Annotated in this window: 108 protein-coding genes, 2 tRNA genes and 1 pseudogene (2 of these 111 only partly in view); 58 read left to right on the top strand and 53 right to left on the bottom strand. The window is 63.9% G+C overall.

Annotated features, from left to right (window positions below; all coding sequences use genetic code 11):
- The 3 genes in view from gspL to JMY28_RS24005 are tightly spaced (at most 55 nt apart) and all read left to right on the top strand, a layout consistent with a single transcriptional unit that may run on beyond the window.
- Positions 1-85 carry the 3' end of a type II secretion system protein GspL gene (gspL, locus tag JMY28_RS24015; protein ID WP_201698391.1) on the top strand. It extends 1,310 nt beyond the left edge of the window, so the window shows 85 of its 1,395 coding nt (coding positions 1,311-1,395); the start codon falls outside the window, past its left edge; the stop codon is at positions 83-85.
- The gene (locus JMY28_RS24010; protein WP_201698390.1) at positions 61-600 is read left to right on the top strand and encodes a type II secretion system protein M; all 540 of its coding nucleotides are present in this window, start codon (positions 61-63) and stop codon (positions 598-600) included. Before gspL ends, JMY28_RS24010 begins: the two co-directional genes overlap by 25 nt.
- A 55-nt stretch (positions 601-655) precedes the next feature.
- Positions 656-1,435, top strand: coding sequence for a type II secretion system protein N (locus tag JMY28_RS24005; protein WP_201698389.1), 780 nt, complete (start codon positions 656-658; stop codon positions 1,433-1,435).
- A gap of 45 nt (positions 1,436-1,480) precedes the next feature.
- Here JMY28_RS24005 and JMY28_RS24000 read toward each other — a convergent pair whose 3' ends face one another.
- Both JMY28_RS24000 and JMY28_RS23995 read right to left on the bottom strand, forming a co-directional pair.
- Positions 1,481-3,067, bottom strand: coding sequence for an efflux transporter outer membrane subunit (locus JMY28_RS24000; protein WP_201698388.1), 1,587 nt, complete (start codon positions 3,065-3,067; stop codon positions 1,481-1,483).
- A gap of 161 nt (positions 3,068-3,228) precedes the next feature.
- Entirely contained in the window at positions 3,229-3,558 is a 330-nt protein-coding gene (locus JMY28_RS23995) for a hypothetical protein (RefSeq protein ID WP_201698387.1), read from the bottom strand.
- Between the two features lie 228 nt (positions 3,559-3,786).
- Between JMY28_RS23995 and JMY28_RS23990 the strand changes: the two genes are divergently transcribed.
- Together JMY28_RS23990 and JMY28_RS23985 are read left to right on the top strand one after the other, a co-directional pair.
- Positions 3,787-4,311: a MarR family winged helix-turn-helix transcriptional regulator gene (locus JMY28_RS23990; protein ID WP_201698386.1), complete on the top strand. Its 525-nt coding sequence runs from the start codon at positions 3,787-3,789 to the stop codon at positions 4,309-4,311.
- Positions 4,312-4,460: 149 nt separating this feature from the next.
- A complete protein-coding gene (locus JMY28_RS23985) occupies positions 4,461-6,017 on the top strand; it encodes a DHA2 family efflux MFS transporter permease subunit (RefSeq protein ID WP_201698385.1) in 1,557 nt (518 codons plus the stop codon).
- 62 nt (positions 6,018-6,079) lie between these two features.
- On the opposite strand, the gene JMY28_RS23980 is transcribed toward JMY28_RS23985, so the two are convergent.
- The 5 genes from JMY28_RS23980 to ada all read right to left on the bottom strand — a co-directional run bounded on the left by JMY28_RS23980 (position 6,080) and on the right by ada (position 11,775).
- Entirely contained in the window at positions 6,080-6,799 is a 720-nt protein-coding gene (locus tag JMY28_RS23980) for an OmpA family protein (protein ID WP_201698384.1), read from the bottom strand.
- Positions 6,800-7,042: 243 nt separating this feature from the next.
- Positions 7,043-7,525 (bottom strand): hypothetical protein, encoded by a 483-nt coding sequence (locus JMY28_RS23975; RefSeq protein ID WP_201698383.1) that lies wholly within the window; start codon positions 7,523-7,525, stop codon positions 7,043-7,045.
- A 232-nt stretch (positions 7,526-7,757) separates the two neighbouring features.
- Complete coding sequence (gshA, locus tag JMY28_RS23970) at positions 7,758-9,380, bottom strand: glutamate--cysteine ligase (RefSeq protein ID WP_201698382.1); 1,623 nt, start codon at positions 9,378-9,380, stop codon at positions 7,758-7,760.
- A 188-nt stretch (positions 9,381-9,568) separates the two neighbouring features.
- On the bottom strand, positions 9,569-10,591 hold the full coding sequence (locus JMY28_RS23965) for a DNA-3-methyladenine glycosylase family protein (protein ID WP_201698381.1): 1,023 nt from the start codon (positions 10,589-10,591) through the stop codon (positions 9,569-9,571).
- A complete protein-coding gene (gene ada, locus JMY28_RS23960) occupies positions 10,588-11,775 on the bottom strand; it encodes a bifunctional DNA-binding transcriptional regulator/O6-methylguanine-DNA methyltransferase Ada (protein WP_201698380.1) in 1,188 nt (395 codons plus the stop codon). The genes JMY28_RS23965 and ada overlap by 4 nt, the downstream gene beginning before the upstream one ends.
- 484 nt (positions 11,776-12,259) lie before the next feature.
- On the opposite strand from ada, the gene JMY28_RS23955 reads away from it, so the two are divergent.
- Positions 12,260-12,670 carry a VOC family protein gene (locus JMY28_RS23955; protein WP_201698461.1) on the top strand — a complete coding sequence of 137 codons (411 nt, stop codon included), beginning with the start codon at positions 12,260-12,262 and terminating at the stop codon, positions 12,668-12,670.
- 17 nt (positions 12,671-12,687) lie between these two features.
- On the opposite strand, the gene JMY28_RS23950 is transcribed toward JMY28_RS23955, so the two are convergent.
- Together JMY28_RS23950 and sap1 are read right to left on the bottom strand one after the other, a co-directional pair.
- A complete protein-coding gene (locus JMY28_RS23950) occupies positions 12,688-13,242 on the bottom strand; it encodes a YaeQ family protein (protein WP_201698379.1) in 555 nt (184 codons plus the stop codon).
- 319 nt (positions 13,243-13,561) lie between these two features.
- The gene (gene sap1, locus JMY28_RS23945; RefSeq protein ID WP_201698378.1) at positions 13,562-13,903 is read right to left on the bottom strand and encodes a surface attachment protein Sap1; all 342 of its coding nucleotides are present in this window, start codon (positions 13,901-13,903) and stop codon (positions 13,562-13,564) included.
- A gap of 494 nt (positions 13,904-14,397) precedes the next feature.
- On the opposite strand from sap1, the gene JMY28_RS23940 reads away from it, so the two are divergent.
- The 4 genes from JMY28_RS23940 (at position 14,398) to JMY28_RS23925 (ending at position 16,121) form a co-directional block, all read left to right on the top strand.
- On the top strand, positions 14,398-15,024 hold the full coding sequence (locus tag JMY28_RS23940) for a LysE family translocator (protein WP_201698377.1): 627 nt from the start codon (positions 14,398-14,400) through the stop codon (positions 15,022-15,024).
- 195 nt (positions 15,025-15,219) lie between these two features.
- Positions 15,220-15,384, top strand: coding sequence for a hypothetical protein (locus tag JMY28_RS23935; RefSeq protein ID WP_167334410.1), 165 nt, complete (start codon positions 15,220-15,222; stop codon positions 15,382-15,384).
- Positions 15,385-15,427: 43 nt separating this feature from the next.
- On the top strand, positions 15,428-15,595 hold the full coding sequence (locus JMY28_RS23930) for a hypothetical protein (RefSeq protein ID WP_201698376.1): 168 nt from the start codon (positions 15,428-15,430) through the stop codon (positions 15,593-15,595).
- A 136-nt stretch (positions 15,596-15,731) separates the two neighbouring features.
- Positions 15,732-16,121 carry an ecotin precursor gene (locus tag JMY28_RS23925; protein ID WP_201698375.1) on the top strand — a complete coding sequence of 130 codons (390 nt, stop codon included), beginning with the start codon at positions 15,732-15,734 and terminating at the stop codon, positions 16,119-16,121.
- A 59-nt stretch (positions 16,122-16,180) separates the two neighbouring features.
- Here JMY28_RS23925 and JMY28_RS23920 read toward each other — a convergent pair whose 3' ends face one another.
- The 5 genes from JMY28_RS23920 to mnmE all read right to left on the bottom strand — a co-directional run bounded on the left by JMY28_RS23920 (position 16,181) and on the right by mnmE (position 20,439).
- Positions 16,181-17,206: a S1C family serine protease gene (locus tag JMY28_RS23920; protein WP_236597006.1), complete on the bottom strand. Its 1,026-nt coding sequence runs from the start codon at positions 17,204-17,206 to the stop codon at positions 16,181-16,183.
- 368 nt (positions 17,207-17,574) lie between these two features.
- Positions 17,575-17,811, bottom strand: a complete 237-nt coding sequence (locus JMY28_RS23915) for a hypothetical protein (RefSeq protein ID WP_201698373.1) — start codon at positions 17,809-17,811, stop codon at positions 17,575-17,577.
- Between the two features lie 145 nt (positions 17,812-17,956).
- The gene (locus JMY28_RS23910; RefSeq protein WP_201698372.1) at positions 17,957-18,145 is read right to left on the bottom strand and encodes a hypothetical protein; all 189 of its coding nucleotides are present in this window, start codon (positions 18,143-18,145) and stop codon (positions 17,957-17,959) included.
- A gap of 424 nt (positions 18,146-18,569) precedes the next feature.
- Positions 18,570-18,881: a DUF4148 domain-containing protein gene (locus tag JMY28_RS23905; RefSeq protein WP_201698371.1), complete on the bottom strand. Its 312-nt coding sequence runs from the start codon at positions 18,879-18,881 to the stop codon at positions 18,570-18,572.
- Between the two features lie 157 nt (positions 18,882-19,038).
- Positions 19,039-20,439, bottom strand: a complete 1,401-nt coding sequence (gene mnmE / locus JMY28_RS23900) for a tRNA uridine-5-carboxymethylaminomethyl(34) synthesis GTPase MnmE (RefSeq protein ID WP_201698370.1) — start codon at positions 20,437-20,439, stop codon at positions 19,039-19,041.
- A 364-nt stretch (positions 20,440-20,803) separates the two neighbouring features.
- On the opposite strand from mnmE, the gene JMY28_RS23895 reads away from it, so the two are divergent.
- Positions 20,804-21,223 carry a helix-turn-helix domain-containing protein gene (locus tag JMY28_RS23895; protein WP_201698369.1) on the top strand — a complete coding sequence of 140 codons (420 nt, stop codon included), beginning with the start codon at positions 20,804-20,806 and terminating at the stop codon, positions 21,221-21,223.
- 137 nt (positions 21,224-21,360) lie between these two features.
- On the opposite strand, the gene yidC is transcribed toward JMY28_RS23895, so the two are convergent.
- The 4 genes and pseudogenes from yidC to rpmH form a co-directional block, all read right to left on the bottom strand.
- Positions 21,361-23,037: a membrane protein insertase YidC gene (yidC, locus tag JMY28_RS23890; RefSeq protein WP_201698368.1), complete on the bottom strand. Its 1,677-nt coding sequence runs from the start codon at positions 23,035-23,037 to the stop codon at positions 21,361-21,363.
- Positions 23,038-23,067: 30 nt separating this feature from the next.
- A complete protein-coding gene (gene yidD, locus JMY28_RS23885; protein WP_042266160.1) occupies positions 23,068-23,298 on the bottom strand; it encodes a membrane protein insertion efficiency factor YidD in 231 nt (76 codons plus the stop codon).
- A gap of 197 nt (positions 23,299-23,495) precedes the next feature.
- Positions 23,496-23,918 (bottom strand): annotated as a pseudogene (gene rnpA, locus JMY28_RS23880) (ribonuclease P protein component); the annotation flags it as partial.
- Positions 23,919-24,009: 91 nt separating this feature from the next.
- Positions 24,010-24,144 (bottom strand): 50S ribosomal protein L34, encoded by a 135-nt coding sequence (gene rpmH, locus JMY28_RS23875; protein ID WP_026120950.1) that lies wholly within the window; start codon positions 24,142-24,144, stop codon positions 24,010-24,012.
- A 421-nt stretch (positions 24,145-24,565) separates the two neighbouring features.
- Between rpmH and dnaA the strand changes: the two genes are divergently transcribed.
- The 3 genes from dnaA (at position 24,566) to gyrB (ending at position 30,110) form a co-directional block, all read left to right on the top strand.
- Complete coding sequence (gene dnaA / locus JMY28_RS23870) at positions 24,566-26,134, top strand: chromosomal replication initiator protein DnaA (protein ID WP_236597005.1); 1,569 nt, start codon at positions 24,566-24,568, stop codon at positions 26,132-26,134.
- Between the two features lie 284 nt (positions 26,135-26,418).
- Positions 26,419-27,522, top strand: a complete 1,104-nt coding sequence (gene dnaN, locus JMY28_RS23865) for a DNA polymerase III subunit beta (protein ID WP_028203240.1) — start codon at positions 26,419-26,421, stop codon at positions 27,520-27,522.
- 113 nt (positions 27,523-27,635) lie between these two features.
- Positions 27,636-30,110 (top strand): DNA topoisomerase (ATP-hydrolyzing) subunit B, encoded by a 2,475-nt coding sequence (gyrB, locus tag JMY28_RS23860; protein ID WP_201698365.1) that lies wholly within the window; start codon positions 27,636-27,638, stop codon positions 30,108-30,110.
- 618 nt (positions 30,111-30,728) lie between these two features.
- On the opposite strand, the gene JMY28_RS23855 is transcribed toward gyrB, so the two are convergent.
- From JMY28_RS23855 to adh, 3 genes are all read right to left on the bottom strand, one after another.
- Entirely contained in the window at positions 30,729-31,208 is a 480-nt protein-coding gene (locus JMY28_RS23855; RefSeq protein ID WP_201698364.1) for an AraC family transcriptional regulator, read from the bottom strand.
- A 104-nt stretch (positions 31,209-31,312) separates the two neighbouring features.
- The gene (locus JMY28_RS23850) at positions 31,313-31,693 is read right to left on the bottom strand and encodes a DUF779 domain-containing protein (protein WP_201698363.1); all 381 of its coding nucleotides are present in this window, start codon (positions 31,691-31,693) and stop codon (positions 31,313-31,315) included.
- Positions 31,694-31,795: 102 nt separating this feature from the next.
- Positions 31,796-33,316, bottom strand: coding sequence for an aldehyde dehydrogenase (adh, locus tag JMY28_RS23845; protein WP_201698362.1), 1,521 nt, complete (start codon positions 33,314-33,316; stop codon positions 31,796-31,798).
- A gap of 328 nt (positions 33,317-33,644) precedes the next feature.
- Between adh and JMY28_RS23840 the strand changes: the two genes are divergently transcribed.
- Positions 33,645-33,839 (top strand): hypothetical protein, encoded by a 195-nt coding sequence (locus tag JMY28_RS23840; protein WP_069264575.1) that lies wholly within the window; start codon positions 33,645-33,647, stop codon positions 33,837-33,839.
- Between the two features lie 10 nt (positions 33,840-33,849).
- On the opposite strand, the gene JMY28_RS23835 is transcribed toward JMY28_RS23840, so the two are convergent.
- Complete coding sequence (locus tag JMY28_RS23835) at positions 33,850-34,170, bottom strand: hypothetical protein (protein ID WP_236597004.1); 321 nt, start codon at positions 34,168-34,170, stop codon at positions 33,850-33,852.
- Between the two features lie 354 nt (positions 34,171-34,524).
- Here JMY28_RS23835 and JMY28_RS23830 point away from each other — a divergent pair, with 354 nt between their 5' ends.
- The 9 genes from JMY28_RS23830 to JMY28_RS23790 all read left to right on the top strand — a co-directional run bounded on the left by JMY28_RS23830 (position 34,525) and on the right by JMY28_RS23790 (position 44,354).
- Positions 34,525-34,782: a hypothetical protein gene (locus JMY28_RS23830; RefSeq protein ID WP_201698361.1), complete on the top strand. Its 258-nt coding sequence runs from the start codon at positions 34,525-34,527 to the stop codon at positions 34,780-34,782.
- 298 nt (positions 34,783-35,080) lie between these two features.
- Complete coding sequence (locus tag JMY28_RS23825; protein WP_201698459.1) at positions 35,081-36,439, top strand: tyrosine-type recombinase/integrase; 1,359 nt, start codon at positions 35,081-35,083, stop codon at positions 36,437-36,439.
- Positions 36,440-36,710: 271 nt separating this feature from the next.
- Complete coding sequence (locus tag JMY28_RS23820; RefSeq protein ID WP_201698360.1) at positions 36,711-37,523, top strand: hypothetical protein; 813 nt, start codon at positions 36,711-36,713, stop codon at positions 37,521-37,523.
- A gap of 144 nt (positions 37,524-37,667) precedes the next feature.
- The gene (locus JMY28_RS23815) at positions 37,668-37,883 is read left to right on the top strand and encodes a MerR family transcriptional regulator (RefSeq protein ID WP_201698359.1); all 216 of its coding nucleotides are present in this window, start codon (positions 37,668-37,670) and stop codon (positions 37,881-37,883) included.
- The gene (locus JMY28_RS23810; protein ID WP_201698358.1) at positions 37,883-38,188 is read left to right on the top strand and encodes a hypothetical protein; all 306 of its coding nucleotides are present in this window, start codon (positions 37,883-37,885) and stop codon (positions 38,186-38,188) included. Before JMY28_RS23815 ends, JMY28_RS23810 begins: the two co-directional genes overlap by 1 nt.
- Positions 38,175-40,277, top strand: coding sequence for an AAA family ATPase (locus tag JMY28_RS23805; RefSeq protein ID WP_201698357.1), 2,103 nt, complete (start codon positions 38,175-38,177; stop codon positions 40,275-40,277). The genes JMY28_RS23810 and JMY28_RS23805 overlap by 14 nt, the downstream gene beginning before the upstream one ends.
- Before the next feature lie 780 nt (positions 40,278-41,057).
- Positions 41,058-43,019 carry a zinc-ribbon domain-containing protein gene (locus JMY28_RS23800; RefSeq protein WP_201698356.1) on the top strand — a complete coding sequence of 654 codons (1,962 nt, stop codon included), beginning with the start codon at positions 41,058-41,060 and terminating at the stop codon, positions 43,017-43,019.
- Positions 43,020-43,523: 504 nt separating this feature from the next.
- Positions 43,524-43,763, top strand: coding sequence for a hypothetical protein (locus JMY28_RS23795; RefSeq protein ID WP_201698355.1), 240 nt, complete (start codon positions 43,524-43,526; stop codon positions 43,761-43,763).
- A 57-nt stretch (positions 43,764-43,820) separates the two neighbouring features.
- The gene (locus tag JMY28_RS23790; protein WP_236597003.1) at positions 43,821-44,354 is read left to right on the top strand and encodes a hypothetical protein; all 534 of its coding nucleotides are present in this window, start codon (positions 43,821-43,823) and stop codon (positions 44,352-44,354) included.
- Between the two features lie 348 nt (positions 44,355-44,702).
- Here the strand turns inward: JMY28_RS23790 and JMY28_RS23785 are convergent, their stop codons facing one another.
- Positions 44,703-45,008 (bottom strand): hypothetical protein, encoded by a 306-nt coding sequence (locus JMY28_RS23785; protein WP_201698354.1) that lies wholly within the window; start codon positions 45,006-45,008, stop codon positions 44,703-44,705.
- 158 nt (positions 45,009-45,166) lie between these two features.
- Between JMY28_RS23785 and JMY28_RS23780 the strand changes: the two genes are divergently transcribed.
- Together JMY28_RS23780 and JMY28_RS23775 are read left to right on the top strand one after the other, a co-directional pair.
- Positions 45,167-45,985, top strand: coding sequence for a hypothetical protein (locus tag JMY28_RS23780; protein WP_201698353.1), 819 nt, complete (start codon positions 45,167-45,169; stop codon positions 45,983-45,985).
- Between the two features lie 94 nt (positions 45,986-46,079).
- Entirely contained in the window at positions 46,080-46,334 is a 255-nt protein-coding gene (locus JMY28_RS23775; RefSeq protein WP_201698352.1) for an integrase domain-containing protein, read from the top strand.
- Positions 46,335-46,469: 135 nt separating this feature from the next.
- Here JMY28_RS23775 and JMY28_RS23770 read toward each other — a convergent pair whose 3' ends face one another.
- A complete protein-coding gene (locus JMY28_RS23770; RefSeq protein WP_201698351.1) occupies positions 46,470-46,817 on the bottom strand; it encodes a DUF6173 family protein in 348 nt (115 codons plus the stop codon).
- A 262-nt stretch (positions 46,818-47,079) separates the two neighbouring features.
- On the opposite strand from JMY28_RS23770, the gene JMY28_RS23765 reads away from it, so the two are divergent.
- The 5 genes from JMY28_RS23765 to JMY28_RS23745 all read left to right on the top strand — a co-directional run bounded on the left by JMY28_RS23765 (position 47,080) and on the right by JMY28_RS23745 (position 49,957).
- Positions 47,080-47,397 (top strand): DUF3761 domain-containing protein, encoded by a 318-nt coding sequence (locus tag JMY28_RS23765; RefSeq protein ID WP_201698350.1) that lies wholly within the window; start codon positions 47,080-47,082, stop codon positions 47,395-47,397.
- A 211-nt stretch (positions 47,398-47,608) separates the two neighbouring features.
- Complete coding sequence (locus JMY28_RS23760) at positions 47,609-47,977, top strand: hypothetical protein (RefSeq protein WP_201698349.1); 369 nt, start codon at positions 47,609-47,611, stop codon at positions 47,975-47,977.
- A gap of 285 nt (positions 47,978-48,262) precedes the next feature.
- Positions 48,263-49,108: a TIGR04255 family protein gene (locus tag JMY28_RS23755; RefSeq protein WP_201698348.1), complete on the top strand. Its 846-nt coding sequence runs from the start codon at positions 48,263-48,265 to the stop codon at positions 49,106-49,108.
- Positions 49,105-49,602 (top strand): hypothetical protein, encoded by a 498-nt coding sequence (locus tag JMY28_RS23750; protein ID WP_201698347.1) that lies wholly within the window; start codon positions 49,105-49,107, stop codon positions 49,600-49,602. The genes JMY28_RS23755 and JMY28_RS23750 overlap by 4 nt, the downstream gene beginning before the upstream one ends.
- A 1-nt stretch (position 49,603) precedes the next feature.
- Complete coding sequence (locus tag JMY28_RS23745) at positions 49,604-49,957, top strand: HEPN domain-containing protein (protein ID WP_201698346.1); 354 nt, start codon at positions 49,604-49,606, stop codon at positions 49,955-49,957.
- Between the two features lie 427 nt (positions 49,958-50,384).
- Here the strand turns inward: JMY28_RS23745 and JMY28_RS23740 are convergent.
- A tRNA-Lys gene (locus tag JMY28_RS23740) sits at positions 50,385-50,460 on the bottom strand.
- A 270-nt stretch (positions 50,461-50,730) separates the two neighbouring features.
- Between JMY28_RS23740 and JMY28_RS23735 the strand changes: the two genes are divergently transcribed.
- Together JMY28_RS23735 and JMY28_RS23730 are read left to right on the top strand one after the other, a co-directional pair.
- A complete protein-coding gene (locus JMY28_RS23735) occupies positions 50,731-51,135 on the top strand; it encodes a PaaI family thioesterase (RefSeq protein WP_201698345.1) in 405 nt (134 codons plus the stop codon).
- 48 nt (positions 51,136-51,183) lie between these two features.
- Complete coding sequence (locus JMY28_RS23730) at positions 51,184-52,062, top strand: patatin-like phospholipase family protein (RefSeq protein ID WP_201698344.1); 879 nt, start codon at positions 51,184-51,186, stop codon at positions 52,060-52,062.
- Positions 52,063-52,136: 74 nt separating this feature from the next.
- Here the strand turns inward: JMY28_RS23730 and JMY28_RS23725 are convergent, their stop codons facing one another.
- Positions 52,137-53,150 carry a D-2-hydroxyacid dehydrogenase family protein gene (locus tag JMY28_RS23725; protein ID WP_201698343.1) on the bottom strand — a complete coding sequence of 338 codons (1,014 nt, stop codon included), beginning with the start codon at positions 53,148-53,150 and terminating at the stop codon, positions 52,137-52,139.
- A gap of 427 nt (positions 53,151-53,577) precedes the next feature.
- Between JMY28_RS23725 and JMY28_RS23720 the strand changes: the two genes are divergently transcribed.
- Together JMY28_RS23720 and JMY28_RS23715 are read left to right on the top strand one after the other, a co-directional pair.
- Positions 53,578-55,428 (top strand): phosphoenolpyruvate carboxykinase (GTP), encoded by a 1,851-nt coding sequence (locus JMY28_RS23720; RefSeq protein ID WP_201698342.1) that lies wholly within the window; start codon positions 53,578-53,580, stop codon positions 55,426-55,428.
- Between the two features lie 315 nt (positions 55,429-55,743).
- Entirely contained in the window at positions 55,744-56,853 is a 1,110-nt protein-coding gene (locus JMY28_RS23715) for a LysR family transcriptional regulator (protein ID WP_201698341.1), read from the top strand.
- A 95-nt stretch (positions 56,854-56,948) separates the two neighbouring features.
- Here JMY28_RS23715 and JMY28_RS23710 read toward each other — a convergent pair whose 3' ends face one another.
- The 3 genes from JMY28_RS23710 to dprA form a co-directional block, all read right to left on the bottom strand.
- Positions 56,949-59,606 carry a DNA topoisomerase III gene (locus tag JMY28_RS23710; RefSeq protein ID WP_201698340.1) on the bottom strand — a complete coding sequence of 886 codons (2,658 nt, stop codon included), beginning with the start codon at positions 59,604-59,606 and terminating at the stop codon, positions 56,949-56,951.
- A gap of 257 nt (positions 59,607-59,863) precedes the next feature.
- Positions 59,864-60,241: a thioredoxin family protein gene (locus tag JMY28_RS23705; RefSeq protein WP_201698339.1), complete on the bottom strand. Its 378-nt coding sequence runs from the start codon at positions 60,239-60,241 to the stop codon at positions 59,864-59,866.
- A gap of 105 nt (positions 60,242-60,346) precedes the next feature.
- On the bottom strand, positions 60,347-61,609 hold the full coding sequence (gene dprA, locus JMY28_RS23700; RefSeq protein ID WP_201698338.1) for a DNA-processing protein DprA: 1,263 nt from the start codon (positions 61,607-61,609) through the stop codon (positions 60,347-60,349).
- A gap of 284 nt (positions 61,610-61,893) precedes the next feature.
- On the opposite strand from dprA, the gene def reads away from it, so the two are divergent.
- From def to htpX, 4 genes are all read left to right on the top strand, one after another.
- A complete protein-coding gene (gene def / locus JMY28_RS23695) occupies positions 61,894-62,397 on the top strand; it encodes a peptide deformylase (RefSeq protein WP_201698337.1) in 504 nt (167 codons plus the stop codon).
- Positions 62,398-62,485: 88 nt separating this feature from the next.
- Positions 62,486-63,481: a methionyl-tRNA formyltransferase gene (gene fmt / locus JMY28_RS23690; RefSeq protein ID WP_201698336.1), complete on the top strand. Its 996-nt coding sequence runs from the start codon at positions 62,486-62,488 to the stop codon at positions 63,479-63,481.
- A 111-nt stretch (positions 63,482-63,592) separates the two neighbouring features.
- On the top strand, positions 63,593-64,243 hold the full coding sequence (locus JMY28_RS23685) for a LysE family translocator (protein WP_201698335.1): 651 nt from the start codon (positions 63,593-63,595) through the stop codon (positions 64,241-64,243).
- A 126-nt stretch (positions 64,244-64,369) separates the two neighbouring features.
- The gene (gene htpX / locus JMY28_RS23680; protein WP_201698334.1) at positions 64,370-65,224 is read left to right on the top strand and encodes a zinc metalloprotease HtpX; all 855 of its coding nucleotides are present in this window, start codon (positions 64,370-64,372) and stop codon (positions 65,222-65,224) included.
- 48 nt (positions 65,225-65,272) lie between these two features.
- On the opposite strand, the gene JMY28_RS23675 is transcribed toward htpX, so the two are convergent.
- Complete coding sequence (locus tag JMY28_RS23675) at positions 65,273-66,517, bottom strand: hypothetical protein (RefSeq protein WP_201698333.1); 1,245 nt, start codon at positions 66,515-66,517, stop codon at positions 65,273-65,275.
- Between the two features lie 189 nt (positions 66,518-66,706).
- On the opposite strand from JMY28_RS23675, the gene rsmB reads away from it, so the two are divergent.
- The 10 genes from rsmB to JMY28_RS23625 all read left to right on the top strand — a co-directional run bounded on the left by rsmB (position 66,707) and on the right by JMY28_RS23625 (position 76,143).
- Positions 66,707-68,245, top strand: a complete 1,539-nt coding sequence (gene rsmB / locus JMY28_RS23670) for a 16S rRNA (cytosine(967)-C(5))-methyltransferase RsmB (protein WP_201698332.1) — start codon at positions 66,707-66,709, stop codon at positions 68,243-68,245.
- Positions 68,242-68,835, top strand: coding sequence for a DUF4390 domain-containing protein (locus JMY28_RS23665; RefSeq protein WP_201698331.1), 594 nt, complete (start codon positions 68,242-68,244; stop codon positions 68,833-68,835). Before rsmB ends, JMY28_RS23665 begins: the two co-directional genes overlap by 4 nt.
- Entirely contained in the window at positions 68,825-71,245 is a 2,421-nt protein-coding gene (locus tag JMY28_RS23660; RefSeq protein WP_201698330.1) for a sensor histidine kinase, read from the top strand. The genes JMY28_RS23665 and JMY28_RS23660 overlap by 11 nt, the downstream gene beginning before the upstream one ends.
- A complete protein-coding gene (gene esaR / locus JMY28_RS23655) occupies positions 71,246-71,950 on the top strand; it encodes a response regulator transcription factor EsaR (protein ID WP_201698329.1) in 705 nt (234 codons plus the stop codon).
- A gap of 109 nt (positions 71,951-72,059) precedes the next feature.
- Positions 72,060-72,135 (top strand) — tRNA-Phe (locus JMY28_RS23650).
- 259 nt (positions 72,136-72,394) lie between these two features.
- Entirely contained in the window at positions 72,395-73,126 is a 732-nt protein-coding gene (queC, locus tag JMY28_RS23645) for a 7-cyano-7-deazaguanine synthase QueC (RefSeq protein WP_201698328.1), read from the top strand.
- A gap of 152 nt (positions 73,127-73,278) precedes the next feature.
- On the top strand, positions 73,279-73,911 hold the full coding sequence (queE, locus tag JMY28_RS23640) for a 7-carboxy-7-deazaguanine synthase (protein WP_201698327.1): 633 nt from the start codon (positions 73,279-73,281) through the stop codon (positions 73,909-73,911).
- Between the two features lie 31 nt (positions 73,912-73,942).
- The gene (gene queD, locus JMY28_RS23635) at positions 73,943-74,386 is read left to right on the top strand and encodes a 6-carboxytetrahydropterin synthase QueD (protein WP_201698457.1); all 444 of its coding nucleotides are present in this window, start codon (positions 73,943-73,945) and stop codon (positions 74,384-74,386) included.
- Positions 74,387-74,623: 237 nt separating this feature from the next.
- The gene (locus JMY28_RS23630; protein WP_201698326.1) at positions 74,624-75,406 is read left to right on the top strand and encodes an HpcH/HpaI aldolase family protein; all 783 of its coding nucleotides are present in this window, start codon (positions 74,624-74,626) and stop codon (positions 75,404-75,406) included.
- Positions 75,403-76,143 (top strand): tetratricopeptide repeat protein, encoded by a 741-nt coding sequence (locus JMY28_RS23625; RefSeq protein WP_201698325.1) that lies wholly within the window; start codon positions 75,403-75,405, stop codon positions 76,141-76,143. The genes JMY28_RS23630 and JMY28_RS23625 overlap by 4 nt, the downstream gene beginning before the upstream one ends.
- Before the next feature lie 96 nt (positions 76,144-76,239).
- Here the strand turns inward: JMY28_RS23625 and rodA are convergent, their stop codons facing one another.
- The 5 genes from rodA to JMY28_RS23600 all read right to left on the bottom strand — a co-directional run bounded on the left by rodA (position 76,240) and on the right by JMY28_RS23600 (position 82,880).
- Positions 76,240-77,406, bottom strand: a complete 1,167-nt coding sequence (gene rodA / locus JMY28_RS23620; protein WP_158756648.1) for a rod shape-determining protein RodA — start codon at positions 77,404-77,406, stop codon at positions 76,240-76,242.
- A 9-nt stretch (positions 77,407-77,415) separates the two neighbouring features.
- The gene (mrdA, locus tag JMY28_RS23615; RefSeq protein WP_201698324.1) at positions 77,416-79,890 is read right to left on the bottom strand and encodes a penicillin-binding protein 2; all 2,475 of its coding nucleotides are present in this window, start codon (positions 79,888-79,890) and stop codon (positions 77,416-77,418) included.
- Between the two features lie 100 nt (positions 79,891-79,990).
- Positions 79,991-80,503: a rod shape-determining protein MreD gene (gene mreD, locus JMY28_RS23610; RefSeq protein ID WP_201698323.1), complete on the bottom strand. Its 513-nt coding sequence runs from the start codon at positions 80,501-80,503 to the stop codon at positions 79,991-79,993.
- Positions 80,503-81,645 (bottom strand): rod shape-determining protein MreC, encoded by a 1,143-nt coding sequence (gene mreC, locus JMY28_RS23605; protein ID WP_201698322.1) that lies wholly within the window; start codon positions 81,643-81,645, stop codon positions 80,503-80,505. Before mreC ends, mreD begins: the two co-directional genes overlap by 1 nt.
- 191 nt (positions 81,646-81,836) lie before the next feature.
- On the bottom strand, positions 81,837-82,880 hold the full coding sequence (locus JMY28_RS23600; RefSeq protein ID WP_004189550.1) for a rod shape-determining protein: 1,044 nt from the start codon (positions 82,878-82,880) through the stop codon (positions 81,837-81,839).
- Between the two features lie 430 nt (positions 82,881-83,310).
- Here JMY28_RS23600 and gatC point away from each other — a divergent pair, with 430 nt between their 5' ends.
- The 5 genes from gatC (at position 83,311) to JMY28_RS23575 (ending at position 88,625) form a co-directional block, all read left to right on the top strand.
- Positions 83,311-83,610 (top strand): Asp-tRNA(Asn)/Glu-tRNA(Gln) amidotransferase subunit GatC, encoded by a 300-nt coding sequence (gene gatC, locus JMY28_RS23595; protein ID WP_028203206.1) that lies wholly within the window; start codon positions 83,311-83,313, stop codon positions 83,608-83,610.
- Between the two features lie 193 nt (positions 83,611-83,803).
- Positions 83,804-85,294 carry an Asp-tRNA(Asn)/Glu-tRNA(Gln) amidotransferase subunit GatA gene (gatA, locus tag JMY28_RS23590; protein ID WP_201698321.1) on the top strand — a complete coding sequence of 497 codons (1,491 nt, stop codon included), beginning with the start codon at positions 83,804-83,806 and terminating at the stop codon, positions 85,292-85,294.
- Positions 85,295-85,296: 2 nt separating this feature from the next.
- Positions 85,297-86,772 carry an Asp-tRNA(Asn)/Glu-tRNA(Gln) amidotransferase subunit GatB gene (gene gatB / locus JMY28_RS23585; protein ID WP_201698320.1) on the top strand — a complete coding sequence of 492 codons (1,476 nt, stop codon included), beginning with the start codon at positions 85,297-85,299 and terminating at the stop codon, positions 86,770-86,772.
- A gap of 144 nt (positions 86,773-86,916) precedes the next feature.
- The gene (locus JMY28_RS23580) at positions 86,917-87,753 is read left to right on the top strand and encodes a PPK2 family polyphosphate kinase (RefSeq protein WP_201698319.1); all 837 of its coding nucleotides are present in this window, start codon (positions 86,917-86,919) and stop codon (positions 87,751-87,753) included.
- A gap of 92 nt (positions 87,754-87,845) precedes the next feature.
- The gene (locus JMY28_RS23575) at positions 87,846-88,625 is read left to right on the top strand and encodes an exodeoxyribonuclease III (protein WP_201698318.1); all 780 of its coding nucleotides are present in this window, start codon (positions 87,846-87,848) and stop codon (positions 88,623-88,625) included.
- Between the two features lie 30 nt (positions 88,626-88,655).
- On the opposite strand, the gene JMY28_RS23570 is transcribed toward JMY28_RS23575, so the two are convergent.
- The 8 genes from JMY28_RS23570 to argB all read right to left on the bottom strand — a co-directional run bounded on the left by JMY28_RS23570 (position 88,656) and on the right by argB (position 96,395).
- Complete coding sequence (locus JMY28_RS23570) at positions 88,656-89,708, bottom strand: M48 family metalloprotease (RefSeq protein ID WP_201698456.1); 1,053 nt, start codon at positions 89,706-89,708, stop codon at positions 88,656-88,658.
- 71 nt (positions 89,709-89,779) lie between these two features.
- Positions 89,780-91,174, bottom strand: a complete 1,395-nt coding sequence (locus JMY28_RS23565; RefSeq protein WP_201698317.1) for an AmpG family muropeptide MFS transporter — start codon at positions 91,172-91,174, stop codon at positions 89,780-89,782.
- 81 nt (positions 91,175-91,255) lie between these two features.
- Positions 91,256-91,864, bottom strand: coding sequence for a methionine biosynthesis protein MetW (metW, locus tag JMY28_RS23560; RefSeq protein ID WP_201698316.1), 609 nt, complete (start codon positions 91,862-91,864; stop codon positions 91,256-91,258).
- Positions 91,861-93,006 carry a homoserine O-succinyltransferase MetX gene (metX, locus tag JMY28_RS23555; protein ID WP_201698315.1) on the bottom strand — a complete coding sequence of 382 codons (1,146 nt, stop codon included), beginning with the start codon at positions 93,004-93,006 and terminating at the stop codon, positions 91,861-91,863. The genes metW and metX overlap by 4 nt, the downstream gene beginning before the upstream one ends.
- A gap of 310 nt (positions 93,007-93,316) precedes the next feature.
- Complete coding sequence (locus tag JMY28_RS23550) at positions 93,317-93,907, bottom strand: HdeD family acid-resistance protein (RefSeq protein WP_201698314.1); 591 nt, start codon at positions 93,905-93,907, stop codon at positions 93,317-93,319.
- Between the two features lie 60 nt (positions 93,908-93,967).
- The gene (gene slmA / locus JMY28_RS23545; RefSeq protein ID WP_201698313.1) at positions 93,968-94,654 is read right to left on the bottom strand and encodes a nucleoid occlusion factor SlmA; all 687 of its coding nucleotides are present in this window, start codon (positions 94,652-94,654) and stop codon (positions 93,968-93,970) included.
- 45 nt (positions 94,655-94,699) lie between these two features.
- Positions 94,700-95,443 carry a pyrimidine 5'-nucleotidase gene (locus JMY28_RS23540; RefSeq protein ID WP_201698455.1) on the bottom strand — a complete coding sequence of 248 codons (744 nt, stop codon included), beginning with the start codon at positions 95,441-95,443 and terminating at the stop codon, positions 94,700-94,702.
- 52 nt (positions 95,444-95,495) lie between these two features.
- Positions 95,496-96,395 carry an acetylglutamate kinase gene (gene argB / locus JMY28_RS23535; protein ID WP_201698312.1) on the bottom strand — a complete coding sequence of 300 codons (900 nt, stop codon included), beginning with the start codon at positions 96,393-96,395 and terminating at the stop codon, positions 95,496-95,498.
- Between the two features lie 348 nt (positions 96,396-96,743).
- Here argB and JMY28_RS23530 point away from each other — a divergent pair, with 348 nt between their 5' ends.
- Positions 96,744-96,980 carry a cysteine-rich CWC family protein gene (locus tag JMY28_RS23530; protein ID WP_201698311.1) on the top strand — a complete coding sequence of 79 codons (237 nt, stop codon included), beginning with the start codon at positions 96,744-96,746 and terminating at the stop codon, positions 96,978-96,980.
- Here JMY28_RS23530 and JMY28_RS23525 read toward each other — a convergent pair.
- On the bottom strand, positions 96,970-98,631 hold the full coding sequence (locus JMY28_RS23525; protein WP_201698310.1) for a hypothetical protein: 1,662 nt from the start codon (positions 98,629-98,631) through the stop codon (positions 96,970-96,972). The two genes, JMY28_RS23530 and JMY28_RS23525, sit on opposite strands and share 11 nt — an antisense overlap.
- A 117-nt stretch (positions 98,632-98,748) precedes the next feature.
- Here JMY28_RS23525 and JMY28_RS23520 point away from each other — a divergent pair, with 117 nt between their 5' ends.
- Together JMY28_RS23520 and JMY28_RS23515 are read left to right on the top strand one after the other, a co-directional pair.
- Positions 98,749-100,194, top strand: a complete 1,446-nt coding sequence (locus JMY28_RS23520) for an ATP-binding protein (protein WP_201698309.1) — start codon at positions 98,749-98,751, stop codon at positions 100,192-100,194.
- Between the two features lie 18 nt (positions 100,195-100,212).
- On the top strand, positions 100,213-100,755 hold the full coding sequence (locus JMY28_RS23515; protein ID WP_201698308.1) for a response regulator transcription factor: 543 nt from the start codon (positions 100,213-100,215) through the stop codon (positions 100,753-100,755).
- Positions 100,756-100,822: 67 nt separating this feature from the next.
- Here the strand turns inward: JMY28_RS23515 and hslU are convergent, their stop codons facing one another.
- The 9 genes from hslU to JMY28_RS23470 all read right to left on the bottom strand — a co-directional run bounded on the left by hslU (position 100,823) and on the right by JMY28_RS23470 (position 110,356).
- A complete protein-coding gene (hslU, locus tag JMY28_RS23510) occupies positions 100,823-102,175 on the bottom strand; it encodes an ATP-dependent protease ATPase subunit HslU (protein ID WP_201698307.1) in 1,353 nt (450 codons plus the stop codon).
- 37 nt (positions 102,176-102,212) lie between these two features.
- The gene (gene hslV, locus JMY28_RS23505; protein WP_201698306.1) at positions 102,213-102,749 is read right to left on the bottom strand and encodes an ATP-dependent protease subunit HslV; all 537 of its coding nucleotides are present in this window, start codon (positions 102,747-102,749) and stop codon (positions 102,213-102,215) included.
- A 397-nt stretch (positions 102,750-103,146) separates the two neighbouring features.
- The gene (dksA, locus tag JMY28_RS23500; RefSeq protein WP_028203189.1) at positions 103,147-103,566 is read right to left on the bottom strand and encodes an RNA polymerase-binding protein DksA; all 420 of its coding nucleotides are present in this window, start codon (positions 103,564-103,566) and stop codon (positions 103,147-103,149) included.
- 607 nt (positions 103,567-104,173) lie between these two features.
- Positions 104,174-105,259: a CobW family GTP-binding protein gene (locus JMY28_RS23495; protein ID WP_201698454.1), complete on the bottom strand. Its 1,086-nt coding sequence runs from the start codon at positions 105,257-105,259 to the stop codon at positions 104,174-104,176.
- A 222-nt stretch (positions 105,260-105,481) separates the two neighbouring features.
- A complete protein-coding gene (locus JMY28_RS23490; RefSeq protein WP_201698305.1) occupies positions 105,482-106,684 on the bottom strand; it encodes a class I SAM-dependent rRNA methyltransferase in 1,203 nt (400 codons plus the stop codon).
- Positions 106,685-106,759: 75 nt separating this feature from the next.
- Positions 106,760-107,662: a tyrosine recombinase XerC gene (gene xerC / locus JMY28_RS23485; protein WP_236597009.1), complete on the bottom strand. Its 903-nt coding sequence runs from the start codon at positions 107,660-107,662 to the stop codon at positions 106,760-106,762.
- Positions 107,663-107,719: 57 nt separating this feature from the next.
- Positions 107,720-108,403: a DUF484 family protein gene (locus tag JMY28_RS23480; RefSeq protein ID WP_201698303.1), complete on the bottom strand. Its 684-nt coding sequence runs from the start codon at positions 108,401-108,403 to the stop codon at positions 107,720-107,722.
- Positions 108,404-108,531: 128 nt separating this feature from the next.
- Positions 108,532-109,410, bottom strand: coding sequence for a diaminopimelate epimerase (gene dapF, locus JMY28_RS23475; RefSeq protein ID WP_201698302.1), 879 nt, complete (start codon positions 109,408-109,410; stop codon positions 108,532-108,534).
- Between the two features lie 58 nt (positions 109,411-109,468).
- Positions 109,469-110,356 (bottom strand): lipid A biosynthesis lauroyl acyltransferase, encoded by an 888-nt coding sequence (locus JMY28_RS23470; RefSeq protein ID WP_201698301.1) that lies wholly within the window; start codon positions 110,354-110,356, stop codon positions 109,469-109,471.
- 251 nt (positions 110,357-110,607) lie between these two features.
- Between JMY28_RS23470 and metK the strand changes: the two genes are divergently transcribed.
- Positions 110,608-111,753: the 5' portion of a methionine adenosyltransferase gene (gene metK, locus JMY28_RS23465; RefSeq protein ID WP_201698300.1), read on the top strand. It continues 45 nt past the right edge of the window; only the first 1,146 of its 1,191 coding nucleotides appear in the window; the start codon lies at positions 110,608-110,610; its stop codon lies off the right edge, out of view.

The following is a 111,753-nucleotide window of genomic DNA, read 5'->3' as shown; positions in this document are numbered from 1 at the left end:
TCTCGCGAAACGCCTCGCGGGCAACGGCCTTGCGGGCACGGTGGATGCCAGCACGGGCAAATGGACCATCAGGAGCGCAGCGTGAAGACAACGGCGATGAGCGGCGCATGGGCCGAGGCCTGGGCGACCTTCTGGGAAGCGCGCACGACGCGCGAAAAGGGGCTCCTCACGTGGGGTGGCGCGGTGCTTGCATTGGCGATCGGCTGGTCGGTGCTGTGGCAGCCCGCCGCCGACGGCCGCGCGCGCCTGCGTGAGAGCCTGCCCGGCATGCAGCGCGGACTCGCGCAGATGACGGCCGAGGCCGACGAGGCGCGCTCGCTTGCGGGCGCCGCGGCGAGCGTAGCGCCGGGCGGCCAGGCGCTCAAGGACGCAGTCACCGCATCGCTTGCCGATCACGCGCTCACGGGCGCGCAGATTCAGCTGATCGGCACGACGGTGCAGGTGCAGATGAAGAATGCGTCGTTTCCGGCGTGGGCCGCGTGGCTCGACGACGTGCGCAAGCAGTTCAAGGTGCAGGTGGTCGAGGCGCACATCACTGCGCTGAAGGCCGATGGCCAGGTCGACTTGACGGCCTCGCTGCAACCGGCGAATACGCATTAAAAAGAAAAAGCGCGCATCGAGAGGCGCGCACTGAGAATCGCCGGAGAAATAAGCAATGAGTTACTGGATGCGGCGCTTGCGCGCCGCGTTGCCCTGGCTGATCGTGGGCTTGTTGTCGAGCGCTGTCGTGCTGCTCGCCCGCCTGCCCGCAGCCTGGATCGCGCCGCAGTTCGCGCGCGCGACCCAGGGGCACGTCAATCTGATCGATCCGGAAGGCTCGCTCTGGCACGGCTCCGCCACGCTGATGCTCGCAGCGGGCCAGGATGCGCGCGGCGCGACGCTGCTGCCGGGGCGCATCGTCTGGCGCACGGCGTTCTGGCCGCTTTTCGTCGCGCGCGTGCGTATGGAAATGCTGCAGACCGAGGCGATGCCCGACGCAGTCACGGTGGATGCGACGTTGCGTGGCGCGAACGTGAGCGCGGGCACGATAGCCGTGCCGGCCTCGCTGCTCGCGGGTCTCGGTGCGCCCTTCAACACGCTCGATCTGGATGGCAAGGTGCGGCTTTCGTGGAGCCCGTGGCGCATGTTCGGCACGGATGCGTTCGGACGACTGAGCGTGTCGCTCGCCGACATGAGTTCGCGAGTGTCGCTTGTGAAGCCGCTCGGCACGTATCAGGTCGTGTTGCAGGCACAAGGGGCGACGTCGACGCTCGATCTCTCGACGCAGAAAGGCCCGCTGATGCTCGAGGGGCGCGGCTCGTTCTCGCGCGCGTCCGCCTCGTTCCAGGGCACCGCGAGCGCGACGCCGGATCAGCGCGACAATCTGGCAGGCCTCTTGAATCTGCTGGGTCGGCCGATTGGGCCGGGAACCGTCGCGCTGACATTCATCCGCTGACGTTCACGGTTTGAGCGTGCGCCCGCCTGCGCGGGCGCGTACGCATTACTGCGGCTGGACGGCCGTCGCCACAAACGCCGGCGCGGATGCCGCCGAAGCGACCGAAGGCGCGGCCACGCTGCCCGTCTCGCGATCCATCTGCGCGGCATCCCAGCCGCCGCCCAGCGCCTTCACGAGCCCCACCGACGACACCATGCGCTGGCCGCCGATACTCACGAGCTTTTGCTGCGCGGTGAAGGCCGTGGCCTGCGCGGAAAGCACGTTCTGGAAATCGGTCGTGCCTGCTTTGTACTCGTTCGTCACGATCGCGAGCGCATGCTGTGCCGACTCCACCGCCTGCTGCTGCACGCCGACCTCTTGCCCCAGGATGCGCTGCGAAGCGAGGTTGTCCTCCACGTCCTGGAACGCGGCCAGCACCGTTTGCCGGTAGGTGGCCACTTGCTGGTCGTAGGCGGCGCGCGCGGCTTCGGTCTGCGCTTTACGCAGCCCGGCGTCGAAGATCGTGCCGGCAAGCGACGGCCCGAGTGTCCAGAAGCGCGACGGCATCTGCAACAGCTGTGACAGCACCGAGCTTTCGAAGCCGCCGCTCGCGGAAAGCGTGAGCGTCGGGAAGTACGCTGCGATGGCGACGCCGATCTGCTCATTGGCGGACGCCGCCTTGCGCTCTGCCGAGGCGATGTCGGGCCTGCGCTCGAGCAACGCGGACGGCATGGCGAGCGGCACCGTGGGCGGCGTGGCGGTGAGCGGCGACGGCGCGATCGAGAACGTGGAGGCGGGCTGGCCGACCAGCACGGCAATCGCATGCTCGTCCTGGGCGCGCGCCACACCGTTGTCGATCGCGGAAGCCTGGGCAGACTGCAGTTGGGTTTGCGCCTGGATCACGTCGGCGCGGCCCGCCACGCCCTGGGCGTACTGATTTTGCGTGAGTTGCAGCGACTTCTGGTACGCCACAACCGTGTCGTCGAGCAGCTTCTGCTGCGCGTCGAGCGAGCGCAACGTGAAGTAGGTCTGCGCAAGCGTGGCTTGCGCAGACAGACGCGCGTTCGCGAGATCGGCGGCGGCGCCCTGCTGGCTCGCCTCCTGCGAGCTGACGGTGCGGCTCACCTTGCCCCAGAGGTCGGGTTCCCAGGTGGCGTCGAGCCCCAGGTTGACGTTGTTGTTGATGCTGCCGCTCGACAACCCGCCGCTCGAGTTGGCCACGCGCGTGGGCGTGTACGAGCGCGTGCCCGAGAACGAACCGCTGATCACCGGAAAATACGCCGCGCGGGCCTCGCCCACGAGCGCACGCGCCTGTCGATAAGCGGCAGCGTATTGCGCGACTGTCTGGTTGCTGGTGTTGAGCTGATCCATCAGCGCATTGAGCTGCGCATCGTCGTAGATCAGCCACCAGGCGCCGCGGTCGGCGGTATCGCCGGGTTGCGCGACCTTCCAGCCCTCGGGCGCTTCCTTGAACGAGGCGGGCACGGCGGCGGCGGGCCGGTGATAGTCGGGGCCGACGGCGCAGCCAGTCAACTGGAAGGTGAGCGCGGCGGCTGCGCACAGCGCTAACGTGGAAAGCGGTGTGGGCGCGCTGCGCGCCACGGACCCGGCGGATCCAACGGAGGCGCCGGGACGGACGAAACGGCAAGGCATGCAAGGATTCCTGTCGATGCAACCGGCGCGCAGTCAGGCGGCCGGGCGCGCACGGGGTTGTCGCGTTGCGGCAATGGTAGCGCACGCGCTAGTCATTACGCGGAATCCGAAAGCTTACGCGTTGGAAGGGTTGGCGGGTGTTACGGCGCGAGACGCGCAGGTTACGCGTCGTTACGGCGGCGCTTCGGTGCGCGGCAGGCGAGTTGGCCGCCTGCGCACGCGGGTGCAGCCGTTGCCGCTGCCGGGTTGACGGGCGTGGCCGGCACGACAGCCCCCGCTGCTGCAGGTTCGTGCCGCGCGCGCCGACGCTGCGCCCACACCACAGCCACTACCGCGATCGAGCCGCCCGGCAGCGCAAACATGGCCGCATACAACGCGAGCTTGCGCCCGCGCACCCACCACGAACCCGCGCCAGCCCTCGCGAAAGCAAGGCGGGCGGTGTCGGTGACGGAGCGGCCAAGGCCGCCAAGCGCGTTGATCAGGTAAAGCATGATGCCCAAACGGGTGAACGGAGATGAACGAAACTGGTTGCCTGTCATAATATTGACTATGCAATCAAATCACAACATACTTTGCACCGCATCAATGCAACTGTTGTTTTTACGCGCCGATTACTGCAGCAGAGACGGTTGCGACCTGCTGACTGATTTATCTGCCTGAGCAGCGAAGTAACCCGCTATAATCCGCTCGTTTTCTGAGACGCTGCAAAGCGAACTGCCATGAGCGACGGTCCATTCGTCCCGGCCAGGCTGGGCGTCGAGCCAAGTCTCGGCTATTTCCTCTCGACTGCGCGCAATGTGCTGGCCGGGCGCATCGACCGTGCGGTCGCGCCACTTGGACTTACATCGTCGCAAATCGGTGTGATCCTTTTATTGTGGTTCGAGCGCGCCAGCACGCCGAACGAGATGTCGCGCGCGCTCTCGTACGACACTGGCTCCATGACGCGCATGCTCGACCGACTGGAGAAAAAGGGCTTTCTCGAGCGGCAGCGCAGCCAGGCGGACCGCCGGGTCGTGGAACTCGCACTGACCGATCAGGGACGCACGGCGGCGCAGCAATTGCCTGAACTGATCGCCGCGGAGATGTCCGAGCAGTTGCGCGGCTTCACTCCCGAAGAAGTCGCGACGCTCGTTCATTTGCTGCAGCGCTTCATTGCCAATGACGGCTCGACCACGCCGATTTGCGGATCGATGGACGGCGCCGACAAGGACGCAGAAGCGCCGGCGCAGGAAGGCGGCGACTAGAAAGGTCGCCCGACGCGCTGCGGCGCAGCAGTGGCGCAATTCGATCGAATCACTGTCTGGGCAGAAAATGCACTGGCATGAAATAACACGCTGGCGTGCGCTGCTCCAGGGGTGCAGCGGCAACGGCCGAGCCAACAAGGACACGGAACATGGCAACTTCTTCCGCGGTGCCCGCACAGGCCGAGCCCGCACCGTTTTCCGGCGGTAGGCTCGCGCTTCTCACGGTCGGGCTCGCGCTCGGCACCTTCATGGAAGTGCTGGACACCTCGATCGCAAACGTGGCGGTCCCGACCATTTCGGGCAACCTGGGTGTCGCCAACAGCGAAGGCACGTGGGTCATCTCGTCGTATTCGGTTGCCTCCGCGATTGCCGTGCCGCTCACCGGATGGCTCGCGCGCCGCGTGGGCGAAGTACGCCTTTTCACGCTCTCCGTGCTGCTGTTTACGGTGGCCTCGGCCGCGTGCGGCTTCGCGACGAACTTCGAGACGCTCATTGCATTCCGTCTCGTGCAAGGGCTCGTTTCCGGGCCGATGGTCCCGCTTTCGCAGACTATCCTCATGCGCTCCTACCCGCCTGCCAAACGCGGGCTCGCGCTCGGGCTCTGGGCGATGACCGTGATCGTCGCGCCCATCTTCGGACCGGTGATGGGCGGCTGGATCACGGACAACTACACGTGGCCGTGGATCTTCTATATCAACGTGCCGATTGGCCTTTTCTCGGGCATCTGCGCGTACCTGCTGCTGCGCGGACGCGAAACAAAGACGACGAAGCAGCGCATCGACGCCGTGGGCCTCGCACTCCTCGTGATTGGCGTGTCCTGCCTGCAGATGATGCTCGACCTCGGCAAGGACCGCGACTGGTTCAACTCGACGTTCATCGTCACGCTCGCGATCATCGCGGTGGTTGCGCTCGCGTTCATGCTTGCGTGGGAGGCGACGGAAAAGGACCCCGTGGTCGATCTATCACTCTTTCGCGACCGCAATTTCGCGCTCGGCGCGATGATCATCTCGTTCGGCTTCATGGCTTTCTTCGGCTCGGTGGTGATCTTCCCGCTCTGGCTGCAGACGGTCATGGGCTATACCGCGGGCCTCGCGGGTCTGGCCACCGCGCCGGTGGGCCTGCTCGCGCTCGTGCTTTCGCCGCTCATCGGGCGCAATATGCACCGACTCGATCTGCGCATGGTCGCGAGCTTCGCGTTCGTCGTGTTCGCGCTCGTCTCGCTCTGGAACTCGACGTTCACACTCGATGTGCCGTTCAACCACGTGATCTTGCCGCGTCTCGTGCAGGGTATCGGCGTGGCCTGCTTCTTCGTGCCGATGACGACCATCACGCTCTCGAGCGTTCCCGACGAGCGGCTCGCGAGCGCCTCGGGCCTCTCGAACTTTCTGCGCACGCTTTCGGGCGCAATCGGCACGGCGGTGAGCACGACGTTCTGGGAAGACGCTGCGATTTATCACCATGCCGTGCTATCGGAATCGGTGAGCCAGTATTCGCCGAACACCATCGCCTACAAGGACGCGCTCGCAAAACTCGGTTTCGCAGGTCAAAGCCTGACCGCGAAGCTCAACGACGTGGTGACGACTCAGGGCTACATGATGGCCACCAACGACTTCTTCCGCATTTCCTGCGTGATGTTTGTCGTGCTGGCCCTGCTGGTGTGGGCGACGAAGCCGAAAAAGGGCGCGGGACCGGCAATGGGTCATTGACGGTCCCGCGAAAGGCCGCCCGCGTAAAGCCGCGGGCGCCCGGGTGCGCGTTGCGCGCTGCGTTACTGACGCTGCGTGATGCCGCTCGTTTCGATCTCGACACGACGGTTCTTCGCGCGGCCCTCAGGCGTGGCGTTCGACGCGACGGGCTTCGCGAAGCCGTAACCGTGCACTTCATACTGGCTAGCGTGCAGGCCGTGCGACTGCAGATAGTTGCGCACCGTCTGCGCGCGGCGCAGCGAGAGGCGGTCGTTATAAGCCTTCGAGCCAACCGAGTCCGTGTAGCCGCTGATCACGATCGCGCCGATATTCACGCTGCTGCTTTCCCCGATGAACTGGTCGAGCGTCTGCTTGCCGGCGGGCAGCAGGTCGGCCTTGTCGAACGCGAAGTTGGCGTCGGCATTGAGCGTGATCGTGCGCGGTTGAACCTGGGGGGCCGGAGTCGGCGCTTGCACGACCGGCGCCGGCGGCGGGGCCGGCGGCTGCGGCGTCTGGCAGATGAAGGTGATTTCACGCGGATCGTCTTCCGGCTTGAACCCGGAAGCGGCGCGATCCACCGACGAGACGCGCAGCGGCGTCTTGGTGCCGCAGATCTCATTGACCTTCGCCATGCAGGTCCTGGAGCTTTCGAGCAAGCCGAGACACTGCACGCGGTACGCCTGCGAGCCGTTAGCGAGCGTGACGACGTCGAGATTGTGGGTGGGGCCTGAGGCGGTAGTGCAGCCTGCGGCTGCGACGATTACGGCAGCCGCGGCACTGGCGGACAGAAGGCGCAGTTTCATTGTCGATTCGAGTTGTGGATGAGGATGAACGGCCCGGACCACGCAGGCCGAAACCAACCCAAGATACGGGCTCCCCAATCCCTCGCTCAATCAGACAATGCCTAAATCGGCAACAGACGTCATTCGAAAGTCGCTATTCGCAAAGTCGCCACTCTGAGCGCGCGCCAGCGCTAACCACGCGCGGCCAGAGCCAAGTGCAGCCATTAATCCAGCGATCACTGCGCAGCGACCAATGCGCAACGATCAATGCGCGCTCGAGGCCGGCTCGGCCACCGCTGCACCACTCACGCCGGCCGTGTCGCCGCCTGCGCCCGTGGTCGTGTCGCCGGGAATGGGCGCATCGACGCCCGTGCGCACGTACTGCTTGAACGCCGCGCCCGCCGACCACGGGTTCGGCTTGCAGCCGAGCGAGCTGTCGCAGTGCGCGGCGAAGCCAATCGTGGCCGTGCCGTCGGGGTTGGCGGACTTCGTGATTTCATAGGCGAGCAGACGCCGGCCACCGCCCGGGCCCGACGTCTGGATCAGCGTGTCGGTCACAGTCTGCACTTCGTACTTCGAATGACTGCGCACCCAGTCTTCCGCGCGTTGCCACCAGAGATCGCATTCCGCCTTGTTCGAGCAGGTGAGCGGTGCGGTCGCGATCTGCATGATGTCGGGATTGACCTGCCCGCGCGACGCGCAGGCCGCAGCCGTCGCGCACAGCAGGATCGCAAGAGTTCGTTTCATCGCGTGGATTCCTCCCAGAGTGAGCCGCATGGCGCGCGGCCCGTGCATTTTTTGTGTTTTCAGCTTCGTTCGCCCGGTGCGCTCGTCGTCCGCGCAGCTCGGTGACGCGGCGCCTACCCTGGTTGGACCGCATCTGCACGCTGGTGTTGCGAGCAAATGCGGTGCCTGGGGCAAACTTCGATGGGATGTGCGCGCCGCAATGGCGCACTGGCGTGCGGCCCAGAGGCCGGGCTCAGACGCTGAAGCGATTGAGCGTATAAGCGCGATACGCGGCGACGAACGCGTCGAACGATCCGACTTCGTCGCGCTCGAGTTGCGCCTGCTCTGCGAGCGATTCGCGCGCAAGCGTGTCGAACTCGGCCGTGACCGCCGCGTCCAGCGGGCGCGCGAGGAATTGCGCGGCGTGGCGTTCACTTTGTGCGAGTGCAAATTGCAGGAAGGACTGCTTGCTATCGCGCATGGTTTGGAGCACACGGGCCGATGGCGTGAGCGACGGGTCGGCCAGCTTCGCGCGTTGTGCCGCGAGCGAGCGCGTATGCTCGTCGCTGCCGTGCGCCGCGTCGAGCACCGCGGCTGCGTGGCCGATCTTCTCGAACAGCTCGTCGGCCCACTCGTGCATCGGGACGTCCTTGCCGTCACGCTTGAGCGCAAGACCCGGGCGGCGCCCTTCTTTCGTCACCAGGCCAAAGTTTTCGTTCGATTCGGCGTAGGCGTCGGCAGGCAGGAAAGGGCTTTCATCGAGTGCGCACGCGAGCAGGTAGGCGTCGAGAAACCGTGCGGTTTCGAGCGAGATGCCGGTTGGCTCGAACGGGTCGATGTCCATGCAGCGCACCTCGACGTACTGCACGCCACGCGCGGCGAGCGCATGCAGCGGCCGCTCGCCGGGATGCGTCACGCGCTTCGGGCGAATCGTCGAGTAGAACTCGTTCTCGATCTGCAACACGTTCGTGTTGATCTGCACCCATTCGCCGTCGCGATGCGTGCCGATCGCCTCGTACGGCGGATACGGCTGGCTCACGGCCTGCGCCAGCGCGTCGAGATAGCCTGCCAGCGTGTCGTAGTCGGCGCGCAAGGCGGACTGGCCCGTCGTGTTCGAGTAGCCGAGATCGCTCATGCGCAGGCTCGTCGCGTACGGCAGATAGAGCGTGTCGGCGTCGAATGCTTCGAGCGTGTGCTCGCGGCCGCGCAGGAAGCGCGCGTCGAGCGCGGGCGAAGCGCCGAACAGGTACATGAGCAGCCAGTTCGTGCGGCGGAAATTGCGGATCAGCGCGAGGTAGCGCTCGGACTGATAGTCGGTGGGCGAGGCCGTGGACTGATGATGCGCGTGCAACACGCGCCACACTTCGTCGCTCAGCGAATAGTTGTAGTGGATGCCGGCGATGCACTGCATCGTGCGCCCGTATCGCAGCGCGAGGCCCATGCGGTAGACGTACTTCAGACGGCCGATGTTCGAGGCGCCATAGTGCGCGATGGGAATGCCGTCGTCGGTGTCGGGCAAGAGGCCCGGCATCGATTCGTTCCAGAGCATTTCGCCGTCACGCGCGAGTACGGCGTAGACGTAGCGATGCAGCTCGTCGAGCTTCGCGAGGGTGATCGACGCATCGGGCTCGGCGGACGTGATGATCTCGATCAACGCTTCCGAATAGTCGGTGGTAAGCGACGGATGCGTGAGCGCCGAACCGAGCGCCGCGGCGTGCGGCGTCATCGCGATACGGCCGTCGCGCGTCACGCGCAGGCTCTCCTTCTCGATGCCGCGCAGTCCGCGCGTGAGCGCGCCGCGATGTGGCCCGTTGCCCAGCACGGAAAGGCGCTGCGCGAGAACGTCGTTCGTGCGTGTAGAGATCGTGTCTGGCATTGAGGCAAGTCGGGCTCGGGCCGGCGGCGCTGTGCTGCGAACGCTCGCCGGCCGGGATTCTTTTCGGTAGCGGGCACTTTAACATCTCGCCGAAAGACCTGCTTGGGCCCGCCTCAGGTGGGGTTTTGGCCTGTCGGCACGCGCGTCTCGGGGGCACCGCCCGGTTCCTTGCGCTGCCTTCCGTTGCCCTAGCCGCCGCGCGCCGCGCCCGCCCGATCGGCGATTTCGTTCCACAGATGCATGGCTGCGTACGCGCGCCAGGGGCTCCATGTGTCGGTGCGGGTGCGCTGTTGGGTCGCGCGCACAAGCGCCGGGTCGCGCGCCGCGATGGCCTGCATGAGCACGAGATCGGTTGCAGGCCACGCGTTGGCGTCGCGCCACGCGCGCATCGCGACGTATTCGACGGTCCACGGGCCGATGCCCGGCAACGCGAGCAGCGCGGCGCGCATCGCGTCGAGGTCGGGGGGCACTGGCGCGATAGCGTCGATTTGTCTGTTTTGACGCTTGCCGCGCGGCTTGTTCTGATCTTTCTCTGCGTAGTCGCGCTCGATGATCACCGCGCCGCTCGCCACGGCCTGCGCAAAGCCCTGCAGCGCGGCCACGCGCTTGCCCGGCATGCCGATGCCCGCGAGATCGGCGGCGGCGAGCGCCGCGGGCGTGGGAAAGCGCCACGCCGTGCGCGCGTGCGCATGGTCGTCGATGCGCTTGCCCACGCGTTCGACGAGGCGCCCGATGATCGTCGTCGCTGCTTTCACGCTAACTTGCTGGCCGACGATCGCGCGCACCACGAGCTCGAAGCCCGACCACGCGCCGGGTACGCGAAGCCCCGGCACGGCCGCAACGAGCGGCGCGAGCCACGGATCGTTGCGCAGATGCGCGGCGACTGCGGCGGGATCGGCGTGCAGGTCGAACATGCGCGAGAGCGGCGCGGCGAGCCCCGCCGCGTGCGCGCTCACGGGCCCGTCGATCTGCACGACGAGGCAATGCTTGCGCGCGTGACGGCGCACGGCGAGCGTGCCGCTCGCGCCGTTGAAGTCGATCGCGCGCAGCCAGGCGCCGTCCTCCACCGCTTCGACGCCCGGCGTTGCCCGGCCGCTGAAAAAGCGCAGGACGCGTGGCCAGTCGTAGGGCGCGCGAAACGGCAGCTCTAGTGTGGCGCTGTGTGTCTGCGCCTCGGTTTGTGCTTCGGATTGTGGGGCGATGGCGCTCAAGCGGCGGTCTCCGGCGTTTTGGCGCGGTTCGAAGTCGAATGGTTGTCTTTCGCGCTTTTTGTTCCTCGCGTTGGTCCTCGAGTTGCGCCTTGCGATGCGCGGATCTCACCGCCGCGCGATTCAGCGTCGATCAGCGCCGCCTTGCGCTCGAGCCCCCAACGATAACCCGCGAGTGAGCCGCCCTTCTGCACGACGCGATGGCACGGAATGGCGAGCGCCACCGGATTCGACGCGCACGCGCTCGCCACCGCCCGCACCGCGCGCGGCGCGCCGAGCGTTTCGGCAATCTGCGTGTAGCTGCGCGTCTCGCCGTAGGGAATGCGCTGGAGCGCGTCCCACACGCGCTGCTGGAACGCCGTCGCCGCAATGTCGAGCGGCAGATCGAAACGCTCGCGCCGGCCGTGCAGATATGCGTCGATTTGCGCGGCGAACGGCGCAATCGCGGTCTTGTCCTCAATACATTGCGCGTTCGCGAAATCGGCCGTGAGCGCGGCGGTGAGCGTCGCGGCATCGTCGCCGAACGCGATCCGGCAAATGCCCTTTTCCGTTGCCGCGACGAGCACAAAGCCGATCGGCGTGGGCGTGGCGGCGTAGTGGATCGTCAATCCCGCGCCCTTGCGGCGATACGCGGAAGGCGCCATGCCCAGTTCGCCCGGCACGCTGTGATAGAGCCGCGACGACGAGCCGAAGCCGGCGTCCGCGCTTGCGCGCGTGACGTCGGCGCCCTCGCCCAGCGCGTCACGCAGTACGGCCCCGCGTCGCGCCGCCTGATATTGGCGCGGCGAGACGCCCAGCGCGCGCTTGAACAGGCGCTGCAGGTGAAACGGGCTGAGATGCACGGCTTCGCCCAGCTGCGCGAGCGTGAGCCGTTCTTGCGGGTCGGCGTCGAGCGCGGCGCAGGCGCGCCGCACGATTTCCAGCTCGCGCGGCAGGCCGCCCGGGCGGCAGCGCTTGCATTCGCGATAGCCGGCGGCACGGGCATCGTCGGCCTCGGCGAAGAATTCGATGTTCTCGCGCCGCGGGAGCCGCGACGCGCACGACGGGCGGCAGAACACGCCCGTCGTGCGCACGGCGTAGAAGAATGCGCCGTCGGCGCGGGCGTCGCGCGACGTGACGGCTTGCCAGCGGTCGACGTCGTTCGTCCACTCGCTGTCTGGCGTGTCCTTGGGTTTTGCGGGTTTCATCGCTGGTTTCATTTCAGGGACGGCGCTCATTTGAGGGCTCCTCGAAGTGCCTGTGTGTATGCCCTTACTCTAACTTCGCCTACGGACGGAGGCGCGCCGGATCTTGCGCTGTCATTGCGGTCGGCATGCCCATGATCGCGCCCTTAAGTGGCGCTTATCTGGCACTTTTATGACCTTCGGTGAATCCCTGGTGGCGCGTTGCAGTTTCCCGTGCGACAAAATGGCAACTTTGCGGGTTTTCCCTTAAAAAGTTGTTGCATCGCGTCAGCCGACTCGGTATAGTCGTTCCTGTCTCCTCCATGTCTCCTCCTGATATGGATTAAGCCCGCTCACAGCAGCGGGCTTTTTTTCGTCCAGCGTTTCTCTACTCCACCCGCTATTTTCCGCCGATTGCAGTTCGCGCGGCTCGCTGAAATGCGCGCGTTCTGCGCAGCCTTGTGTCCGCGGGTTCATCATGGAAGCCCTCCACGACCACGAGGACGCCATGCGGATCCAGATTCGTGAGATCGACCACGTCGTCATTCGAACGGCCGATACGGCCGCCATGACGCGTTTCTATTGCGAAGTGCTCGGCTGTGAGCCGGAGCGTGAACAGCGCGATCTCGGGCTCGTGCAGTTGCGCGCAGGACGCTCGCTCATCGATCTCGTGACGATCGGCGGCCCGTTCGACCGGGGCGCCGGCGCACCGCCTGCTGGCGCGAGCGGCAACATGGATCATCTTTGTCTGCGCGTGGAGCCGTTCGACGCCGAGGCGCTCACGTCACATCTGACGCAGCATGGAGCGCGCCCCGGCACTGCCGTCGAGCGCTATGGAGCGGAGGGTTTGGGGCCGTCGCTGTATCTGTTCGACCCGGAAGGCAACATGGTGGAGCTCAAGGGGCCGCCGCACGCCTGAACGCGCGCAGCCTGCTTTCACACGTTTTCGGGCGCCTTGAACACGCTCCATTCGACTGCTACGGGCTCAGCGCTCGAATTGCCGATCCACGCTGCGCCGTCCTGCACCGTGCATTGCAGGCGCATGGTGCGCTCGGCCAGCGCGCCGAGCGAGGCGGCCACGCCCTCTCCCAGCGACCAGACCGTGACGTTGCGCATGCGCTCAACCTTGTTACGCACGCCTTGCCACCAGATGTCCGAGGTCCGCCCGCCGTAGGCGATCACGACGACCTCACCCGCGCGGCCGCTCGCCTTGGCAATGCGGCGCTCGTCGGGCTGGCCAACTTCGATCCACGTTTCGATGGCGCCCGTGTAGTCCTTGCACCAGAGGTCGGGTTCGTCCGTGTCGGAGAGGCCCTTGCAGAATTCGAGCCGCTCGCCCGCGAAGAGCGCAAACGCGGCGATGCGGACCATCATGCGGTCGTCAGTTTCGGACGGATGGCGCGCGATCGTGAGCGCATGGTCGGCGTAATAGTGCCGATCCATGTCTGCGATCTGCAGTTCTGCCTTGTAGATGGTCGATTTGAGTGCCATACCGAGTTCCAGGCGCGAAAGCCGCACATGATAGCGAAGTTTCTAGCAAGCTACGTGCCGGCCGATTGGACGCGTAGCGCGTCGAGGCGACGCGCGACGACGCAATGCGGATGGTCCGAGGAGAAGATGACGGGGGTTTGACAGCGGTGCGCGACGCGTTACATCACGTCACGGGAGCGTGCCCAGCAAACACAATGGCCCGGCGCAAGTGCGTCGGGCCATGTTGCGAGGCGCGCGTTGACACCTCATGAGTATCTTTCCGGGCGCGACTCCCACGCTTCGCGGGCTAGCGCAATCTCCGGCAGATGGCGATGCGGACTTACTGCTTGATGAAGCGGTCGGTGGTCCAGAGACCTTGCTCATCGGTGTTCGCCGCATTGACGAACTCGACGTCATGACCCACCACCTGTACGACGCGGAACGACTGGTTGTCGGGCGTGGACAGACACTGGAATCCTGTGAAGTACTCCTGCATCTGCTGACGCTCGCCGGCCTGCTCGTGCAGCGCGACGGCGTCGAGCTTGTCCTTCGTGAGGCAGCCATAGGAACCCGGCTTGAGTTGCACCGTTTGCTGCGGCTTGACCCCGACATCCTGAGCTTGCACCGCAAAGGCGCAAGTAAGGCTGGCCGCCACGACGGCGATACCGGATAGCACTTTCATTTTTGCCTCCTGCGGGTTTTTACTCAGGTTAGCTATGTATTTAACTCTCATGCCGCACCCGCGTTGTTAAACATAGAAAACTGTTGAAAGACTGCAAGCGCGACTTGTGTGCGGTTGCAGCAGTCGCGGACGCCTGCAGCGCGGAGTCGAGCGAAACGATGCCGTTCAGCTTGACTCTAAAGGGCGTCCAGCAGCACTCCGAAGTATTGATTACAAAGCCCCACGCCTTATGCAACAAGGCGCAGCCGGTTATAACCGGAATAGGACAATCGCGCTTGTTTTGATTTAAACGGCTTCATGGATGCTCGACCAGGCAATGACGCGGCGCACCTAAAGTCACATGCGTGCCAATTGAGCGGTAGCGCATTAATGGATTGGCGACAGAATAAATTCGATGCCAGGGCGCTCAGGAAGCGATCGAAAAGAAACCACGCGCCACGCTTGCGTAGCGCAAAAGTTCGTGGATAAATCGGGCTTCCCAATGGAGGAACCCCATGACTTTCGCTCACTGGCTGCCGTTCGCGATTGCGTCGGCCATTCTCGTTGCCATTCCCGGCCCCACCGTCCTGCTCGTCGTGTCTTACGCGCTTGGCCACGGCCGCCGCTACGCACTCGCAACCACGGCGGGCGTCGCGCTTGGCGACTTCACGGCAATGACCGCTTCCATGCTCGGGCTTGGCGTGGTCCTGGCGGCCTCCGCCACGCTGTTCACGGCGCTGAAATGGGTTGGCGCGGCTTATCTGATCTACCTCGGCGTGAAGCTCTGGCGCGCGCCCGTTGGCGAAGGCGATGCTCCGGACACCTCCGAGACGCGCACTGGCCGCATCTTCGCGCATGCGTACGCGGTCACCGCGCTCAACCCGAAGAGCATCATTTTCTTCGTCGCCTTCGTGCCGCAGTTCATCGACCCGCATATGGCCATGACGCCGCAGATCGTCGTGTTCGAAGCCACGTTCCTCGTGCTCGCGACGCTCAACGCAATCGCCTATGCGCTGCTCGCGGCGGCCGCGCGCAAGGTCGTGCGCAGCCCGCGCGTACAGCGCGCGATCAATCGCACCGGCGGCACGCTGCTCATCGGCGCTGGGCTCTTTGCCGCCGCATGGAGGAAGTCGGTAGCATAAGCGCCTCGTTTTGCTCGAAGACGACCGTGACACGGACCACGTTCTGAGGTCCGTGAACCGGGCACGCGGGCTGCTCAGTCGGGCTTGTGATGGTTGGCGAACATTGTTTTGAAGCTTCGGTGCGCGCCGGATGTGCAAACTGTCGCGTCCCGGCTACAATGCAGTTGCAAACCGCTTGACAACCAGGAGGTAATCGTGATCGAACACGTAATACTGGGCGCGTTTCTGGTGATCCCCCTTGTCATCGTCGTCTTCCTGTTTTCCGACGAGATCCTCGAGGAGCATCGACAGCGCGTAGAAGCGGGAGACGGACATCATATGGACTGGCGTCATCCGCTACGCAGCTTCCTGCATCACTGAGCGGGAGCACGCATCGGGCGGATGAACGCGCCGAAGCACATGGGTGGCGCTCGTGGAAATCGAGTTCTCATGGATGGCGTACTTCGTCGCACTGTTCGTGCTGATGGTGCTGTCCATCGCGCTCACCCTTCTCTGTCCGTCTGCCGGGCAGCGCGGTAGCACGCCGCGCTCAAACGAGGCAGACGCGCACGACGGCGAGCACGCACGCTGACGGGATTCGCTCCCGGCCAGCGCGTGCTGGCAAGCCACATCTTCCCGTAATTCGTCGTTACCACTTGCAGCACCTGTATCCAGCAATCGAGCTGACAATCGGTCGCATGTTTTCAAAGGTTCTCAGGGAGAACGACATGCGAAAGATGGCGGCCATTTTGGTGCTGGCGGGGTGTGCGGTGGCTGCAGGCCCCGCGAGCGCGCACGACCACGGCGGTGATGTAGTGGGTGCGCTGGTTGGGGGCGCGCTCATTGGCGCCGCGGTGGGCGCCGTGCTGAACAGCGGCCCGGCGGTGGCCTACCCAGCTCAGCCGGCCAATGTGCAGCCTGCGCCAGTGTATGCGCAGCCCGCGCCGGTTTATGCCGCCGCGCCGGCCGGCGCGGCGTGTTACGACCCGTATTCGGGCCGCTATGTGCCGTGCGCGCCGATGCAGCCCGCGCCGCCGCCCCAATACGACGACGGTTACGCGCAGCAGCCCGGCTATGGACAACCGCCGGTTTATGCCCAGCCGGGCGGCGGCTGGTAATTCATGCGACGGCGCGCGTACCACGGCGCGCCGCGCTTCACACGGATAGTTCCTTTCGCCTAGCCCGTCTGTTCGACGGGTGTCACCCTCAGGTCGAGCCGCTGCGTCAAGCGGATCACACCGATATCCACGGCGCGATCAATGCGCGAAACGTCGAAGAGACGCTGCAGCGTGTCGATACCGTCCACTGGCACGCCGTCGATCGTCACGATCGTGTCGTCCACGCGCAGGCCGCCGAGCGCAGCGGGACTGCCCTTGACGATATCTATCACCCGCACGCCGGTTGTCGCACTCAGGTCGAAATAACGCTGCACCCTGCGCGCAATCGGCACCGTGGTGCCGGCAATGCCGATATAGGCCCGGCGCACCCGGCCGTGCGCAAAGAGCTGCGTGATGACCCACTTTGCCGTGTCGATGGCCGTGGCGAAGCAGATGGCCTGTGCACCTGGAATGATCGCCGTATTCACGCCAATCACCTGACCCGCCGAATTAATGAGTGGACCGCCCGAATTGCCCGGATTGAGCGCGGCATCGGTCTGGATCACGTCGTAGATCATGCGGCCGGACTCGGAGCGCAGCGAGCGGCCAAGCGCCGACACGACGCCCGTCGTCACCGTTTGCGCGAGGCCCAGCGGGCTGCCCACGGCGATCGCGATCTGTCCGACGCGCAAGCCTGCCGAATCGCCCAGCTGCGCGTGCGGCAGCGCCTCTGGCGCACCAATGCGCAACACGGCGAGGTCCGTGCTCGGGTCGTCGCCGACGAGGTCGGCGCTCTGCGTCGAGCCGTCCGCGAGCGTCACGCTGAGCTTGCTTGCGCCATGCACCACGTGGCTATTCGTCAGCAGGTAGCCGTCCGGCGTGAACAGGAAGCCCGAGCCGCTGCCGCCGCGCGCAGGCGCTTGCCCAGATGCGCGGCGCTCGACAGCGATGTGCGCGACGGCCGGCTGCACGCGCTCCAGTGCACCGATCACGGTGCGGGAATAGGCGTCGAGGAGCGCGCCGTCGTCGATGCCCGGGCGCTGGCCCGCGCCGTCGGGAGGGACGCCGCGAGCCAGATCGTCAATAAAGGAAGGTCGTCTGCCCACGATCTGAATCTCCGTAAAAAGTGGGCCGTACATGCAGGGGGCGCGCGACGTTTTCAAGAGTGCGAGCCGGGCCGGCCAAAACGTTAAGGATTGTTAAATCGGGGTGCAAACCGTTGCTGCGCCAGGAGCGCGCCGCGAGAATGGTGAGGCGGCGACAACCCCTCGGCGCCGCGTAGGATGCCTAATGGCAAGCTCTTGACCGCGGCCCCTGCCGCGGTCTTTTTTGCGTCAGGCAGCCCGTTGGCGAGCCGCCATAGAAAAGAAAAAAGCCCGCTTGCGCGGGCCAATCCATGCTCGGGTGACATGGCGAGGTTAATCGGGAATTCGCAGCGCCGGACGCTCGCGAAGCAAAGTCGTAAATTGGTGAGTCATGCAGCCAGCGCTTCTCGCGCCTTCATGCCGATGGCAGCCTGACGCGTTTCAAGCTCGACCATGAGCGCATCGACCGAACGGAACTGGGTTTGCGTGATCTGGGCAAGGTCGAGCAGCGCGGAGAGGCGCTCGTACCAGTAATTGAATGAAAAGACTGCGGGCGTCGTGCCAGCAGATAACGAGGGCGCCATGGCGCGCGTGATATGCGCGATCTCGTCGTCGATGAATCTCATGATTGCCCCCGTGTACTGGTCCAACGTCTTATGAAAACGTGGCTCGCCACTTTAGTTCGGCGGCGGCGCATGCACAGCTATCACATCGGATAGGTCAAGTTCAAAGATCAGACCTCAAGCTTTCAAAGGGCTTGATACGATCCCCTTAATGTCGCCACCCGTGACCGTAATAGCCGCCCACGCCAACCCCAATATCCACCGACGGCGCCGCATAGTAGCCCGGCGCATAGCCATAGGCCGGCGCAGGCGCGTACGCGTACGGCGGCGCCACCACACAACCCGTGAGGCCGGCCGACAAGGTAACCAGAGCAATCGCGCAGAAGAGTGTTTTCATAGTCGTTCTCCTATGCCACCGATTGTCGACTAGCCACGTCGAGCCAAGGGTTTGGAAAAGCAACGATGTGTGTCTACAAATTACAGCCGCCCGCAACGGACGCTGTGGCTTTATAGAGGGAGAGAGAGTCCTGTTAGCGAGCGGAAGAGACGGCGAGCCCGTTAAACAATCGCCTGCTAGTGAATTTTTAATTGAATCGCACTACGAATTAAATGATGTTGCAGTTAGCTCGTAGTGCGCAGAGGCGAGGCTGAACAAGCTTTGCTTTTGCGCGCGTCGCCAGGTTGCCTGACGGTCGCCGGAAAAAGCGCCCAGGCCCTAAGGCCTGAGCGAAGCCGTCGAGTCAACGACGGCGGAGGTATTCATTTAGGTATGCGAATCGCCCGCGGTAGATGATGGCAAGCGTTTCAGCGAAATTATCGTGTTACGGATGGTTATACATCGCGTTCCAGTCGGACTTGAGTACTGCCGGGCGGCCCGCATCCGAGTTGCCGGTTGCCACGCCGCCATAGCCGCTCGTTGCGCCATTCGCGGCCGCCACCTTGGCTTCGGCGGCGAGAAGATCGTCGGGGTAGTGCGGGTCCGCCCCTGCGCCCGGACGCCAGCCCGCCTTCTCGAGCTGCACGAGCTCGGCGCGCACCTGGGCGCGGGTAACGGGTGCATTCGATTGCGCGAACGATGCCACCGGCACGACGAGGGCAACGGCAACGGCTACGGTCTGGATCAGGGACTTCATGCTAACTACCTCCTTTGGCTTTTGATTCGGTGCGACAACATGTCTGCATCCGATGAGCGAAAGTCTAGGAGGATTGGGGCAGCGGGTTAACCCTCATCCTTCGAATGGATCGTTCCAGACGGCAGAAGAATAGGGTGGAGCGCTGCTCGATTCCGGGTTACTTCCCGATACAAAACCGGCTGAAGATCACGCCCAGCAGGTCATCGGACGTGAATTCGCCGGTAATCGAATTCAGCGACTCCTGCGCGAGGCGCAGCTCTTCGGCGAACAGATCGAGCAATTGCGAATTCTGGTCGGCGTGCGCCGCTGCATGCGCGAGATGTTCGCGCGCAGCGCGCAGCGCGATGAGATGCCGTTCGCGCGCGAGATAGACGCTCTGCGCGTCCGCCTGCCAGCCCGCGATGCGCAGCAACTCGGCGCGCAGCAGCCCGACCCCGGCGCCCTGTTTCGCCGAGAGGCGTAACTCGCAGACTTCACTGCCGTTGACTGCGCGACGCTTCGCCACTTCGGGCGCCACGCCGGTCAGGTCGGTCTTGTTGAGCACGCGGACGACCGGCACGCCGGCAGGAAAGCGCGCGGCGATCGCCTCGTCTTCGGCGTTCATGCCCGTGCGCGCATCGAGCAGATGCAGCACCACATCTGCGCGGCCGATTTCGTTCCACGTGCGCTCGATGCCGATCTTCTCGACCTCGTCCTCCGTGTCGCGCAAGCCCGCCGTGTCGATCACATGCAGCGGAATGCCCTCGACCTGAATGGTTTGGGAAATCTTGTCACGCGTCGTGCCGGCAACGGGCGTCACGATCGCGAGTTCCGCGCCTGCCAGCGCGTTCAACAGCGACGACTTGCCCACGTTGGGCTGCCCCGCGAGCACGACCGAAAGTCCCTCGCGCAGCAGAGCACCCTGGCGCGCCTCGGAGAGCACGTGGTCGAGTTGCTCGCGAATGCGCGCGAGCTTGCCGCGTGCGTCTGCAGCCTCCAGGAAGTCGATCTCTTCTTCCGGGAAATCGAGCGTCGCCTCAACGAGCATGCGCAGCGTGACGACGTCGTCCACCAGCGCGTGGATGTCCCGCGAGAACGCACCGTCGAGCGAGCGGCCGGCCGAGCGCGCCGCCGCCTCCGTACTCGCTTCGATCAGGTCGGCCACGGCTTCCGCCTGGGCCAGATCGAGTTTGTCGTTGAGGAACGCGCGCCGCGTAAATTCGCCAGGCTCGGCGAGGCGCAGCCCGAACTCGCGGCCGGCCTCGATGCAGCGCTGCAAAACAAGTTGCAGCACGATCGGGCCGCCGTGCCCCTGCAGTTCGAGCACGTGCTCGCCCGTGTACGAATGCGGCGCAGGGAAGGACAACGCGATACCCCGGTCGAGCACGGTGCCGACCCCATCGAGGAAGGGCACGTAGCTCGCGTGGCGCGCAACCAGGTTCTGGCCGGTGAGGGCCTGCATCAACGCAACGGTCGCCGCCGCGCCAGCGCGGCCGGCCGAAACGCGCACGACACCGATCCCGCCGCGTCCGGGCGCAGTAGCGATGGCGACGATGGGATCGGAATCGGTGGCGAGCATGATGGGCGTGGACCGTGGAGCAGGGCTGGAATCAGGATTGAGTGCGGAACCGACTACGGTCGCGTAAGCACTCTCAAAACGCGAGGCATTGTAACGCGCCAAACAAAGCGCTTTCCGGCTGGGAACGTGGCCGAGACTCGTCTCGCTTTATCTTAAATTAGATAAGATTGGTCTTAACAGATTCTGTCAGAATTTAGGTGATGCGAGCGCGAAATCCCGCCAACCGCTTGCGTACAAGGGAATTTGCGAGGAACTCGATTGAAGTCATAGGGCGGCCAGAAGCAAGTGATTTTTCACTTACATGCGTTAAATATAGCCTAACTGGTTGTCATCTTCGTCAATTTCGGGCTGCACAATCTGGCCCATGCCGACATCCGACGAAAAAGCCGCCTTTGCCGAACGTCTCAAGTTCGCCATGAAACGCGCGCCCGAAAAACTGCGCGGCAGTACCGATCTGGCTAACCGGTTCAACCTGCGCCATCACGGCGAGCATCCGGTTTCGCCGCAAACCGCTCACAAGTGGATGAGCGGCCGCACGATTCCCACGCACGACAAGCTGGAGACGCTGGCGAAGTGGTTCGACGTGGATATCCACTGGCTGCACTACGGTCCGCCGGGCAGCGCGGGCTCGACCGTGCCGCGGCCCCGCAAGCCTGACGACAAATATCCGGTTTCCGAGGAAACGCTCGAACTGGCCTCGAAGATCGAGTCGCTCAGCGCCCATCACCGCTATCTCGTGCAGGAACTGGTCGCCCAATTCTACGGCGACGCGGAGAAGAACTAACGCGTGCGCACGAATGCTGCGCTCTGCGCCGTCAAGGAAATGGCGATCCAATCATGCAAAAAGCCGTCCGGTTCACACCGGACGGCTTTTTTTTCGAGCCTTGATTCAAGTGGCGGCGTCACTGCCGCCCCCTGCACTCAGGCTGCCTTCTTCTTGTTTTTGCCCATCATGCGCGTGATGTAGTACTGCTGCGCGATCGACAGCACGTTGTTCACGACGTAGTACAGCACGAGGCCCGCCGGGAAGAAGAAGAACATGACCGAGAACGCGATCGGCATGAACATCATCATCTTGGCCTGGACGGGGTCCGGCGGCGTCGGGTTCAGCTTCGTCTGCACGAACATCGAGACGGCCATCAGCACCGGCAGGATAAAGAACGGGTCCTGCTGCGAAAGGTCGTGAATCCAGAGAATCCACGGCGCGCCACGCATTTCGACCGACGAGAGCAGCACCCAGTACAGCGAGATGAACACCGGAATCTGGATCACCACCGGCAGACAGCCGCCGAACGGATTCACCTTCTCGGTCTTGTAGAGCTCCATGAGCGCCGCGTTCATCTTTTGCGGGTCGCTCTTGAAGCGCTCGCGCAGCGCCTGCATGCGCGGCGTGATCTCCTTCATGCGCGCCATCGACTTGTAGCTGGCGGCGGAGAGCGGGAAGAACACGGCCTTGATGAGCAGCGTGAGCAGCACGATCGACCAGCCCCAGTTGCCCACGTAGCTGTGGATCTTCTCGAGCAGCCAGAAGAGCGGCTTGGCGATGATCGTCACCCAGCCGTAGTCCTTCACGAGTTCCAGACCCGGCGCGATGCCCTCGAGCATGCGCTCTTCCTGCGGACCCGCGAAGAGGCGTGCCTGCACGTTCTCCGTCGCACCGGGTGCGATCGTACCGAGCGGTTGCTTCACACCCACGCGGTAGAGCGAGTTGTCGAACTTCTCGACGTAGATGCTTCGTTTGGCGCCTTGCTGCGGAATCCACGCGGTCGCGAAGTAGTGCTGCACCATCGCGATCCAGCCGTTGTCGGCCTGGGTCACGAAGTCGGCCTTGTTCTTGTCGATATCGCCGAACGTGATCTTCTGGAAGTGATGCTCGTTCGAGTACACCGCCGGGCCGATGAAGGTGTGCGAGAAGCGCGGCGTTTCGACCGGCTCGCTGTCACGCACGATTTCCATGTAGAGCGTCGGCGAAACGGGCGCGCCGCTCACGTTCTGCACCTTCCAGTCCACGCCGATCACGTAGCTGCCGCGCGTGAACGTGTAGGTCTTGGTGACCTTCACGCCGCCTTTCTCGGGCGACTGAAGCGCGATCTGGAAGGTGTTGGCGTCGCCGGTCAGCTCGCGCGGACCATCGACTGCCGTGAACACGTCGTTGTGGTTCGGGAAGTCGCCGCCGAGCAGGCCCGTGCGCGCCAGATACGTGTGGTCGTTCGTGTGGTCGAACAGCGTGATGTACTGGTCGGGACCTTTGCCGTCGGCGCTTTCCTTCACGAGCGAGAGCTTCACGAGCGTACCGCCGCGCGTGTCGATCACGCCGTCGTAGACGTCGGTGCGGAAATGTACGAGCTGTGCTGCGGCTGCAGCCGGCTGGGCGGTGTTCGTCGGCGCCTGGCCCGCGGCGGCGGCGGCCGTCGGCAGGTCGGACGCGCCGTTGGCGGCGCTAGCGGGCGCGGGGCCGTTGGCGGCGGTTTGCGTCTGCGTTTGCGTCGCGTTCGGGAAGAACATCGACTGGCGTCCATGGTCGCGCTGCCAGTTGTCGTACAGCATGACAGCTGACATGAAGAAGATGACCCATAGGACGGTGCGTTTGATATCCATGCGTTGTCTCAGTGTCGATGGAATGGCGCGTCAGCGCTTTTTCGGAGATGCAGGCGGGACGAGATCGATGCCGCCCGCCGAAAACGGATGGCAGCGGCACAGCCGCCGCGCGGCGAGGTAAGTCCCACGCGCGGCGCCATGATACTGGATTGCCTCGCGTGCGTAATCCGAACAGGAAGGATAAAAACGGCACCGGCTGCCGAGGAGGGGACTCACGGCAAGCTTGTAGAAACGCAGCAGTGCGATCAATACCGTTTGCATGGCGTTGCGGCCTGGCTGCGCCGCGCTCGATGACGAACCACGTGCCGCTTGCGCGGCGTCTACGTCGGATATGCCGGACTCGCGCGCCCCGCTCATGACGTGCGGGAACTGCCGTGGTCCGGCGGCAGATCTTTACCGGCCTGGGCACGCGCCGGTTCTGGTTGCCCAGTTGGTACCGTGGCCTGTGTCGCGCAAGGAGTGCGCGCAGATGTCGCAGGCGCAGCACTGCCACGCCGCGTGACTTCGCGCGCGGCTTTTTCGAGCAGCGTCTCGATCTCGCCGCGGCACAAAGCTTTGAGCCCCGGCGAAGACGCGCCCGGCAGCGCCTTGCGGTCGAACTTCGTATGCAGGCGCAGCAGCAGGTCGAAACCCTCGAACTGCGCACGGCGCACACGAAACGCTTCGCGGGCAATACGGCGCACCAGGTTGCGCGTAACCGCGCGCGGTGCGTACTTCTTGCCGATCACGAGTCCGAGCCGCGCCTCGTTGCCCGTGGGCCGGCCGTACACGACGAAGTGTTCGGTGCGGCGCCAGGGACGCAAACGAAAAACGGATGAGAACTCATCCGTTTTCAGTAGCCTTGCGGCTTTCGGAAAAGCGGCTTGCGTTCGCGACGGCATGACGCCCCGATCAGTTACCGGGTTCGTCCTGTTCGCCGTGCTCGCGAGCGGGCCGCTACCCGTGATTTCGCTGATAGCGATGCTGCCCGACTTAGACGGCGAGGCGCTTGCGACCCTTCGCACGGCGTGCGTTGATCACTTTGCGGCCACCAGCAGTCTTCATGCGCACGCGGAAACCGTGGGTACGCTTGCGACGGGTAACGGAAGGTTGGAAAGTACGTTTCATGTTGCTCTCACTGTTGAGTTTTGACCGCGGCGAGCATCGCGGAAAAAGGCAATGGCCGGTGGTACTAGGGATTGGTTTTCGAGGAACCCGCTATTTAAGCCGCTTTTTCGTTGGCCGTCAATAGGTTAGGCGATCGAACCTTCTGAAGCGGGCACATCGCACCTGGATTGACTGCAGAGGGCACGAACGAGCGTGCGTTGTTCCGTCCCTGTGGATAACTTCCTGGTGAGGGGATTTCGGCGTTAGAATCTCGGCTATCCCAAGAATCCTGCATGCCGCTCCGGCCCGCCTGCTTGCCGCAAGACCCTTGCCGCACGGGCTTCCGGAGCAATTTCCGTCGCCTCGTCAGGGCCTCGTCGCGTATGTGCGACAAGAGCGGAGCGACAGCAATGCATGCAAACAAAACGACCACAGCAACTCGATGAACGAATTCTGGCAACACTGTTCCGCACTACTGGAGCGTGAGCTAACGCCCCAGCAGTACGTGACGTGGATTAAACCGTTGGCCCCGGTTGCCTTCGATGCTGCGGCGAACACGCTGCAGATAGCCGCTCCCAACCGTTTCAAGCTCGACTGGGTCAAGAGCCAGTTCTCGGGCCGGATCACCGATCTGGCGCGCGACTTCTGGCAGACCCCGGTCGACGTGCAGTTCGTCCTCGACCCGAAGGCGGGCATGCGCGCGCCTCACGTCGCGCCTGCTGCCGCGCCGCGTGCGCCTCTGGCTAATGCGCCTGCACCGGCTGTTGCCACCGTCGCGCCGCAAGCGGCCGCCGTGACTGGCCGTACGGGCCTCGCCGGCATGGTGCAAGCCGCGTCGGCCGCCGCCGCGCAGGCCACCGCTGAAGACGCCGCCGATCTCGATCTGCCCAGTCTCGACGCCAACGAAGCTGCCGCCGGCCGACGCACCTGGCGCCCGGGCCAGGGCGCCGCCGCGGCTGCCTCCAGCAGCGAACCCGACCCGACCTACGAGCGCTCGAAGCTCAACCCGGTGCTCACGTTCGACAATTTCGTGACCGGCAAGGCGAACCAGCTCGCACGCGCCGCGGCCATCCAGGTGGCCGACAACCCGGGCATCTCGTACAACCCGCTGTTCCTGTACGGCGGCGTAGGCCTCGGCAAGACCCACTTGATCCACGCGATCGGCAACCAGCTCCTGCTCGACAAGCCGGGCGCGCGCATCCGCTACATCCACGCCGAACAGTATGTGTCCGACGTGGTGAAGGCCTACCAGCGCAAGGCGTTCGACGACTTCAAGCGTTACTACCACTCGCTCGACCTGCTGCTGATCGACGATATTCAGTTCTTCTCCGGCAAGTCGCGCACGCAGGAAGAGTTCTTCTACGCGTTCGAGGCGCTCGTCGCCAACAAGGCGCAGGTGATCATTACGAGCGATACGTATCCGAAGGAAATCTCGGGTATCGACGACCGCCTGATCTCGCGGTTTGACTCGGGTCTGACCGTGGCGATCGAGCCGCCCGAGCTGGAAATGCGCGTGGCCATCCTGATGCGCAAGGCGCAATCGGAAGGCGTGAGCCTGAACGAGGATGTGGCGTTCTTCGTCGCGAAGCACCTGCGCTCGAACGTGCGCGAACTCGAAGGCGCGCTGCGCAAGATCCTCGCGTATTCGAAGTTCCACGGCCGCGAGATCTCGATCGAGCTGACCAAGGAAGCGCTCAAGGACCTGCTGACGGTGCAGAACCGTCAGATTTCTGTCGAAAACATCCAGAAGACGGTGGCTGACTTCTACAGCATCAAGGTCGCCGACATGTATTCGAAGAAACGCCCGGCGAATATCGCGCGCCCGCGCCAGATCGCCATGTATCTGGCCAAGGAACTGACGCAGAAGAGTCTGCCGGAAATCGGCGAACTGTTCGGCGGTCGCGACCACACCACGGTGCTGCACGCCGTGCGCAAGATCGCCGACGAACGCACCAAGGACGCTCAGCTCAACCACGAGCTGCACGTGCTCGAGCAGACGCTGAAGGGGTAACACGCAGCCAGGTAGCACCTGAATGGCGGGGCGGACAGTCGCATCCCGAAGGGTTTGCCCTGTTTATTTCGCGGATCGCCCCCAATTTAGGGAAGTGGTCCGTTTTCAGGCACAATATGGGTTTAACCGCCCGGCGGTCCGGGGCGGGAACCACGCCACGGCCTGTGCTGCATCAACCGCCTGAGCGGCCCCAAAGCCGCCGACCACACATGCGATTCGTGGGTCACGTCGGCAAAACCGGCGCCAGGCGGGCGCGCAGACCGTCACATCAACGAAGGAACTCTATGCAACTGGTCAAGACCGAACGCGATAACCTGCTGAGGCCGCTGCAAACGGTGAGCGGCATAGTCGAACGCCGCCACACGTTGCCGATCCTCGCTAATCTGCTGATCACCAAAACCGGTTCCGACGTCTCGTTCCTGTCGACCGACCTCGAGTTGCAGATCACCACGACCGCCGACTTCGGCGTCGGCAACGACCAGGTGGCCACGACGGTCGCCGCGCGCAAGCTGCTCGACATCCTGCGCGCCATGCCCGACGGCCAGGTCACGCTCACGCTCGCGGACAAGCGCCTCACGGTGCAGTCGGGCAAGAGCCGCTTCGCCTTGCAAACGCTCGCCGCGGACGAGTTCCCCACGGTGGCCCAGGCCAAGGACTTCGGCGCGAACCTCGCGGTGCCGCAGAAGACGTTCCGCCAGTTGCTCGGCATGGTGTATTTCGCCATGGCGCAGCAAGACATCCGCTACTACCTGAACGGCATGCTGCTCGTCGTGGACGGCGACCAGCTCATGGCGGTCGCGACCGACGGTCACCGCCTCGCGTTCTCGTCGATGAAGATCGAAGGCTCGTTCGCGCGCCAGGAAGTCATCATCCCGCGCAAGACCATTCTCGAACTGCAGCGCCTGCTCGAAGACATCGACGACGTGCTGAAGATCGACATCGGTTCGACGCAGGTGAAATTCACGTTCGGCCAGGTCGAACTGGTTTCGAAGCTCGTGGAAGGCAAGTTCCCTGACTTCCAGCGCGTGATCCCGAAGGCGCACAAGAACACCTTCCAGATCGGCCGCGAAGAACTGCAACGCTCGCTGCAACGCGCGGCGATTCTCACGTCCGACAAGTTCAAGGGCGTGCGCTGCATCATCGAGCCCGGCCAGCTCAAGATCATGTCGACCAACGCCGACCAGGAAGAGGCGCAGGAAGAGCTGGAAATCGCCTACCAGGGCGACACCATCGACATCGGGTTCAACGTCACGTATCTGCTCGACGTCCTTGCGAACCTGAAGGTCGACACGCTGGAAGTGAGCCTCGGCGACGCCAGCTCCAGCGCACTCATCACGATTCCCGAGAACGAGGAATTCAAGTACGTGGTGATGCCGATGCGCATCTAAAAAGCGCGACAGAAGAAGAACACCAGGGGGCGCTGCGCCCCTTTGGCGTTTTTATGGCTTTTTGAAAAAGTCTCGAGCAGTAACACAGGCAGTACGCAGAACCGGAAAATTCCATGACTGATACGAACAACTCGCAACCCGACAACAGCAGCTATGGCGCCTCGTCGATCCAGATCCTCGAAGGACTGGAGGCGGTGCGCAAGCGGCCCGGGATGTACATCGGCGACACGTCGGACGGCACCGGTCTGCACCATCTCGTCTTCGAAGTGCTCGACAACTCGATCGACGAAGCCCTCGCCGGCTACTGCAACGAGATCCACGTGGTGATTCACGCGGACAACTCCATCTCGATCACCGACAACGGCCGCGGCATTCCCACGGACGTGAAAATGGACGACAAGCACGATCCGAAGCGCAGCGCCGCCGAAATCGTGATGACCGAGCTGCACGCGGGCGGCAAGTTCGACCAGAACAGCTACAAGGTCTCGGGCGGCCTGCACGGCGTGGGCGTGTCTTGCGTGAACGCGCTCTCGAGCTTTCTGCGCCTCACGGTTCGCCGCAACGGCAAGAAGTACTTCATGGAATTCCACCGTGGCGTGCCGCAGAACCGCGTGCTCGAAGAGCGCGACGGTTACACGGTTTCGCCCATGCAACTGCTCGGCGACACCGAAAATCGCGGTACCGAAGTGCACTTCATGGCCGACGAAACCATCTTCGGCAGCGTCGAGTATCACTACGACATTCTCGCCAAGCGTATTCGCGAGCTCTCGTTCCTGAATAACGGCGTGCATATTCGCCTCACCGACCAGCGCACCGGCAAGGAAGACGACTTCGCGTTCGCGGGCGGCGTGAAGGGCTTCGTCGAGTACATCAACAAGCAGAAGCAGGTGCTGCACCCGAATATCTTCTACGTGTCGAGCGAGAAGGACGGCGTGGGCGTCGAAGTGGCGATGCAGTGGAACGACAGCTACAACGAAAGCGTGCTGTGCTTCACCAACAACATCCCGCAGCGCGACGGCGGCACTCACCTTACCGGCCTGCGCGCGGCGATGACGCGTGTGATTAACAAGTACATCGCCGACAACGAAATCGCGAAGAAGGCCAAGGTGGAAACCTCCGGCGACGACATGCGCGAAGGTCTCTCGTGTGTGCTTTCGGTGAAGGTGCCGGAGCCGAAGTTCAGCTCGCAGACGAAGGACAAGCTGGTTTCTTCCGAAGTGCGCGCGCCGGTCGAGGATGTCGTGGCGAAGGCGCTCGAAGAGTTCTTGCTGGAAACGCCGAACGACGCGAAAACGATTTGCGGCAAGATCGTCGACGCCGCGCGTGCTCGCGACGCCGCGCGCAAGGCGCGCGAGATGACGCGCCGCAAGGGTGTGCTCGACGGCGTGGGCCTGCCGGGCAAGCTCGCGGACTGCCAGGAGAAGGATCCGGCGAAGTCGGAGGTCTATATCGTCGAGGGCGACTCGGCAGGCGGCTCGGCCAAGCAAGGCCGCGACCGCAAGTTCCAGGCAATTCTGCCGCTGCGCGGCAAGGTGCTGAACGTCGAAAAGGCCCGCTACGACAAGCTGCTGTCTTCCGAGCAGATCGTCACGCTGATCACCGCGCTGGGGTGCGGCATCGGCAAGGACGACTACAACCTCGATAAGCTGCGCTATCACCGCATCATCATCATGACCGACGCGGACGTGGACGGCGCGCACATTCGCACGCTGCTGCTCACGTTCTTCTATCGCCAGATGCCGGAGATGATCGAACGCGGCTACGTGTATATCGCGCAGCCGCCGTTGTACAAGCTGAAGGCGGGCAAGGACGAGCGTTATCTCAAGGACGATTCGGAGCTGAACGCGCATATGCTGCGTCTCGCGCTGCAAGGCTCGGAGCTCGTGCCGAACGAAGGCGCAACGCCAATCTCCGGCGACGCGCTTGGCGAACTCGCGCGCTCGTATCAGCTTGCACGCGGCGTTGTGGATCGTCTTTCGCGTTTGTACGACGAGCGCGCGCTCGAAGCAATCATGGACGGCGTGGCGATCGACCTGTCGAGCGAAGAATCGACCCAGACTTCGGCGCGTGCGCTCGAAGCGCAACTGCGCGACGATCCGCTCAAGCCTGAGGTGAGCGTGGTGCCGATGTACGACCAGGTGCGCGAGCAACGTTCGCTGCGCGTGGAGCGACGCCATCACGGCAACGTGAAGGTCTCGGTGATCGACGAGGAGTTCCAGCTTACCGCCGACTATCAGCAGCTCGTGAATACTTCCAATACGTTCAAGGGCTTGATCGGCAAGAACGCCGTGATCAAGCGCGGCGAGCGCAGCATGGCCGTGAACGACTTCAAGAGCGCGATGAAATGGCTAATCGCGGATGCCGAGCGCAACGTGTCGAAGCAGCGCTATAAGGGGCTTGGTGAAATGAACCCCGGGCAGCTTTGGGAAACGACGATGGATCCGACCGTGCGGCGTTTGCTGCGCGTGCAGATCGAGGACGCGATCGCCGCCGATGGCATCTTTACGACGCTCATGGGTGATGATGTCGAGCCGCGTCGTGCGTTTATCGAAAGCAATGCGCTGCGGGCGGGGAATATTGACGTTTGATCGTCTGAAGCTTGCCATTGAAAAACAAACGCCCGGGAAACCGGGCGTTTTCATTTGATGCCGCAACTCATGCCACAACGCCCACCGGGATGAGCCAGGCGACGCCCTGCAGGGAGGGCAAGCATAGCCGCCTGCGCCCCGTGAACGGGCCCCACGGGCACCGCGACAAGCCCGAACGCGGCAGCCTGGAGCAGCATGTTCTGGACAGCGTGCCCGGCCTTGAGGTCCCTATACCCAGAGGCGCTAGTTTTTCATCTGAAAGACAACAGGAACGCGCGCTCTAAACTATCCACAGCCCCCAGCGGATAACCCTCGGAAAACCCCTGGAAATCATTGTGCATGAAAAGGGGATAACTTCGGCGGCGCGAAAACTGTGGAAAAGTTGCCAGCAGCTGCCTGGCGTTGTCCCGTTAACACCCGCAAGGTTATGTTTTTTCCACAACCTTGTTTACTCAATGGTTTTCCACGGTTATCCACAGAATACCCAGGGGCTTGTTAACTACTACTACGTTTACGTATACATACGTTATTAAAACCTTAGAACCCTCGCATCGGAAACGAAGATGCCGCCGTAAAACGTCCCGGCGGCATCGTTCTAACCCTGTGAAAACGCGCGGCTCAAGCCAGCGGAATATAAAGCTCCGTCTTCAGGTCCTCCGGCGCCGCCTCGTCGGGCGTATTCAGATAAACCTCGAACGAAGGCGCCGAAAAGTCCGGCGTGCGTCCGAGCTTCTGCAATCCTTCGTTGTAAAACCACATCCACGCTTGGTGCAGCCCCTGATACGGCCCCTTGTGAAGCACTATCGCGTGTTCGCCGCCGCGCAGCTGAAACTTCTCGACAGGCGACACGATCTCCACATCGGTTTCATGCCCCAGATGCAGCGCCGCTTTCGAGCGCAGCTTCGATTCTTCGACCGTTTTGGGATCGTCGTAAAAGATACCGACCATCTTCGCGCCCGACGTGCGCACGTTGCGCTCGCTGAGCCATTGCGCGAGCGTGTAGAACGCATCGCCGATCTTCATGTACGGCCCCAGGTGGCTGACGGCGAGCAGGTCCATCGGCTCGAGGGTGAGGAGCTTCACGTCGTAGTTTTGCATGATGGCGTCTCCAGGTGCGGTGGCCGCGCGGATGCGCAGCTGCATGCGGTGCAAGATAGCACCGCGCTCCGGGAGACGCCCTTGGCGTGTCGGGCGCTCGAGCCTCACAAACTCACACGCGTCACCGGATGCGTCTCGAGCCACGCACTCTCTTCATCGTCGTAGAGTCGCGAGCGCGTGAGAAAGCGCAGGCCCGTGGGTCGTTCGAGCGAAAACATGCCGCCGTTGCCTGGCACGGCGTCGATGATGAGCTGGGTGTGCTGCCAGTACTCAAACTGCGCCTCCGTCATATAGAACGGCATCCCGCCTATTGCTCCCAACTGCACGTCGACATTGCCGACCATGAACTCGCCGACGGGAAAGCACATGGGCGCGCTGCCGTCGCAGCAGCCGCCCGACTGGTGAAAGAGCACCGGGCCGTGTTCGCGCGTTAGCTGCTCGATCAGCGCGAGCGCGGCCGGCGTGGCGGTAACGCGTTCGACCATCTCGTGACGCTCCTCTCAAGATGCAACGAAGAAAGCGTCGCGGGCAGTGGCGGCTCATGGAGCGCAAAACACCGCGCGCGACGCGCAGAGCACGCAGTGCGATCAGAAGAACCCGAGCGGCTGCTCGCTATAGCTCACGAGCAGGTTCTTCGTCTGCTGGTAGTGGTCGAGCATCATCTTGTGGTTCTCGCGTCCGATGCCCGACTGCTTGTAGCCGCCAAACGCCGCGTGCGCCGGATAGGCGTGGTAGCAGTTGGTCCACACGCGCCCCGCCTGGATCGCGCGGCCGAAGCGGTAGGCACGGGTACCGTCACGCGTCCACACGCCCGCACCGAGGCCGTAGAGCGTGTCATTGGCGATTTCCAGCGCTTCCTCTTCGGTCTTGAAGGTCGTGACGGACACCACGGGCCCGAAAATTTCCTCCTGGAAGATGCGCATCTTGTTGTGGCCGCGGAAGACGGTCGGCTTCACGTAGTAACCGTCCCCGAGTTCGCCGGTGAGCTTGTTGCGCTCGCCGCCAATCAGGCATTGCGCGCCTTCCTGCTTGCCGAGGTCGATATACGAGAGGATCTTCTCGAGCTGCTCTTGTGAGGCCTGGGCGCCGATCATCGTCTTCGTGTCGAGCGGGTGGCCTTGCTGGATCGCCGCCACACGCTTGAGCGCGCGCTCCATGAAGCGGTCATAGATCTTTTCGTCGATGAGCACGCGCGACGGGCACGTGCACACTTCGCCCTGGTTGAGCGCGAACATCGCGAAGCCTTCGAGCGCCTTGTCGAAATAGCTGTCGTCGTGGTCGAGCACGTCGGCGAAGAAGATGTTCGGGCTCTTGCCGCCCAACTCCAGCGTCACGGGGATGATGTTCTGGCTCGCGTACTGCATGATGAGGCGGCCCGTGGTGGTTTCGCCCGTGAAGGCGATCTTCGCGATGCGCTTGTTCGAAGCGAGCGGCTTGCCGGCTTCGAGGCCGAAGCCGTTCACCACGTTGAGCACGCCGGCGGGCAGCAAGTCCTGGATCAATTCGACCAGCACGAGGAACGATGCGGGCGTCTGCTCGGCGGGCTTGAGCACCACGCAGTTGCCGGCCGCGAGCGCGGGCGCGAGCTTCCAGCTGGCCATGAGGATCGGGAAGTTCCACGGAATGATCTGGCCGACCACGCCGAGCGGCTCGTGGAAGTGATAGGCGACCGTGTCGTGATCGATCTCCGAAATGCCGCCTTCCTGCGCGCGCACGCAGCCCGCGAAGTAGCGGAAGTGGTCGGCGGCGAGGGGGATATCGGCGGCGAGCGTTTCGCGCAGCGGCTTGCCGTTGTCGATGCTCTCGGCCACGGCGAGCTTGTGGAGGTTCTGCTCGATGCGATCGGCGATGCGGTTGAGAATGTTGGCGCGCTCGGTGGGCGAGGTCTTGCCCCATGCGGCTTTGGCTTTGTGTGCGGCGTCGAGTGCGAGTTCGACGTCGGCTTCGCGCGAACGTGGAATGGACGTGAATGCGTGACCCGTGATGGGGGAGATGTCGTCGAAATACTCGCCGCCGAGCGGCGCCACCCACTCGCCGCCGATGAAGTTGCCATACTGCTTCTTGTACGGGAATTCGGTGGTCAGGAATTGCATCTCCGCGTGATTCATCTCCGTGCTCCTCTGTGTTCTCGATCTCGATGTGGACGGACGCGGCGAGGCCGCGCTACCGCCGCACGCTAACGCGAGAACCATGCCAGCGCGGCGGTGCAGCAGCGTCGCGCCGCACGATACCGGCCCGGCGCGCGCGTGCCCTGAAAATGCGTGATAGCTGGGCCATGCATGCGATCAGTGGGTTGCGTCAGGCCGGAGCAGGGGGCATTCAACTGCTCAGAAAGTGAACAGCGTGGAAGGGGAATTTCTGCGGGGGTCGGAGATTTGCGGCGCGCGGGCCGCACTTGCGGTAGGCTTTGCACCCGTAACACTCAGGAGAGTCTGCATGTCGAGTACATTCGTTTGCCGCAACCAGTCGTGCGGCACCCCGTGGGAACAGAGCGAAGTCGTGATCAAGAACGAAGGGCAGGGGCCCTTGTTCCGGTGCCCGCTGTGTGGCGCCCGCAACTACCTCGAGCAATTCGAAGACGACGATGGCAACGTCGTCTATGAACAGGTGGACGGCAAGCCCTTCCTCTGAACGCTGGCGGCTAGAGGATCTGGGTCGCGAGCGTGATGCCGAAGAAGAAGCCGCCAACCACGCCAAGCGTGCGGCCGACCAGTAGCTGGTTCAGATCCTCGTCCAGCATCATGGGGTCACGCCGGTCGCGCAGCACCGTTTTCATCAGCAAGGGGCGGATCAGGAGTGCGCATGCCGCTATCACGACCGGCACCGCAAGGCGGATAGCCAGGCTGACATGCTTCTCGGGCGGAATATCCAGCCAGACCAGGAGCAGGACCAGAAGTGTCGTGACGAGCGCACCGACGATTGCGCCTGCCACGAGCCGGTCGACAGGATGACCGTGCATCATGATTTACCTCGTTAGAACAGTTGATCTGACTATGATCAGCATCTGGTCAGAAAAACCCTATAGGAAGAGTCCGAAAAGTGAGATAGCCCGTTCGGAGTTAAAACCTTCGGATTCCGAAATTATTTTCCGCCTATGTCGTCGCGGATCTGGCAAGCGTGGAAAGTGAATGGGCGGCCTGCCGTCGAACGACAAAGCGCGAGAGTCGGGCAGCGAGGCGCCGGTTGTCGTGGTTTCGGTCCCCGATTTTGCCGGACGATTTGTTACCTATCCATACGGGTAGGCTGGCGAGCGCCCCGGAGCGTCTTACAGTACTTCATACGATAAGAAACTACGGCAGGACCAACGGGGAAAGCCATGACATTCGTCGAACAGGAAATCGCGCACATCGCGCGCGTGATGCCGCCGTCGCTGGCCGGCGATTTCGAGATGCCGGTGATGGGTGTCGCGTACTGGCGCAAGCGCTTGCACGCGCTTCTCAAACAAAACCACCTGACTCACGTTCAGCTTTCGACCGTCGACATGCTGCTTCGCCAGCTCGACGGCTTCGAGGCGCTCAGCCGCTGGCTGCCGCGTCCGAAGCAGGCGTCACGTCATGTGAGGCGCGTGAAGTAACCCAAGGAAGTGGCCGGGGAGAAATGCAAAAAGCCCGATCGCAAGGATCGGGCTTTTTGGCTGAATTGGCTGGTGGGGCGTGAGTGACTCGAACACTCGACCTACGGATTAAGAGTCCGCGAAAGTTCGTGTTGAACGATGTTGATTGTGACGGACGCCTTCAAAAAAATCTTTAAAAATCAGGTGTTAAGGGGCAATCTCCGAGAATGTCGTATTGACCCGAATTGACCTTTTTGCCCATAATCGGGTTACATGGCGGTTACATGGAGCCGTGCAACCCACTCCGGGCGAGGTGAATGTGGCGAAGGTCAGTTTCACGGCGGCACGTGTCGAGGCACACCAGTGTCCGCCTGGCAGTTCGCAGTCTTTCCTCTGGGACAGCCGGGCGCCGGGCCTTGGGCTGCGGGCTACGGCGGCCGGGGCTAAGTCCTACATCGTCCAGGGCAAGCTCCACGGCAGAACCGTCCGGGTGACCATTGGCGACCCGCGCAACTGGTCCATCGATAAGGCGCGGGCGGAGGCGCACCGCCTGCAGATCCTCCTGGATGCTGGCAAGGATCCGCGTGAGGAACGGGCGGAGCAGCGCGCCGCTGATGAAGCGCGGCGCGCCGAGGCGCACCGCCGCAATGTGACCTTTGGCGAGGCGTGGGACGTCTACGTCGAAGCCCGCCGGCCGCGCTGGAGCGAGCGGCACTACCGTGACCACGTGCAGCACGCCGATGCGGGCGGGCAGCCGAAGAAGCGTGGACCGGGTCTCACCGTGGCCGGTCCACTGGCAAGCCTGCGGCCGCTGAAGCTGGCGGGACTCACTGCAGAGCATGTCGCCCAGTGGCTCGCAGCCGAATCGGAAGCGCGGCCAACGATGGTTGCGCTGTCATTCCGCCTGCTGCGCGGCTTTATCCGCTGGAGCACCGACACGCTTGCTTATCGCGGTGTGATTCCGGCGGACGCCTACAAGACGCGCAGCGTGAAAGAACTTGTGCCACGGGTCAAGGCGAAGGAGGGTGACGTGCTGGAGCGTGAGCAGCTGTCCGCCTGGTTCAGCGCCGTGCGGCAGATCCGGAATCCGGTTATCTCGGCCTACCTTCAGGCCCTGCTGCTCACGGGAGCCCGGCGCGAGGAGATGGCGGGCCTGCGGTGGACGGATGTGGATTTCCAGTGGCGCAGCCTGCGGATTGCCGACAAGGTCGAGGCGGGAGGCCGCGTGATTCCGCTTCCGCCGTATCTGCACGCGCTGCTGCGCGAGCTGCAGCGCCTCAACGCCATGCCGCCGGTCGTCGCGCATAACCGGGGCGAGGAGGGAACGTGGGAACCGTCGCCGTGGGTGTTCGCAAGCAGGACATCTGCGGACGGCAAACTGGCCGAGCCGCGTATTGCCCATACTCACGCCCTTGAAGCTGGCGGGTTGCCCCACGTGAGCCTGCACGGCCTGCGCCGCAGCTTCGCAACGCTCAGCGAGTGGGTCGAGTGCCCGACCGGCGTGGTGGCGCAGATCCAGGGGCACAAACCCAGTGCGATTGCCGAGAAGCACTATGTCCGCCGTCCGCTGGACCTCCTTCGCAAGTGGCACGACATGATCGAAGCCTGGATGCTCGAACAGGCGTGCGTCGCATTGTCAGCAAGTAATGAGGTGGTGAGTTTGCGTGTCGTGAATTAAACGGCGCATCGCGTGCGGCCGTCTCCGGGAGGAACGGCCTCACCGTACATATCGGATGCGTTAGTCAAGTGAGAAGCGGCGCAGGCGCCCGTCTTCCACATGTCCGTTGCGCAGCAACTCGATTAGCCGAGACGGCCGACGCTCGCGTGCCGGGATAGAATCGTCGACCGTGGCGGCGTCCACCAGTCGATTCTCGGTAGATGCTGCCCCGTCCCTATGGTATTGGCAGCCCGATCCGCACGCCGACACCTCCATTCCCCAACGCGCCCAGATGGAACAGGTAACCCGATTCGCCTATCGCTGTAATTCGTGCAGAAACGTTGAACATGTCGCGGTCGAGAACCGGGTGATCGAACCAGCTGGCGCGAGCTGCTCCTTCTGCGGCGCACCTGTCACTGCCGTTCCCGTCGACGGTGAGGGCGGCTTCCCGGACCCGTACGCCGTCGCGTGGTGGGATGAAGCCATGCATGCATCTGTCTGGTGGAGCAGCCGTCGCGTCAAACACGAGGACGCTGCTGGGGTGCTTTGTCGCGTCGACACGCTCTCAACGGCTCCTTCTGAACCGGCGGACCCGGATGCCTACCGCGTTCTCCTGCATGAATTCGCGGCGCTTCACGATGTCGACCCTGTTACGAGGACGCTTCCCGACTGGCTCGATATCGCCCGAAAGGCGGGCTGGAAGTATGACCGCTGGATCGACCAGTGGCTCATGGCCAAGGGTGCCGACCAGGCGCAGGCAAAACAGGAGGGCCCGGCGGGGGGAAGTCCATTGCCGAGCCAGCCGGAGGGCGGCCCTCTACCGCTGCCGTCACGGGTGATCGCGGCTGCGTTCGACGGGCTGAATGCATGGGATCAAAAGCAATGGTCCCGCAACCTGGGGGATCCTCCGCACTGGCTGGCCAGGGCGCGCAGGACTCCTGGCCGGCGATCTCCGGTCGGTGGTGCCACGTGGGATCCGGTGAGGATCGCCTTGGCGCTATTTGATCGGGAGGTGTCGCTGCTGAAACTGGATCGGGTATTCGAGCAGGCGAGCCTGCGGCTGTGGAACAAGGAGTGGGTCGAAAAAAGCGACTACTTGCGGTGATGACTTACGGTTTATATACGGCGACGCGTCCGCAAACCTGCGCTGCGCCTGAAGGCGTTCTACGGCCGTAAGCCGACGAGCCAGCACCGCAATTCGTGATGGGGTTCCTTTCAACACTGCCGAACGGCAGTAAAAGGTAATCCCATGAAAACTTCTCCGGTCAACGTCGTCCCGGCGAGTGAAGTTCTGCCGGGCGTCCTTCCCACGGACGCCGCTGCGGCGATTCTTAACCGCAAGCCGCAAACGTTGCGCAAGTGGGCCTGCCTCGAAAACGGTCCGATCCGTCCGATCCGCATCAATGGCCGTCTTGCCTGGCGCATCGCCGATCTTTACGCGCTGCTGAACGGAGGTGTGTGCTAATGGCGCCCACCCAGTTCAAATTTGTCGATGGCCCGGGCGCAGCAGACATCTGCCGTGTGGACGTGACTCACGCGTCCGGGACGATCCTCGCCACGGACGCGTCATGTGTCGGCGGCCGCAATGCTGATATTGGCGAGGCGGTCATCGCACTGATGGCTGCCATCCGGTGCACCCGCGCTCGCCGCGGGTCCATGCCCAAGGAGGACGTTGTCGCGGCAATCCCCTCCCTCCGCACGAGCCGTCCGGCGGCGGTTCTTACTGCGGCGAGCCGCATCTCCGGGGAGGTGCCGCATGCAGGCAACTGAACCTCTTTATGTGGCGCAGCCTGTCACGGGGGAACGTCGCCCGATCGTGACTTCCTTCGGGCAGGGAGACCGCGGTAAGGTGAGCGCCACGAAAATGCTCGACTGGAACGGCGTAAAGGCCCTCGTCCGCAACGCGCAATGCCGCCAGATTCGCCATGCCGACTTCTTGGCCTTGTCCCGCGACAAGCGTCAGGCCGAGAAGGCAAAGGACCCGTTCGTCTGCTTTGCAGAATTTGCGGGCAACGTGCGTTCCGGGAGCACGCTTCTGTGCCGTTCGGCGCTTGCCCTTGATTTCGACACCAACGCGCACGCGCTGTTGTTCGATCTGGACATTGGCATCGAACTTGGCGAATTCGACTATGTCGCACATCCGACCCGAACCCATACTGCGGAGAATCCGCGCCTGCGCGTGTATATCCCGCTCTCGCGCGATGTGACGCGGGACGAACATGCCATTCTCGTCGGCCTGATCGCGCCACAGTTCAACGCGACACTCGACCAAGGTTCCAGTCAGGCTGAACGCATCATGTATCTCCCGGCGGTCAACGCCGAAGCGCCGGAATACATGTGTTTCGTTCACGAGGGGGCGGGATACCTGAATCCAGACCACTGGCTTGCGATGTGTCCTGCTCCCGTGGGCGCTGAGATGGCAGCTCCGGCTCGGTCGCTGTCTCCCTCGGGCGGCGAACCGATCGATGCGCTTGAGTTGAAGTATCCGGACGCCCGGTGGACGAAGGAGCGTGTTGAACGTGAACTGCTGCAGCACCTCGACCCGAACGACGAGATGTGGAATCGCTCTCGCTGGCTGGCTCTGGGCATGATCCTGGAGCATCAGGGCGACGGCGACGACGACTGGTGCGAAATGTGGGACAACTGGTCGTCGGGGGATGAGCGCGTCGACGACGACGGTCAACCTATGTACCAGCCCGGCCAGTGCGAGCAGTTGTGGGAGACGTTCAACGGCAAACGGAAGAATGCGGCAACCATCGGAACGCTCATCAAGTGGGTGCAGGAGGCTCAGGAAAAGTCGCGGCAGAAGGCTCACGCATCGGTTACGCTGCCCGGCTCGCGCTTTGTGGTGCGCTCCGCAGAGGACCTGCTGAATGCTCCGCCGCAGCCCTGGTTGATCCGTGGTGTGGTGCCACGCAATGCACTCGTGACAGTGTTTGGCGCGTCGGGCTCAGGCAAGTCCTTTCTTGTGCTGGACCTCGCCTGCGCTGTGGCGAGCGGTGAGTCGAGCTGGTTCGACTACTCCGTCAAACAACAAGCCACGGTGATTTACTGCGTGCTGGAAGGCGAAGGCGGAATCGGGAAGCGTCTCGCTGCCTGGAAGCACAACGCTGGAAAGCCGGTGCCCGAGGAACTCAAGTTTGTGACCCAGCCGTTCAACCTGCTGGCTGGCCAACAGGAGATCATGGAACTCGCTCGTGCGATTCAGGATGCTGGCGGCCACGGCGGTCTCGTGATCCTCGACACGTTGAGCCGCGCAGTTCCGGGAGCCGACGAAAACTCGTCCGTCGACATGGGTAACATTGTCGCCGCCGCGAACACGCTGCAGGAGAAAGTGGGGGGCGTGGTCATGCTGGTTCACCACACGGGTAAGGACGCGAGCAAGGGCCTGCGTGGGCATTCGAGCCTGCACGCGGCACTCGATGCGGCGATTGAAGTCTGCGCGACCAAAACCACGCGTGAGTGGCGCGTGGCCAAATCGAAGGATGACGTCAGCGGACTGTGTCATCCGTTCGGCCTGACGGTCGTCGATCTGGGCCAGGATGATGAAGGTGATGCCATCACGAGCTGCGTGATCGAACGCAGTGGCGCTGCTGCACGGACGTTCGGCGAGGCGCCTCGCGGCAAGAACCAGATCAAGGTGTATGACGCCATCGCTGCTCTATTTGCAGAAGGCTTCAGGGTGGACGTAGACTCGGACGGCAGCCAGTATGTCGAAATGGGCGTCGCAGTTGAAGTTGCCGGAATTGCCCTGCCGTGCGAGCCGCGTCGCAAGCGGACGATGGCAAGCACGGTCATCCGTGCTCTGCACGAAAAGGACATTTTTCGCGTGACCGACGGCCGCCTTTACCTTGTCTGACTCTGACCAAAGACAAAAATGGTCACTTTTTGCATTTTCCTTCGCGGGACATAAGACACAAAAGACACACCCCCTTATGAAAGGGGGTGTTTTGTGTCCTTGGTTGTTTTCGTCCCCACGTTGCACGGTCACGCGGTTGTCAGAATGGGAGCAATAGAGCAACCGTTAGCATTCCAGCGCAATTGCAATTCGAATGGGACAACTGCAACAAACCCAGAGGCTGACTTAGCCCTCTTAGATGTATGCACCTCGTGTGCACCCGTAAGCCGCACAGCAATATCCACCGGACCTACACGGCCGCTTAGCGCTTTTACTCGGCTAAGCGTCGTGAACGCATACTGGTATCGCGCGCGCGCGAACGCGGTACACCGATCGCACGTTTTGGCCGACACGCTTTGTGAACGGCGTACCCGAATCCACTCGCCTGTGCCAAGGGCTAACGCAAAGCGGAGTGAAGACGACGGACGGCTTCAAGGCCCCTGTGTCGCCCGAGCGGCGATGGTCGTATGCTTGGAACGCGCTGACGCGCCGCTATCACGATCCCGCACGACGAGGTAAGACGTCCGTGTTCGGCTCTGGTAATCGGTGACGAGCAGTCGTCGGGTTTCGCCAGCGAAGGTTTACGGGGATTGTCGACGGAAAGAAGTCTGTAGTAGCTTCTGCGTGCCGTCATCAGCAGGTCTCCTCCTCATTTTCGACCGGCCTTGAATCCGATGGCACTTTCGGCATAAATATTTAGGAAATCTAAACATCATTAAGAAAATCTGAACAGGAGAAGAAATGGCCAGGCGTCGAAAACCCTACCGAAAACCCCGCCACTATCCAACTCTGGCTGCGGCCAATCCAGATTTCCTCCCTGAATGGGATTGGAAGCTCAACGGAGATATTCTTCCTTCGGACCTGACACTCGGTTCCGATCGCAGGGTGTGGTGGCGCTGCGGGAAGAATGCTTTGCATTGCTGGCAGGCGTCGCCTTCCAACCGTCACTACGGCGGGACGGGATGCCCGTATTGCGCCGGACGGCGTATCGATGGAACCAACTGCCTGGCCACGACCCATCCCAGCCTTGCGGCTCAATGGCACCCGACCAAGAACGGTACGCTGGTTCCGACGGATGTTCCGCCGGGTACGCATAGGAGGGTCTACTGGCGTTGTCCAATGGGCCATGATTGGAGGGCCGCGGTGTACTCACGGGTCAGTGGCAAGGGCTGTCCTTACTGCAGCGGCCGCGCCGTCCTGCCGGAGAATTCTCTCGCCGCACGGCGCCCCGACCTGCTGTCCGATTGGCATCCTGTAAAGAACGGCTCGCTCAATCCAGCCTCCCTATCCCTTGGCAGCGATGTGAAGCCTTGGTGGCTCTGTAAATTTGGGCACGAATGGGCGGCCCGTATCGATCATCGCGTCAGGCTTGGGAGTGGTTGTCCGAAGTGCACGCGGCAGACTTCTACGCCTGAGTTACGGCTCTTCTGTGAATTGCGCACGATCTTTCCCGACATCTGTCACCGGGCCAGCGTCGGCGCAAGGCTTGAGGTGGACCTGCTGATTCCGTCACTGAAGCTCGTCGTGCAGTACGATGGCAAGCGGTTCCATTCGCCCAAAGTTGAACGCGATCGTCGTAATACCGCAGCCCTTGAGACGCTAGGATTTCGCGTGGTGCGGATCCGTGATCGATCACTGCCTCACATCGGTGTAACACTGCCCATCAACGAAAGGCTCGATTTGTCGGTTGAGGACATCAAACGTCTTGTTGCGCTGCTGCCTTCCGTTGTGCCCGTCCGCAAGTATGTGCGCATCATTCGCCAGTACCTTGCCCGCGATCGCTTTGCGGAAGATGAGGCCTATCTTGGCCTGTGTGCTTCGCTTCCCGGGCCCTTGCCTGGCAAGTCCCTTAAGGACCGGTATCCCGATATCGCTGCCCGGTGGCATGTCGAAAAGAACGGGCGCCTGTCCCCATCCGACGTAACCGCAAAAAGCGGCATGAAGGTGTACTGGCGCTGCGACCGGCATGGTGCCTACTTCGGCACTGTGCGGGACCGGGTTCTCGGAAAGGGCTGCATGTATTGCAGGCGGTACGTCGTACTTGCCGAGGATTCGCTCGCGCAGCTGCATCCCGAACTTGCCAGCGAGTTCCACTCGACTAGAAACGGTGACAGGCTTCCCACCCAGATCGCACCGGGTAGTAACAAAAAAGTCTGGTGGCGCTGCCGGCGAAACGAGAGGCACGAGTGGGAGGCGGTCGTAAATAGTCGGGTAGGAGGAAACGGATGCCCGATCTGTTCAAACAAGAAGATCGTCCGGGCAAATTGCCTTGCTAGGCTGGAACCCCGACTTGCCAAACAGTGGCACTACGAAAGGAATTCCCCGCTCCGGCCTGAGGACGTCGGAAGGGGAAGCCACAAGGTTGTGTGGTGGCGATGTCCGGTGGATCCGGGCCATGAGTGGGCTGCGTCCGTCGCGAATCGCACTCGGCTGAGGGTTGGTTGTCCTTACTGTGGTGGCAGGAAAACCGACCCCAAGAGATCGCTCGCCGCAGTGCGACCCGATCTGGCTGGTGAATGGCATCCCGAACTCAACGACCGGGGTGTCGAAGCCGTACTGCCGGGAAGCGGTCAAAAGGTGTGGTGGCAGTGCCGAGCTGACCCGACGCACGTCTGGCAGGCGCGCGTCGAGTTGTGCAACACGGGCTACGGGGGGTGCCCAACCTGTCGCCAGCGGGCACGCGCCGCGAGCAAAGAAGCCTGAATTTGCGGATTGGTGATCCGTGGTTGCGCAGCCAACGTCTTCTTCCGGATGACCGTTCCATGCGGTGCGCAAGACTCGGGATGCAGTGTTTGCCATCACTCGGTATCTGCGTGTAACCGCCATGTAACCAGAGTGCGGCGAGTGCGTATTATTTGTGGTGTCTGAATGGCGGGTGTGTTTGGTCATTTTTTGCCCCCCGGCACACCCGCTTTGCGTTTCCCGAACGGGTCCCATCGGTCACGTGGGTGCAGACAGGGACAGCTGGCGGAGCAGATTTGACGCCGTTGGTCCATATCGTCGGCTGCGCGCCAGCACGATGGTGCCGCGCGGTCGGCTGCCGCGATACCGTGGACACGCGCACGAGCACTGCGCGTCGTTCGGGCCGCCCCTCGCATCGGGTAACCATTCGGCCGTGTAGTGGAGCGCTCACGGCGAAGATCGTCAGTGCAGCTTGCCGGGAGGCAACGCAGTCTATACTGGCCGTAAGACAGTGGGAGGCCGACGATGACGGACGAGACTGGCGACCTTACATCGGAAGATTGGAAGCTGATTCTGGCCGGGGTATTGGAGCTCGAAGCGGCGCTGCAAGAGTTCGAGGTTGAAATGCGCGACCAAGTGCACGGTCTGCAGGCGGGTCTAGATCGCGTGGAGATCAACACGGCGCTCCTGCAGGCGGAGATTGCGCGATTTTCTTCGGCGCTTACGAAGCGCCGGGCCGTGATTGACGCGCGCATGCCCCTCTAGCATCGGGATCTCACGGGCTGTCATATCACGTTGCCTGCGCCGACAATCGAACGGTAGATGATGAAACCTTCTGACTTTCATACTGGTCTTGAATTTTTGTGTGGGCCTTTCTGGTGGCGCTGCACGGATGTCGGCACACGTACAGTGACGGCCATCCGGCTCGACGAGGATGATCCGGTCTGGTATCGGGGGCCGCCGTACATGGTCGATGAAGTCGTGTTCGACGAGGTCGAACTGGAAGGCGCATACCTGTCAGAGGAAGACAAAATCCTCGCGAGCCTCGACGAGTCCTGTGCGTCAGGACATCCCGGCTTTCCGCATGAGGTGGTCGAGCGGATGATGCAGGAGCGGGTGGACAGTGGTCGGTATCCGAGGAAACGTCTGCTGCAGTTCGACCGGGTGCGCGCAGATGGCGAGATCCTCCATCCGTATGCGGTCCGTCGCGACGGACGGACGGTGGGGTTCACCTGGATCGTTCGCCTCTACCTGCCGTTCACCGTGGAATGGGCAGAACTGGCGGAGACGGAATTTCTTGAGCTGCCACTTTCGACGCCAGTTGCCGTTCGAAGTCGGGCTGATCGCCAGAAGTGACAGAATTGCCATTGATGTTCTCCGTGGACGGAAGGGAGGGGGCTCGCGTGACGGAGGAATCCTCCTACACTGATTAGCGCGTTTGCCGATTGCAGGTTTGCGCTGATAGAGAAAAGGAAACTGCGATTCCGCAAACGCCTGACACGTGAAGATGGCGAGTGGGATGAGCGGTTGTCGATCGCCTTCCACGGGGGCTATTACTCGATTTTCGGGGACGGAAACGCTGTCAGTATCGACTTATGCCAACAGTATGTCCGGGCCACACTCGGGGAATGGCTTCGCATGGCGGATGAGACGCGTGAGTGACCGACCTATACAAACGATGACGTGAATCGTCTTTTGAGTCGATCACTTGATGAACCCCCGCTGCCTTCTCTCTGCGTCGATCCGCTCCATTTCACCCTGCCAATGCTTCTCTTGGTCGGCGTCATTGGCGTTCATCGCGCGTAGCACGTTGGTCATCGCTTCTGACTTGGCTCGCATCAGGTTCGCCTTGATGCGAAGTGCCTCAAAATCGCCATAGTCCACGGGTTTATAGACGCCACCGAGTACTGAGTGAGCATAGATTCTGTACATCTCGGTGGCGATGATGGATGCTTGCTCGGGATCCATGCCTTCGCCTTCTAACGCGAGTGCAAATTTCAGCGTGTCCATCGATGCTCCTTATCGCATCAGGGCTGGTCACTGGGACATGGCCTGGATGGCAGCGTTGTTGATGATCGGCGCGGACCGGTCGATCTGTATGACATCAAGCCCATCGGATTGTGACCGTTTCCTGAGTCCATAAATGGCGCTCATGAACTTAGTTCCTGTTGCAATTGGTGATGATGAGCGCGCCGATGATGATTGGGGTGCCAACGGGAATCCGCGCGCACCCCAGCGGGCCCGGTCACTTCGACATTAGCACGCCGATGGCCGGACGTACGCTAGGCCGAAACGATGGAGTCGATACCTCGGCCAGTCAGGGCATCGAATTGGAGGTGACGCGTCACGTGCAGGACGAGGACGGCCGCGCAGCGGGATACAATGAGCTGCCTGAACACGAACGTGGCATTACCGACGAGGAACTAGACGATGGTCCTCTCACCGCCGAGGAAGAAAGCGTCCTCGCGAAAGTCCACGAGCGCGAACTCGGAGACTACGACATCCCGTTCGACGCCGACGATCCCCGCTGGAGCCACGACGGACCCGAATTTGACGATTCCAGGGATGACGCCGCGCGTGCAGCGGATTCTGGAGAAGCTGAAGGACTCGAAGCCAGCCGACCGGACACGAACGCTCCACGTCCTGGTGACGATGAGCCAGGCGATGCGGCGCGTGCGCGAAGCGAAAGCGAAGAAGGGCTCTCGCTGAAGGGCGAGACGCACGACGAGGCCACTGCGCGCACCGAGGCCGCCCTCGAAGAAGAAGGCAAGGCCCAGGCCGACGAGGACGCCAAGGACTTCAAGCTCACCGGCAGCGACCGCCCGGCCGACGCCAACCCCGACCAGCCCGACCTCGTCAGCCGCCAAGGCGCGCCGGCCCTGTTGCCAAGTTCCACCGCCAGAGCGCGGCGAACTACATCGGCCCCCTCGACGCCGAGCAAGAGCAAGCGGTGCGCAACGTGGGCATCGCCGAGCGCAAGTCCGTGAAGGAGCAGATGCCGGACATGCGCAGGGATCTCGGCAAGAAGATCTTGCATGGCATATCGGGGCCGCGCTCCACGGCATCAAGCGCCGACCGTTCGTGGACAAGGTCGGTAACGCGTCGCTGGGTTTCGCAGGCGCGAGCCGCGCCGCTACCAAGCGTCCGATGCCACCGGAGACGCTCAAGGTGCATCTCGCGATCGTCGCGGCGCTCGATCCAGGTGTCGCGATGGTGCTGGAGCTGAAGGCGGAATTCGGTCTGCACGCAGAGGAGGGCGTGCGTTCGGTAACCAATCCAACTACCCCAGCGCTGCACCGTCTGGCAAAAGGACGAAATTCACGATTATCTGGCTGATCTGTGAATTACCGCGCACGGATGCCAGCGCCGCGCAGGGCGCCGTATAGGAGAAGGGCACGCTTGCCGATAGGGATAAAAGGCGGGCGGCGCGCTCCGGCGTACATCATGCGACGGTTTTTATGCACTATCCGGTCAACTGTGATGCACAAAGCCTATAGGACGCGAAGCTTCATTTGTCTGAAGTTTTATCAGAAGAATCGATGCCTGCGTGTAGTGCTGAACCAAGCGTGCGCTGTCACCATTTTCAGTGATTCCGTCGAAGCAGAAGAACTGTCCGGCCCGCGAGATCTGGGTGATTTGTAGCATCACAGATTTCCCAAATGAGGCCAGCATCGCACCGACGGCCTCGCCCTCTACGAGGGAGGTTTCAAATGCTCGAACCTCCTCGACGAAAGTCTTGAATGCATAAACATGGGGCGGTTCGATAGTAGGTATCGTCGGCAGATTGACTCGTAAGTTGAGCGGGTCGAAATTAGACATTTGGTTTCCCCGGTGGTGTAAAGGTTTGTGTCCAGATTGTGCCGCCTAGTTTCGCACACTGAGTACCGTCATTTGCGGCGCCAGTATGGTCCAAGGATGACGGCACGGGAGTTGTGGCGATGGTGATGGCGGTGTAGCCCACACGGGATCGCATCTGCGGCCGTTTTCGCCATCCTGTCGGGCTTGTAGCATGCCGCTCGATATACTGGGGTCCGGCCTGCAACAAGCTGACCGGGACCATAAGATCAGAACGAGTACGGGGATGAACAGAATCAGCTTGAGTCGCGGTCGTGTTGCCGCGCATGTATTGGCCGCGGCTCGATGCGGCAGTCTCGTAGCCCTGTTGGCGCTCGCAAGAGCCGCCCACGCGTACCAGCCATCGCCCCCAGACGATTCCCAACTGCAAGAGCACGGCCACTACGTGAACCACGACGGGCATGAAGTGCATTCGCCTGCGCACTCCCGAAATGGCTCTGTGCCGATCGGCGCCACCGCAAGGTGCAGTGACGGCACATACAGCTTCAGCCAGCATCATGCGGGCACGTGCTCGCGTCATCGCGGCGTCGCCGAGTGGGAGTAAACGCTCGATCGCGGTAAGGCCACGAAATTCGCGCTTCCGAAGTGAGATGTCGAAGAATGAAAAGCGGCCAGCGATCCCTTCATGACACGCGAGGTTCGGCGATTGTCGGCTTCGAAGCAATGCCTAAGTCTGGTATGGCCCGTTCCGGGGGCGTTAAAGTTTCAAGAACTGCGGCCGAAATATCTGTCATCGGCTACTGGAGGCAGACCGCATGGCAATCGGAACCAACAAGGATTTGGCGGACGCCCTCAAGAGAGGCGACGACTACATCGAGGTCGAAGGTGACCTCGCCACGAAGGTTGTCCGTATTCGCGCAACCGGCAAAGTCGCTTGGGCTATCGCGATAGCGGCAATTGCCATCGTGGTCGTCGCGACTATTGCGGCTATCGCGACCGGGGGAACGTCCGAAGTTGCGGCCGTCGCTGCAGCTCCTGCTGCCCTTGCTGTCTTGGGTGGGCCGACCACATATGCAGCAATTGCCGTGGCCGTCGCTGCAGGTGGCGTTGGCGCATTGACGTCCTTACGCGAGTACAAGGAGGTCTCTCATTCAAACGGGCTCTTGATCCTTAAAAAGCGCTAGGCGTCAGATGCGACCCGACTACCTACGCGATCGATATTCGCGTAGCCGCGCGGCAATCCAGATGCGTCTCGCCTAGCCGCTGACCCGGTGGGCGAATCGCTCGCATGCGCCGCGCATTCCAAAAACGGGGGCGTCCCGATCGGTGCCACCGCAAGTGAACGTCGAGCGTATTCCATCGCACGGATGGTGTGCATAAGGGTTCGTGATAATCGGCCGATATACAGGATCAGCTATACTCGCACCGGTTTACGCGCCTAGGCACCCGCTCGACCTGTCCCATTTAAAATGGCAATCGCAAAACCGATCCGTCAGCACAATGCTATAGAGGCCATGGCCTTTGTTCTCACTTTCTCGCGTGCATTTGATGCAGCGGAAGTGGCGCGCCTGGCTACTTTGCGTGAGACGTTGCGCTCGGATCTGCCGCGATTCGAGACACTCCAGGGCATTGCATTCCATATTGGAATGCCCAGCATCACGCAACAGGCGGCTCCGAATGGAGTGTTGCTCCAGCGTTTCAAGGAAGACGGCACACCGGCTTGGGTTGTTCGGGCCGCCGATCAGACCGTTGTCGTGAACTGCCTTGACTACGACTCATGGCGAAATGTATGGCCAGAGGCGAAGCGTTTCATGACTGAAGTCGTGAGACAGATCGCCTCGGAGACAAACCCGCTCAGTCAGATCGCGCTTCAAGTCGTTGACAAATTCGTCTACGAAACGGACCCGGAACCCTACCTGATTAGTGACGTTTTCAATCCTGATTCCCAATACTTGCCTGCGAATACACTAGCGGTTGGTTCTCTTTGGCATGTATATCAGGGTTGGTTCGTGCTAACCATGAATGATGGCGACGGGCCGGCGGCGGAAACCCAGTTCGCCAATCGCCAGTTGTTGAACGTCCTAAACCTCACGAGCGCGAATATCGATGGTCGCCTCACCGCGTCAATCGACCACTTAGCTCAAGTGACCTTCAAGGACAATCTGCCGAAGGCTCTGTCGTCTGCGTCTGACGACGAGAACGAGGAGTTCTTGCAGGTTGCTTTCAAGGGACTGTTGCAGCCAAACAATAAAGTGATCATGCGCAATGTGCTGAACCGCGAACAATTGATTGCCATTGGGCTGGAGGATCAATGACGGCCGCAACCACTTCGTATTCGGCTGGCTGGTTGCAGACGGGTTCGCGCCCGCAGAGTGACCCGCGTATCGCATTACAGGTGCGTAAGGCACGTCAGTCGACTTCCAGTCTCGGTCCAAACACGCTTGGGCTTAGTGAGTTCGTTTCGATGATGCCATCAACCGATCCAAGATCGCGAGAAGGAAGAAACGTGGGCGCAACTATGACGGAGAGTGCAGCAGCACGACGTTATCTCGCCGGTGCCAAGTTCGAAACGCTTTCTGGTGTCGACCTAATCCGGGGCGTTGCAGCAAAACATTTCGCCGGAGCACATTTACAGCTCACGATGTACTCCGATCCAGAGGAAGGTTGGGAAAAGATGCTTCTAAATGTTGAAACAACGCTCGCTTCGCAAGAGCGTTTTTTGGAACTCGAAGATTCCTTCCTGGACGAAATTTGCGGAGACAGCCGGATGGCGAACGCACTCGATGAAGTAATCGTAAGGGTTCGCTGACATGGCTTGCGAGCCCCGCGAATTCCTAGCGGTAGCGCGCGAGTTGCATCAGGGCGCGCAGAATACGGAAGAGGCAAAGCTGCGATCTGCCGTCAGTCGCGCTTACTACGCAGCATTCCTCTATGCGCGTAACACTGCGGGTATCGCGGATTCGACGAGCACAGTTCACTCGCTCACCCGACAGCATTACTTAAAAATCGGCGAGGCCAAAGTTGCATCGAGGCTGGACTCTCTGCGAGTGAGCAGAAATGATGCGGATTATGATTTGGCGCTGTCGTTCAGCAAGATTAAATCCAATCAGGCCATCGATATCGCACAGCGAGTAATCGAGCACATTGGCAAACTGAAGCCTTGAGCCTGATTGAGTCAGGACTCTCAGCTTGTCGAAAGGCCCTCGGCTCCAAAGGCGCCAACTGCGTAGGTGAACCCCGACGCCACACGTTTTTGGTACACACTTCGGTACACAAAATTGACGTCATCCGCTCGCTGCCTTTACCTGTAAGCGATTGTGTCTCCCCGCAAGGTTCTGTATCGACGGCGTTGATCGTTGGTCTAAGCGCAGCAGCGTGTCAAGCTGTGGCAGCCAGTGCCAGTGCCAGTGCCAGTGCCAGTGCCAGTGCCAGTGCCAGTGCCAGTGCCAGTGCCAGTGCCAGTGCCAGCAAGCGCATATGACTGGCGCTGCCGCTGGTTGCGATAGCCGAAATCCGGTTACACAGCGGTTACATGGAGCCCAAAAACGAAAAAGGGCTGCAACGCTTTCGCGTGCAACCCTTTGAAATTGCTGGTGGGGCGTGAGTGACTCGAACACTCGACCTACGGATTAAGAGTCCGCTGCTCTACCAACTGAGCTAACGCCCCCAACAGAAACGAGATTATGCAGGACTTTTTGGGACTTGGCAAGCCCCTTTCGCAAATTTCCTGAAAATAGTGTGTCGATGCGGCGCAAGCCCCATCTCCGCAGGAGTTTGCGCCTTTACCATGCGGGCCGTGCTGTCCCGGTATGATGTCGCCACGCCTGGCGTCAAACCAGGTTTCGAGCCAGTCGTTGTGCGCCGCCTGTTCACTGAGGTTGGCTGAGGTTGGTGGTAATCGGCTGGAATCGTCGCACGCAATCCACAAAGGCAAACGATGGACGACAACGCAATCGACGCGCTGCTGGAGCGCGTGCTGGCCCCGTGGGTGCGCGCACTCGGGATGAAGCCCGTCGAGGTCTCGGAAGACAGCGCCACCTTGCGCTTGCCGTTTTCCGGCGAGCTGCGCCACTCGGGCGGCGTGATCTGCGGGCAGGTTTTCATGGCGGCGGCGGATACGGCCATGATCGTTGCGATAACGGCCGCGCTCGGCGCGTTCAAGCCCATGACGACCGTTGCGCTGAACACCAACTTCATGCGCGCGGTGCGTAAGGGCGACGTGCTCGTTACGGCGCGTGTGCTGCGCATGGGCCGCAGTCTGGTATTCGGTGAAATAGAACTCTACGACGAAGACGGCCGGATGGCGGTTCACGCGACCTCGACTTACGCGCTGCTCGATTAAGCTTGGCGCTTCCGATCGTTTTCGGTCGCTTCGAAGGACGTAGAAGGCATGTTCGATCAGGTGGTTTTCGCCGGTGGCGGCAATCGCTGCTGGTGGCAGGCGGGGTTCTGGGACATCGTCCAGCCTGAGCTGCGCATTCGCCCGCGCGTCATTACGGGCATTTCGGCGGGCGCGGCCACCGCGTGCATGCTCTACACGCGCGACGCCGACTGGGTCATGCGCTATTACGAGGAAGCGCTGCGCCACAACAAGCGCAACGCCTACTGGGGCAATCTGCTGCGTGGCGAATCGGTGTTTCCGCATTACCGCATCTATCGCCAGGCGCTGCTCGACATCTACGGCGAGCCCTTCACGCAGCTTCAGGACGCGCCTGAGATCCGCATCGGCGTGTCGCATGTGCCGCGTTGGCTCGGGGCGCGCAGCGCCGTGGCGGCGGGTCTTATCGCGTACAACATCGAAAAACACATCCGCAAGACGCTGCATCCCACGCTCGGGCGCAAGCTCGGGTTTCATCCGGAGTTCGTGACGGCGCAGGAATGCGCGAGCGTGGAGGATCTGGCCGATCTCATCCTGCAGTCGTCGTGTACACCGCCGTTCACGCCGGTGCTGCGGCGCGACGGCCGCCCGGTGCTCGACGGCGGCATGGTCGACAACGTGCCGGTCGGCGCGCTCGACGAGACGCCCGGCCGTGTACTGGTGATGGTGACGCGGCTCTATCCGCGCCCGCAGATGTTCGTGGTGCGGCATCAGGCGGCGCAGGGCGTGCAGCAGCGCCTTTATGTGCAGCCATCGGCCAAGGTACCGATCTCGAGCTGGGACTACACGAGCCCGCAGCAGATGCAGCACGCCTACAACCTCGGCCGTGTGGACGGCGAGCGTTTCCTCGCGCGTTTGCCAGACGTCATGGAATCGGCCGCGCACGCCTGAGCGCACGCGGCCGGATCAGAAGCAGCCGGGAGGACGCGGAGAGGGCGGCGCGCGCCGCCCCCGTGCGGTCGCGCTTACCTGCGGCGACCGCCCTGCAGCGCTTCGGGGTTCGCGACGCTTGCGTGGTCGCCCGCATCGAACGCGAGGATGTTGCGGAACGCCGCGCCGAAGTACAGTTCGTAGCTCTCCCGCTCCACATAGCCGATGTGCGGCGTGCAGATCACGTTTTCCATACGCAGCAGGCTGTAGCCCTGCAGGATCGGCTCGCTCTCGTACACGTCGATCGCGACCATGCCCGGCCGGTTGTGAGAGAGCGCGCCGAGCAGCGCGTTTTCTTCCATCAGCTCCGCGCGGCTCGTGTTGACGAGCAGCGACGTGGGCTTCATGCGCATCAGGTCTTCCTGCTTCACGATCCCACGCGTGTCATCGTGCAGGCGTAGATGTAGCGACAGCACGTCGCTCTCTTCGAAAATTGCCTCGCGGCTTGCGGCGGCTTCGTAGCCGTCGGCGCGCGCCGCTTCGAGCGAATGTTCGCGGCCCCACACCAGTACGCGCATGCCAAAGGCCTTGCCGTAGCCGGCCACGAGACGGCCGATCTTCCCGTAGCCCCAGATGCCGAGCGTCTGGCCGCGCATCACCTGGCCCAGGCCAAAGTTGGGTGGCATGGCGGACGTCTTGAGGCCCGACTGTTGCCACGCCCCCTGCTTGAGGTTGGCGACGTACTGCGGAATGCGGCGCTGCGCGGCCATGATGAGGGCCCACGTGAGTTCGGCGGGCGCGACGGGCGAGCCGGTGCCCTCGAGTACGGCGATGCCGCGCTCGGTGCAGGCGTCGATGTCGATGTGCGGACCGGCCTTGCCCGTCTGGCTGATCATGCGCAGATGCGGGAGCTTGTCGAGCAGTTGCGAGGTGATGCGGGTGCGTTCGCGAATCAGCACGAGCGCGTCGACTTCGGCGAGGCGGCTGGCGAGCTGGCCGAGGCCTCGCACCGTGTTGTTGAAAACCTTGACCTCGTGGTCGGCGAGCAGTTGAAAGCAGTCGAGCTTGCGGACGGCGTCCTGGTAGTCGTCAAGGATGGCAATTTTCATGGCGGCGGGTTGTTTTGCGTGTTTTGCATCGCGCCGTTCGGGGCGCGACTTCGGTGTTCATCTGGTGGTTATCCCACTATGCAGCGCCGCGAAGGCTGGTATGAATATGGGGAGCCTTCACGTCGCTCGCCGCGTGCCGCAGCAGGTATTGCAATTGCGCAAACCCGAGGCTATGCACGCAGAGTTTTTGTCGCGGGAATCACCCGCGATTTTGCAACTTTTAACAGCTTGTCGGGTTCCGATGCAAGCCGCTTTACAGACGGTTTCGAACCCCAGGCTAAAGGACCTTGACGACCTGCCCAACTGTGCGGACCGATTCGCATGTTGATCTGCCATCAACTTTTGGTTCGTATGAGTTGCGCCTCTCGCGTGCAGCGTCTAAAAGGGCCGATCCCCTTTTTACAGCCCTAAAAATGGAGACAGCTCGATGAACCATCCCGATTACCAAGCCCAGGCCGCCGCGCAGGTGCCCGCCTGGGTCCGGCACCGGAAATTGATCGATTGGGTGCAGAAAATCGCAGCGCATACGCAGCCGGATCGCATCGTCTGGTGCGACGGTTCGCAGGAGGAATACGACCGCCTGTGCGCGCAGATGGTCGAGGCCGGCACGATGCGCCGCCTCAATCCGCAGAAGCGCCCGAATTCGTATCTCGCTTGCTCCGATCCCTCGGACGTCGCGCGCGTGGAAGACCGCACCTTCATCTGCTCGCCCACCAGGGAAGACGTCGGCCCCACCAACAACTGGGTCGCGCCCGCTGAAATGCGCACGACGCTCGACGGCCTGTTCGCGGGCTCGATGCGCGGCCGCACGATGTACGTCGTGCCGTTCTCGATGGGCCCGCTCGGCTCGCCTATCGCGCATATTGGCGTGGAGCTTTCCGATAGCCCTTATGTGGCCGTGAACATGCGCATCATGACGCGCATGGGCCGCGCCGTGTACGACGTGCTCGGCGAAGACGGCGCGTTCGTGCCGTGCGTGCACAGCGTGGGCGCGCCGCTCGCGGCGGGCGAGAAGGACGTGCCGTGGCCGTGCAACAAGACGAAGTACATCGTCCACTTCCCGCAAACGCGCGAGATCTGGAGCTATGGCTCGGGTTACGGCGGCAACGCGCTGCTCGGCAAGAAGTGTTTCGCGCTGCGCATCGCTTCGACCATGGGCCGCGACGAAGGCTGGCTCGCCGAGCACATGCTGATTCTCGGTGTGCGCTCGCCGGAAGGCCGCAAGTACCACGTCGCGGCGGCGTTCCCGTCGGCGTGCGGCAAGACCAACTTCGCCATGCTGATTCCGCCTCCTGCCATGAACGGCTGGGAAATCACCACGATCGGCGACGATATCGCGTGGATCAAGCCCGGCGCGGATGGACGCCTCTACGCGATCAATCCGGAGGCGGGCTACTTCGGCGTGGCGCCGGGCACGGGCGAAAAGACCAATTTCAACGCCATGGCGACGCTCAAGGAGAACGTGATCTTCACGAACGTCGCGCTCACCGACGACGGCGACGTCTGGTGGGAAGGCATGACCGACGAGCCGCCCGCACACGCGATCGACTGGCTGGGGAACGACTGGACGCCCGCCATCGGCAAGGAAACCGGCCGCAAGGCTGCGCATCCGAACGCGCGCTTCACGGCGCCGGCTTCCCAATGCCCGTCGATCGATCCCGAATGGGAGAACCCGAAGGGCGTGGCCATCGACGCGTTCATCTTCGGCGGCCGCCGCTCGACCACCGTGCCGCTCGTGACCGAGGCGCGCGACTGGACCGACGGCGTCTACATGGCCGCGACCATGGGCTCGGAAACCACGGCCGCGGCGGCGGGGCAGCAGGGCGTGGTGCGCCGCGATCCTTTCGCTATGTTGCCGTTCTGCGGCTACAACATGGCCGACTACTTCGGCCATTGGCTCAATGTGGGCGAGCGCCTCGCCAAGGCCGGCGCGACGGTGCCGCGCATTTTCTGCGTGAACTGGTTCCGCAAGGGGCCGGATGGCAAGTTCGTCTGGCCGGGCTTCGGCGAGAATATGCGCGTGCTCGAGTGGATGGTGCGCCGTATCGAGGGCAAGGCCACGGGTGACGAGCACGCATTCGGCGTGTCGCCGCGCTATGGCGATCTCGACTGGCGGGGTCTGAACTTCACGCAGGCGCAGTTCGAACAGGTGATATCGGTGGACGCCGACGCCTGGCGGGCCGAACTCGCGCTGCACGCCGAACTGTTCGACAAACTCGCTCATGGTTTGCCGGAAGTGTTGAAGGACGCTCGCAAGGCGCTCGAAACACGCCTGTAATCATATAATGTGAGCGCTCACTAACTGAATGGCCGCCTGCGGGCGGCCATTTTTATTTGCGGGGTCGAATGCATTGCTGCAGTGCAGAGGCCCGTCTGTTCGGCACTTGACCAGTTATCTCGCTGCAATGCGCAAAATTGTTTCGGTTGAGGTAACAATCGAACCGCCGTTGATGCATTTTGGGGCGCAGTCGAAGAATTCGTAAAGAAAATAGGGGCTTCGGAGGCAACTTCTGCACGTTTTCTGCTGTCGTAGGAGAATTCGCGGTTTCCTCCGCTGATTAACAGCGGGGTAGTAACAGGCAGGAGTTGTCTCATGGATCATTTGCAGTCGATGCGAGTATTCGTCAAAGTCGCCGACCTCGGCAGTTTCGCCCGGGCCGCCTCAGCGATGGATATCTCCAACGCGGTTGCGACGCGGCATGTTGCCGACCTCGAAGGTCGGCTCGGCACGCGTTTGCTCAATCGCACGACCCGCAGTCTCTCCCTGACCGAATCGGGTCAGGTCTATCTCGAGCGCGCCCGCCAGATTCTCGATGAGCTCGAGGACGTCGAACAGATGGTCGTCGCGCGTAATCACGAGCCCGTCGGCACGCTGCGTATCGTCGCGCCGGTCGTCTTCGGGCTTCACAATCTCGCTCCGGTGTTGCAGACGTACACGCAGCGGTATCCGCAGGTCATTCCCGACGTCACGCTGGTCGACCGTCAGGTCGATCTCGTCGAAGAAGGTTTCGATCTGGGCGTCGTGACCGCACGCCAGATGCGTAGCGCCAGCATTGTCACGCGCCGCCTCACGACCGGCTGCATGACGGTGTGCGCGACGCCCGCGTACCTCGAAAAGCACGGCACGCCCACGCGCCCCGAGCACCTCATGGAGCACCCCAGCCTCTCGCTGCCCTCCGAGTACTGGGGCGACGAGCGCGTCTTCACGGGGCCGGAGGGCGAAGTCCGCGTACGCCCGACCAACGTGATCGTGGCGAACAACACCGAGATGCTGCGCCAGTTCGCGCTGCTCGGTATGGGCATCGCGATCCTGCCGAGCTATCTGATTGGCCGCGACATGACGCGCGGGCGTCTCGTGCGGCTGCTTGGCGACTATCGTCTGCCGCAGGTGGAGATCAACGTCGCGTATCCGAGCCGCCGTCACCTGCCGGCCAAGGTGCGCACGTTCATCGACCACCTTGTCGAGCACTTCAGCCAGACGCCGAACAGCCAGCTCGGCGAGCAGTGGGTCAAGGACGGTCTCGCGCGCCCGGCTGTGGCGGGTCGCAATGGCGTCGCGAGCGAGGAGTACGATGGCGCGCAGCCCGTGCCGGGTGGGAGCCTGCACGACGGCGAGCACAATGGGATGGACGCCGAGCGCGCACCGAAGACTGCGCGCGCTTCGGCGGCGCGCACCCGCACGTCGGCCATCTCGCCGCTATAAGCCCGATATCACCGTTCATCGGCCGATAAAAAAGGCGCAGCTTCGTGAGAAGCTGCGCCTTTTTGTCTGGCTGCGCGCTGGCAGATTCCGACCGCTTACGAACCTGTCTTGCGCGCCGGTGTCTTGCGGGCGGCCGTCTTGCGTGCCGGTGCGGCTTTGGCGGCCGCCGTCTTGCGCGCGGGCTTGGCCTTCCCTTCTTCTGCCGAATCTGCCGTGTCGTTCGCGGCATCGCCCGTAGCCTCAGTCGATGCGGCCGACTTCCTGGCAGCCGTCTTGGCCGCGGTCTTCGCGCTCGGCTCCTTCTTCTCGAACTCGAAGCCGATCTTGCCATCCGGCTGTTTGACGAGGAAAGCCTTGAAGTTGCGGCCCGTACGCGACGACTTGAAGTTGGTCAGCAAGTCGGTTCGGCCTTCGGCCAGCAGCTTCGCCATCTGGTCGCGCGTGATCTCCTGCTGGAGGATCACCTTGCCCGAGCGGAAGTCGCAGGTCTTCGGATTCGCGACCGAGTGCTCGCACACATAGCTCATGCCGTGTTCGAACACGTGGCCTTTGCACTTCGGGCAGGCGCCCACCGGCTCCTGCTGCGAAAAGTCAGGCGCTTCGCCATCTTCGGTACCCTGGTCCTGGCCGAAATCGAACTCGAGCTTGTAGTTCTTGATTTCATCGTCGAACGAGAGCTTGAGGATGGCCGAGAACGGCCGGCCCATCTTGCTGCGGAAGCCCGAGAGCGGGCCGATCGTCTTGTTCTGCAGCAGCTCTTCCACTTCGGGGATTTCGAACTGACGGCCACCCGGAATCTTCGAGATCGAGAACTCGCACTTCGTGCATGCGAAGCGACGGTAGTTTTCCTTCACCTGGCCGCCGCAATTCGGGCACGGCGTTGTCAGCGTCGCGTAGTCGCCGGGGATCGTGTCCGAGTCGTATTCCTTCGCGCGCTTCACGATGGTCTGCGTCATGCGGGCGATTTCCTGCATGAATGCGTCGCGTGGAAGCTTGCCGCGCTCCATTTGCGAAAGCTTGTACTCCCACTCGCCGGTGAGTTCCGGCGCGGTGAGTTCTTCCACGCCCAGGCCGCGCAACAGCGTCATGAGCTGGAACGCCTTGGCCGTGGGAATCAGCTCGCGCCCTTCGCGCACGAGATACTTTTCGCCGAGCAGACCTTCGATGATCGCCGCGCGCGTGGCCGGCGTGCCAAGGCCCTTGGCGGCCATGGCCTCGCGCAGTTCTTCGTCGTCCACGAGCTTGCCCGCGCCTTCCATCGCCGAGAGCAGCGTCGCTTCGTTGTAGCGCGCAGGCGGCTTGGTCACGAGCTGATGCGCCGCGATCTTGTCGGTCTTGACCTTCTCGTCCTTCTTCACCGGCACGAGGTTGGCGTCGTCGCCAGCCGCGTCGCGGCCATAGACCTGCAGCCAGCCCGGCTCGACCAGCACCTTGCCTTCGGTCTTGAAGTGATGTCCTGCGACTTCAGTAATGCGCGTGGTGACGCGGTATTCCGCCGCCGGGAAGAACACGGCGAGGAAGCGCTTCACGACGAGGTCGTAGAGCTTCTGCTCGGGCTCGGAAAGCGACTTCGGCGCCTGCAGCGTCGGGATGATGGCGAAGTGGTCGCTGATCTTCGAGTTGTCGAAAATGCGCTTGTTCGGCTTCACCCAGCCCTTGTCGAGCACCTGCTTGGCGTGCGGCAGGTAGTTGTTGCTCTCCTTGAGCATCTCGAGCGTATCTTTCACGGTGCTGAGGTAGTCCTCGGGCAGCGCGCGCGAATCGGTACGCGGGTAGGTGAGCACCTTGTGCTTTTCGTACAGCGCCTGGGCGAGACCCAGCGTGTTCTTGGCCGAAAAGCCGAAGCGGCCGTTGGCTTCGCGCTGCAGGCTCGTCAGATCGAAGAGCGCGGGCGAGAGCTGCGTGGATGGCTTCGATTCTTCGTTCACCGTGCCTTCACGGCCGTGACAGGCCGCGACGATGGTCTCGGCGGCCGGCAGGCTCCAGAGGCGCGAGTCGCGCTTTTCCGGATCGAACTCGTCCCTCTTGAATTTCGGGTCGTACCAGCGGCCTTCATAGAAGCCGCCCGCGCAGACGAATTCGGCGCGCACTTCCCAATAATCGCGCGGGATGAATCGGCGGATTTTCTCTTCACGTTCGACGACGATCGACAACGTTGGCGTCTGAACGCGGCCAACTGTCGTGAGGAAGAAGCCGCCGCCCTTGCTGTTGAAGGCAGTCATCGCGCGCGTGCCGTTGATGCCGACGAGCCAGTCGGCTTCCGAGCGGCAGCGAGCGGCGTCGGCGAGCGGCTGCATGTCGTGGTCGCTGCGCAGATTCGCGAAACCGTCGCGGATCGCCTGCGGCGTCATCGACTGGAGCCACAGGCGCTGGACCGGCTGTTTCGCCTTCGCGTGCTGCGCGATAAGGCGGAAGATCAGCTCGCCCTCGCGCCCCGCGTCGCAGGCGTTGATGAGTTGCGTGACATCTTTGCGCTTCATCAGCTTGTTGAGGACCTTGAGCCGCGATTCGCTCTTGGCGATCGGGTTCAGGTCGAAGTGCGGCGGGATCACGGGCAGGTGAGCGAAGCTCCACTTGCCGCGTTTGACCTCGTACTCCTCGGGTGCGGCGATTTCCAGCAGATGGCCGACCGCCGACGAGAGCACGTAGTCGTCGCTCTCGTAGTACTCGTCATGCTTGGTAAAACCGCCCAGCGCGCGCGCGATGTCGTTCGCGACGGATGGCTTCTCGGCGATGATCAGAGCTTTGGACATGACTGGTTGCTTGTGGGTGTATCCGGTTGGCGCCCCGGGGCCGATGCCGCCTGAATGGGCGCTTGGGCTCGATGCCCGGCGTTGCTGCCCCGCTCGGGGGGCCGTTCTCGACCGCTTTATAGCACATGGCGCGTCGGCGTCGATTTTTGCGTCATCTCATGACGACACCCGCGCACCCGCCAGGGCGCCCAATCATAAGGGCGCGCCAGGCCGTGCGGCAAGCGGCGCGTCTGATCGGAGTCAGATGTTCGTTGCGCTCAAACCGCGCTCAGGGCAGGTCGCAGCTTGGGCGCATCGGCCACGCCCGGCAGCGCCCTGAGGTCCGCGAGCATGCGCTCGACCACGGCGGCATGCGGCAGGACCGTGCCGAAGAAGCGCGTGGCGTGGCCGTCTTCAATCAGGATCGTCGGGAAGTTCTCGACATCGAGATCGTCGAAGCGGTCGGCGTGGGTTTCGATGTCGATGTACGCGAAGCAGACATCGGGATGCGCCTCGGCGATGCGGTCGAACGTGGCCCGGTAGTCGCGGCACGTCCCGCACCACTGTGCGCACAGGCACGCGACGAACAGCGTGTCCTGATTGCTGACGCGCTCTGCGATCAGGTCGGCGTCGGTGTCGAGGTCTAGCGCGGGCATGGTCGTTCCTTGCGTTCTCTTATATATAGAGCGGGGTATTTGGCGCGAATGTATCACGGCGGCGCGCGGGCAGTGATGCTCCCCCGATCCACGACATCAGCCGGCTCACTGCCCACGACTGGCCCGCACGAACCAGCCGCCGGGGAGGGCATCGAGGTGCCCCGCGAGTTCGAGTTGCAGCAGCGTGCCTTGCAGCACCGCTTCGGGCATGTCGGTGCGCTGGGCGAGGATTTCAACCGTGGCCGGCGCGTGCCCGAGCGCTTCGAGCAGGCGCCGGGCCTCGGCGGCAAGGCTGGCGGTCGGCTTTCGTGCTTCACCGCGATGAGCGCGCAACGGCTCGCCACGCGGGCTTTCGAGCGGCAGCGGCAGAGTCTCGCCAGCGTCGCGCGGTGGGCGATCGAAAGGAACCGAGACTTTCTGGCGGCGTGGCTCACGCCGCGACGCGAGCGCGCGCCCGCTACCCGAGGGTTGCCCGACGTTTAGCGCATCGAGTACCTCTTCGGGCGATTCGACCAGCTGCGCGCCCTGCTTGATGAGCCCGTGGCACCCTCGCGTGAGCGGCGCGTGGATCGAGCCGGGCAGCGCAAATACGTCGCGCCCCATCTCGTTGGCGAGGCGTGCCGTGATGAGCGAGCCGGAACGTTGTGCGGCCTCGATCACCACCACGCCTTCCACGAACGCGGCAATCACGCGATTGCGCTGCGGAAAGTTCGCGGAGCGCGCCGGGGTGCCGAGCGGCCATTCGGAGACGAGCGCGCCGTGCGCGGCAATCTCCGTGGCGAGTGGACGATGGGCCGGGGGATAGACGAGATCCGCGCCGGTGCCGATCACGGCGACGGTGCCGCCATGCTCGTGGAGCGCGCCGCGATGCGCGGCGCCGTCTACCCCGAGCGCGAGCCCCGAGACGACCGTGAGACCCGACGCAGCGAGTGTGCGCGCGAAGCGCGCGGCGTCCTCGATGGCCTGGGGTGTGGCGTTGCGGCTGCCCACGACGGCTACCGCGCGTGCGTGGAGCAGCTCGAGCCGGCCCTTTGCGTAGAGCAACGGCGGTGGGTCGGGCATGTCGAGCAGGCGGGCCGGATAAGCCGGGTCGGCGAGCGTGATGACCGCGTTGCCTGGCGCCGCGCGCCACGCCTGCAGCGCTTCGAGCTGTGCTGCGAAGTCCGGACGGGTCTCGCCCAGTGCGGCGTGCGCGGCTTGTGCTCCCGCGACCGCGGCGAGTGCGGAAAATGGCTGGGCCAGCACGTTTTGAGGCAGGCCGAACGCGCCGAGCAGCGCACGCAGCGCGGTGGGCCGCAGGCCGCGCGCGAGGGCGAGGCGCAGCCAGGCGGCCAGTTCCTCGGGAGACAGCGGCAAGGTCGTCGGCATTGCGTTCCCCGGGCGCGGACGGTTTGCCGCACCTCGTGATAAAATTTTCACCATCCGAAATACACCGTGGCGTCTTTACCCGTGGCACTGCGCGCTCGCCTTCAAGCGCGGCGCGTTTGCACGGGCGAGCGCGCGTTCAACGTTGAATTGCGGTCCTTTCGTCCGAATATGCGTGCATATCCTCCGTATCCGGCATGGGACCCGCAAGCTGGCCGAATGGCCAGGCCGCGCATCGTTCCCTGTTCCTGGCTCTTTCAGGCGCCCAACGAGAAACCCGTCAAATCATGGCTCTACTGAACATTCTTCATTACCCCGACAAGCGTCTGCACAAGGTCGCGAAGCCGGTCGAGGTGGTCAACGATCGCATCCGCAGACTGGTCGCCGACATGGCCGAAACCATGTACGCCGCGCCGGGCGTCGGCCTCGCGGCTACCCAGGTCGACGTGCATGAGCGCGTCGTGGTGATCGACGTATCCGACGCGCACGACGAGCTGCGCGTGTTCATCAACCCGGAAATCATCTGGTCGAGCGCCGAGCGTGAAGTGCATGAGGAAGGCTGTCTTTCCGTGCCGGGCATCTACGACGAAGTCGAGCGCGCGGAAAAGGTGCGCGTGCGCGCAATGAACGAAAAGGGCGAGACCTACGAGGTGGACTGCGAAGGGTTGCTCGCGGTCTGCATCCAGCACGAAATGGATCACCTGATGGGCAAGGTGTTCGTCGAATACCTTTCGTCGCTCAAGCAAACTCGCATCCGCAGCAAGATGAAGAAGCTCGAACGCGCGATGTAATCGCGATTCGATCGTAATTCGATCGTATTGCGCCGCGCCGTCTCTTTCTTCGTCAACCCGCTTTCAGCAAACTGAGCACCGAGCGCCCATGAGCCACACCCTTCGCGTCATCTTCGCCGGCACGCCGGAATTCGCCGCCGCGGCGCTCGCGGCGATTCACGAAGCGGGCTTTGCCGTGCCGCTCGTTCTCACCCAGCCGGACCGCCCGGCGGGTCGTGGCATGAAGCTCCAGGCGAGCCCGGTCAAGCGCTACGCGCAGGAGCACGGCATAGCCGTCGCCCAGCCGCCGTCGCTGCGCCGCACGGGCAAGTATCCGCAGGAAGCCGCCGCGGCGCTGGGCCTGCTGCGCGCCACGCCGCACGATGTGATGGTGGTCGCAGCCTACGGGCTGCTGCTGCCGCAGGAGGTGCTGGACATCCCGCCGCACGGCTGCATCAACATTCATGGCTCTATCCTGCCGCGCTGGCGCGGCGCCGCGCCGATTCACCGCGCGATCGAAGCCGGCGACGACGAGACCGGCATTACGCTCATGCAGATGGACGCGGGGCTCGACACCGGCCCGATGATCTCCGAGGTGCGCACGCCAATCGCGCCGGGCGACACCACGGCGACGCTGCACGACCGCCTGGCGCTGCTCGGCGCGACGCTGATCGTGGATGGGCTCGTCGCGCTCGAGCGCGACGGCGCGTTGCCCACCACGCCGCAGCCGGCAGAGGGCGCGACTTACGCCGAAAAGATCGGCAAACAGGAAGGGGCGCTCGACTGGCGCCGGCCGGCCGTGGCGCTCGCGCGCCAGATTCGCGCGTTCGACCCGTTCCCGGGCGGCGCCGCCACGCTGGACGGCGCGCAACTCAAGCTGTGGGCCGCCGAGCCTGTGGAGCGCTCGGCCAGCGCGAGCGCTGAGCCGGGCGAGATTCTCGATGTGAGCCCGGCGGGCGTAGTGGTGGCCTGCGGCGAGGGCGCGCTGCGCCTCACGCAGCTGCAAAAACCGGGCGGCAAGCGCCTGCCCGCACGCGAATTCCTGGCCGGCATGTCGCTAGCGGTGGGCCAGCGTTTCCAGCTGCCCGAGGCCCCTGCGGCCTGAACCCAGGCTCGCGCCATCGCCTGAAAATAGCCGATGGCCCAAATGCCGCGCAGTTACCAGCGCGCTAGAATCAATGGCGTTTGAAGCGCGTTTTTCGATTTTGAGGTTGTCATGCTCGGCATCACCCATTTTGGTTTCTTCCTCGTCGCCGTGTTTCTCCTGAACGTGACACCGGGGCCCGATACGGCCTATATCGTCGGCCGCAGCGTCGCGCAGGGCCGCGGCGCGGGCCTTGTCTCCGCACTGGGTATTTCGGCGGGCTGCTGCGTGCATACGCTCGCCTGTGCGTTCGGATTGACGGCGCTGCTCGCGGCGTCGGCCACGGCGTTCACGGTCATCAAGATCGTCGGCGCGATCTATCTCGTGTATCTGGGCGTGCGGCTCGTCCTCACGAAACACGAGGTCAAGCCGGCCGAAGGCGCCGCGCAAGCCACGCCGCCCGCTGCTGCGGCGCGGCCGCTGCGCCAGCTCTTCGTTTCGGGTTTCTGCACCAACGTGCTCAACCCAAAAGTAGTGCTGTTCTTCGTCTCGTTCTTCCCGCAGTTCGTGAGCCCGGGGAGCGAGCACAAGGCGCTCGCTTTCCTGACGCTCGGTGCCGCGTTCGTGCTGATGAGCACGGTCTGGAGCAGCTTCGTTGCGTGGGTGGCCGGCAGCGTCACACAGCGCCTTTCGGGCAAGGCGGGCGTGAAGAAGTGGCTTGACCGCACGGTTGGCTCGGCGTTTGTCGGCTTGGGCCTGAAGCTCGCGACGGCCACACGCTGAGATTGAATTTTTCGCATCTGCCCATATCTAACAAATCGCTTACAATGCGCCCGCATACGGCTGACCGGCTGGCGGCGGGCGTTCAACGATCGATTTGATCCCCTGGTGGGTGAAGGAGCACAGCACATGTTCAACTGGGTCAAAACCGCGATGTTGATGGCCGCGATTACGGCCCTTTTCATCATGATTGGCGGGCTGATCGGCGGGCATCGCGGGATGGTGCTGGCGCTGTTCTTCGCGCTCGCCATGAACTTCTTCTCGTACTGGTATTCGGACAAGATGGTCCTGCGCATGTACAACGCGCAGGAAGTCGACGAGACCACGGCGCCGCAGTTCTATCGCATGGTCCGCGATCTGGCCACGCGTGCGGGCTTGCCGATGCCGCGCGTCTACCTCATCAACGAGGACGCGCCCAACGCCTTCGCCACGGGCCGCAACCCCGAGCACGCGGCGGTCGCGGCGACCACGGGTATTCTGCGCGTGCTGTCCGAGCGCGAGATGCGCGGCGTCATGGCGCACGAACTGGCGCATGTGAAGCACCGCGACATTCTCATTTCGACGATCTCGGCCACCATGGCCGGCGCGATCTCGGCGCTCGCCAACTTTGCGATGATCTTCGGCGGCCGCGACGAAAACGGCCGCCCGGCGAATCCCATCGCGAGCATCGCCGTGGCGCTGCTCGCGCCGATCGCGGGCGCGCTGATCCAGATGGCGATTTCGCGTGCGCGCGAATTCGAAGCGGACCGGGGCGGCGCTGAGATTTCGGGCGATCCGCAGGCGCTCGCCTCGGCGCTCGACAAGATCCATCGCTATGCGCAGGGCATTCCGTTCCCGGCGGCCGAACAGCATCCGGCCACGGCGCAGATGATGATCATGAATCCGCTGTCGGGCGGCGGCTTGCAGAACCTCTTTAGCACGCACCCGTCCACGGAAGAGCGCATCCGCCGGTTGATGGAGATCGCTGCGGGCACCAGACGCTAAAGCGACACATAGCAATGAAAAAAACGCCTCTTCGGAGGCGTTTTTCATTCAGCCGGCCGCCGTGGCGTCGCCGTCTACGTGTCGCACGTCGGTTCGAGCCGAAACCCGCAATGCCCGTTGACGCAGGGAAACGACGAAGAACACGAAATAGACGCCAATGAACCAGGACACGTCGAGCGCGTAGTACACGTGTCCGAACTTGGCGACGATCCACGCGGCGATGAACGCCAACGGTACGGCATAGAAGATCACGCGATCCATGCGGTTATCGCCCTTGCTACTCTGGAATAGCGAAACGTAGCAGCACGCGAAAAACGGTGCGATGTCGTATTCCTTCATTCTCGGATTCAGCGCGAGACAGAACGCGAGAATATAGAACAGCCTGCCAGGTACGTTTTCGTTTTCGGCCACCATGAGCCGGCGCCCGCGCAACGGGTTGACCGCGTACACGAATAGCGCCACGACGACCGCTTCGTAGAACAGAACGTCGTCCAGGGTCGATAGCGCCCGGACGTGCTGTTCGAGTATCCCGAACAGCACGAGCCCGGAATCGTTCTGGGCGAGCATCTGCCAGCGCAGCAGGGTTTCGAAGTCGGTCCACAGACGCGGTTCCAGCGCGAGTTGCGCAATGGTTGCGAGCGCAACACACAAAGGCACGGCGAAGAAATAGCGCATGCCCCTGGAGATAAAAAAGAACACGAGGGCGTACGTCAGGAAATAGATCTTGATGGAGGCGAAAAGGGCGATGAAAAAAACCAGCGCGCAATACTTTGCCGTCGCGCGGTGGCTCGGCCGTGAGGCGTGCTCCGAACTACGCGCGGAACCGGAAGCGTCCTGAGAAGCCGCATAGAAAAGCGCAATGATCAGCAGGTGACCGAAGATCGCGAAGTTTCCCGTGAGGATGCCCCCCACGCCCGCGCCGCCAGTCAGAAACCCCAGCGCACCCGCGACGACGAAATCCGCATGCCGGACGCTGCAGGCGAGATAGAGCAGCGACGCGACAACGAACGCCAGATAGAGCCAGTGAAACGGAATGCGCGAGAAGAGATTGAGGAAGATGGGCGGATAGACGAAGGGAAATCCGTGCGGGATATACGGATTTGCGCCGCGCTTGAACTGGTCCAGCGCGTATGCGTACACCTTGTAGTCCCAGAAGGGCGAGAACAGCTTTCCCCGTCCCTGTTGGTACACGGAAAAGAGCGCAACAAAGGCCAGGAACGCGAAATCGTGTTTCTTGCCGAGTGGTTTCATGATGGCCGCGACGAAGCTGGGGGAGGTGTTTTCTGTCGACATCTTGCGGCGAGCCGTTAGTCGGTATCCGCCAAGATGTATCCAGACGAATTCATCGCCGCCGGGCTGCGCGCGTGGCGCGGTCAACTCGAATCGAACGGGGCTAGCAGTGTTGCGCGCTCGCCACGCTACAATGGCTCGCTTGTGCATCGTTGACGCCGCGATTCACCGCGGCCCGCATCCGGTTTCTTCATGATATCCAGCCCATCCCGGCGACCCAGCAAGCCATCTCACGGCAAAAAGAGTTCCGCATCGCCTGCGCGCCAGCAGGGCGCAGTGCCGGCGCGCAGCCACGCCGTGCACCTGGCCCCCGATTCGCTCGGCTTCGCGCTCGACCTGGCTGCACACGCGGTCGGCGCGGTGCACGCCGGTGCGGCGCTGCCCGCCGCGCTCGCGAGCGCCTTCACCGCATTGCCTGCCGATTTCGCGCCGCAGGTTCGCGGCGCCGTGCAGGACATCGCGTATCGCACGATGCGGCGGCTCGGCACGGTCGAATGGCTGATCCGGCAGCGCGTGAGCAAGGCGCCGCCGCCGCCCGTCGCGAATCTGCTGGCCTGCGCGCTGGCGTTGCTCGCAGAAGACGAGGCGAGCGCCGCCTACACGCCGTTTACGGTCGTCGATCAGGCCGTGCGCGCCGTGGGCGCGCGCCGCGAGACCGCCTTTGCGAAGGGGCTCGTCAATGCGGTGCTGCGCGGCTTTTTGCGCGAGCGCGACGCGGCGCTTGCCGCTGCTCAGGCCGATGAAACCGCGCAGTGGAACTATCCGCGCTGGTGGATCGACGCGGTGCGTGCCGCGTGGCCCACGCAGTGGCAGGGGATTCTCACCGCTGGCAACACGCAAGGCCCGCTCACGCTGCGCGTGAACGCGCGCCGTGCGAGCGCCGCCGAATACGTCCAACGGCTCGCCGCCGAAAACATCGCCGCCACGCAGATCGGCGAACACGCCGTGCGCCTGTCCGCGCCGCTGCCGGTGGATCGCATTCCCGGGTTCCTCGCGGGCGACGTGTCCGTGCAGGATGCCGGTGCGCAAGTCGCCGCGCAAATCCTCGACGTGCGCGACGGCATGCGCGTGCTCGACGCATGCGCGGCGCCCGGAGGCAAGAGCGGCCATCTGCTCGAGCTTGCCGACATGGACCTGATCGCGCTGGAGAGCGATGCCACACGCGCCGCGCGCATCGGCGAGAACTTCGCGCGGCTTGGTTTCGCGCAAGACGATCCCGCGCATCCGGCGCGCCACGCAAAGATCGTGGTCGGCGACGCGGGCAATCCCGCCGCGTGGCACGACGGCGAACGGTTCGATCGCATCCTCGCCGACGTGCCGTGCTCGGCATCGGGCATCGTGCGCCGCCATCCGGACATTCGCTGGTTGCGCCGCGAGAGCGACATCGCGGCGCTTGCCGCCGAGCAGCGCCGCATCGTCGATGCGCTGTGGCCGCTCGTGAAGCCGGGCGGCGAACTGCTCTACGTGACCTGCTCGATCTTCCCCGAGGAAGGCGAGGCGCAGGCGCGCTGGTTTGAAAGCACCCATGCGGATGCGGTACGATTGGACGCCCCGGGGCAACTGCTGCCCGAGGCGTTCGGCGCGCCGGCCCAAGGGCCAGAATGCGGCGCAGCCGACGAGGCGCGGCACGATGCCGATGCAAAGGCCGAAGTGACGGCAACCGACTGCCCCGTTCCCGATCGCACCGCAGATCACGACGGATTCTTCTACGCGCGCTTTCAGAAACGGTGATCATCAAACGCTTCTTCCCGCTGCGGTTCGCGGCCCTGATCTGGCTGGTGCTTGCTGTCGTCGGCTTCGTGGCCGCTACGCCGGCGCGCGCCGACTCGATCTCGGTGCAGCGCGCGTCGCTCCAGGCCGACAGCAACGGCTGGAGTCTCGACGCCCGCTTCGACTTCGACCTCAACAGCAGCCTGGAAGACGCGGTCAACAAGGGCATTCCGCTCTACTTCACCACCGACTTCGAGCTCACACGCGCGCGCTGGTACTGGTTCGACGAACAGCCGGTGAGCGTTTCGCAAAGCATTCGCCTGTCGTTCCAGCCGCTCACGCGTGAGTACCGCGTCTCCAGCGGCGGCCTGCAGCTCGGCTTCTCGACGCTCGCGGACGCGCTCGCGGTCATCAAGCACGTCACCTCGTGGCACGTGATCGACCGCAACGACGTGCATGCCGGCGAAACGTACACGGCCTCGGTGCGCATGCAGCTCGACGTCGCGCTGATGCCCAAGCCGTTCCAGATCGACGCCGTGAACAACCGCGACTGGAATCTCGCTTCCGACTGGAAGCGCTTTAACTTCACGGTGACCGAACGTGCTAAATAAAGTACGCCGCGCCACCAGCTTCAGCAGCGTCGTCGTCAAGCTGCTCGTTTCCACCGTCGCGTTCACCGCGACGCTGCTGCTCGTCCTGCTCGCCGCGGCGAGCGCGAACACCGAGTTCTTCGACCGCTACTACGGCTGGCTCTACGCGGCCAATATCGTCGTTGCGCTGATCTTCCTGTCGGTGGTCACGGCGCTCATGATCGTGATCGTCGTGCGCCTTAGACGCGGCAAGTTCGGCACGCGGCTGCTCGCGAAGCTCGCGTTCTTCTTCGCGCTCGTGGGCGTGGTGCCGGGCGGCATCATCTATATCGTTTCTTATCAGTTCGTCTCGCGCTCGATCGAGTCCTGGTTCGACGTGAACGTGGAAACCGCGCTCACGGCAGGCCTGAATCTCGGGCGCGGCATGCTCGACGCATCGCTGTCCGACCTGCAAACCAAGGGCCGTCTCATGGCCGAGCAGATCGCGAGCGGCGACGCCGCGGGCACCACGCTCACGCTCCTGCGCGCGCGCGACCAGTTCGGCGTGCAGGACGCGATGATCGTCGAGCCGGTGCGCAGCATGTCGGGCGCGGCGCCGGAAATGCACGTGGTGGCGCAGGCGTCGAGCAACTTCTCGTCGCTCATGCCCGCCGATATGCCCACGTCGCTCATGCTCGATCAGGCGCGCGGGCGCGGCTATGCGGCGATCGAAGGCGAAGTGGACGGCGACCCGCATCAGCTTGGCTCGAAGGGCGCGCTGCGATTGCGCGTGGTCACGCGTATTCCCGATGCGAACACAACGGATCTGCAGCCGGCCGAGCGTTTCCTGCAACTGGAGCAGCCCGTGCCGGCCGCGCTCGCGCGTAACGCCGACGCCGTGCAGCGCGCATATCGCGAATATCAGGAGAAGGCGCTTGGCCGCACCGGCCTGCGCAAGATGTACATCGGCACGCTCACGCTCGCGCTCTTTCTCGCCACGTTCGTCGCGATGATGCTGGCGCTCGCGCTCGGCAACCAGCTTGCAAGGCCGCTCTTCCTGCTCGCGCAGGGCACGAAGGAAGTGACCGAGGGCGACTACACGCCCAAGCGCGAGATCAAGTCGCGCGACGAACTGGGCTTCCTCACCCAGTCGTTTAACGCGATGACGCGCCAGCTTTCCGAAGCGCGCCAGGCCGTGGAGAAGAACCGCATCGCGCTCGAGCATTCGAAGGCGTATCTCGAAAGCATTCTCGCGAACCTCACAGCGGGCGTGTTCGTGTTCGACCGGCAGTTCCGCCTCACGACGGCGAACCCGGGCGCGGAGCGCATCTTCCGTCAGCCGTTCCAGACGCAGCTCGGCGTTGCGCTCGATCATATCGGCGCGCTCACGGAATTCGGCGCGATGGTGCGCAAGGCCTTCGCCGATCAGGAAGCTTCACGCGGCGACGGCGATCGCGGTCGCGGCCACTGGCAGCAGCAGTTCTCCGTACCGATTCCGGGCGAGACCGATCCGCTCACGCTGCTCGTGCGCGGCGCGCGCCTCGTATCCGATACGGGCCGCGACGCGGGCGACATGCAGACCTCGGGCTACGTCGTGGTGTTCGACGACATCTCCGACGTGATCTCGGCGCAGCGCTCGGTGGCGTGGGGCGAAGTCGCGCGGCGTCTTGCGCACGAGATCAAGAATCCGCTCACGCCGATTCAGCTCTCGGCCGAACGCCTGCAGATGAAGCTCTCCGACAAGCTCGCGCCAACGGACGCCGAAGTGCTCAAGCGCGGCGCGACCACCATCGTCAATCAGGTCGCGGCGATGAAGCAGATGGTCGACAACTTCCGCGATTACGCGCGCACGCCGCCTGCGGTGCTCGCGAACCTGCAGCTCAATGAGCTCGTGAGCGAAGTGCTCACGCTCTACGGTGTGGGAGAAGGCAAGAGTGCGATCAAGGTCGAACTCTCCGAGTTGCCGGTCATACGGGGCGACGCCACGCAATTGCGCCAGGTGATCCACAACCTGCTGCAAAACGCGCAGGACGCGGTGGCCGACACGCAGAATCCTCACGTGACGCTCGAGACCCGCGCCGTAGAATACGGAGACCCCGACGCGCAAGGCCGCACGCGCGTGGCGGTGCGTCTCACGGTTTCGGACAACGGCCCCGGTTTTCCGGCGCGCATCCTCACGCGCGCGTTCGAACCCTATGTGACGACGAAGGCCAAAGGAACAGGACTCGGGCTTGCGATGGTCAAGAAGATCGTCGACGAGCACGGCGCGCGCATCGACATCCGCAATCGAATGAGAGCGGGCGATGTGATCGAAGGCGCGCAGATCTCGATTCTCTTTCTCCAGTTGGCAGACGATGCCGCCACGCCAGGACCCGGCCGATCCGGGGAGGGGCAGGCGCGTGCCGAAGCGGAACGGGGATCAAAAGCAACAGTGCAGACAAGGGCAGCGTAAATGGCAACCATCCTGGTGGTAGATGATGAAATGGGCATCCGGGAATTGCTCTCGGAGATCCTCAGCGACGAAGGACACGTCGTGGAGCTCGCGGAAGATGCGCAGCAGGCGCGCGACTTCCGGCAGCGCCACGTGCCGGACCTCGTGCTGCTCGATATCTGGATGCCGGACACCGACGGCGTGACGCTGCTCAAGGAATGGGCCGCGCAGGGCCATCTGACGATGCCGGTCATCATGATGTCCGGGCACGCGACCATCGACACCGCCGTCGAGGCGACGAAGATCGGTGCGCTCAACTTCCTCGAAAAGCCGATCGCGCTGCAAAAGCTGTTGAAGGCGGTCGAGCAGGGGCTCGCGCGCGGCACGGCGGCGCCGGTCACGCAGGCCACATCGGCGGCGGCGGGGAAGTCGGCGGCGGGCGGACCCGCAGTCGTGGCATCGGCGGCGGCGCTGCCGGTGCTGGCCGCCGACGGCGTTCATGGCATGCACGCGGGCGCGACGGCCACGCAGACGGCTTCGATCTCGTTCGACATTCCGCTGCGCGACGCGCGCGACGCATTTGAGCGCGCTTACTTCGAGTACCACCTCGCGCGCGAGAACGGCAGCATGACGCGCGTGGCCGAAAAAACGGGGCTTGAGCGCACGCACCTGTATCGCAAGCTCAAGCAGCTCGGCGTGGACCTCGGCAAGAGCAAGGGCGAGTGAGGGTGAGAGTGCGCGCTCGCGAAAGCGAGCGGCGCAGTCCGGCTCACGAATTTTTGCGAAAGCCACTTGGCAAACGCCAGATTCATCGCTATAATCTTTTTTCTTCGTTGGCCCGGTAGCTCAGTTGGTAGAGCAGCGGATTGAAAATCCGCGTGTCGATGGTTCGATTCCGTCCCAGGCCACCAGAATGCAGCCCCAGGAGATCGTTCGATTCCTGGGGCTTTTTCGTTGTGCTCGTTGTCTTGCGGTTCGAATTCCAGACATCGACGGTATCCAGGGTATAAGGGTGCGCCGATGCCCTTGCAGGGGCCCGAGCCTATACTGCATGAGCCGGCGCGGGGGTTGTCCCTGCCGGTCCGCCCGGGCGCTTCAAGTAACAAAAGCGAGCAACAGCAGCAAGCAACGAAAGCATTCGCGCGGAAACCTCATACACGGAGTTTCACGGTGACTCGAACAGAAGCCAAGGGCGCGCTCGTACTGTTTTCCGGCGGCCAGGATTCGGCCACGTGCCTCGCATGGGCGCTCGACCGCTACGAGAGCGTCGAGACGCTCGGCTTCGATTACGGCCAGCGTCATCGCGTCGAACTGGAGTGCCGCGAAGGCTTTCGCACGGCGATCGCCAGCACGTTCCCTGAGTGGGGCGAGCGTCTCGGCGACGATCACATGATCGATCTCTCTGTGCTCGGCTCGATCAGCGACACGGCCATGACGCGCGAGATCGAGATCGAAACGGCGGCGAGCGGCTTGCCGAACACCTTTGTGCCGGGCCGCAACCTGATGTTCATGCAGATCGCCGCGGCGATCGCCTATCGTCGCGGGCTCAAGGTGCTCGTGGGCGGGATGTGCGAAACCGACTTCTCGGGCTACCCCGACTGCCGCGACGACACCATGAAGGCGCTGCAAGTGGCGCTCAATCTCGGCATGGACACGCGCTTCGTGCTGGAAACGCCGCTCATGTGGCTCGACAAGGCCGACACGTGGCGGCTCGCCGAAAAGCTGGGCGGCGAAGCGCTGGTGGACATGGTGCGCGTCGAAACGCACACCTGCTACGTGGGCGAGCGCGCCGAGCTTCACGCGTGGGGCTTCGGCTGCGGCGAGTGCCCGGCGTGCAAGTTGCGCAAGCGCGGGTATGAAGCGTATCTCGCTGGCGAGAACGTGACGGAAGCACCGGTCTGAGCGTAGGCCTCGGGCCGCGCACAGCGACTTTCGCAGCGAAAATGCTCAGGGCAGCGCACGGGCGGTGCGCCCTGCCAGCAGGTTGAATCCGCGCCCGAGACCAACCGGCTTTGCGCGCGCCTCGCGCCGATGAGCCAGAACCAGGCAGCAGCATGACTTACGCGGTAAAGGAAATTTTCTACACGTTGCAGGGCGAGGGCGCGAACGCCGGGCGTCCGGCGGTGTTTTGCCGGTTCGCCGGCTGCAATCTCTGGTCGGGCCGCGAGGAAGATCGCGAGCAAGCCGTTTGCCGCTTCTGCGACACTGACTTCGTCGGCACCGATGGCGAGAACGGCGGAAAATTCCGCACGCCTGAAGAGCTCGTCGCGAAGATCGCATCGCTGTGGCCCGAAGGCGAGGGCAACCGCTTCGTGGTCTGCACGGGCGGCGAGCCAATGCTGCAGATCGACCCGCCGTTCGTCGACGCGCTGCACGCCGCCGGCTTCGAGATCGCGATCGAAACGAACGGCTCGCTGCCGGTGCTCGAAACCATCGACTGGATCTGCGTGAGCCCGAAGGCCGACGCGCCACTCGTCGTCACGAAGGGCAACGAGCTCAAAGTCGTCGTGCCGCAGGAGAATCAGCGCCTGGCCGAGTACGCGAAGCTCGATTTCGAGTATTTTCTCGTGCAGCCCATGGACGGCCCGTCGCGCGACCTGAACACGAAACTCGCGATCGACTGGTGCAAGCGCCATCCGCAGTGGCGCCTGTCGATGCAGACCCACAAATACCTGAACATTCCCTGATTCACGCGAATTTTTCTGAAGAAGCGCCGTGCTGACGATCACCCGAAAACTCGAATTCGACGCGGGCCACCGCATCCCCGACCACCGCAGCCAGTGCCGCAATCTGCACGGCCATCGCTACGTGCTCGAAATCACGCTGGAAGGCGACCTCGTCGAAACCGAAGGCGCGCCCGACCGTGGCATGGTGATGGACTTCGCCGACGTGAAGTCGCTCGCGAACCAGTATCTCGTCGATCTGTGGGACCACGCGTTCCTCGTCTTCGCGGGCGATACGCAGGTGCGCGGCTTTCTCGAAACGCTGCCGGGCCACAAGACGGTCGTGATCGACCGCATTCCGACCGTGGAGAACCTCGCAGCCATCGCGTTCGATATTCTCGCGAACGTGTATGACGCGCACTACGGCGTGAATCTGCGCCTGCACAAGCTGCGCCTGTACGAGACGCCGAACTGCTGGGCCGAAGTCACGCGCGACTGACGCTCGCAAGTTCCGCCTCAGTCGTCTCACACTCGCTCCGACGACCCGCGCAAGGCGGGTTTTCCGTGCCGGCCGGCAAATTTTTGTCGCGGTATGATCATTGCCGCAAGGCCTGCGCATCCCCGCGTGCGGCCCGACAAACACATAACGGAGCGAGACCTGCCGCCGCCGCGCTGCCGGGCGAACAACCGCCCGCGCCTCGCGTGCGCGCCCCGCAGCCTCGCCGGGAGCACGGCGATGAACACCTTCACCAATCCTCTCAAGGAACGCCTCAAGGAGGCGGAGCCGCTATTCGGTCTATGGCTCTCGATGGGCAGCGAAACCGCCGCCGAGGCGCTCGCGCACGCCGGCTTCGACTGGCTGCTGATCGACATGGAGCACACCCCCAACGACAGCGCCGACACCATCGCCCAACTGCGCGCCATTGCCGCCGCGCATTTGCCGACCGAACCCGTGGTGCGTCTGCCCGACAGCGAGCCTTGGCTCGTGAAGCATGTGCTCGACGCGGGCGCGCGCACGGTGATGTTCCCCAACGTGGCATCGGCTGAAGAGGCTGCGCGTGCCGTGAGCCTCACGCAGTACCCCGATGCGCGCACGCCCGGCGGCCAGCGCGGCGTGGCGGGCGCGGTGCGCGCGGCGGCCTACGGGGCGCGGCGCGACTACCTTCAGGGCGCGAACGCGCAGATCGCGACGATCGTGCAGATCGAGTCGGCGGCGGCGCTGGCCGACGTCGAGAATATCGCGAAGGTGCCGGGCGTCGACTGCCTGTTCGTGGGGCCTGCCGATCTCGCGGCGAGCCTTGGCCATCTCGGCGACTCGAAGCATCCGGACGTGGTCGCCGCCGTGCAGCGCATCGTCGCGGCTGCGCGCGAAGCGGGTGTGGCGGCCGGCATTTTCGCGATGGATGCGGCCGCGGCCAGGCAGTATCGCGAGATGGGCTTCAGCTTCATCGCCCTTGCCGCGGACGTGATGTGGCTCGTGCGCGCGACGCGCCAGGCGCTCCAGGAGGCGAGATCATGAAGCGTCCGAAAGCGCTTTTTGAGCGGCTCTTTGGGCGGATAGCGCGCGCGGTCGCCATCGGCTGTGTGGCGGGCGCGGCGCTCAGCGTGAGCGGCGTCGCGGCGGCAGCCGATGGCGCCAGCGCCACCACTGGCGCCGAATCCGATCCGCAAACGGCCAACGCTGTTGCCGACTACAACGCGGGCAATCTGAGCGCAGCGCGCGCCGAGTTCCAGGCGGCGGCCGAGCGCGGCAACCGGCTGGCGGAATTCAACTACGCGATGATGCTGGTGAACGGCGAAGGCGGGGCCGCCGACGTCGGCGAGGGCCGCAAATGGCTGCGCAAGGCGGCGGACGCGAACATGTCGCACGCGCAGTACGTGTACGGCAAGATGTACGACGACGGCGACTTCGTCGAGCGCGATCCGGTAGAGGCGCACCAGTGGTTCCTCAAGGCGGCGAAGCAGGGCCATGTGCAAGCGGAGCTTGCGCTCGCGAATCAGTACCTGGATGGGCGCGGGACCACGCGCGACAACAAGCAGGCGTTCTACTGGTACAAGAAGGCTGCCGAGGGCGGCGACATGACGGCGCAATACGTGACCGGGTCGTTCTATGAGCGCGGCGGCGACGGCGTGCCGAAGAACCTCAACGTCGCGCGGGCGTACTATGCGGCGGCGGCGGCACAGGGCGATCCCGTGGCGCGGCTGAAGTACCAGCAGTTGAGCGCGCAACTGATGAAGTCGGCGCCTACGCAGTAAGCGCCAGAAAGCGATCACTGAAACGAAAACGCGCTCGAGTGAGCGCGTTTTTTTTTGCTGCATCGATCGAGTGGGCGCAAGCCGCGCGCCGTGCCCTCAACTCTGCATCAACCGCTTCTGGCGTCCCACGCTCATGATGAGCCCGATCGCCACGCCGAGCGTGGTGAGCGCCGTGCCGCCATAGCTCATGAACGGCAGCGGCACGCCCACCACGGGCAGGATGCCGCTCACCATGCCGATGTTGACGAACGCGTAGGTGAAGAACGCCATCGTGAGCGATCCGGCCAGTAGTCGCCCGAAGAGCGTCGCGCCGTTCGCGGCGATATAGAGCCCACGCGCGATCAGACACATATAGAGCGTGAGCAGCACGAGGCCGCCCGCCATGCCGAACTCCTCGGAGAACACCGCGAAGATGAAGTCGGTGTGCTTTTCGGGGATAAATTCCAGATGCGACTGCGTACCCTTCAACCAGCCCTTGCCGAGCGGGCCGCCCGAGCCAATCGCGATCACCGCCTGGATGGTGTGGAAGCCCTTGCCGAGCGGATCGGACGTGGGGTCGAGCAGTGTGCAGATGCGGTGCTTCTGGTAGTCGTGCATGAGCGGCCAGTTCACCTGCGGCTGACAGATCTTGTCCTGGAACGCTGCGATCGAGGCTACCGCGATCACGCCCGCGATCAGCACCGGCACGATCAGCTTGAACGAGAGCCCGGCGAAATAGATGACAAAGAGCCCCGACGCGAACACGAGCACGGCGGTGCCGAGATCGGGCTGCTTGGCGATCAGGCCGACCGGGACGAGCAGAATCACGAAGCCGACGACGAAGTCGTACCAGCGCATCACACCTTCGCGGCGCTGGTAGTACCACGCGAGCATGAGCGGCGTCGCGATCTTGAGGATTTCCGAGGGCTGAATCACCACACCTACGTTGATCCAGCGCTTCGCGCCCTTGCGCGTGAGGCCGAATAGCGCCACGGCAATCAGTAACGCGATGCCGAAGGTATAGATCGGCACTGCGAAGCGCATGAGCGTGTTGGGCGGCACATTGGCGAGCGCCCACATCAGCACGAAGGTGAGCATGATGTTGCGCAGTTGGTCTTCTACGCGGCCCGGCACGTCGAGGCTCGCGCTGTACAGCGTGACGATGCCCACGCACAGCAGCAGGAACACGGTGAGCGCGAGCGGGCGGTCGAAGCCGAGGAACATCTTGCGCAGCGTGTCGAGCACGGCGCGCTTGTCGATCTTGTCGAGCTGGAAGAAAGGCATGGTGACTCCTTACTCGTCGATGCCGCCCGTTGCGGGCTTGGGCGGCGGTGCGAGCGTGGCCGCGTCGCTCGCGCTGGCGGGACGGCGCGGGCGATGGGGGCCAGGGCCGAAGTGGCGGGGCACCGGGGCCGGCGCGGGGCGGGCGGCGCCCGTGTCGGGCGTGCTGTCCGCGCTGGCGGTGCCGCCGTTCACGGCGTTGGTTGCAGCGGGCGCATCAGGGCTGACGTTCTGGAGGGGCTTGCGAGCCTTGCCGGCTGCGCTGCTGGCGGGCGTGGGCCGCGCCGCTGCGCCGGCGGCCGAAGCGGGACTGGCAGCGGAGGCCGAAGCCGGACCCGCAGCGGCCGCGCCCGACGCTTCCGAGGCAGCCGCCGCAGCCGAAGCCGCCTCGGCCGCCGATGCCGCACCGGGAATCGGCAGCGGCGTGAAGCCAGCGGCGACCCTGACAGGCTGAACGATGGGCGGCGCGGGCGTCGCGGGCGTGGCCGAAGCCGCGCCGGACGCCGCCTCGGGCGGCGCGCCGATCACGGGCGCGGACGCGTCTTCCGTGGCCGAAGCCGCCGCGGTCACCGCCGCCTGCTGGACGCCCGGCTTCAGGCGGTCGACGAGGTAGTAGTCGAGCACGCGGCGCGCGATCGGGCCTGCGGCCTGCGCACCCCAGCCGCCGTTTTCGACGATGAGCGCGATGGCGATCTGCGGCTTCTCGGCCGGTGCGAACGCGATGAAGAGCGCGTGGTCGCGCAGATTCTCGGCGAGCGCATGCGCCTTGTACTTGCCGCCCTGCAGCGAGAACACCTGCGCCGTGCCGGTCTTGCCCGCCGACGTGTACGGCGCGTTGCGGAACACCTGGAAGGCCGTGCCCGACTGATTCATCGTCACGTTTTCCATGCCGCGCTTCACCACGTCGATATCGGCCTGGCTTACGTTCAGGCGGCCGCTTTGGCTCGGGACCGTGAGGCGCTCCTGCTTCGTGATCGGATTCTCGATCTCCTTCACGAGGTGGGGCTTCATCAGAATGCCGTTGTCGGCGAGCGTGGCCGTGGCGTGTGCGAGCTGCAGGATCGTGAACGAGTTGTAGCCCTGGCCGATACCGAGGCTGATCGTCTCGCCCTCGTACCACCTCTGCTGCTCGGGCTTGCGGTACGCCTTGCGCTTCCATTCGGTGGAGGGCAGGATGCCGCGCGCCTCGCCCGCGATATCGATACCGGTGAGCTGGCCGAAGCCGAGCGGCTTCATGAAGTTCGCGATGTTGTCCACGCCCAGGTCGTGCGCGAGCATGAAGAAGTAGGTGTCGTTCGACACCATGATCGCGCGGTTCATGTCGACCCAGCCTTGGCCCGAGCGCACGTCGTTGTTGAAGCGGTGGCCGCCGAACATGTAGTAGCCGGGGTCCGAGAAGCCCCACTGCGGCGTGCGCTTGTGCAGCGTGAGCGCGGCGAGCGCCATGAACGGCTTGTAGGTCGAGCCCGGCGGGTAGGTGCCGTGCAGCGGACGGTTCAGCAGCGGGTGATCGGGCGAGTTGTTGAGCTCGTCCCAGGTCTGCTGGTCGATGCCATCCACGAACGAATTCGGGTCGAAGCTCGGCGCGGAGACGAACGCGAGAATGTCACCCGTGGACGGCTCGATCGCGACTAGCGCGCCGCGCTTGCCTGCGAACGCTTGCTCGGCGACCTGCTGCAGACCGATGTCGATCGACAGCACGAGGTTGTTGCCGGGCGTAGCCTGCGTGCGCGAGAGCGTGCGCACGGGGCGGCCGCCCGCCGTCACTTCCACTTCCTCGAAGCCCGTCAGGCCGTGCAGCTCGGTTTCGTAGCTCTGCTCGACGCCGATCTTGCCGATGTAGTCGGTGCCGTTGTAGTTGTTCGCGTCGAGGCGCGGATCGTAGTGCTCGGGATCGTTGTCGTTCTGGTCGCTGGCGTCGTCGATGCGCTCCTGGTCGCGCTGCGAAATACGGCCGATATAGCCGATCACGTGTGCAGCCGTCGGACCGAGCGGGTACTGGCGGAACAGACGCGCGCGCACTTCCACGCCGGGGAAGCGGAAGCGCTGGGCGGTGAAGCGCGCGACTTCGTCGTCGGTCAGGCGCGTGCGGATCGGCAGGCTCTCGAAGTTCTTCGAGTCTTCGAGCAGCTTCTTGAAGCGGCGGCGGTCGCGCGCATCGATCGGGATCACGGTCGAGAGCTGGTCGATCGTGTCGTCGAGCGTGTCGGTGAGCTTCGAGGGCGTGATTTCGAGCGTATACGCGGAGTAGTTCTTCGCGAGCACGACGCCGTTGCGGTCCGTGATGATGCCGCGGTTCGGCACGATGGGCGCGACGGAAATGCGGTTTTCATCCGCCTGCAGCGAGTACTTGCTGTGGTTCCAGACCTGCAGATAGAGGAAGCGGAACGCGATCAGCCCGAAGCAGACGAACACGAACAGCCCCGCCGCCGCGACGCGCAAGCGGAACTTCGTGAGCTGCTGCTGGGTGTCCTTGAATTCGGTCATGCTGTCAGACCCAGGCCCCGCTGTTCCAATCGCGAGGAACGGCGGGCCGGGGTGCGTAAGAGGTAGTCAAGCGAGTCTTCCAGCGGCGAGCGCGCGCCGCTCAAATGGGCCGGGTGTCGTCGGGATCGACGGGGCGGCGCTGCGGCAGGAGCAGCAGCACGCTCGCGAACGGCCAGAGGATGGCCTCGACGAAGCCGCTGATGAGGTAACCCCAGCCAGGAAACGAAGCGCCCATCAGCAGGCGGATCATGAACGGCACGACTTGCGCGCCGACCAGCATGGGCGTGACAGCGAACATCTGCAGGCCGATCGACATCCACAGCACGCGGCGGTGAATGGTGATCGCGCCGTACGAAAGCAGCGTGTACGCGAGCGCGTGCTCGCCCAGCAGGTTCGCGTTGTGGACGTCCATGAGGAGCCCCAGGAAGAACGCGACGCCCATGCCGACCTTGCGCGGCTGGTGAATGTTCCAGAACAGCAGCACGAGCGCGACGAAGTCCGGCACGCCGGCCAGCTTGCCCCAGGGCAGCAGGTTCAGCAGGAACGCCGCCGCAAGGCTGAAAACGATGAAGTACGGATTGACCGGCTGGAGAATGTATTGCGGACGCGGCATCAATGGCCCCCTTGCTCAACGGCCTTCGCTGCCTCTTCCCGCATGCTCTCCTTGGGCCTTCTCTCGAGCTGCTTTTTATCCGCCGGCTTCTTGTCGGCGGCGGGCGCGTTTGCTGCAGGCTTCGCCTGCTGCGCGGGGGCGGCCGGCGCCGTTGCGCCCGACGCACCTGCCGCTGCGGCGGGCTTCGCCTTCGCGTCGTCGACTTTCTTGTCGCCCTTCTTGTCTGCGGCCTTGGCGGGCTTCTTCTTCGCGTCCTTCGCCTCGGCGGCTGCCGCGGCTTCTTCGGCGGCGATCGGGTTGGGCGGCACCTGCGGGACATAGTGCAGCACGAGCACCTGGCGCGCCCCGCGCACGGCGGCGAGCGGCAGGCAGACCACGCGTGCGAATGCCGTATCGGCCTGCTTGTCCACGCGCAGCACCTTCGCGACCGGCAGTCCTTGCGGATACACGCCGTCGAGTCCGCTCGTCACCAGTTCATCGCCCACTTGCAGGTCGGCGCTGATCGGCACGAAGCGCAGATCGAGCAGGTCGCCCTTCGCCGTGCCATAGATCACGCTGCGCAGGCCCGTGCGCACGACTTCGACTGGCACCGCCTGGTCCTTGTCGGTCACGAGCGTGACTTCGGACTGCATGGGGAACACGCGCGTGACCTGGCCGATCACGCCGTCCTCGCTCAATACCGGCGAGCCGTTCTGGATACCCTGCTGCGAACCGCCGCCGATCACGACTTTCTGTGTGAACGGGTCGCGCGTATCGTACTGGACGTCAGCAGGCGTGGTTTGCGCGCCAATGCGCTGCGAGAGCTGCAGCAGCGCGCGCAGGTGCGTATTTTCGGCTACGAGCGACGCGGCCGCGTTGGCCTGCTGCGAAAGCTGGAGATTGCGCACGTGCAGTTGCGTGTTCTCGGTGCGCAGCGTGGAACTCGTCACGGCCAGATCGGCGGCGCCCATAAAGAAGTCGCGCGGCACGAGGGCCGCGCGTTGCAGCGGGTACAGGCCCGCGCCGAGCACGCCGCGCACGACCTCGAGCGTCTTGAAGCGCGCGTCGGAGACGAGGAGCGCGAGCGACAGCACGACGAAGAAGATCAGCCGTGCGAGTGCCGATGGGCCCTGTCTAAAGAGGGGCGGCGGACTGTATTCCATGGTCGGCGCCGGGGGCGTGTGCGGTTCGGTGAAACAGAGGGTGTAACGGAGGGCACAACGAAGTGTGAAACTTCGGCGCCCCGAAGGCCGCCCCGTTGCGGGCGCCGGGGCGGCGCGCGTGCCGCCACGCCATCAGGGGCGCGGCGACGCCGAAACCGCGCCGCGGGCGAGCGCAGCGGTGCGCGGCGCGCTTACTCGTACGAGAAGATGCTGCCAAGCTTGTCCATGCGCTCGAGCGCCATGCCCGAGCCGCGCACCACGCAGGTGAGCGGGTCTTCGGCCACGAGCACCGGCAGACCGGTTTCTTCGGCGAGCAGGCGGTCCAGGTCGCGCAGCAGCGCGCCACCGCCCGTGAGCATCATGCCGCGCTCGGCGATGTCGGCGCCGAGTTCCGGCGGCGTTTGTTCGAGTGCGATCTTCACCGACGAGACGATCTGGTTCAGCGGGTCGGTGAGCGCTTCGAGAATTTCGTTGCTCGAAATCGTGAAGCTGCGCGGAATGCCTTCGGACAGGTTGCGGCCCTTCACTTCCATTTCCTTGACTTCGGAACCCGGGAAGGCCGAGCCGATTTCCTTCTTGATGGCTTCGGCGGTTTGTTCGCCGATCAGCATGCCGTAGTTGCGGCGGATGTAGTTCACGATCGCTTCGTCGAACTTGTCGCCGCCCACGCGCACCGAGCCCTTGTACACGATGCCGCCGAGCGAGATCACGCCCACTTCGGTCGTGCCGCCGCCGATGTCGACGACCATCGAGCCCGTGGCTTCCGAAACCGGCAGGCCCGCGCCGATCGCGGCGGCCATCGGCTCTTCAATGAGGTAGACCTGCGAGGCGCCCGCGCCGTGCGCGGCTTCCTTGATCGCGCGGCGCTCGACCTGGGTCGAGCCGCACGGCACGCAGATGATGATGCGCGGCGACGGCGAGAACATGCGCGACTCGTGCGCCGTCTTGATGAACTGCTTGATCATCTGCTCGGTGACGGTGAAGTCGGCGATCACGCCGTCCTTCATCGGGCGGATGGCTTCGATGTTGCCCGGGACCTTGCCGAGCATCTGCTTGGCTTCCTTGCCGACTGCCTGAATCGTCTTCTTGCCGTTCGGGCCGCCTTCCTGGCGAATGGAGACGACCGAGGGTTCGTCGAGGACGATGCCCTTGCCGCGCATATAGATCAGGGTGTTGGCGGTGCCGAGGTCGATCGCCAGGTCGTTGGAGAAGTAGCTACGCAGAAAACCGAACATTCAAAAATCCTGTCTCGCTTGTGGCCGACCTTCGAGCTTCTGGGGCGAGGGCGGCAGCGGAAAAATAAACAGCCTCAGGGCGCTATGCGCCGCCACGAGAGCACCACGAGCGGACTGCGCAGGGAGTCGCAAGGGGCGCCACGAGGGGCCTGAGACTGCGGGGATGGTTACCGGAGGCAGCCACGCTGCGCCGCCCATTTCATCTTGTCTGGCCGCATTGAGTTGCGTACAGAACTGAAAGGCGGATGCAAGGCGGTCCGGGTTTGGGTCGAACGCGTAATGATACCTTATAATTTTGCCTGTTTTGCAGGATCCGGAAGGCAGTTTTTGACCTCATCGAAGCTTTCCTCCAGAGCCGGATCCGGCGCGATAAACCGCTGTTGCAGCACCGAATTTCCGAACTGCCGCAGCCTCTTTTTCCGGTGACCGCATGGCCCTGACCCTGAACGATGTGAAGCGCATCGCGCATCTTGCGCGCCTCGAACTGGCCGACGCCGAAGCTGGCAATACGCTCGAACGCCTCAACGACTTCTTCGGCCTCGTCGAGCAGATGCAGGCCGTGGACACGACTGGCATTGCGCCGCTCGCCCACCCGATCGAGCAGATCGAGGACGTCGCGCTGCGCCTGCGCGAGGACGCCGTGACCGAAATCGTGGACCGCGAAGCGCTGCAACGTCCTGCGCCCGCGGTGCAGGACGGACTTTACCTTGTACCGCGCGTGATTGAGTAAACGCGCAGCATTTTTTCGCCATTTTCGAAACCTTTCGAGTCGTCGGAACAGTTCGAAAAGGCACGGACTCCCGAGTTTTCGCGGGTTTGCCGAGAAATGGCCTACACGTTTGTCAACGTCTGTCGAGCCGCTTTTCGGACGGCGCAACGATCTGATTACGACCACGCCGTGACGTTCTTCCAGGAATCACGCAATGCATGACAAAAGCTTGACCGAACTGCGCGCCGCGCTGGCTGCGAAGGAGTGCTCCGCAGTCGAACTGGCCCAGCACTTTCTGGGCCGGATTGAGGCGCATCAAGACCTGAACGCTTTCGTCGACGTCAATCCCGAATTGACGCTTGCTCAGGCGAAGGCCGCCGACGCGCTTCTGCATTCGGGCCACGCGGGCCCGCTCGCGGGCATTCCGCTCGCCCACAAGGACGTGTTCGTCACGCGCGGCTGGCGCTCGACCGCGGGCTCGAAGATGCTCGCAAACTATGTGAGCCCGTTCGACGCGACCGTGGTCGAACGGCTTGAGCGCGCGGGCATGGTCTGCCTCGGCAAGACCAACATGGACGAATTCGCGATGGGCTCGTCCAACGAGAACTCGCACTTCGGCGCCGTGAAGAACCCCTGGGACACGAAGGCCGTGCCGGGCGGCTCGTCGGGCGGTTCCGCCGCGGCCGTCGCGGCGCGCCTCGCGCCCGCCGCCACCGGCACCGACACGGGCGGCTCGATTCGCCAGCCGGCGTCGTTCACGGGCGTGACGGGCATCAAGCCCACGTACGGCCGCGTGTCGCGCTACGGCATGATCGCGTTCGCTTCGTCTCTCGACCAGGGCGGCCCGTTCGCGCAGAACGCGACGGATTGCGCGCTGCTGCTGAACGCCATGGGCGGTTTCGACGAGCGCGACTCGACGAGCCTCACGCACGAGCACGAGGACTACACGCGCTTTCTCGGCCAGACGTGGAGCGCCCACGCCAGCGCCGACAAGCCGCTCGCGGGCCTGCGCATCGGCCTGCCGAAGGAGTACTTCGGCGCGGGCCTTGCCGACGACGTGCGCGCCGCCATCGACGCCGCGCTGAAGACGTACGAGTCGCTGGGCGCGACGCTCGTGGAAGTCACGCTGCCGAAGACCGAGCTGTCGATTCCCGTGTACTACGTGATCGCCCCGGCGGAAGCTTCGTCGAACCTCTCGCGCTTCGACGGCGTACGCTTTGGCCACCGTGCGGCGGAATACCGCGATCTGCTCGACATGTACAAGAAGTCGCGCGCCGAGGGCTTCGGGCCCGAAGTGAAGCGCCGTATTCTGGTGGGCGCGTATGTGCTGTCGCACGGCTACTACGACGCCTACTACCTGCAGGCGCAGAAGATCCGCCGCATCATCGCGCAAGATTTCCAGGAAGCGTTCAAACAGTGCGACGTGATCATGGGCCCGGTGGCCCCGAGCGTGGCATGGGACCTGGGCGCGAAGGGCGACGATCCGCTGCAGATGTACCTGGCTGACATCTACACGCTTTCCACGAGCCTCGCGGGCCTGCCCGGCATGAGCGTGCCGTGCGGATTCGGCGCGGGTGCGAACGCGCAGCGACCCGTCGGTCTGCAGATCGTCGGCAACTATTTCAACGAGGCCCGCATGCTGCAGGTCGCCGACGCTTTCCAGCGCGCGACCGACTGGCATCGCAAAGCGCCGGCAGGGGTGTGAACATGGCAACACAGTGGGAAGTCGTTATCGGTCTCGAAACGCACGCGCAATTGTCGACGGCGTCGAAGATCTTCTCGGGCGCATCGACGCAGTTCGGCGCCGCGCCCAACACGCAGGCCTGCCCCGTCGATCTCGCGCTGCCGGGCGTGCTGCCGGTGATGAACCGCGGCGCCGTTGAGCGCGCGATCCAGTTCGGCCTTGCGATCGGCTCGACGATCGCGCCGCGCAGCATCTTCGCGCGCAAGAACTACTTCTATCCGGATCTGCCGAAGGGCTATCAGATCAGCCAGTACGAGATTCCGGTCGTGCAGGGCGGTCAGATTACGATCCAGGTGCCGGCCAACGAAAAGGCCGGCACGGACGCGTACGAGAAGACCGTCAATCTCACGCGCGCGCATCTGGAAGAGGACGCGGGCAAGTCGCTGCACGAAGACTTCGCGGGTATGACGGGCATCGACCTGAACCGCGCGGGCACGCCGCTGCTCGAAATCGTTACGGAACCCGAAATGCGCAGCGCGGCGGAAGCCGTGGCCTACGCGAAGACGCTGCACACGCTCGTGGTGTGGCTCGGTATTTGCGACGGCAACATGCAGGAAGGTTCGTTCCGTTGCGACGCGAACGTCTCCGTGCGCCCGGTCGGCCAGAAGGAATTCGGCACGCGCGCCGAGATCAAGAACCTGAACTCGTTCCGCTTCCTCGAAGAAGCCATCCAGTACGAAGTGCGCCGCCAGATCGAGCTGATCGAGCACGGCGGCACGGTGGTGCAGGAAACGCGCCTCTACGATCCGGACAAGCGCGAGACGCGTTCGATGCGCAGCAAGGAAGACGCGCACGACTACCGCTATTTCCCCGACCCCGACCTCATGCCGCTCGTGATCGATGCAGCGTGGGTCGAGCGCGTGAAGGGCGAGATGCCCGAGCTGCCCGCGACAATGCAAACGCGCTTCGTCGAGCAATATGGCGTGACGCCGTATGACGCGAACGTGCTCACGTCGAGCAAGGCGATGGCCTCGTACTTCGAAGCCGTCGTCGCGAAGGCCGGCGCAGCGCAAGCCAAGGCCGCCGCCAACTGGCTGATGGGCGAAGTCTCGTCGCAGCTCAACCGCGAAGGCCTCGACATCGAAGCCTCGCCGGTCTCGGCCGCGCAGTTCGCCGTGCTGCTCGCGCGCATCGCCGACGGCACGATCTCGAACAAGATCGCCAAGGAAGTGTTCCAGGCGATGTGGGACGAGAAGGCAGCAGACGAAGGCGCCGCCGACCGCATCATCGAAGCGAAGGGCCTCAAGCAGATTTCGGATACCGGCGCGCTCGAAGCGATCATCGACGAGGTGCTCGCGGCGAACCCGAAGTCGGTGGAAGAATTCCGCGCGGGTAAGGAAAAAGCGTTCAACGCGCTGATCGGCCAGGCCATGAAGGCGACGAAGGGCAAGGCGAATCCGCAGCAGGTCAACGAACTGCTGAAGAAGAAGCTGGGCTGAGTTTGGGTGCGGCCCGCCGGATTCGGGCATGCTGGCAAGGCGGCGTCGTGCGTAGCAGTGCGGCGCCGCCTTGCCGCTTCAGGCGAGCGCCAGGGCGTTAGCTCGCTTTGCCATCTGTATTCACGAGAGAGAGGAGAACAAAGCATGTCCAAGGTCCCGAGTCTCGACGATTACCGCGTGCCGTACTTCAGCGACAAGAAGACGCAGACCTTCTCGCTCAGCGCGCTCGACCCCACCGCGAAACCGTTTTCGAGCGGCAGCAAGGACGGCGACCGCGAGCGCCTCTCCGAAATCGGCAAGAAGCTCGACGTGCTGCAGGAGCGTCTGCATTCACAGCGTCACCAGCGCGTGCTGCTCGTGCTGCAGGGCATGGACACGAGCGGCAAGGACGGCACGATCCGCGGCGTATTCCGCGAGGTCGACCCGCTCGGCCTGCGCATCGTGCCGTTTCGCGCGCCCACGCCCATCGAGGCTTCGCGCGACTTTCTCTGGCGCGTGCATCTGCAGGTGCCGGGGGCGGGGGAGCTTGCCATCTTCAACCGCAGCCACTACGAAGATGTGCTCGTGCCGCGCGTGATCGGCCAGATCGACTCTGCCGAATGCGAGCGCCGTTACCGCCAGATTCGCGATTTCGAGGCGCTGCTCGCGCAGAGCGGCACGTCGATCATCAAGTGCATGCTGCATATCTCGAAGGACGAGCAGCGAAGCCGCATCCAGGCGCGTATCGACGATCCGACCAAGCATTGGAAGTTCGACGTATCGGATCTCGAAGCTCGCAAGCAATGGGACGCCTACCAGGCCTCGTACCAGGACGCGCTCGCGGCCACCTCTACGGAATACGCGCCGTGGTTCGTGATTCCCGCGGATTCGAAGTCGCATCGCAACGTCATGGTGGGTGAGTTGCTGCTGCGCCTGATGGAAAGCCTCAAGCTCGAATTCCCGCCGGCCAAGCCCGAGCTCAAGGGTCTCAAGATCGACTGAGACCGACCGTATCCGCTCGCGCCCGGCAGTGCAGTCCAGCGCCGCGGCGCGAGAAAACGTAAAAGCAACGCAAAATCAAGAGGAAAGAAGACATGTTGCGTGTGATCACCGCGAATCTGAATGGCATCCGCTCGGCGGCGAAGAAGGGCTTTTTCGAATGGTTCGGCGAACAGAAAGCCGACGTGCTCTGCGTGCAGGAGATCAAGTGCTCGCAGGACGACATGACGCCCGAGTTCCTCGCGCCGCACGACTTCACGGGCTACTTCCAGCATGCGGTGAAGAAGGGCTATAGCGGCGCGGGCGTTTACTCGCGCTACGAGCCCGATGACGTCATCATCGGTTTCGGCAGTGAGGAGTTCGACCCGGAAGGGCGCTACGTGGAAACGCGCTACGGCAAGCTCTCGGTGATTTCGGTCTACGTACCTTCGGGCTCGAGCGGCGACGAGCGTCAGGCCGCGAAGTACCGCTTCATGGATGAATTCATGCCGCATCTCGCTGAACTCAAGCGCGAGCGCGAAGTGATCGTGTGCGGCGACGTGAACATCGTCCACAAGGAAATCGATATCAAGAACTGGAAGGGCAACCAGAAGAATTCGGGTTGCCTGCCCGAAGAGCGCGCGTGGCTCACGAGCCTCTTCGACGACGTGGGCTACGTGGACGTGTTCCGCACGCTCGACCCGCGCCCCGAGCAGTACACGTGGTGGAGCAACCGCGGCCAGGCGTATGCGAAGAACGTGGGGTGGCGTATCGACTATCAGATCGCAACGCCCGGCATTGCGCACAAGGCGAAGAAAACGTCGATCTTCAAGGACATCAAGTTCAGCGACCACGCGCCGCTGACTATCGACTACGACTACAAGGTCAAGAGCTGACGCTCATCCCGGCGCGCTGCGAACCCGCTTTCACGGCGCCGAAACCACCTTGCGCTTCTGCACGGCCGGGATGCCCTCGTAGTCGGGCAACTCGGCGAGCGGCTTGCCGATAGCCTTCGCGTAGAGCGGCATCATGTCCGCGAGGCGCTTGGCGATGTCCGCGCGACGCGCCGGCGTGTACGGATGCACGTAGATGAAGCCCTGGTCGCGGTCGGCGCGTGTCGCCACCGCGAGCTTGTCCCAGAGCGTGAGCGCGGCGCGCGGATCGAAGCCCGCGCGCGAGGCGATATCGCTGCCGATCACGTCGGCTTCGGTTTCGTCGGCGCGGCCGTAGTGCATCTCCACGAGCTGTGAGCCGATACCGAGCGGAAACACACCGAGATCCGCGAGCCCGAAGAGTTGCGGCACGCTGCCCGATTCGATCTGCGCGGCCTGCTGTTCGCCAAGGCGCTCGCGCACGTGCTCGCGCACCGCATGCGCGATCTCGTGGCCGAGCAGCATGCCGAACTCGTTGTCGTTGAGCTTCACGCGGTCGAGCAGGCCGCCGTACACGACGATCTTGCCGCCCGGCAGGGCGTACATGCGAATGTCGTTCGAGCGGATCACCGCCACTTCCCACTTCCAGTTCTTGACGCGATCGCTCCACTTCAGCGCGTAAGGCGCGAGCCGGTCGACGAACGCCCGCACGCGCTGCACGTGCGGATCGCTTTCGGCATAGAGGCGATTCGAATGGGCCGCGCCGCGCACGATCTCGTTGAATTCCGCAGTGGCCTGCGCTTCGAGCATCGGCGAGGGAATCAGGTTGCGGTACACCGCGGCGTTGCCGAAGCGCACCACGCGGCCCGTGTTCGGCGCGCCAGGGGCGACGTTGTCCGGCGTGGCATTCGTGCTCGCACCGCTGTTTGCTGCACCGTTTGCGCTATTCGTTGGATTGATTGCACCGATGCTTGCGCTCGCGGCGCTGACCGCTGGCGGCGTTGCGGGGTTGCCCGGCACGGCCGCCGGGGCGCTCGTGGCGGCCGGGTTATCGGCAGCTGAAGCACTCCAGGCAGAAAGGGCCGGCCAGGCCGCGGCAAGGACCATCGCGAGCGCGCGAGCGCGCTTGCCTCGGCGCTGCCGCGCACGCTGGCTTTGCACGGCGGTCTCGTGCACGCTCACGACCGGACTCTCCACGGGGCAATACGAATGAGCAGGAGCATACCCGGTACCGCGAGCACCGTGCAGACGATGAAATAGTCGGACCAGCCGATCTTCGCGACCACGTAGCCACTCGCGGCGGAGGCCAGCGTACGCGGCACGGAGGCCAGGCTCGTGAAGAGTGCGAACTGCGTGGCGGTGTAACGCGGATCGGTCGTGCTTGCAATATAGGCAGTGAACGCGGCGAGCGTGAGTCCCGTTGCAAAGGTCTCGAATCCGTAGACAAGCGCGAGCGCCACCGCGCGCGGGTCGAGCGTGAATTGCACGTTCGCGCCGAAGAAACCTGCGGCCCACGAGACCGCGTGGCTCACGGCGAGCACGGCATCGTAGATGGCCGCGAGCGAAGGCGAAGCCGCGCTGAGCTGCGCGAGCCACGCGAAGCCGAGCGTCGAAATCATCTGCAGGAAACCGAAGATCCAGAGCCCGCGCCCAATGCCGATCTTCACCAGCGCCACGCCGCCGACAATGCCGCCCGCGAGGCTCGCGCCGAACGCCGTCATCTTGGCGATCACGCCGATCTCGGTGCGCGAATAGCCGATGTCGAGGAAGAACGATGTGGACAGCGTGGTCGCCATCGTGTCGCCGAGTTTGTAGAGGAAGATGAAGGCGAGTACGAACAGCGCCGCGGCGAGGCCGTCGCGGCGCACGAACTCGGCGAACGGCTGCACGATCGCTTCACGCAGGTTCCTCGGCGGCGCGCCGTGCACTTCGGGCTCGCTCACCACGAGCGTCATGATCATGCCGGGAATCATGAACGCCGCCGTGACCACGAACACGGTGCTCCATGGCAGGTGGTCGGAAAGGATCAGTGCGAGCGAACCTGGCACGAGCGCCGCGATCTTGTAGGCGTTCACGTGCACGGCGTTGCCGAGACCCTGTTGCGTGTCGGTGAGCAGTTCACGCCGGTAGGCGTCGATGGAGATGTCCTGGCTCGCGCCGAAGAACGCCACGAGCGCGGTGAGCGCGGCCACGGTCCAGATCGAATCTTTCGGCGAAACGTAGCCGAGCGTGCCGATGGCGAGCGCCACCAGAATTTGCGTGACGAGCATCCAGCCGCGCCGCCGGCCCGGGCGCCAGCCCGGCAGGCGCGGCACATAGCGGTCCATGAGCGGCGCCCAGACGAACTTCCAGGTATACGGGAACTGGATCAGCGCGAAGAGGCCGATCTCCTTGAGATTGACGCCCTCGGAGCGCAGCCACGCCTGCACCAGATAGACGAGCGTGAAGAGCGGCAGCCCGGAGGTAAAGCCGAGGAACACGCAGATCAGCATGTGCGTATTCAGATACGCACGCCAGCCGGGGTGGGATTCGTGAGCGGTAAGAGCGGGTGCCTCGTGGGGCGGATTCTGCATGTCGTCGTTAGCGGCGGCGGTGTTGGGTGCGGTTGCAGGTGAACCGGTCGGGCAGAAAAACACGCGACGCCGCGCACGGCGTCATTTTTTTCTCACGCGATAGACCGCAAGACTACCACGCCAGTTCACGCCCCATCGAACGGTCTGGCCCCCATGGAGTACGGCGCGGTCGAGAATTTCGATGCCCACCTCGGGCGCGAGCGCCTCGAAGTCCTTCACCGTGAGAACACGCACGTTCGGCGTGTTATGCCACTGGTAGGGCAGCGACTTCGAAACCGGCATGCGTCCGCGCAGCACCGAAAGCCGGTGCGGCCAGTAGCCGAAGTTCGGAAACGAGACGATGCACTCCTTGCCCACGCGCGCCGTCTCGCGCAGGATCGCGGCCGTCTGGTGAATGGTCTGCAGCGTTTGCGAGAGGATCGCGAAGTCGAAGCTTGCGTCCTCGAAGAGGCGTAGGCCGTCTTCCAGGTTTTGCTGGATCACGTTGATGCCGTTCTTCACCGAAGCGAGCACCCCCGCGTCGTTGATCTCGATGCCGTAGCCCGTGCACTCAAGCTCCTCGGTGAGAAGCGAGAGCAGCGAGCCGTCGCCGCAGCCGAGGTCGAGCACTTTCGCGCGCGGTTCGATCCAGCGCGCGATGGTGCGAAAGTCGGGACGGCCGGAAAGACTGTCGAAAGCGCTCTGGTTCATGCGCCCACCTCAGCAGCAATACGTTCGTAGTAAGCGCGCACCACATTGTGATAGCGCGCGTCGTCGAGCAGGAAGGCGTCGTGGCCGTGCGGCGCGTCGATTTCCGCGTAGGTGACCTGGCGCTTGTGATCGAGCAGCGCCTTCACGAGTTCGCGCGAGCGCGCGGGCGCGAAACGCCAGTCGGTCGCGAAGCTCGCCACGAGGTACTTCGCCTTCGTGTGCGCGAGCGCGCGCGTGAGGTCGCCGTCGTACGCCTTGGCGGGGTCGAAGTAATCGAGCGCGCGCGTGATCAGCAGGTAGGTGTTGGCGTCGAAGTAGTCGGCGAACTTGTCGCCCTGATAGCGCAAGTACGACTCCACTTCGAATTCCACGTCGAAGTTGAAGTTGTACTCGTCGACGGCGCCTTCTGCGCGGCGCAGCGCCCGGCCGAATTTTTCGGCCATGTCGTCGTCGGACAGATAGGTGATGTGGCCGATCATGCGCGCCACGCGCAGGCCGCGGCGCGGTTTCACGTTGTGCGCGTAGTAGTCGCCGCCGTGGAAGTCGGGGTCCGAGAGGATGGCCGAGCGCGCTACCTCGTTGAACGCGATGTTCTGCGCCGAGAGCTTGGGCGTGGAGGCGACCACGATGCAGTGGCCGAGACGTTCGGGATAGCGCAGGCTCCATGCAAGTGCTTGCATGCCGCCAAGGCTGCCGCCCATTACCGCGGCGAACTTCTCGATGCCGAAGCGATCGGCCACGCGCGCCTGGGCGTCCACCCAGTCCTCGACGGTCACGACCGGAAACTTCGCGCCATAGGGCTGGCCGCTTGCCGGGTCGATGCTCATCGGGCCCGTCGAGCCAAAGCACGAGCCCAGGTTATTCACGCCGATCACGAAGAAGCGATTGGTATCGAGCGGCTTGCCCGGGCCGACCATGTTGTCCCACCAGCCCACATTTTTGGGGTCGTCCTCGTAGACGCCCGCCACGTGGTGCGAGGCGTTGAGCGCGTGACAGACGAGCACCGCGTTACTGCGCGCGGCGTTGAGCGTGCCGTAGGTCTCGACCACGAGGTCGTACCCGGCCAGCGCCGTGCCGTTCTGCAGTTGCAGGGGCTCGTCGAAATGCAGTGTTTGAGGAGCGACGATGCCGATCGATTCCATTCGTTCCGCCTTGGTTTTTCGGGCGGCTAAACGGTGTCGGCGGGCGCGGAGTGCGAAAGGATTGGCGCAGCTGACGACCTCTTTAGCCGCATTTATATCGAACTCCAGGCTAGAAGCCCTCGGAGTTCACGCGCCCGCAATCGAGTCAGCAAATCGGCGCGTGGGTATAGCAAAAGGAACGCAGAGTATATCGGAAAAAGTGCAAAGCGACGCGCAGCGCAGGAAAGGCGGCCCGGGCGCTACGGCGCCGCCCGGCGCACTTGCGCCTCCCTTCATGCGCCCGCGCGCCGCGCGAGGCCCCGAAGCCTCATCACTTCCCGGGCGCAGACGGATGCGCGTTGCGCCAGCGACGCAGCTGCAAGGCCGCGATGATCATCAAGAGTCCGTAGAGGACCGCGTAGGCGGCGATCACCCAGATCAGCGAAAGGGCGCCCGCGCCGGGGAACATCGCGAAGAAAAAGCCCACCGTGGCCGACAGCAGCCCCGAAATCCCGACCGCCCATGGATGCGCAATGGCGTGCCGGTACTGGATCGCGTAGACGATTTCGAAGATGCCCGTGAAGAACGCCCACACGCCGATGATCATCACGAGGACGATGGCGGTCTCGCCGGGCCAGAAGAACGCCACGAGGCCGGCGATCACACCGATCAGACCGATGATGACGTAGGTCCAGCGCCGCGTGCCGCCGCCGCGCGCACCGTAGATAAGCGCGAACGCGCCGTCGACGATGGCGTAGGCGCCCCAGACGATGGCGAGCGTGAGCACGGTGAGGCCGGGCAGCGAGAAGGCGAGCACGCCGAAGATGATGGCGGCGAGACCGCGCGCGATGAGCCATCCCCAATGGGCGGAGAGGCCCGTCAGGATGGGCGGAAGGCCGAAGGGAGGAACGGGACGGTTCATGCGGCGGTTCTCCTTGTAGCGACGCGAGCAGCCGCCACGAAAGAACGCCGCGCGGCCGCGCTATTGAAGAATGATGCGGATCTGCTCGTCTGCGTGCTCGCTCGGTGACCGAGTGAAACCGCTTTGCGCATAGCGATGCCAGCAACCGATCACATAGCGCACGACCAGATTCGCACGGACCGTTGGATCGTATCCTTTGGCGGTGGCCTTCGCGTTGACATGGTCAGACCCTGAAATTCCCCTGCGCTCCGCCTCTTGCGCGACGGCAACGCGCAGACACTGACGCAGCGACGCCTCGACGCGATCGAGCATCTGGTTCACGCGTTCGGCGAGGCGCTCGTGCTCGCCCACAAGGGCTTCGCAGGTCAGTACGCGGGTCATGCCCGCGTTGCGCGTAGAAAAATTGACGAGCATCAGGGCAATCGCACGCGCCTGCAGGACGCCGCTCGGCTCTTTTTCGACGATCTGGTTGATGAGCCCGAAGAGCGTCTGCTCGATAAAGTCGATCAGGCCCTCGTACATCTGGGCCTTGCTCGCGAAATGGCGATACAGCGCGGCCTCGGAAACCCCCAGGCGCGCGGCCAGCGCCGCGGTGGTGATTTTCTCGCCACGCGGCGCCTCGAGCATGGTGGCGAGCGTCTGGAGAATGTGGATACGGCGTTCGCCCGGTTTCGGGCGGGGGGCGCGGCGGGCCGCGCCCGGCGATTCTGCTGCTTCGACTGCTTCACGCGTTTCTGTCGGCTGCATGGATATCGTCCCTGGCGTTGGCCTCTGGGCTTACGCTCCCCCGTTTTACTTCGAGCGTCCCGACTGCAGGCCTGGTTTCAGGGATTTTAGCGAACGAATGCGACGATCGACATAGTGGGGCCTGCCAGTGCCCGGCAGATGCGCCGGCAAATGCCCCGTGATCCATACGGTGCGGATGCCAAGACACCGATAGCGCTTGAGGTGGCTGCGCGTGTCTTCGATCAGGATCGCATCCGCGAGGGCCACGCCCGCCCGGCGCAGCGTGCCGCGCAGCATCGCGCGGTCGGGCTTGGCGCGCCAGTGGCTGCGCGAGCGCATACCTTCGATGGCGATCACGCGCTCGAAGAGCCGCTCGATGCCGAGCGCCGCGAGCACCGCGTGCGCATAGTTCTCGGGGCCGTTGGTGAGGACGATCTTGCGCCCCGGCAGGGCGGCGAGCGTGCGGGCGAGGCCGCGCTCGGCGTGCAGCATGCCGTGCAGGTCGTCGAAGGTATGCACGACCTTGAGGAAGTCGTGCGGGTCGATCGGATGATGGCGCGTGAGGCCGAGCAGCGTCGCGCCGTAGCGGCGCGTGTAGCTCGTGCGCAGGTGATTGGCTTCGTCGCGGTTCACGCCGAGCGCATCGATGATGTATTGCGTCATCCCGGCGTTGATGGCCGGGAAAATCGCGCGCGACGCATTGTGCAGCGTGTTGTCGAGATCGAAGAGCCAGACAGGGCCGCCCGTCGTGCGGGCGACGCGGCGCGGCCGGCGCCGGGCGCGCCTGGCATGAAGGCTGGAGTCGGTCATCTCGGGCGTGAGACGCGGCGGCGGCACGCTGCCGCCGCGGGTGGGAAGGTGCTTAATGCGAGCGGATCATCGTGCCGAACGGCTGTTCGGTCAGGATTTCCAGCAGCACCGAGTGCTCGATGCGGCCGTCGATGATGTGCACCGAGCGCACGCCACTCTTGGCCGCGTCGAGCGCCGACGAGATCTTCGGCAGCATGCCGCCCGAGATCGTGCCGTCTTCGAACAGGGCGTCGATTTCGCGGGCCGAGAGGTCGGTGAGGAGGTTGCCCGCCTTGTCCATCACGCCGGGAATGTTCGTCATCATCACGAGCTTTTCGGCGTTGAGCACCACCGCGAGCTTGCCCGCCACGAGGTCGGCGTTGATGTTGTACGACAGGCCGTCTTCGCCGAAGCCGATCGGCGAGATCACCGGAATGAACGCGTCGTCCTGAAGCGCCTTCACGACCGCCGGGTTAATTGCCTCGACTTCGCCCACCTGGCCGATGTCGATGTACTGACCGGGGTTGTCGCGGTCCGGCATCATCAGCTTGCGTGCGTGGATCAGGCCGCCGTCCTTGCCGGTCAGGCCGACCGCGTGGCCGCCGAAGTGGTTGATGAGCGTGACGATGTCCTGCTGCACCTCGCCGCCGAGCACCCACTCGACGACTTCCATGGTCTCTTCATCGGTTACGCGCATGCCCTGGATGAAGGTGCCTTGCTTGCCGATCTTCTTGAGCGCCGTGTCGATTTGCGGGCCGCCGCCGTGCACGATGACCGGATTGATGCCCACGAGCTTGAGCAGGATGACGTCGCGCGCGAAGCCCTGCTTGAGCCGCTCTTCGGTCATGGCGTTGCCGCCGTACTTGATAACGACGGTCTTGCCGTGGTACTGGCGAATGTAAGGCAGCGCTTCGGCCAGGATTTCGGCTTTCAGGGTGGGTGCGATCTGCGTAAGGTCGAGAGGCTCGGACATGGCGGCGGAGACTGGACGAAAAACGGACGAAACTCGCGGACGAAGATCCGCGGACGAAAAACGCGGCCGTAAAACGGTCGAAACAGGCCGGATTGTACAGGACTGGCGCGGTGCAGCAGGGAAAACGGCGGGCAAGCGCCGCGCATCGAACGCAGCAGCGAGGCGCATGCGCAACATGGGCACCATTGCATCGGCAGCGCGGCAAAACGGGGCGAAATCGGGAGAAAGATGCGCGAGAAATAGGCGGGAGGGAAAGGCGCGACGTGAAAAGCCCGGCGAAGGACACGCGCCCGGGCTGTGGCATCATCTGTGTGTCGCCAACCCATGGCTTCGAGAGGAGTGCGCGCCATGACCGCCTCCGCCGTGCCCGCCACCGGCATGAAAAGCCCCCGCTGCCCGCGCTGCGGGAACAGCTTCGACTGCGGCAGGAACACTGAACCCTTTGATTGCTGGTGCAAGTCGCTGCCCGCCTTGCCCTCCAGTAAGCTCGACCCGCGCGGGCGCTGCCTCTGCCCCGAATGCCTTGCGGCGGCGGCGGCCCCGGGCGTGGGAGCCGCGCCGAAGGGCGGGAACGCTATGCCTTGACTCGCGCACCGAGTTGCGCACCGCGCGCGAGCGCCGCGAGATCGGCGCTCACCTCGTCGAGCACGGGCTCCCACTGTTTGAACGTCTTTTGCCGGTACAGCCGGGTATTCGGATACCACGGGCTGTCGCTGCGGTCGAGCAGCCAGACCCAATGCGGATTCACGTCGAGCAAGACCCAGGCGCGCTTGCCGAGCGCACCCGCGAGGTGTGCGCTCGACGTGCACACGGAAATCACCAGATCGAGCGAGTCGACGAAGGCCGCGGAGTCGTCGAAGGTTTTCCACTGCGCGCTGAAGTCGCTCACCTCGAAGCCGGCCTCATGCGCCGCCGCGACGTCTTTCTCCGCGCCGGGCTGCAGCGAGTAGAACGCCACGCCCTCGATGCCGCCGAAATGCTGGGCATACCGGTCGAGCCCGACGCGACGAAAGGGGTTGCGTTTGTGCGTGAGGCTGCCCGTCCACGCGAGCCCGACCTTCAGGCGCTTTTCGCCCGCAAGGCGCTCGCGCCAATGCGCCGCCGCTTCGGGATCGGCCTTGAGATAACCCGTGGGGCCCGGGATCGTCACTTCCTCCGTGCCGAAAATAAGCGGCAGGCTCAACAGCGAGACTTCGCAATCGTAGTCCGGCAGGTTTTCGACGGGTCCACCCGCGCAGTACAGGTCGCAACGACCGCCCAGGCTGCGCGCGAGCAGGGCGCCCATCTGCGGGAACGAATTCCAGACGAGCCGGCCGCCTTCGCGATGCACGCGCTCGGCGAGCATGGGTACGTAGCGGCAGAACTGCAGCAGGTCGCCCATGCCCTGCTCGCCCCATACCAGTAACGTGCGGCCCGCGAGCGGCTCGCCGCGCCACTGCGGCTTCGGGAAGACCGGGCGGCCCGCGGCCAGCTCGCTCGCCCCCTGCCAGCGCATCTCGTGTCCGGGCCAGCCTTCGGCATAGTTACCGCGCAGAAGCTGGGTCATCGACAGGTTCAGGCGTAGCGATGCGTCGTTGGGCGCATACTGGCAGCCGGCGCGCGCGGCGCGTTCGGCCTCGTCCCACTGCTGCGCTTCCTTGCAGGCCATCGCGTAGTTGTTCAGGGCGAGCGGGCTCTGCGGTGCGAGTTCGAGCGCTCGGCGGCTGGCTTCGATCGGACGCGCCGGGTCACTGTCCGTTGGGAATACGCGCGCAAGGTTGATCCAGGCGTTGACGTTGCCGGGCTCTTCGGCGACCGTTTCTTCGAGCAGCGGCAGAATCTCGGCATCTCCAAAATTGATCTGCATCAATGCCGTTGCAAGATTGTTGCGCAGATTTGGAAACGTACGCGTGATCGTCAGCGCGTGGCGGTAAGGTTCTACCGCTTCGGCGTGACGGTTTGCAAACTGCAGCGCAAGGCCCGCTGCGAACCACGCGGCGGCCCGCTTCGGCGCGAGCCGGGCGATCGCAGCGCTCACGCGCACGGCATCTTCCGCCAGAGCGCTATCCTGAGCGCCGGCGGCGATGAGCATGAGTGTGTCGTCGTCGAAGCCACGCATCAAGGTGCGCGTGGCGGCCAGCAATTCGTGTGCGGACGCATCGGTTGCCTTGGCGGTCCCACCGGCCGCCGCCGCGTCGATGAAATCGAGAAAGAGATTGCGCACAGGTTGGAGCGCGCGAGGAAGCGAGGTCTGCATGATTCCTTCTTGCTTGTCAGAAAGCGCCGAAGTAAATGTGGTCGGCGGATGACATAGATTGAAGCAAACCTTTTCAAGATAATGAATCAGACAAGTCTTAACCGGTAAACTGACAGCATGCATCGCATAACCGTCAGTGCTCGTGTCAATCTCAGCCATCTGTTCTGGCTGCGCAGTCTCGCCATCATCGGCCAGCTCTGCACGATCGCGTTCGTGCAACTCTTCATTGGCGTGCAGTTGCCGCTGCCCGCCATGCTGTTCGTGATCGCCATGGAAGTGGCGTTCAACGGCGTGACCTGGCTGCGCGTCACGCAGGATCGTCCCGAGTCGAATCTCGAATTGTTCGGCCAGCTTTGGGTCGACCTCGGTGCGCTCTCCGCGCTGCTCTTTCTTTCGGGCGGCACGACCAATCCGTTCGTCTCGCTTTATCTGCCCTCGCTCGCCATCGCGGCTGCCGTGCTGCCGTGGTATCTCACCGCGTGGCTCGCGGCCTTCGCCGTGGCCTGCTACGTGCTGCTCGGCTTCGACAACGTTCCGCTCAATCTCGACAATCCCGCCAACCTGTTCGACTACTATCGCGCGGGCATGTGGGTGAACTTCATGGTGAGCGTGTGCTTGATCGTGTGGTTCGTCGCGCGTATGTCGCGCGCGCTGCGCCAGCGCGACACCGCGCTCGGCGACGCGCAGCAGCGCTTGTTGCGCGACGAGCGCGCCGTGGCGCTGGGCGTGCAGGCCGCCACGGTGGCGCACGAGATCGGCACGCCACTCTCGACCATCGCCATGCTGACCGAGGAACTGCGCGATGTCGCGCGCACGGACAAGGGCCTCGCGCCGTACTCCGCCGACCTCGAACTGCTCGACAAGCAGATCTCGCTTTGCACCTCGGCGCTCGCACGCCTCAGGAGCCGCGCTTCGTCCACGGGCGCGCGCCAGGTCGTGAGCGAATGGCTCGGGCCGTTCGTCGAGCAATGGCGCCTGCGCCATCCGCATGTGAAGTTCGAACTCGTCGACAATGGACCGGGCGACTTCGCCCTCGACGATACCGTCGCGGTTGGTCAGATCCTCACCATCCTGCTCGACAACGCCGCGCGCGCCAGCCGCGATTTCGTGACCTTGCGCGCCTATGCCGCCGCGCGAGCCGGTTATGTCGATTTCGAAGTCTGCGATGCGGGGCCTGGCATTCCGTCATCGCTGCGCGCCTCGCTCGGCGCAGCGCCCGTGGACAGCACCCAGGGCGGTCACGGCGTCGGCCTGTATCTGGCGTTTTCGTCGGCGGCGCGGCTTGGCGGCTCGATCGAGCTCAATGACGTCACGCCGCCCGGCAGCGCGTCGGGCGAAGTGAGTGGCGCGGACGACGGGACGTCGGCCGGAGCCGCAACCGGCAGCGGCACGCGCACGCGCCGCGCGCGCGGCACCCGTGCGGTGCTGCGCTTGCCGGCGAAGCAGGTCAAGGCGGGTGAGGCGGGTCAGGCGAACCCGGCGGCAGCGGCGCGAGAAGTCGCAGCGTCCGCGGGTTCGGAGATTGGATCAGGCGAGGGGCCGGGCCGGCCCGACGCCGCGTAACAACACGGAGAATTAGGCATGAGCGATATGAGTTTTCTGGTCATCGACGACGACGAAGTGTTCTCCGACATCCTCACGCGCGGCCTCACGCGGCGTGGCTTCGAGGTGAAGCAGGCACACAATGCGGAAGAGGCGATTCGTTTCGCCAACCAGCACAAGTTCTCGCAGATCACCGTGGACTTGCATCTCGGCAACGATTCAGGCCTGTCGCTCATCGCGCCGCTGCGCGAACTGCAGCCGGACGCCCGTATGCTCGTACTCACGGGTTACGCGAGCATCGCCACCGCGGTGCAAGCCGTGAAGGACGGCGCGGACAACTATCTCGCCAAGCCCGCGAACGTCGAGATGATTCTCTCGGCACTCCAAAGCGATGCGAGCGCGATGCAGGCCGAAGAAGCCATCGAGCACCCGGCGCCGCTCTCGGTTGCGCGCCTCGAATGGGAGCACATCCAGCGCGTGCTGGCCGAGCACAACGGCAACATCTCGGCCACGGCGCGCGCGCTCAACATGCACCGGCGCACGCTGCAACGCAAGCTCGCGAAGCGCCCGGTGCGCCAGTAAACACACCAGACGCGCCAAAAGAAAAGGGACCCCGCGGGGTCCCTTTTTCATGCGTCATGCTTCGTACTTAGAGCACGTAGCGCGACAGGTCTTCGTCCTGCGCCACTTCGCCGAGCGCCTTGTCGACGTAGGCTGCGTCGATCGTCACGCTCTTGCCCGCGTGATTGCCGGCCGCGAACGACACGTCTTCCAGCAGCTTTTCGATCACCGTGTAGAGGCGGCGCGCGCCAATATTCTCGGTCTTCTCGTTCACGGAGAAGGCGATCTCCGCGAGGCGGCGAATGCCGTCTTCGGCGAAGTCGAGCTGCACGTCCTCGGTTGCGAGCAGCGCCTGATACTGCTTGACGAGGCTGGCATCGGTCGCGACCAGAATCGCTTCGAAGTCCTTCACGGAGAGCGAATCGAGTTCCACGCGAATCGGGAACCGGCCCTGCAGTTCGGGGATCAGATCGCTCGGCTTCGAGAGATGGAACGCGCCGCTCGCGATGAACAGGACGTGATCGGTCTTCACCATCCCGTACTTCGTGTTGATGGTCGTGCCTTCCACGAGCGGCAGCAGATCGCGCTGCACGCCCTGGCGCGAAACCTCACCGCCGCCGCTGCCTTCGTTGTTGCGTGAGGCGATCTTGTCGATTTCGTCGAGGAACACGATGCCGTTCTGTTCGACGTTCTGCACGGCTTTGGCCTTGACCTCTTCGTCGTTGAGCATCTTCGACGCTTCTTCGTCGGTGAGAACCTTGAGCGCTTCCTTCACCTTGAGCTTGCGGCGCGTTTTCTTGCCGCCGCCGAGATTGGCGAACATCGAGCGGATCTGCTCGGTCATGTCCTCCATGCCCGGCGGCCCCATGATGTCCATGCCCGCTTGCGGCTGCTCGACGTCGAGCTCGATTTCCTTGTCGTCGAGCTGACCTTCGCGCAGGCGCTTGCGGAAGGTCTGGCGCGTGGCGTTGTCACCGCCTTCGGCATGGCTCGTTGCATCAGACGAACCGAAACCTACGGGACGCGCGCTCGGCAGCAGGATGTCGAGAATGCGGTCCTCGGCCTGGTCGGTGGCCTTGCTGCGCACTTTGCGCATTTCCGATTCGCGCGTCTGCTTCACCGAAATCTCGATGAGGTCGCGCACGATGCTGTCCACGTCGCGGCCGACGTAGCCCACTTCGGTGAACTTCGTCGCTTCGATCTTGATGAAAGGCGCATCGGCAAGCTTCGCGAGACGCCGCGCGATCTCAGTCTTGCCGACGCCCGTCGGCCCGATCATGAGGATGTTCTTCGGCGTGATTTCCTGGCGCAGCGGGTCGGCCACCTGCTGGCGGCGCCAGCGGTTGCGCAGCGCGACGGCCACGGCCTTCTTCGCGTTCGCCTGGCCGATGATGTGCTTGTCGAGTTCCGAGACGATCTCGGCGGGGGTCATGGTGCTCATCCTGATTCCTTCTCGTGTGTCCGGCGGGTTACGCGAGTTATTCGATGATTTCGATCACGCGGTTGTGATTCGTGTAGATGCACATGTCGCCCGCGATCGCGAGCGACTTTTCGACGATCTCGCGCGGCGAGAGTTCGGTGTTCTCCACGAGCGCGCGAGCCGCGGCCTGCGCATACGCGCCGCCCGAGCCGATCGCGCAGATCCCTTCTTCGGGGTCGAGCACGTCGCCGTTGCCGGTGATCACGAGCGTCGTGGTCGCGTCGGCGGCGATCAGCATGGCTTCGAGGCGGCGCAGCATGCGGTCGGTGCGCCAGTCCTTGGCGAGTTCGACGGCGGCGCGTGTGAGGTTGCCCTGATGCTTTTCGAGCTTGGCTTCGAAGCGGTCGAGCAGCGAGAACGCATCGGCGGTGCCGCCGGCGAAGCCGACCATGACCTTGCCGCCATAAATGCGCCGGACCTTCTTCGCGCCACCCTTCATGACGATATTGCCGAGCGTGACCTGGCCGTCCCCGCCGAGCGCGACTTTGTCGCCGCGCCGCACGGATACGATCGTCGTGCCGTGAAATTGCTCCATGTGCGTTCCTTTTTACCGTTGATGCCGGGTTGGATGCGTAGGTGGAATGCCTGCCGCTTTCGGGTGGGCGCAGCGGCGCTCGCGCGTTTCGCATGCCGCTTTGCGTGCATTGCGGCGCCACTGCCCTGAATCCGGGTGCGTCGCGAGCGCCTCTGGCGCGCGGCGAGCGCATATCACGTGAAGTTTAGGGCGGCGATGGGCATATCAAGGGCCGCGGGCGCAGAAAACGGCGCGGTGGCGAGGTGCCCAACGGCGCGAGCGCGCACGGGGGAAGGATGCAGAAGGCTGAAGAAAAACGCGCGCGCGCAAAAGAAAAAAGCGCACGGTGCTCCGTGCGCTTCGACAGGGAAGGCAAGTCGCTAGCCGCGCAAGCAGGGCTTTGCGGCCAGAAAAAAGCTCAATCGCCGAACAGCTTCTGGCGCAGTTCGCGGCGCTCCTGCGCTTCGAGCGAGAGCGTGGCGGTCGGGCGCGCGAGCAGACGCGGGATGCCGATCGGCTCGCCCGTTTCTTCGCACCAGCCGTAGTCGCCGGAATCGATGCGAGCGAGCGATTGCTGCACCTTCTTGAGCAGCTTGCGCTCGCGGTCCCGCGTGCGCAGCTCGAGCGCGTGCTCTTCTTCGATCGTCGCGCGGTCAGCCGGATCGGGAACGATCACGGTTTCGCGCAGATTCTCAGTGGTCTGGCCCGCATTGCGGAGGATTTCCGCCTGCAGCTGTTCGAGCCGGTTCTTGAAGAAGGCGAGCTGATCCTCGTTCATGTAATCCTTGTCGCTCATCTTCAGGATTTCGGCTTCGGTCAAGAGTCGTTTCGTCGTCATCTGGCTTGCTTCTTCAATGAGTGAGGCAAAACTGGCACATCTTGCCTGCACTTTTGTGTTGCCCGCAGTGGCCGCGGTGGCCTTTACCAACCTTTACCACTTTGCCAGGCGCAGTTACCGCGCCGTTATTGCGCGCTGGCGGGCACGGACGATGAACTGTCGTGACGCCCGAAGCGCCGCTGCGGGGCCGAACTCCTCTGGAAACCGGTCTTCAGATGCTCCTGAGGCATATATCGTACCGACTGCGCGCTGCGACGCGATGCGCTGCCGGTGGGGCGTCCCTCGGCTGATATCCGGGGCACCTCTCTTCCAGTGGGGCCGTATTGTAACCGAACCGCAAACTCGCGCCGCAAGCGGGAAATCCCTGCAGTGGCCCGCCTGTCTCCAGGCAGTTCGCGGACCGGTCGATATCCAGAAAATATAACGCGCCAATCGTGAAAAAGCGATGGTCGGGTACGTTATTTGGCGCACGAAGCGGGAAGAGGTCTTCGCGCAGGCCGCAAACGCAGCGCAGGCGCGACGTTGCGGCGCGAAAAGTCCAGACGAAAACGCCCGGCTCGCGGCCGGGCGTGTATCTGAAAAAAGCCTAAAAAGCGGGAGGATTCCGTCAGGCGAGGCAGGCGTCGAGCCCGTCGGTGATGAGGTCCTGCGGCAGCTCGATGCCGATGAACACCATCTTGCTGTTCTTCTTCTCGATTGGCAGCCATTTGGCGGCCAGATCGCTGCCCATCATCTGGTGCACGCCCTGGAACACCACCTTGCGGTCCACGCCCTTCATGTAGAGCACGCCCTTGTAGCGCAGGAGGCGCTCGCCGTAGATCTGCAGGATGCCGCCGAGGAAGTCTTCCAGACGGTTCGGATCGAACGGGCGGTCGCTGCGGTAGACGAACGACTTGATCTTGTCGTCGTGGTGCGCGTGATGGTGATGGTGGCCGTGGTCGTGGCCTTCGTGGCTGCACTGGCCGTGATCGTGGTCGCAGTCGGCGTGATCGTGGCCGTGATCGTGATCATGGGCATGATCGTGGTCGTGGTCGTGGTCGTCTTCGGCGAGGAAGTCCGGGTCGATTTCGAGCTTGGCGTTCAGGTTGAAGCCGCGCAGATCGAACACTTCCTTGATGTCTGCCTCGCCGAAATTCACCTGGCGAATCTGCGCCTTCGGGTTCATATGCAGCACGCGATGACGCAGGTCGGCAAGTTCCTTCTCGTCGACGAGGTCGGCCTTCGTGATGAACAGGCGGTCGGCGAAACCCACCTGGCGCTGCACCACTTCGTGCTCGTCGAGCTGATGATTGCCGTGCTTGGCATCCACGAGCGTGATGATCGCGTCCAGCAGGAATTCGTCGGCGATCTCGTTATCCATGAAGAACGTTTGCGCGACCGGACCCGGATTCGCGAGACCCGTGGTTTCGATCACCACACGCTCGAAGTCCAGCTTGCCGTCGCGCTTTTGCTGCGCGAGGTCGCCGAGCACGCGCGCGAGGTCGCCGCGAATCGTGCAGCAGATGCAGCCGTTGCTCATCTGGATGATTTGCTCGGTGCTGTCTTGCACGAGAATTTCGTTGTCGATGTTCTCTTCGCCGAACTCGTTCTCGATCACGGCGATCTTCATGCCGTGCTTCTCGTTCAGGATGCGCTTGAGCAGCGTGGTTTTGCCGCTGCCGAGAAAGCCGGTCAGGATGGTGACGGGAATCATGCTGGTTGCCATGCTGTCTGCCTGGTAGGTGTTCGAGGGGTACGTTCAGGCGCGCCGCTTCGTGCTGTCGCTGCCTTCGAGTGTTACAACATAACTTCCTATTGAAACATATCTGCGCCGCGCCCGCATGCGGCGGCCGGGCGCGAGGCCTAATCGGGGTGCGAACGAACGCGCCGAAAGGCGCTCAAGCGGCGCCGCCGAAACGCCTCAGATAAGGCCGTCTCAGGCGATTTGCAACAGCAGGCCTTTCAGATATTCGCCTTCCGGGAACGCCGTGAGCAGCGGGTGATCCACGCCGGCGCCCAGGCGCTTGAGGATGCGCGCGTCTACCTTGGCGTCGGCGGCGGCGCCCGCCACGATCTTCTGGAACAGCGCCGAATCGATCGCACCCGAGCACGAATACGTGAACAACAGACCGCCAGGACGCAGCAGCTTGAGACCCGTGAGATTGATGTCCTTGTAGGCGCGCGCGGCGCGGTCCACGTGCTCGCGCGAGGCCGCGAACTTGGGCGGATCGAGCACCACGAGGTCGAAGCGCTCGCCTTCGTCGTAGAGGCGGCGCAGCGTCTTGAAGGCGTCGGCGTCGAGCCAGGTGGCAAGCGCCGCGTCGAAGCCGTTCGCCTCGACGTTTTTCTGCGCCGTGGCGAGCGCGTCGCCCGACGAGTCGATCGACACCACGCGTTTCGCGCCCCCTTTCATGGCCGCGAGCGAGAAACCGCCGGTGTAGCAGAAGCAGTTGAGCACCTCGCGCTCGCGCGCGTAGGTTTGCACGAGCGCGCGGTTGTCGCGCTGGTCCACGTAGAAGCCGGTTTTGTGGCCGTTGCGCACGTCCACGTGATAACGCACGCCGTTCTCGCTCGTGATGATCGTTGCGGGCGGCTCGTCGCCGGCGAGCAGGCCGGTGATTTGTTCGAGCCCTTCCTTCTCGCGGATCGACACATCCGAGCGTTCATACACGTTCGGGCAGCCCGTTGCGGAGGTGAGTGCCGCCACGATCGCTTCCTTCCACGCCTCGACGCCCGCCGCCATGAACTGGCACACGAGCTGGCCGCGGCCCCCCGCAGCATCTTCGATGTAGTAATCGACGATCAGACCCGGCAGGCCGTCGGCCTCGCCGAAGATGAGGCGCACCGCGCCCGTGCCGCTCACCATCGCGCGGCGGTCGGCCACGGCGCGCTGCACGCGGCGCTTGAAGAACGCATGGTCGATCGGCTCGTTTTCGTCGAAGCTCCACACGCGCGCGCGGATCTGCGAATGCGGGCTGTAGGCGGCGCGTCCGAGAAAGCGGCCGTCGGCCGAGCGCACGATGACGGTCGCGCCGGATGCGGGCTTGCCTTCCACGCGGTCGATCGCGTTCGCGTAGACCCACGGATGGCGGCGCAGCAGGGATTTTTCTTTAGACGGCTTGAGGGTGACGATATTCATGATGGCTTCAATGCTGGGTGACGGGGCAGGCGCTGCGCGGCGTTGCGAGCCACGTGGCGCGTACTCCGCGGCGCTTCAATCGCGCTTCTTGGCGCGCGGATGCGCGGTGTCGTAGACCTTCGCGAGATGCTGAAAGTCGAGCGACGTGTAGACCTGGGTGGCTGAGATGCTGGCGTGGCCGAGCAGTTCCTGCACGGCGCGCAGATCGCCGCTCGACTGCAGCAGATGCGTGGCGAACGAGTGCCGCAGCACGTGCGGGTGCACGTTCGCCGGAATGCCCGCGGCAATGGCGGCGCGCTTCACGCGCTCGCGCACCACGCCCGGCGCCATACGGTTGCCGCGCACGGAGAGAAAGAGCGGGGCGTCGTCGTGCTTCACGAAGGCGCTGCGGGCGGCGAGCCAGGCGTCGAGCGCGTCGAGCGCCTTGCGCCCGACCGGCACCATGCGGTGACGGTTGCCCTTGCCCAGCACCTCGACTTCGGCGGCGTCGCGCTTGAGCCAACCCGCCGATTCGTAGCCGTCGCGCTTCATATAACGCACGTCGAGCCCCACGAGTTCCGCGAGACGCAGCCCTGACGAGTAGAACAGCTCGAGCATCGCGCGGTCGCGCAACGCCTCGGGGCCGCCTTCTTCCACGCCGGCAATGGCAGGCGCTTCCATGAGATGCGTGGCGTCGTCGACGGAAAGCGCCTTCGGCAGCGTTTTGGCGCGTTTGGGCGCACGCACTGCGGCCACGGGATTCGCGTCGATTTCGATGCGGCCCGCGAGCCAGCGATAGAAGGCGCGCCAGGCCGACAGCCGGTGCGCGATGGAGCGCGCCGAGAGGCCGCCCGCGTGCGCGCGCGCCACCGCACCGCGCACTTGCGCGGGCGTGACTGTTTCGAGCGGCTTGCCGTTGGCGAGCTTCTTCAGCTCGCCGAGTTCATGCGTGTAGCCGCGCAGCGTGTGCTCCGAGAGCCGCCGCTCGTGTTCGAGCATCGCGAGGTAGTCGGCGATCGGATCGGTCGGGTTCACGGTGGGCGGCTTGGGTGAGCGTCAGTGCGGCAGCAGACGCGAGAGCGCCGCGCTCGCGAGTGCGCCGATCTGCGTGAGAAAGTCGGTGGCCATGCCGTCGTGGAAGCGGCGCGGGTCGGGCGAGCCCATCACCAGCAGGCCGAAGGCTTCACCTTGGGGCGCGTCGTTCGAGGCAACGGCGGGTACGCGCAGCGCGATGATCGCGACCGATTCGGCCGCGCCTTCGCTCGAGTCGAGCCATTGCGCGGCCTCGAAGCCGGTGTTCGCGCCGCAGTACGGCGTGTCGAGACTGTTCGCGAAGATGCGCACTTCCTCGCCGGTATGACGCGCGAAATCGGCTTGGCCGTAGGCCTCGGCCACGTCCCACACACGCAGCGCGGCCTGCGGCATGTCGAACACATCGCGCAGATTCTGCGTGATGGAGCGCGGCAGCGCATACGGGTCGCGCTCGGCGATCATGCGCGTAGTCCAGCGGTTGAACTTCGCGGCGATCGAATCGTTCTCGTGGCCGTAGCGCAGCAGTTCCGAAAGCCGGCGCTCGAGATGCTTGTTCTTCTCGCGCAGCATTTCCATCTGGCGCTCCTGCAGCGAGACGGCAGCCTTGCCGTGCGGATTGCCTAGCTTGATCGTCGCGAGCAGCTCGGCGTGCTCAACGAAAAAATCGGGGTGGGCGAGCAGATAGTCGGCAACTTCGCGATCATTCATGTTGTGGACGCGTTGTAGTTGTAAGGCGCGCACGGCGGCGCGCAGTCTGTCATGCGTTTGAGTTTTCGTGCGGCGCGACGTTCTCTCGTTGCGTGCGCCGCAAGGCCCGAATCGACCGGAGGCGCGCGCTAGTCGGCCAGCTCGATCTCGCCTTCGAACACCGTGGCGGCCGGGCCTGCCATGGTGAGCGCGGCGGATTCGTCGCGTGCGCCGTCCCAGGCGATGGTCAGCATGCCGCCATGCGTATGCACTTTCACGGGGGTGTCGAGCAGCCCGCGGCGAATGCCCGCCGACACGGCCGCGCACGCGCCGGTACCGCACGCGAGCGTTTCGCCTGCGCCGCGCTCGAATACGCGCAGCTTCACTTCGTTGCGCGAAACGATCTGCATGAAACCGGCATTCACCTTGTTCGGGAAGCGCTCATAGGTTTCGATGGCCGCGCCTTCTGCATTCACCGGATACGCTTCGACGTCCTCGACGACCTGTACCGCGTGCGGGTTGCCCATCGAGACGACCGACACCCATCGCCGGGCGCCGCGCATTTCGCCACCCAGGTCGAGGGGCCAGAGCGTGTCGTTGCCTTCGCGGCGGCCTTCAAGACCGTTCGCGTTGAACGGCACGTGCGCCGGTTCGAACTCGGGGCGGCCCATGTCGACGACGACTTCACCGTTTTCCTGCACGACGAGCGTGATCGTGCCCTTCTGCACCTGCACGCGCACGCGATTCGAACGGGTGAGCTTGCGATCGCGCACGAATTTCACGAAGCAGCGCGCGCCGTTGCCGCAGTGCTCGACCTCGCCGCCGTCGCAATTGAAGATGCGATAACGGAAGTCCACGCCTTCCACGGTCGGCTTCTCGACCAGCAGCAGCTGGTCCGCGCCGATGCCGAAGTGGCGGTCGGCGAGCGCGCGCACGCGCTCGGGCGTGAGCGCCAGATCCTGGCTGTAGCCGTCGAGCACGACGAAGTCGTTGCCCGCGCCGTGCATCTTGGTGAATTTGAGTTTCATGCCGTCATTGTAAGCGAGGCCCGGGCGAAAACCCGGGCCTCGAACGTGTGCGCAACGTTCAGCTATAGACGCTCGGTTCGCCCGGCGGCCGCGTCTTGAAGCGCTTGTGGACCCAGTAATACTGCTCGGGAATGCGTGGAATCTGTTCTTCGAGGAAAGCGTTCATGCGGCGCGCGTCGAGATCGTCGTCGCCGGTTGGATAATTTTCCCAAGGTTTGAACACTTTCAGCCGATAACCCTTGTAATTGGGCAACACCTCGCCGATGAACGGTACGACCTGCGCATGACCCACCTTCGCCAAACGCCCGACCGCCGTGAGCGTGCACGCCGGCACGCCGAAGAAGGGCACGAACGTGGAATTGCGCATGCCGTAGTCCATATCGGCGCCGAGCATCACGGGCTTCTTGTCGCGCAGCCAGCGCAGCACGGCGCGCGCGCTGTCCGCGCGGCTCACCATTTCCGCGCCAAAACGGCTGCGTCCGGCCTTGGCCGCGGCTTCGAACTCGGGGTTCGAGAACGGCTGGTAGAGCGAGCCGCAGGGCCGGTGCAGCGAGTAGTTGAGGAACATGGAGCCCGCCTCGATGCCCACGAAATGCAGGCCGAGGAAGAGCGTGGGCGGCAGGTTCGGATCGGTGAGATCGATCTCGCTGTCGAGCTCGACGATCTTTTCAAGTTTCTTCGCCGAGGCGAACCACTGCACGCTGCGCTCCATGTAGCTGCGAATGGCGTGACGGAAGTGCAGCCCCGCCACTTCCTCGCGCTTTTCGTCGCTCCACTCGGGGAAGCACAGGCGCAGATTCGTATGAACGACGCGCTTGCGGCGGCTCGGGATCTTGTAGAGCAGCCAGCCGAGGCCGTCGCCCAGACGCGCGACAAAGCCATAGGGCAGGATCGCGAACAGCTTGAGCAAGCCGATGGCGAAACGGGAACCGAGTTTGCCTAGCATGCGGCAACTCCGCGGCGAGGCTTGCGAACTGTGGACAGGGCGATGGGCGGCACGCGGGGGACACTCTGCGACAATTTAAGGAAGTCGCTATAATAAGGGCTTCGCCGAGTTAACAGACAACTTGCGGGGCGAAGCCGGATGGCCGTCATTGGCGGCAACCGGACAGGAAATCCGCTAAAGCGTCGCCGCTTCAAAGCTCCCGAAGCTGGCTACGTGAACTTCAACCGTCACCAGCTACAGGAGCCTGACACGTGGCAAACGACTATTTCTTCACCTCCGAATCCGTCTCCGAAGGCCATCCGGACAAGGTCGCCGACCAGATCTCGGACGCGATCCTCGACGCCATCCTCACGCAAGACAAGTACTCGCGCGTTGCAGCGGAAACGCTGTGCAACACGGGTCTCGTCGTGCTCGCCGGTGAAATCACCACGACGGCCAACGTCGACTACATCCAGGTCGCGCGTGACACGATCAAGCGCATCGGTTACGACAACACGGACTACGGCATCGACTACCGCGGCTGCGCGGTGCTCGTCGCTTACGACAAGCAGTCGCCGGACATCGCCCAGGGCGTGGATCGCGCGCACGACAACAACCTCGACCAGGGCGCCGGCGACCAGGGCCTGATGTTCGGCTATGCGTGCGACGAAACGCCCGAGCTGATGCCGCTGCCGATCCACCTTTCGCACCGTCTGGTCGAGCGCCAGTCGAACCTGCGCCGCGACGGCCGTCTGCCCTGGCTGCGCCCGGACGCGAAGTCGCAGGTCACGATCCGCTACGTCGACGGCAAGCCGCACGCCATCGACACCGTCGTGCTCTCGACGCAGCACTCGCCGGACATCGACCTCGGCACGCTGCGCGAAGCCGTGATCGAAGAAGTCATCAAGCCGGTGCTGCCGTCGGAACTCATCAAGGGCGACATCAAGTTCCTCGTGAACCCGACCGGCCGCTTCGTCATCGGCGGCCCGCAGGGCGATTGCGGTCTCACGGGCCGCAAGATCATCGTCGACACGTACGGCGGCGCAGCCCCGCACGGCGGCGGCGCGTTCTCGGGCAAGGACCCGTCGAAGGTGGACCGTTCGGCGGCTTACGCAGGCCGTTACGTCGCGAAGAACATTGTGGCCGCTGGCCTCGCGTCGCGCTGCCTGATCCAGGTTTCGTACGCGATCGGCGTGGCTGAGCCGACTTCTGTCATGGTCAACACGTTCGGCACCGGCAAGGTTTCGGACGCGACCATCACGAAGCTCGTGCGCGAGCACTTCGATCTGCGTCCGAAGGGCATCATCCAGATGCTCGACCTGCTGCGTCCGATCTACGAAAAGACCGCCGCTTATGGCCACTTCGGCCGCGAAGAGCCGGAATTCTCGTGGGAAGCGACCGACCGCGCGCTCGCGCTG

The organism is Paraburkholderia hiiakae, from assembly GCF_904848665.1.
GTDB lineage: Bacteria > Pseudomonadota > Gammaproteobacteria > Burkholderiales > Burkholderiaceae > Paraburkholderia > Paraburkholderia hiiakae.
The sequence above is the reverse complement of the archived record's forward strand: the minus strand, read 5'-3'. Positions and strand labels throughout refer to the sequence as shown.

Excerpts from the sequence above, each read along its gene's own strand:
- JMY28_RS24010 (WP_201698390.1), top strand. The coding sequence starts at position 61 with ATGGACCATCAGGAGCGCAGCGTGAAGACAACGGCGATGAGCGGCGCA.
- JMY28_RS24005 (WP_201698389.1), top strand. The coding sequence starts at position 656 with ATGAGTTACTGGATGCGGCGCTTGCGCGCCGCGTTGCCCTGGCTGATC.
- JMY28_RS24000 (WP_201698388.1), bottom strand. The coding sequence starts at position 3,067 with ATGCCTTGCCGTTTCGTCCGTCCCGGCGCCTCCGTTGGATCCGCCGGG.
- JMY28_RS23995 (WP_201698387.1), bottom strand. The coding sequence starts at position 3,558 with ATGCTTTACCTGATCAACGCGCTTGGCGGCCTTGGCCGCTCCGTCACC.
- JMY28_RS23990 (WP_201698386.1), top strand. The coding sequence starts at position 3,787 with ATGAGCGACGGTCCATTCGTCCCGGCCAGGCTGGGCGTCGAGCCAAGT.
- JMY28_RS23985 (WP_201698385.1), top strand. The coding sequence starts at position 4,461 with ATGGCAACTTCTTCCGCGGTGCCCGCACAGGCCGAGCCCGCACCGTTT.
- JMY28_RS23980 (WP_201698384.1), bottom strand. The coding sequence starts at position 6,799 with ATGAAACTGCGCCTTCTGTCCGCCAGTGCCGCGGCTGCCGTAATCGTC.
- JMY28_RS23975 (WP_201698383.1), bottom strand. The coding sequence starts at position 7,525 with ATGAAACGAACTCTTGCGATCCTGCTGTGCGCGACGGCTGCGGCCTGC.
- gshA (WP_201698382.1), bottom strand. The coding sequence starts at position 9,380 with ATGCCAGACACGATCTCTACACGCACGAACGACGTTCTCGCGCAGCGC.
- ada (WP_201698380.1), bottom strand. The coding sequence starts at position 11,775 with ATGAAACCCGCAAAACCCAAGGACACGCCAGACAGCGAGTGGACGAAC.
- JMY28_RS23955 (WP_201698461.1), top strand. The coding sequence starts at position 12,260 with ATGCGGATCCAGATTCGTGAGATCGACCACGTCGTCATTCGAACGGCC.
- JMY28_RS23950 (WP_201698379.1), bottom strand. The coding sequence starts at position 13,242 with ATGGCACTCAAATCGACCATCTACAAGGCAGAACTGCAGATCGCAGAC.
- sap1 (WP_201698378.1), bottom strand. The coding sequence starts at position 13,903 with ATGAAAGTGCTATCCGGTATCGCCGTCGTGGCGGCCAGCCTTACTTGC.
- JMY28_RS23940 (WP_201698377.1), top strand. The coding sequence starts at position 14,398 with ATGACTTTCGCTCACTGGCTGCCGTTCGCGATTGCGTCGGCCATTCTC.
- JMY28_RS23925 (WP_201698375.1), top strand. The coding sequence starts at position 15,732 with ATGCGAAAGATGGCGGCCATTTTGGTGCTGGCGGGGTGTGCGGTGGCT.
- JMY28_RS23915 (WP_201698373.1), bottom strand. The coding sequence starts at position 17,811 with ATGAGATTCATCGACGACGAGATCGCGCATATCACGCGCGCCATGGCG.
- JMY28_RS23910 (WP_201698372.1), bottom strand. The coding sequence starts at position 18,145 with ATGAAAACACTCTTCTGCGCGATTGCTCTGGTTACCTTGTCGGCCGGC.
- JMY28_RS23905 (WP_201698371.1), bottom strand. The coding sequence starts at position 18,881 with ATGAAGTCCCTGATCCAGACCGTAGCCGTTGCCGTTGCCCTCGTCGTG.
- mnmE (WP_201698370.1), bottom strand. The coding sequence starts at position 20,439 with ATGCTCGCCACCGATTCCGATCCCATCGTCGCCATCGCTACTGCGCCC.
- JMY28_RS23895 (WP_201698369.1), top strand. The coding sequence starts at position 20,804 with ATGCCGACATCCGACGAAAAAGCCGCCTTTGCCGAACGTCTCAAGTTC.
- yidC (WP_201698368.1), bottom strand. The coding sequence starts at position 23,037 with ATGGATATCAAACGCACCGTCCTATGGGTCATCTTCTTCATGTCAGCT.
- yidD (WP_042266160.1), bottom strand. The coding sequence starts at position 23,298 with ATGCAAACGGTATTGATCGCACTGCTGCGTTTCTACAAGCTTGCCGTG.
- rpmH (WP_026120950.1), bottom strand. The coding sequence starts at position 24,144 with ATGAAACGTACTTTCCAACCTTCCGTTACCCGTCGCAAGCGTACCCAC.
- dnaA (WP_236597005.1), top strand. The coding sequence starts at position 24,566 with ATGAACGAATTCTGGCAACACTGTTCCGCACTACTGGAGCGTGAGCTA.
- dnaN (WP_028203240.1), top strand. The coding sequence starts at position 26,419 with ATGCAACTGGTCAAGACCGAACGCGATAACCTGCTGAGGCCGCTGCAA.
- gyrB (WP_201698365.1), top strand. The coding sequence starts at position 27,636 with ATGACTGATACGAACAACTCGCAACCCGACAACAGCAGCTATGGCGCC.
- JMY28_RS23855 (WP_201698364.1), bottom strand. The coding sequence starts at position 31,208 with ATGCAAAACTACGACGTGAAGCTCCTCACCCTCGAGCCGATGGACCTG.
- JMY28_RS23850 (WP_201698363.1), bottom strand. The coding sequence starts at position 31,693 with ATGGTCGAACGCGTTACCGCCACGCCGGCCGCGCTCGCGCTGATCGAG.
- adh (WP_201698362.1), bottom strand. The coding sequence starts at position 33,316 with ATGAATCACGCGGAGATGCAATTCCTGACCACCGAATTCCCGTACAAG.
- JMY28_RS23840 (WP_069264575.1), top strand. The coding sequence starts at position 33,645 with ATGTCGAGTACATTCGTTTGCCGCAACCAGTCGTGCGGCACCCCGTGG.
- JMY28_RS23835 (WP_236597004.1), bottom strand. The coding sequence starts at position 34,170 with ATGATGCACGGTCATCCTGTCGACCGGCTCGTGGCAGGCGCAATCGTC.
- JMY28_RS23830 (WP_201698361.1), top strand. The coding sequence starts at position 34,525 with ATGACATTCGTCGAACAGGAAATCGCGCACATCGCGCGCGTGATGCCG.
- JMY28_RS23820 (WP_201698360.1), top strand. The coding sequence starts at position 36,711 with ATGGAACAGGTAACCCGATTCGCCTATCGCTGTAATTCGTGCAGAAAC.
- JMY28_RS23815 (WP_201698359.1), top strand. The coding sequence starts at position 37,668 with ATGAAAACTTCTCCGGTCAACGTCGTCCCGGCGAGTGAAGTTCTGCCG.
- JMY28_RS23810 (WP_201698358.1), top strand. The coding sequence starts at position 37,883 with ATGGCGCCCACCCAGTTCAAATTTGTCGATGGCCCGGGCGCAGCAGAC.
- JMY28_RS23805 (WP_201698357.1), top strand. The coding sequence starts at position 38,175 with ATGCAGGCAACTGAACCTCTTTATGTGGCGCAGCCTGTCACGGGGGAA.
- JMY28_RS23800 (WP_201698356.1), top strand. The coding sequence starts at position 41,058 with ATGGCCAGGCGTCGAAAACCCTACCGAAAACCCCGCCACTATCCAACT.
- JMY28_RS23795 (WP_201698355.1), top strand. The coding sequence starts at position 43,524 with ATGACGGACGAGACTGGCGACCTTACATCGGAAGATTGGAAGCTGATT.
- JMY28_RS23790 (WP_236597003.1), top strand. The coding sequence starts at position 43,821 with ATGATGAAACCTTCTGACTTTCATACTGGTCTTGAATTTTTGTGTGGG.
- JMY28_RS23785 (WP_201698354.1), bottom strand. The coding sequence starts at position 45,008 with ATGGACACGCTGAAATTTGCACTCGCGTTAGAAGGCGAAGGCATGGAT.
- JMY28_RS23770 (WP_201698351.1), bottom strand. The coding sequence starts at position 46,817 with ATGTCTAATTTCGACCCGCTCAACTTACGAGTCAATCTGCCGACGATA.
- JMY28_RS23765 (WP_201698350.1), top strand. The coding sequence starts at position 47,080 with ATGAACAGAATCAGCTTGAGTCGCGGTCGTGTTGCCGCGCATGTATTG.
- JMY28_RS23760 (WP_201698349.1), top strand. The coding sequence starts at position 47,609 with ATGGCAATCGGAACCAACAAGGATTTGGCGGACGCCCTCAAGAGAGGC.
- JMY28_RS23755 (WP_201698348.1), top strand. The coding sequence starts at position 48,263 with ATGGCAATCGCAAAACCGATCCGTCAGCACAATGCTATAGAGGCCATG.
- JMY28_RS23750 (WP_201698347.1), top strand. The coding sequence starts at position 49,105 with ATGACGGCCGCAACCACTTCGTATTCGGCTGGCTGGTTGCAGACGGGT.
- JMY28_RS23745 (WP_201698346.1), top strand. The coding sequence starts at position 49,604 with ATGGCTTGCGAGCCCCGCGAATTCCTAGCGGTAGCGCGCGAGTTGCAT.
- JMY28_RS23735 (WP_201698345.1), top strand. The coding sequence starts at position 50,731 with ATGGACGACAACGCAATCGACGCGCTGCTGGAGCGCGTGCTGGCCCCG.
- JMY28_RS23730 (WP_201698344.1), top strand. The coding sequence starts at position 51,184 with ATGTTCGATCAGGTGGTTTTCGCCGGTGGCGGCAATCGCTGCTGGTGG.
- JMY28_RS23725 (WP_201698343.1), bottom strand. The coding sequence starts at position 53,150 with ATGAAAATTGCCATCCTTGACGACTACCAGGACGCCGTCCGCAAGCTC.
- JMY28_RS23720 (WP_201698342.1), top strand. The coding sequence starts at position 53,578 with ATGAACCATCCCGATTACCAAGCCCAGGCCGCCGCGCAGGTGCCCGCC.
- JMY28_RS23715 (WP_201698341.1), top strand. The coding sequence starts at position 55,744 with ATGGATCATTTGCAGTCGATGCGAGTATTCGTCAAAGTCGCCGACCTC.
- JMY28_RS23710 (WP_201698340.1), bottom strand. The coding sequence starts at position 59,606 with ATGTCCAAAGCTCTGATCATCGCCGAGAAGCCATCCGTCGCGAACGAC.
- JMY28_RS23705 (WP_201698339.1), bottom strand. The coding sequence starts at position 60,241 with ATGCCCGCGCTAGACCTCGACACCGACGCCGACCTGATCGCAGAGCGC.
- dprA (WP_201698338.1), bottom strand. The coding sequence starts at position 61,609 with ATGCCGACGACCTTGCCGCTGTCTCCCGAGGAACTGGCCGCCTGGCTG.
- def (WP_201698337.1), top strand. The coding sequence starts at position 61,894 with ATGGCTCTACTGAACATTCTTCATTACCCCGACAAGCGTCTGCACAAG.
- fmt (WP_201698336.1), top strand. The coding sequence starts at position 62,486 with ATGAGCCACACCCTTCGCGTCATCTTCGCCGGCACGCCGGAATTCGCC.
- JMY28_RS23685 (WP_201698335.1), top strand. The coding sequence starts at position 63,593 with ATGCTCGGCATCACCCATTTTGGTTTCTTCCTCGTCGCCGTGTTTCTC.
- htpX (WP_201698334.1), top strand. The coding sequence starts at position 64,370 with ATGTTCAACTGGGTCAAAACCGCGATGTTGATGGCCGCGATTACGGCC.
- JMY28_RS23675 (WP_201698333.1), bottom strand. The coding sequence starts at position 66,517 with ATGTCGACAGAAAACACCTCCCCCAGCTTCGTCGCGGCCATCATGAAA.
- rsmB (WP_201698332.1), top strand. The coding sequence starts at position 66,707 with ATGATATCCAGCCCATCCCGGCGACCCAGCAAGCCATCTCACGGCAAA.
- esaR (WP_201698329.1), top strand. The coding sequence starts at position 71,246 with ATGGCAACCATCCTGGTGGTAGATGATGAAATGGGCATCCGGGAATTG.
- queE (WP_201698327.1), top strand. The coding sequence starts at position 73,279 with ATGACTTACGCGGTAAAGGAAATTTTCTACACGTTGCAGGGCGAGGGC.
- JMY28_RS23630 (WP_201698326.1), top strand. The coding sequence starts at position 74,624 with ATGAACACCTTCACCAATCCTCTCAAGGAACGCCTCAAGGAGGCGGAG.
- JMY28_RS23625 (WP_201698325.1), top strand. The coding sequence starts at position 75,403 with ATGAAGCGTCCGAAAGCGCTTTTTGAGCGGCTCTTTGGGCGGATAGCG.
- rodA (WP_158756648.1), bottom strand. The coding sequence starts at position 77,406 with ATGCCTTTCTTCCAGCTCGACAAGATCGACAAGCGCGCCGTGCTCGAC.
- mrdA (WP_201698324.1), bottom strand. The coding sequence starts at position 79,890 with ATGACCGAATTCAAGGACACCCAGCAGCAGCTCACGAAGTTCCGCTTG.
- mreD (WP_201698323.1), bottom strand. The coding sequence starts at position 80,503 with ATGCCGCGTCCGCAATACATTCTCCAGCCGGTCAATCCGTACTTCATC.
- mreC (WP_201698322.1), bottom strand. The coding sequence starts at position 81,645 with ATGGAATACAGTCCGCCGCCCCTCTTTAGACAGGGCCCATCGGCACTC.
- JMY28_RS23600 (WP_004189550.1), bottom strand. The coding sequence starts at position 82,880 with ATGTTCGGTTTTCTGCGTAGCTACTTCTCCAACGACCTGGCGATCGAC.
- gatC (WP_028203206.1), top strand. The coding sequence starts at position 83,311 with ATGGCCCTGACCCTGAACGATGTGAAGCGCATCGCGCATCTTGCGCGC.
- gatA (WP_201698321.1), top strand. The coding sequence starts at position 83,804 with ATGCATGACAAAAGCTTGACCGAACTGCGCGCCGCGCTGGCTGCGAAG.
- gatB (WP_201698320.1), top strand. The coding sequence starts at position 85,297 with ATGGCAACACAGTGGGAAGTCGTTATCGGTCTCGAAACGCACGCGCAA.
- JMY28_RS23580 (WP_201698319.1), top strand. The coding sequence starts at position 86,917 with ATGTCCAAGGTCCCGAGTCTCGACGATTACCGCGTGCCGTACTTCAGC.
- JMY28_RS23575 (WP_201698318.1), top strand. The coding sequence starts at position 87,846 with ATGTTGCGTGTGATCACCGCGAATCTGAATGGCATCCGCTCGGCGGCG.
- JMY28_RS23570 (WP_201698456.1), bottom strand. The coding sequence starts at position 89,708 with ATGGTCCTTGCCGCGGCCTGGCCGGCCCTTTCTGCCTGGAGTGCTTCA.
- JMY28_RS23565 (WP_201698317.1), bottom strand. The coding sequence starts at position 91,174 with ATGCAGAATCCGCCCCACGAGGCACCCGCTCTTACCGCTCACGAATCC.
- metW (WP_201698316.1), bottom strand. The coding sequence starts at position 91,864 with ATGAACCAGAGCGCTTTCGACAGTCTTTCCGGCCGTCCCGACTTTCGC.
- metX (WP_201698315.1), bottom strand. The coding sequence starts at position 93,006 with ATGGAATCGATCGGCATCGTCGCTCCTCAAACACTGCATTTCGACGAG.
- JMY28_RS23550 (WP_201698314.1), bottom strand. The coding sequence starts at position 93,907 with ATGAACCGTCCCGTTCCTCCCTTCGGCCTTCCGCCCATCCTGACGGGC.
- slmA (WP_201698313.1), bottom strand. The coding sequence starts at position 94,654 with ATGCAGCCGACAGAAACGCGTGAAGCAGTCGAAGCAGCAGAATCGCCG.
- JMY28_RS23540 (WP_201698455.1), bottom strand. The coding sequence starts at position 95,443 with ATGACCGACTCCAGCCTTCATGCCAGGCGCGCCCGGCGCCGGCCGCGC.
- argB (WP_201698312.1), bottom strand. The coding sequence starts at position 96,395 with ATGTCCGAGCCTCTCGACCTTACGCAGATCGCACCCACCCTGAAAGCC.
- JMY28_RS23530 (WP_201698311.1), top strand. The coding sequence starts at position 96,744 with ATGACCGCCTCCGCCGTGCCCGCCACCGGCATGAAAAGCCCCCGCTGC.
- JMY28_RS23525 (WP_201698310.1), bottom strand. The coding sequence starts at position 98,631 with ATGCAGACCTCGCTTCCTCGCGCGCTCCAACCTGTGCGCAATCTCTTT.
- JMY28_RS23520 (WP_201698309.1), top strand. The coding sequence starts at position 98,749 with ATGCATCGCATAACCGTCAGTGCTCGTGTCAATCTCAGCCATCTGTTC.
- JMY28_RS23515 (WP_201698308.1), top strand. The coding sequence starts at position 100,213 with ATGAGCGATATGAGTTTTCTGGTCATCGACGACGACGAAGTGTTCTCC.
- hslU (WP_201698307.1), bottom strand. The coding sequence starts at position 102,175 with ATGAGCACCATGACCCCCGCCGAGATCGTCTCGGAACTCGACAAGCAC.
- hslV (WP_201698306.1), bottom strand. The coding sequence starts at position 102,749 with ATGGAGCAATTTCACGGCACGACGATCGTATCCGTGCGGCGCGGCGAC.
- dksA (WP_028203189.1), bottom strand. The coding sequence starts at position 103,566 with ATGACGACGAAACGACTCTTGACCGAAGCCGAAATCCTGAAGATGAGC.
- JMY28_RS23495 (WP_201698454.1), bottom strand. The coding sequence starts at position 105,259 with ATGATTCCCGTCACCATCCTGACCGGCTTTCTCGGCAGCGGCAAAACC.
- JMY28_RS23490 (WP_201698305.1), bottom strand. The coding sequence starts at position 106,684 with ATGAATATCGTCACCCTCAAGCCGTCTAAAGAAAAATCCCTGCTGCGC.
- xerC (WP_236597009.1), bottom strand. The coding sequence starts at position 107,662 with ATGCTCGAACACGAGCGGCGGCTCTCGGAGCACACGCTGCGCGGCTAC.
- JMY28_RS23480 (WP_201698303.1), bottom strand. The coding sequence starts at position 108,403 with ATGAATGATCGCGAAGTTGCCGACTATCTGCTCGCCCACCCCGATTTT.
- dapF (WP_201698302.1), bottom strand. The coding sequence starts at position 109,410 with ATGAAACTCAAATTCACCAAGATGCACGGCGCGGGCAACGACTTCGTC.
- JMY28_RS23470 (WP_201698301.1), bottom strand. The coding sequence starts at position 110,356 with ATGCTAGGCAAACTCGGTTCCCGTTTCGCCATCGGCTTGCTCAAGCTG.